The sequence below is a fragment of the Streptomyces sp. NPDC057939 genome (assembly GCF_042887545.1).
In the GTDB taxonomy this organism is placed as follows: domain Bacteria; phylum Actinomycetota; class Actinomycetes; order Streptomycetales; family Streptomycetaceae; genus Streptomyces.
On record NZ_JBHVPG010000014.1, the window covers coordinates 1 to 113,317 of the forward strand.

General features: G+C 73.2%; 104 protein-coding genes, 1 rRNA gene and 1 riboswitch (1 of these 106 cut by a window edge). Of the genes, 58 read left to right on the forward strand and 47 right to left on the reverse strand.

Going from position 1 to position 113,317, the window contains the following annotated elements; genetic code table 11:
• The 11 genes from rrf to ACFVS6_RS17700 all read left to right on the forward strand — a co-directional run.
• A 5S ribosomal RNA gene (gene rrf, locus ACFVS6_RS17650) occupies positions 1-93 on the forward strand; the annotation flags it as partial.
• Between the two features lie 132 nt (positions 94-225).
• Positions 226-816, forward strand: coding sequence for a CDP-alcohol phosphatidyltransferase family protein (locus ACFVS6_RS17655; protein WP_281207176.1), 591 nt, complete (start codon positions 226-228; stop codon positions 814-816).
• Between the two features lie 102 nt (positions 817-918).
• On the forward strand, positions 919-3,417 hold the full coding sequence (locus ACFVS6_RS17660; RefSeq protein WP_389704716.1) for a sugar phosphate nucleotidyltransferase: 2,499 nt from the start codon (positions 919-921) through the stop codon (positions 3,415-3,417).
• A 111-nt stretch (positions 3,418-3,528) separates the two neighbouring features.
• Positions 3,529-4,422 carry a DUF881 domain-containing protein gene (locus tag ACFVS6_RS17665; protein WP_389704718.1) on the forward strand — a complete coding sequence of 298 codons (894 nt, stop codon included), beginning with the start codon at positions 3,529-3,531 and terminating at the stop codon, positions 4,420-4,422.
• The gene (locus ACFVS6_RS17670) at positions 4,419-4,751 is read left to right on the forward strand and encodes a small basic family protein (RefSeq protein ID WP_281207173.1); all 333 of its coding nucleotides are present in this window, start codon (positions 4,419-4,421) and stop codon (positions 4,749-4,751) included. Before ACFVS6_RS17665 ends, ACFVS6_RS17670 begins: the two co-directional genes overlap by 4 nt.
• Before the next feature lie 5 nt (positions 4,752-4,756).
• Positions 4,757-5,611 carry a DUF881 domain-containing protein gene (locus ACFVS6_RS17675; RefSeq protein WP_389704720.1) on the forward strand — a complete coding sequence of 285 codons (855 nt, stop codon included), beginning with the start codon at positions 4,757-4,759 and terminating at the stop codon, positions 5,609-5,611.
• 82 nt (positions 5,612-5,693) lie between these two features.
• Complete coding sequence (locus tag ACFVS6_RS17680) at positions 5,694-6,638, forward strand: FHA domain-containing protein (RefSeq protein WP_389704924.1); 945 nt, start codon at positions 5,694-5,696, stop codon at positions 6,636-6,638.
• Between the two features lie 44 nt (positions 6,639-6,682).
• Entirely contained in the window at positions 6,683-7,456 is a 774-nt protein-coding gene (locus ACFVS6_RS17685) for a MerR family transcriptional regulator (RefSeq protein ID WP_389704722.1), read from the forward strand.
• Between the two features lie 63 nt (positions 7,457-7,519).
• Positions 7,520-7,993, forward strand: a complete 474-nt coding sequence (locus ACFVS6_RS17690) for a bifunctional nuclease family protein (protein WP_007262890.1) — start codon at positions 7,520-7,522, stop codon at positions 7,991-7,993.
• Positions 7,994-8,197: 204 nt separating this feature from the next.
• Positions 8,198-8,836 (forward strand): MerR family transcriptional regulator, encoded by a 639-nt coding sequence (locus ACFVS6_RS17695; RefSeq protein ID WP_389704723.1) that lies wholly within the window; start codon positions 8,198-8,200, stop codon positions 8,834-8,836.
• Between the two features lie 115 nt (positions 8,837-8,951).
• Entirely contained in the window at positions 8,952-10,439 is a 1,488-nt protein-coding gene (locus tag ACFVS6_RS17700) for a DNA polymerase IV (protein WP_389704725.1), read from the forward strand.
• Here ACFVS6_RS17700 and ACFVS6_RS17705 read toward each other — a convergent pair.
• Entirely contained in the window at positions 10,436-10,831 is a 396-nt protein-coding gene (locus ACFVS6_RS17705) for a PRC-barrel domain-containing protein (RefSeq protein WP_389704726.1), read from the reverse strand. The two genes, ACFVS6_RS17700 and ACFVS6_RS17705, sit on opposite strands and share 4 nt — an antisense overlap.
• A 114-nt stretch (positions 10,832-10,945) precedes the next feature.
• Positions 10,946-11,044: riboswitch (glycine riboswitch) on the forward strand.
• A 195-nt stretch (positions 11,045-11,239) separates the two neighbouring features.
• On the opposite strand from ACFVS6_RS17705, the gene gcvP reads away from it, so the two are divergent.
• Positions 11,240-14,125: an aminomethyl-transferring glycine dehydrogenase gene (gcvP, locus tag ACFVS6_RS17710; protein WP_389704728.1), complete on the forward strand. Its 2,886-nt coding sequence runs from the start codon at positions 11,240-11,242 to the stop codon at positions 14,123-14,125.
• A gap of 99 nt (positions 14,126-14,224) precedes the next feature.
• Here gcvP and ACFVS6_RS17715 read toward each other — a convergent pair whose 3' ends face one another.
• Positions 14,225-14,413: a DUF5999 family protein gene (locus ACFVS6_RS17715; protein ID WP_007262885.1), complete on the reverse strand. Its 189-nt coding sequence runs from the start codon at positions 14,411-14,413 to the stop codon at positions 14,225-14,227.
• A gap of 270 nt (positions 14,414-14,683) precedes the next feature.
• Entirely contained in the window at positions 14,684-15,304 is a 621-nt protein-coding gene (locus tag ACFVS6_RS17720) for a hypothetical protein (RefSeq protein ID WP_389704730.1), read from the reverse strand.
• Between the two features lie 494 nt (positions 15,305-15,798).
• Here ACFVS6_RS17720 and ACFVS6_RS17725 point away from each other — a divergent pair, with 494 nt between their 5' ends.
• Both ACFVS6_RS17725 and ACFVS6_RS17730 read left to right on the forward strand, forming a co-directional pair.
• Entirely contained in the window at positions 15,799-17,334 is a 1,536-nt protein-coding gene (locus tag ACFVS6_RS17725; RefSeq protein ID WP_389704731.1) for a glutamate-cysteine ligase family protein, read from the forward strand.
• Between the two features lie 136 nt (positions 17,335-17,470).
• Positions 17,471-18,304 (forward strand): CPBP family intramembrane glutamic endopeptidase, encoded by an 834-nt coding sequence (locus tag ACFVS6_RS17730; RefSeq protein ID WP_389704733.1) that lies wholly within the window; start codon positions 17,471-17,473, stop codon positions 18,302-18,304.
• Positions 18,305-18,322: 18 nt separating this feature from the next.
• On the opposite strand, the gene ACFVS6_RS17735 is transcribed toward ACFVS6_RS17730, so the two are convergent.
• On the reverse strand, positions 18,323-19,141 hold the full coding sequence (locus ACFVS6_RS17735) for a PhzF family phenazine biosynthesis protein (RefSeq protein ID WP_389704735.1): 819 nt from the start codon (positions 19,139-19,141) through the stop codon (positions 18,323-18,325).
• 452 nt (positions 19,142-19,593) lie between these two features.
• Between ACFVS6_RS17735 and ACFVS6_RS17740 the strand changes: the two genes are divergently transcribed.
• Positions 19,594-20,214 (forward strand): PadR family transcriptional regulator, encoded by a 621-nt coding sequence (locus tag ACFVS6_RS17740; protein WP_389704737.1) that lies wholly within the window; start codon positions 19,594-19,596, stop codon positions 20,212-20,214.
• Between the two features lie 173 nt (positions 20,215-20,387).
• Here ACFVS6_RS17740 and ACFVS6_RS17745 read toward each other — a convergent pair whose 3' ends face one another.
• Positions 20,388-20,816, reverse strand: coding sequence for an SRPBCC family protein (locus ACFVS6_RS17745; RefSeq protein ID WP_389704739.1), 429 nt, complete (start codon positions 20,814-20,816; stop codon positions 20,388-20,390).
• 171 nt (positions 20,817-20,987) lie between these two features.
• Here ACFVS6_RS17745 and ACFVS6_RS17750 point away from each other — a divergent pair, with 171 nt between their 5' ends.
• Positions 20,988-21,944, forward strand: a complete 957-nt coding sequence (locus ACFVS6_RS17750) for a DMT family transporter (protein WP_389704740.1) — start codon at positions 20,988-20,990, stop codon at positions 21,942-21,944.
• Positions 21,945-22,234: 290 nt separating this feature from the next.
• Complete coding sequence (locus ACFVS6_RS17755) at positions 22,235-23,275, forward strand: DMT family transporter (protein ID WP_389704742.1); 1,041 nt, start codon at positions 22,235-22,237, stop codon at positions 23,273-23,275.
• Here ACFVS6_RS17755 and ACFVS6_RS17760 read toward each other — a convergent pair.
• A complete protein-coding gene (locus ACFVS6_RS17760) occupies positions 23,257-23,922 on the reverse strand; it encodes a pyridoxamine 5'-phosphate oxidase family protein (RefSeq protein WP_389704744.1) in 666 nt (221 codons plus the stop codon). The two genes, ACFVS6_RS17755 and ACFVS6_RS17760, sit on opposite strands and share 19 nt — an antisense overlap.
• A 37-nt stretch (positions 23,923-23,959) precedes the next feature.
• Here ACFVS6_RS17760 and ACFVS6_RS17765 point away from each other — a divergent pair, with 37 nt between their 5' ends.
• Entirely contained in the window at positions 23,960-25,291 is a 1,332-nt protein-coding gene (locus ACFVS6_RS17765) for an aminotransferase class I/II-fold pyridoxal phosphate-dependent enzyme (protein ID WP_389704746.1), read from the forward strand.
• 74 nt (positions 25,292-25,365) lie between these two features.
• On the opposite strand, the gene ACFVS6_RS17770 is transcribed toward ACFVS6_RS17765, so the two are convergent.
• Both ACFVS6_RS17770 and ACFVS6_RS17775 read right to left on the reverse strand, forming a co-directional pair.
• Positions 25,366-25,626 (reverse strand): hypothetical protein, encoded by a 261-nt coding sequence (locus ACFVS6_RS17770; protein ID WP_389704748.1) that lies wholly within the window; start codon positions 25,624-25,626, stop codon positions 25,366-25,368.
• A gap of 28 nt (positions 25,627-25,654) precedes the next feature.
• Entirely contained in the window at positions 25,655-26,683 is a 1,029-nt protein-coding gene (locus ACFVS6_RS17775; RefSeq protein ID WP_389704749.1) for a DMT family transporter, read from the reverse strand.
• A gap of 74 nt (positions 26,684-26,757) precedes the next feature.
• On the opposite strand from ACFVS6_RS17775, the gene ACFVS6_RS17780 reads away from it, so the two are divergent.
• Entirely contained in the window at positions 26,758-27,720 is a 963-nt protein-coding gene (locus ACFVS6_RS17780; RefSeq protein WP_389704751.1) for a LysR family transcriptional regulator, read from the forward strand.
• Positions 27,721-27,839: 119 nt separating this feature from the next.
• Here ACFVS6_RS17780 and ACFVS6_RS17785 read toward each other — a convergent pair whose 3' ends face one another.
• Entirely contained in the window at positions 27,840-28,298 is a 459-nt protein-coding gene (locus tag ACFVS6_RS17785) for a pyridoxamine 5'-phosphate oxidase family protein (protein ID WP_389704752.1), read from the reverse strand.
• Between the two features lie 75 nt (positions 28,299-28,373).
• On the opposite strand from ACFVS6_RS17785, the gene ACFVS6_RS17790 reads away from it, so the two are divergent.
• Positions 28,374-28,994, forward strand: a complete 621-nt coding sequence (locus ACFVS6_RS17790) for a cysteine hydrolase (RefSeq protein WP_389704754.1) — start codon at positions 28,374-28,376, stop codon at positions 28,992-28,994.
• A gap of 64 nt (positions 28,995-29,058) precedes the next feature.
• Here ACFVS6_RS17790 and ACFVS6_RS17795 read toward each other — a convergent pair whose 3' ends face one another.
• The 6 genes from ACFVS6_RS17795 to ACFVS6_RS17820 all read right to left on the reverse strand — a co-directional run bounded on the left by ACFVS6_RS17795 (position 29,059) and on the right by ACFVS6_RS17820 (position 38,344).
• Entirely contained in the window at positions 29,059-30,903 is a 1,845-nt protein-coding gene (locus tag ACFVS6_RS17795; RefSeq protein WP_389704755.1) for an ABC transporter ATP-binding protein, read from the reverse strand.
• Entirely contained in the window at positions 30,900-32,588 is a 1,689-nt protein-coding gene (locus tag ACFVS6_RS17800; protein ID WP_389704756.1) for an ABC transporter transmembrane domain-containing protein, read from the reverse strand. The genes ACFVS6_RS17795 and ACFVS6_RS17800 overlap by 4 nt, the downstream gene beginning before the upstream one ends.
• Positions 32,585-34,117, reverse strand: a complete 1,533-nt coding sequence (locus ACFVS6_RS17805) for an AMP-binding protein (protein ID WP_389704758.1) — start codon at positions 34,115-34,117, stop codon at positions 32,585-32,587. The genes ACFVS6_RS17800 and ACFVS6_RS17805 overlap by 4 nt, the downstream gene beginning before the upstream one ends.
• Positions 34,118-34,149: 32 nt before the next feature.
• Positions 34,150-35,943 (reverse strand): condensation domain-containing protein, encoded by a 1,794-nt coding sequence (locus ACFVS6_RS17810; RefSeq protein WP_389704760.1) that lies wholly within the window; start codon positions 35,941-35,943, stop codon positions 34,150-34,152.
• On the reverse strand, positions 35,940-37,673 hold the full coding sequence (locus tag ACFVS6_RS17815; protein WP_389704762.1) for a carbamoyltransferase: 1,734 nt from the start codon (positions 37,671-37,673) through the stop codon (positions 35,940-35,942). Before ACFVS6_RS17815 ends, ACFVS6_RS17810 begins: the two co-directional genes overlap by 4 nt.
• Before the next feature lie 74 nt (positions 37,674-37,747).
• The gene (locus ACFVS6_RS17820; protein WP_389704763.1) at positions 37,748-38,344 is read right to left on the reverse strand and encodes a helix-turn-helix domain-containing protein; all 597 of its coding nucleotides are present in this window, start codon (positions 38,342-38,344) and stop codon (positions 37,748-37,750) included.
• Positions 38,345-38,846: 502 nt separating this feature from the next.
• Here ACFVS6_RS17820 and ACFVS6_RS17825 point away from each other — a divergent pair.
• The 9 genes from ACFVS6_RS17825 (at position 38,847) to ACFVS6_RS17865 (ending at position 50,682) form a co-directional block, all read left to right on the forward strand.
• Positions 38,847-40,238 (forward strand): KamA family radical SAM protein, encoded by a 1,392-nt coding sequence (locus ACFVS6_RS17825; RefSeq protein ID WP_389704765.1) that lies wholly within the window; start codon positions 38,847-38,849, stop codon positions 40,236-40,238.
• A gap of 21 nt (positions 40,239-40,259) precedes the next feature.
• A complete protein-coding gene (gene vioD, locus ACFVS6_RS17830) occupies positions 40,260-41,420 on the forward strand; it encodes a capreomycidine synthase (protein WP_389704767.1) in 1,161 nt (386 codons plus the stop codon).
• Between the two features lie 5 nt (positions 41,421-41,425).
• A complete protein-coding gene (locus ACFVS6_RS17835; protein WP_389704768.1) occupies positions 41,426-43,396 on the forward strand; it encodes a non-ribosomal peptide synthetase in 1,971 nt (656 codons plus the stop codon).
• A 277-nt stretch (positions 43,397-43,673) separates the two neighbouring features.
• On the forward strand, positions 43,674-44,708 hold the full coding sequence (gene vioC / locus ACFVS6_RS17840; RefSeq protein ID WP_389704770.1) for an arginine beta-hydroxylase, Fe(II)/alpha-ketoglutarate-dependent: 1,035 nt from the start codon (positions 43,674-43,676) through the stop codon (positions 44,706-44,708).
• Between the two features lie 7 nt (positions 44,709-44,715).
• The gene (locus tag ACFVS6_RS17845; RefSeq protein ID WP_389704772.1) at positions 44,716-45,465 is read left to right on the forward strand and encodes a hypothetical protein; all 750 of its coding nucleotides are present in this window, start codon (positions 44,716-44,718) and stop codon (positions 45,463-45,465) included.
• A gap of 94 nt (positions 45,466-45,559) precedes the next feature.
• Positions 45,560-47,605, forward strand: coding sequence for an NAD-dependent epimerase/dehydratase family protein (locus tag ACFVS6_RS17850; protein WP_389704773.1), 2,046 nt, complete (start codon positions 45,560-45,562; stop codon positions 47,603-47,605).
• Positions 47,602-48,321 carry a PIG-L deacetylase family protein gene (locus ACFVS6_RS17855; RefSeq protein WP_389704775.1) on the forward strand — a complete coding sequence of 240 codons (720 nt, stop codon included), beginning with the start codon at positions 47,602-47,604 and terminating at the stop codon, positions 48,319-48,321. Before ACFVS6_RS17850 ends, ACFVS6_RS17855 begins: the two co-directional genes overlap by 4 nt.
• A complete protein-coding gene (locus ACFVS6_RS17860; protein ID WP_389704777.1) occupies positions 48,314-49,546 on the forward strand; it encodes an acetyl-CoA carboxylase biotin carboxylase subunit family protein in 1,233 nt (410 codons plus the stop codon). Before ACFVS6_RS17855 ends, ACFVS6_RS17860 begins: the two co-directional genes overlap by 8 nt.
• Before the next feature lie 56 nt (positions 49,547-49,602).
• Positions 49,603-50,682 carry a glycosyltransferase gene (locus ACFVS6_RS17865; protein WP_389704778.1) on the forward strand — a complete coding sequence of 360 codons (1,080 nt, stop codon included), beginning with the start codon at positions 49,603-49,605 and terminating at the stop codon, positions 50,680-50,682.
• On the opposite strand, the gene ACFVS6_RS17870 is transcribed toward ACFVS6_RS17865, so the two are convergent.
• The gene (locus ACFVS6_RS17870) at positions 50,647-52,233 is read right to left on the reverse strand and encodes a CocE/NonD family hydrolase (RefSeq protein WP_389704780.1); all 1,587 of its coding nucleotides are present in this window, start codon (positions 52,231-52,233) and stop codon (positions 50,647-50,649) included. The genes ACFVS6_RS17865 and ACFVS6_RS17870 overlap by 36 nt on opposite strands.
• Positions 52,234-52,303: 70 nt before the next feature.
• Here ACFVS6_RS17870 and ACFVS6_RS17875 point away from each other — a divergent pair, with 70 nt between their 5' ends.
• The 4 genes from ACFVS6_RS17875 to ACFVS6_RS17890 are packed head-to-tail and all read left to right on the forward strand — an operon-like array spanning position 52,304 to position 56,523.
• Complete coding sequence (locus tag ACFVS6_RS17875) at positions 52,304-53,959, forward strand: AMP-binding protein (RefSeq protein WP_389704782.1); 1,656 nt, start codon at positions 52,304-52,306, stop codon at positions 53,957-53,959.
• Positions 53,956-54,897: a macrolide 2'-phosphotransferase gene (locus ACFVS6_RS17880; protein WP_389704783.1), complete on the forward strand. Its 942-nt coding sequence runs from the start codon at positions 53,956-53,958 to the stop codon at positions 54,895-54,897. The genes ACFVS6_RS17875 and ACFVS6_RS17880 overlap by 4 nt, the downstream gene beginning before the upstream one ends.
• Complete coding sequence (locus ACFVS6_RS17885) at positions 54,894-55,748, forward strand: alpha/beta fold hydrolase (RefSeq protein ID WP_389704785.1); 855 nt, start codon at positions 54,894-54,896, stop codon at positions 55,746-55,748. The genes ACFVS6_RS17880 and ACFVS6_RS17885 overlap by 4 nt, the downstream gene beginning before the upstream one ends.
• Positions 55,738-56,523 (forward strand): nucleoside 2-deoxyribosyltransferase domain-containing protein, encoded by a 786-nt coding sequence (locus ACFVS6_RS17890; RefSeq protein ID WP_389704787.1) that lies wholly within the window; start codon positions 55,738-55,740, stop codon positions 56,521-56,523. The genes ACFVS6_RS17885 and ACFVS6_RS17890 overlap by 11 nt, the downstream gene beginning before the upstream one ends.
• On the opposite strand, the gene ACFVS6_RS17895 is transcribed toward ACFVS6_RS17890, so the two are convergent.
• Positions 56,499-57,080: a GNAT family N-acetyltransferase gene (locus tag ACFVS6_RS17895; RefSeq protein ID WP_389704788.1), complete on the reverse strand. Its 582-nt coding sequence runs from the start codon at positions 57,078-57,080 to the stop codon at positions 56,499-56,501. The two genes, ACFVS6_RS17890 and ACFVS6_RS17895, sit on opposite strands and share 25 nt — an antisense overlap.
• Positions 57,064-57,750, reverse strand: coding sequence for a DUF3995 domain-containing protein (locus ACFVS6_RS17900; RefSeq protein ID WP_389704925.1), 687 nt, complete (start codon positions 57,748-57,750; stop codon positions 57,064-57,066). The genes ACFVS6_RS17895 and ACFVS6_RS17900 overlap by 17 nt, the downstream gene beginning before the upstream one ends.
• An 11-nt stretch (positions 57,751-57,761) precedes the next feature.
• Between ACFVS6_RS17900 and ACFVS6_RS17905 the strand changes: the two genes are divergently transcribed.
• The 7 genes from ACFVS6_RS17905 (at position 57,762) to ACFVS6_RS17935 (ending at position 63,950) form a co-directional block, all read left to right on the forward strand.
• Positions 57,762-58,610: a HipA family kinase gene (locus ACFVS6_RS17905; protein ID WP_389704790.1), complete on the forward strand. Its 849-nt coding sequence runs from the start codon at positions 57,762-57,764 to the stop codon at positions 58,608-58,610.
• The gene (locus tag ACFVS6_RS17910; RefSeq protein ID WP_389704792.1) at positions 58,607-58,990 is read left to right on the forward strand and encodes a DUF3037 domain-containing protein; all 384 of its coding nucleotides are present in this window, start codon (positions 58,607-58,609) and stop codon (positions 58,988-58,990) included. The genes ACFVS6_RS17905 and ACFVS6_RS17910 overlap by 4 nt, the downstream gene beginning before the upstream one ends.
• A 216-nt stretch (positions 58,991-59,206) precedes the next feature.
• Entirely contained in the window at positions 59,207-59,968 is a 762-nt protein-coding gene (fabG, locus tag ACFVS6_RS17915; RefSeq protein ID WP_389704794.1) for a 3-oxoacyl-ACP reductase FabG, read from the forward strand.
• Positions 59,969-59,996: 28 nt separating this feature from the next.
• Entirely contained in the window at positions 59,997-60,758 is a 762-nt protein-coding gene (locus ACFVS6_RS17920) for an SDR family oxidoreductase (protein WP_385571680.1), read from the forward strand.
• A 152-nt stretch (positions 60,759-60,910) separates the two neighbouring features.
• Positions 60,911-62,494: an ABC transporter substrate-binding protein gene (locus ACFVS6_RS17925; RefSeq protein WP_389704795.1), complete on the forward strand. Its 1,584-nt coding sequence runs from the start codon at positions 60,911-60,913 to the stop codon at positions 62,492-62,494.
• A gap of 100 nt (positions 62,495-62,594) precedes the next feature.
• Positions 62,595-63,263 carry a uracil-DNA glycosylase gene (locus tag ACFVS6_RS17930; RefSeq protein ID WP_389704927.1) on the forward strand — a complete coding sequence of 223 codons (669 nt, stop codon included), beginning with the start codon at positions 62,595-62,597 and terminating at the stop codon, positions 63,261-63,263.
• A 93-nt stretch (positions 63,264-63,356) separates the two neighbouring features.
• On the forward strand, positions 63,357-63,950 hold the full coding sequence (locus ACFVS6_RS17935; RefSeq protein WP_389704796.1) for a hypothetical protein: 594 nt from the start codon (positions 63,357-63,359) through the stop codon (positions 63,948-63,950).
• Between the two features lie 88 nt (positions 63,951-64,038).
• Here ACFVS6_RS17935 and ACFVS6_RS17940 read toward each other — a convergent pair whose 3' ends face one another.
• Positions 64,039-64,575 (reverse strand): hypothetical protein, encoded by a 537-nt coding sequence (locus ACFVS6_RS17940; protein ID WP_389704798.1) that lies wholly within the window; start codon positions 64,573-64,575, stop codon positions 64,039-64,041.
• 157 nt (positions 64,576-64,732) lie between these two features.
• On the opposite strand from ACFVS6_RS17940, the gene ACFVS6_RS17945 reads away from it, so the two are divergent.
• Positions 64,733-65,644: a Gfo/Idh/MocA family protein gene (locus ACFVS6_RS17945; protein ID WP_389704799.1), complete on the forward strand. Its 912-nt coding sequence runs from the start codon at positions 64,733-64,735 to the stop codon at positions 65,642-65,644.
• On the opposite strand, the gene lnt is transcribed toward ACFVS6_RS17945, so the two are convergent.
• The 5 genes from lnt to ACFVS6_RS17970 form a co-directional block, all read right to left on the reverse strand.
• Complete coding sequence (lnt, locus tag ACFVS6_RS17950) at positions 65,583-67,127, reverse strand: apolipoprotein N-acyltransferase (protein WP_389704801.1); 1,545 nt, start codon at positions 67,125-67,127, stop codon at positions 65,583-65,585. The two genes, ACFVS6_RS17945 and lnt, sit on opposite strands and share 62 nt — an antisense overlap.
• Positions 67,128-67,174: 47 nt before the next feature.
• Positions 67,175-67,642 (reverse strand): nuclear transport factor 2 family protein, encoded by a 468-nt coding sequence (locus ACFVS6_RS17955; RefSeq protein ID WP_389704802.1) that lies wholly within the window; start codon positions 67,640-67,642, stop codon positions 67,175-67,177.
• A 68-nt stretch (positions 67,643-67,710) separates the two neighbouring features.
• Positions 67,711-67,887, reverse strand: coding sequence for a hypothetical protein (locus tag ACFVS6_RS17960; protein WP_389704804.1), 177 nt, complete (start codon positions 67,885-67,887; stop codon positions 67,711-67,713).
• Positions 67,888-68,013: 126 nt separating this feature from the next.
• A complete protein-coding gene (locus ACFVS6_RS17965) occupies positions 68,014-68,892 on the reverse strand; it encodes an undecaprenyl-diphosphate phosphatase (RefSeq protein WP_385571672.1) in 879 nt (292 codons plus the stop codon).
• Positions 68,893-68,940: 48 nt separating this feature from the next.
• Positions 68,941-69,657, reverse strand: a complete 717-nt coding sequence (locus tag ACFVS6_RS17970) for a TVP38/TMEM64 family protein (protein ID WP_389704806.1) — start codon at positions 69,655-69,657, stop codon at positions 68,941-68,943.
• A gap of 49 nt (positions 69,658-69,706) precedes the next feature.
• Here ACFVS6_RS17970 and ACFVS6_RS17975 point away from each other — a divergent pair, with 49 nt between their 5' ends.
• The 3 genes from ACFVS6_RS17975 to ACFVS6_RS17985 all read left to right on the forward strand — a co-directional run bounded on the left by ACFVS6_RS17975 (position 69,707) and on the right by ACFVS6_RS17985 (position 72,315).
• Complete coding sequence (locus ACFVS6_RS17975) at positions 69,707-70,432, forward strand: DNA alkylation repair protein (RefSeq protein ID WP_389704807.1); 726 nt, start codon at positions 69,707-69,709, stop codon at positions 70,430-70,432.
• Between the two features lie 167 nt (positions 70,433-70,599).
• Positions 70,600-71,445 (forward strand): patatin-like phospholipase family protein, encoded by an 846-nt coding sequence (locus tag ACFVS6_RS17980; protein WP_389704808.1) that lies wholly within the window; start codon positions 70,600-70,602, stop codon positions 71,443-71,445.
• A 78-nt stretch (positions 71,446-71,523) separates the two neighbouring features.
• On the forward strand, positions 71,524-72,315 hold the full coding sequence (locus tag ACFVS6_RS17985) for a spermidine synthase (RefSeq protein ID WP_389704929.1): 792 nt from the start codon (positions 71,524-71,526) through the stop codon (positions 72,313-72,315).
• Positions 72,316-72,354: 39 nt separating this feature from the next.
• Here ACFVS6_RS17985 and ACFVS6_RS17990 read toward each other — a convergent pair whose 3' ends face one another.
• Both ACFVS6_RS17990 and ACFVS6_RS17995 read right to left on the reverse strand, forming a co-directional pair.
• Entirely contained in the window at positions 72,355-73,659 is a 1,305-nt protein-coding gene (locus ACFVS6_RS17990; RefSeq protein ID WP_389704810.1) for an MFS transporter, read from the reverse strand.
• An 82-nt stretch (positions 73,660-73,741) separates the two neighbouring features.
• Positions 73,742-74,794: a hypothetical protein gene (locus ACFVS6_RS17995; protein ID WP_389704811.1), complete on the reverse strand. Its 1,053-nt coding sequence runs from the start codon at positions 74,792-74,794 to the stop codon at positions 73,742-73,744.
• 96 nt (positions 74,795-74,890) lie between these two features.
• On the opposite strand from ACFVS6_RS17995, the gene ACFVS6_RS18000 reads away from it, so the two are divergent.
• The 3 genes from ACFVS6_RS18000 (at position 74,891) to ACFVS6_RS18010 (ending at position 78,923) form a co-directional block, all read left to right on the forward strand.
• A complete protein-coding gene (locus ACFVS6_RS18000) occupies positions 74,891-75,349 on the forward strand; it encodes a DUF4442 domain-containing protein (protein ID WP_281207132.1) in 459 nt (152 codons plus the stop codon).
• Between the two features lie 285 nt (positions 75,350-75,634).
• A complete protein-coding gene (locus ACFVS6_RS18005) occupies positions 75,635-78,187 on the forward strand; it encodes a beta-glucosidase (protein ID WP_389704812.1) in 2,553 nt (850 codons plus the stop codon).
• Positions 78,188-78,245: 58 nt separating this feature from the next.
• Positions 78,246-78,923 carry a DedA family protein gene (locus ACFVS6_RS18010; protein WP_389704814.1) on the forward strand — a complete coding sequence of 226 codons (678 nt, stop codon included), beginning with the start codon at positions 78,246-78,248 and terminating at the stop codon, positions 78,921-78,923.
• Positions 78,924-79,015: 92 nt separating this feature from the next.
• Here the strand turns inward: ACFVS6_RS18010 and ACFVS6_RS18015 are convergent, their stop codons facing one another.
• Complete coding sequence (locus ACFVS6_RS18015; RefSeq protein ID WP_389704815.1) at positions 79,016-79,558, reverse strand: gamma carbonic anhydrase family protein; 543 nt, start codon at positions 79,556-79,558, stop codon at positions 79,016-79,018.
• A gap of 131 nt (positions 79,559-79,689) precedes the next feature.
• On the opposite strand from ACFVS6_RS18015, the gene ACFVS6_RS18020 reads away from it, so the two are divergent.
• Positions 79,690-80,442: an acyltransferase gene (locus tag ACFVS6_RS18020; RefSeq protein ID WP_389704817.1), complete on the forward strand. Its 753-nt coding sequence runs from the start codon at positions 79,690-79,692 to the stop codon at positions 80,440-80,442.
• A 70-nt stretch (positions 80,443-80,512) separates the two neighbouring features.
• Here the strand turns inward: ACFVS6_RS18020 and ACFVS6_RS18025 are convergent, their stop codons facing one another.
• Entirely contained in the window at positions 80,513-81,379 is an 867-nt protein-coding gene (locus ACFVS6_RS18025; RefSeq protein ID WP_389704818.1) for an EamA family transporter, read from the reverse strand.
• Between the two features lie 108 nt (positions 81,380-81,487).
• Here ACFVS6_RS18025 and ACFVS6_RS18030 point away from each other — a divergent pair, with 108 nt between their 5' ends.
• Positions 81,488-82,078 (forward strand): helix-turn-helix domain-containing protein, encoded by a 591-nt coding sequence (locus tag ACFVS6_RS18030; RefSeq protein ID WP_389704931.1) that lies wholly within the window; start codon positions 81,488-81,490, stop codon positions 82,076-82,078.
• 52 nt (positions 82,079-82,130) lie between these two features.
• On the opposite strand, the gene ACFVS6_RS18035 is transcribed toward ACFVS6_RS18030, so the two are convergent.
• Complete coding sequence (locus tag ACFVS6_RS18035) at positions 82,131-82,535, reverse strand: CoA-binding protein (RefSeq protein WP_389704819.1); 405 nt, start codon at positions 82,533-82,535, stop codon at positions 82,131-82,133.
• A 97-nt stretch (positions 82,536-82,632) separates the two neighbouring features.
• Here ACFVS6_RS18035 and ACFVS6_RS18040 point away from each other — a divergent pair, with 97 nt between their 5' ends.
• The 3 genes from ACFVS6_RS18040 to ACFVS6_RS18050 all read left to right on the forward strand — a co-directional run bounded on the left by ACFVS6_RS18040 (position 82,633) and on the right by ACFVS6_RS18050 (position 87,601).
• Positions 82,633-83,262 carry a YigZ family protein gene (locus ACFVS6_RS18040; RefSeq protein ID WP_389704820.1) on the forward strand — a complete coding sequence of 210 codons (630 nt, stop codon included), beginning with the start codon at positions 82,633-82,635 and terminating at the stop codon, positions 83,260-83,262.
• Positions 83,263-83,423: 161 nt separating this feature from the next.
• A complete protein-coding gene (locus ACFVS6_RS18045; protein ID WP_389704821.1) occupies positions 83,424-84,593 on the forward strand; it encodes an exonuclease SbcCD subunit D in 1,170 nt (389 codons plus the stop codon).
• The gene (locus ACFVS6_RS18050) at positions 84,590-87,601 is read left to right on the forward strand and encodes an AAA family ATPase (protein ID WP_389704822.1); all 3,012 of its coding nucleotides are present in this window, start codon (positions 84,590-84,592) and stop codon (positions 87,599-87,601) included. Before ACFVS6_RS18045 ends, ACFVS6_RS18050 begins: the two co-directional genes overlap by 4 nt.
• On the opposite strand, the gene ACFVS6_RS18055 is transcribed toward ACFVS6_RS18050, so the two are convergent.
• Positions 87,591-88,037, reverse strand: coding sequence for an Lrp/AsnC family transcriptional regulator (locus tag ACFVS6_RS18055; protein WP_389704823.1), 447 nt, complete (start codon positions 88,035-88,037; stop codon positions 87,591-87,593). The two genes, ACFVS6_RS18050 and ACFVS6_RS18055, sit on opposite strands and share 11 nt — an antisense overlap.
• 94 nt (positions 88,038-88,131) lie before the next feature.
• On the opposite strand from ACFVS6_RS18055, the gene ACFVS6_RS18060 reads away from it, so the two are divergent.
• The gene (locus tag ACFVS6_RS18060) at positions 88,132-88,650 is read left to right on the forward strand and encodes a rhodanese-like domain-containing protein (protein WP_389704825.1); all 519 of its coding nucleotides are present in this window, start codon (positions 88,132-88,134) and stop codon (positions 88,648-88,650) included.
• Between the two features lie 90 nt (positions 88,651-88,740).
• Here the strand turns inward: ACFVS6_RS18060 and ACFVS6_RS18065 are convergent, their stop codons facing one another.
• From ACFVS6_RS18065 to ACFVS6_RS18080, 4 genes are all read right to left on the reverse strand, one after another.
• Entirely contained in the window at positions 88,741-90,447 is a 1,707-nt protein-coding gene (locus ACFVS6_RS18065) for a DUF885 domain-containing protein (RefSeq protein WP_389704826.1), read from the reverse strand.
• A 292-nt stretch (positions 90,448-90,739) separates the two neighbouring features.
• Entirely contained in the window at positions 90,740-92,185 is a 1,446-nt protein-coding gene (locus ACFVS6_RS18070; RefSeq protein WP_389704828.1) for a GNAT family N-acetyltransferase, read from the reverse strand.
• 179 nt (positions 92,186-92,364) lie between these two features.
• The gene (locus ACFVS6_RS18075; protein ID WP_389704932.1) at positions 92,365-93,954 is read right to left on the reverse strand and encodes an alkaline phosphatase D family protein; all 1,590 of its coding nucleotides are present in this window, start codon (positions 93,952-93,954) and stop codon (positions 92,365-92,367) included.
• 736 nt (positions 93,955-94,690) lie between these two features.
• Positions 94,691-95,554, reverse strand: a complete 864-nt coding sequence (locus tag ACFVS6_RS18080) for an alpha/beta fold hydrolase (protein WP_389704830.1) — start codon at positions 95,552-95,554, stop codon at positions 94,691-94,693.
• Positions 95,555-95,863: 309 nt separating this feature from the next.
• Here ACFVS6_RS18080 and ACFVS6_RS18085 point away from each other — a divergent pair, with 309 nt between their 5' ends.
• Positions 95,864-96,616, forward strand: coding sequence for a GntR family transcriptional regulator (locus tag ACFVS6_RS18085; RefSeq protein WP_389704831.1), 753 nt, complete (start codon positions 95,864-95,866; stop codon positions 96,614-96,616).
• A 276-nt stretch (positions 96,617-96,892) separates the two neighbouring features.
• On the opposite strand, the gene ACFVS6_RS18090 is transcribed toward ACFVS6_RS18085, so the two are convergent.
• From ACFVS6_RS18090 to ACFVS6_RS18105, 4 genes are all read right to left on the reverse strand, one after another.
• The gene (locus ACFVS6_RS18090) at positions 96,893-97,477 is read right to left on the reverse strand and encodes an SMI1/KNR4 family protein (protein ID WP_389704833.1); all 585 of its coding nucleotides are present in this window, start codon (positions 97,475-97,477) and stop codon (positions 96,893-96,895) included.
• A gap of 301 nt (positions 97,478-97,778) precedes the next feature.
• Positions 97,779-98,933, reverse strand: coding sequence for an ROK family transcriptional regulator (locus tag ACFVS6_RS18095; RefSeq protein WP_281205222.1), 1,155 nt, complete (start codon positions 98,931-98,933; stop codon positions 97,779-97,781).
• 100 nt (positions 98,934-99,033) lie between these two features.
• Positions 99,034-99,684, reverse strand: a complete 651-nt coding sequence (locus ACFVS6_RS18100) for a response regulator (RefSeq protein ID WP_389704834.1) — start codon at positions 99,682-99,684, stop codon at positions 99,034-99,036.
• Between the two features lie 4 nt (positions 99,685-99,688).
• Complete coding sequence (locus tag ACFVS6_RS18105; RefSeq protein ID WP_389704836.1) at positions 99,689-100,900, reverse strand: sensor histidine kinase; 1,212 nt, start codon at positions 100,898-100,900, stop codon at positions 99,689-99,691.
• 108 nt (positions 100,901-101,008) lie between these two features.
• On the opposite strand from ACFVS6_RS18105, the gene ACFVS6_RS18110 reads away from it, so the two are divergent.
• The 3 genes from ACFVS6_RS18110 to ACFVS6_RS18120 are packed head-to-tail and all read left to right on the forward strand — an operon-like array spanning position 101,009 to position 103,209.
• Entirely contained in the window at positions 101,009-101,923 is a 915-nt protein-coding gene (locus tag ACFVS6_RS18110) for an ATP-binding cassette domain-containing protein (protein WP_389704838.1), read from the forward strand.
• A 22-nt stretch (positions 101,924-101,945) separates the two neighbouring features.
• Positions 101,946-102,731 carry an ABC transporter permease gene (locus ACFVS6_RS18115; RefSeq protein WP_389704839.1) on the forward strand — a complete coding sequence of 262 codons (786 nt, stop codon included), beginning with the start codon at positions 101,946-101,948 and terminating at the stop codon, positions 102,729-102,731.
• A 40-nt stretch (positions 102,732-102,771) separates the two neighbouring features.
• Positions 102,772-103,209, forward strand: a complete 438-nt coding sequence (locus tag ACFVS6_RS18120; protein ID WP_389704840.1) for a hypothetical protein — start codon at positions 102,772-102,774, stop codon at positions 103,207-103,209.
• Between the two features lie 234 nt (positions 103,210-103,443).
• On the opposite strand, the gene mug is transcribed toward ACFVS6_RS18120, so the two are convergent.
• The 6 genes from mug to ACFVS6_RS18150 form a co-directional block, all read right to left on the reverse strand.
• Positions 103,444-103,992 carry a G/U mismatch-specific DNA glycosylase gene (gene mug, locus ACFVS6_RS18125; protein WP_389704934.1) on the reverse strand — a complete coding sequence of 183 codons (549 nt, stop codon included), beginning with the start codon at positions 103,990-103,992 and terminating at the stop codon, positions 103,444-103,446.
• Entirely contained in the window at positions 103,989-105,422 is a 1,434-nt protein-coding gene (purB, locus tag ACFVS6_RS18130; protein WP_281205228.1) for an adenylosuccinate lyase, read from the reverse strand. Before purB ends, mug begins: the two co-directional genes overlap by 4 nt.
• A gap of 71 nt (positions 105,423-105,493) precedes the next feature.
• The gene (locus tag ACFVS6_RS18135; protein WP_389704841.1) at positions 105,494-106,276 is read right to left on the reverse strand and encodes an SGNH/GDSL hydrolase family protein; all 783 of its coding nucleotides are present in this window, start codon (positions 106,274-106,276) and stop codon (positions 105,494-105,496) included.
• Between the two features lie 69 nt (positions 106,277-106,345).
• Entirely contained in the window at positions 106,346-107,365 is a 1,020-nt protein-coding gene (locus ACFVS6_RS18140; RefSeq protein WP_389704843.1) for a hemolysin family protein, read from the reverse strand.
• The gene (locus tag ACFVS6_RS18145; RefSeq protein ID WP_389704845.1) at positions 107,362-108,702 is read right to left on the reverse strand and encodes a hemolysin family protein; all 1,341 of its coding nucleotides are present in this window, start codon (positions 108,700-108,702) and stop codon (positions 107,362-107,364) included. The genes ACFVS6_RS18140 and ACFVS6_RS18145 overlap by 4 nt, the downstream gene beginning before the upstream one ends.
• Before the next feature lie 512 nt (positions 108,703-109,214).
• Positions 109,215-109,871 carry a class I SAM-dependent methyltransferase gene (locus ACFVS6_RS18150; protein WP_389704846.1) on the reverse strand — a complete coding sequence of 219 codons (657 nt, stop codon included), beginning with the start codon at positions 109,869-109,871 and terminating at the stop codon, positions 109,215-109,217.
• A gap of 330 nt (positions 109,872-110,201) precedes the next feature.
• Here ACFVS6_RS18150 and ACFVS6_RS18155 point away from each other — a divergent pair, with 330 nt between their 5' ends.
• A complete protein-coding gene (locus ACFVS6_RS18155) occupies positions 110,202-110,846 on the forward strand; it encodes a hypothetical protein (protein WP_389704848.1) in 645 nt (214 codons plus the stop codon).
• 109 nt (positions 110,847-110,955) lie between these two features.
• On the opposite strand, the gene bioD is transcribed toward ACFVS6_RS18155, so the two are convergent.
• The 3 genes in view from bioD to bioB are tightly spaced (at most 7 nt apart) and all read right to left on the reverse strand, a layout consistent with a single transcriptional unit that may run on beyond the window.
• On the reverse strand, positions 110,956-111,699 hold the full coding sequence (gene bioD / locus ACFVS6_RS18160; RefSeq protein WP_389704849.1) for a dethiobiotin synthase: 744 nt from the start codon (positions 111,697-111,699) through the stop codon (positions 110,956-110,958).
• A gap of 7 nt (positions 111,700-111,706) precedes the next feature.
• Entirely contained in the window at positions 111,707-113,038 is a 1,332-nt protein-coding gene (locus ACFVS6_RS18165; RefSeq protein ID WP_389704851.1) for an adenosylmethionine--8-amino-7-oxononanoate transaminase, read from the reverse strand.
• Positions 113,031-113,317, reverse strand: the 3' end of a protein-coding gene (gene bioB, locus ACFVS6_RS18170) for a biotin synthase BioB (RefSeq protein ID WP_389704853.1). It continues 1,033 nt past the right edge of the window; 287 of the gene's 1,320 nt are visible here — the last part of the coding sequence; its start codon lies off the right edge, out of view; its stop codon occupies positions 113,031-113,033. Before bioB ends, ACFVS6_RS18165 begins: the two co-directional genes overlap by 8 nt.

Genomic DNA, 113,317 nt, shown 5'->3' on the forward strand with positions numbered 1-113,317 from the left:
ACGCCCGGTTACATTCCGAACCCGGAAGCTAAGCCTTTCAGCGCCGATGGTACTGCAGGGGGGACCCTGTGGGAGAGTAGGACGCCGCCGAACAATCATTGTGGGAAAGCCCCGCACCAGGTAACTGGTGCGGGGCTTTTCTGCGTTCAAGGCCTGGTCAGGGACTCCTGTAGGGTCAGGGGGCATCGATTCGACATTTTCTACAGTCACAGTGGAGGCCCCCGGGTGGAGGTCCAGGAGACTCGGGTCCAGACTGACCGAATTTTCACCATTCCGAACATCCTGAGCATGGCTCGCCTCGCCGGCGTACCGCTGTTCCTCTGGCTGATCCTGGCCGAGTACGACGGGTGGGCACTCGCGGTCCTCATGCTCAGCGGGATCAGTGACTACCTCGACGGAAAACTCGCGCGCCGCTGGAATCAGATCAGCAAACTGGGCCGGCTGTTGGACCCGGCCGCGGACCGCCTCTACATCCTGACCACGCTGTTCGGCCTGACATGGCGCGAGATCCTGCCCCTGTGGCTCACCGCCGCGCTCCTGGCCCGTGAGGCAATGCTGCTGGTCATGGTGTGGATCCTGCGCAGGCACGGCTATCCGCCGCCCCAGGTGAACTTCCTCGGCAAGGCCGCGACCTTCAACCTGATGTACGCGTTCCCCCTCCTGTTGCTCAGCGACGGGACCGGCTGGTTGGCCTGGACGGCGTCCGTTTTCGGATGGGCGTTCGCGGGATGGGGTACAACGCTCTATTGGTGGGCAGGAATCCTTTACGTGGTGCAAGTCCGTCGTCTCGTGAAGGCGGATGCCACGGCCGATTGAGCTCGCTCGGCGCCGGTAACTGACGCGGAGGAGTAGCGGAGTCACCGTCCGGGGCGGGTGAGGTCGGCCAGACCGTCATCTCTCTAGGAGGACTCTTCCGACATGAAGGCCGTCGTGATGGCCGGTGGCGAAGGTACGCGGCTTCGCCCCATGACCTCAAGCATGCCCAAGCCGCTCCTGCCGGTGGCGAACCGGCCGATCATGGAGCACGTGCTCAGGTTGCTCAAGCGGCATGGGCTCAGCGAGACCGTGGTCACCGTGCAGTTCCTGGCGTCGCTCGTCAAGAACTACTTCGGGGACGGCGAGGAGCTCGGAATGGAGCTCACCTATGCCAACGAGGAGAAGCCACTCGGCACCGCCGGAAGCGTGAAGAACGCCGAGGAGGCGTTGAAGGACGACACCTTCCTCGTCATCTCCGGCGACGCGCTCACCGACTTCGACCTCACCGACCTCATCAACTTCCACAAGGAGAAGGGCGCACTGGTCACCGTGTGCCTGACGAGGGTGCCGAACCCGTTGGAATTCGGCATCACCATCGTGGACGAGGAAGGGAAGGTCGAACGCTTCCTGGAGAAGCCCACGTGGGGCCAGGTGTTCTCGGACACCATCAACACCGGCATCTACGTGATGGAGCCCGAGATCTTCGACTACGTCGACGCCGACGTCTCGGTCGACTGGTCCGGTGACGTCTTCCCCCAGCTCATGAAGGAAGGCCGGCCGATCTACGGCTACGTGGCCGAGGGCTACTGGGAGGACGTGGGCACCCACGAGAGCTACGTCAAGGCGCAGGCCGACGTGCTCGAGGGCAAGGTCCAGGTCGACATGGAGGGCTTCGAGATCTCCCCCGGGGTATGGATCGCCGAAGGCGCCGAGGTCAGCCCCGACGCCGTCCTGCGCGGCCCCCTGTACATCGGGGACTACGCCAAGGTCGAAGCCGGGGTCGAGATCCGGGAACACACGGTCATCGGCTCCAACGTCGTCGTGAAGAGCGGAGCCTTCCTGCACAAGGCCGTCGTCCACGACAACGTGTACATCGGCCCCCACAGCAACCTGCGCGGCTGCGTCATCGGCAAGAACACCGACATCATGCGGGCCGCGCGGATCGAGGACGGGGCCGTCATCGGCGACGAATGCCTCGTCGGCGAGGAATCCATCGTCCAGGGCAACGTCCGCGTCTACCCGTTCAAGACGATCGAGGCCGGCGCCTTCGTCAACACGTCGGTGATCTGGGAGTCGCGCGGGCAGGCACACCTGTTCGGTGCCCGCGGGGTCTCCGGAATCCTGAACGTGGAGATCACCCCCGAGCTGGTCGTCAAGCTGGCGGGCGCCTACGCCACCACCCTGAAGAAGGGGGCGATCGTCACCACCGCCCGTGACCACTCCCGAGGCGCGCGAGCGCTCAAGCGGGCCGTGATCTCGGCGCTCCAGGCCAGTGCCATCAACGTCCGCGACCTGGAGAACGTACCGCTGCCGGTGGCCCGGCAGCAGACGGCCCGCGGCGCCGCCGGCGGCATCGTGATCAGAACCTCGCCCGGCGTGCCGGACTCCGTGGACATCATGTTCCTGGACGAGCGCGGGGCGGACCTCTCGCAGGCGGGCCAGCGCAAGCTGGACCGGGTCTACGCGCGCCAGGAGTACCGACGTGCCTTCCCGGGGGAGATCGGCGACCTGCAGTTCCCGTCGAGCGTCTTCGACTCGTACACGGGCTCCCTGCTGAGGCGCGTCGACATCACCGGGATCGCCGACTCCGGCCTCAAGGTCGTCGTCGACGCTTCGAACGGAAGTGCCGGTCTGGTGCTGCCCAGCCTGCTGGGTCGGCTCGGGGTCGACGCGCTGACGATCAATCCCGGTCTGGACGAGTCCCGGCCGACGGAGACCGCCGAGTCCCGGCGGGCCGGGCTGGTGCGGCTCGGGGAGATCGTGGCCTCGGCACGGGCCGCCTTCGGCATCCGCTTCGACCCGGTGGGCGAGCGCATCTCGCTCGTCGACGAACGCGGGCGGATCATCGAGGACGACCGGGCGCTGCTCGTGCTCCTCGACCTGGTCGCCGCGGAGAAGCGCAGCGGCAAGGTGGCGCTGCCCGTGACCACCACCCGCGTCGCGGAGCAGGTGGCCGCCTACCACGGGACGCAGGTGGAGTGGACGACGACCTCGCCCGACGACCTGACCCGGGTGGGACGCGCCGAGAGCACCATCTTCGGCGGTGACGGCCGGGGCGGTTTCATCATCCCCGAGTTCGGCAGCGTCTTCGACGGTTCGGCGGCGTTCGTGCAGCTCATCGGGCTGGTCGCGCGGACACAGCTCACGCTGAGCCAGATCGACGCCCGGATCCCGCGGGCGCACGTGCTCAAGCGGGACGTGCCGACGCCGTGGGCCGTGAAGGGGCTCGTCATGCGGCGGGTCGTGGAGGTCGCCGGAGAGCGGCAGGTGGACACCACCGACGGAGTGCGCGTGGTCGAGGCCGACGGACGGTGGGCGCTCGTCCTGCCGGACCCGGCGGAAGCGGTCACCCACCTGTGGGCGGAAGGGCCCGACGACGCGTCCGCGCAGGCACTCCTCGACGAGTGGGCGGAAGTCGTGGACGGCGCGGGACAGCACTGAGCGGCGTCGCGTAACAGCGAGTGGAGCGGGCCGGGACGGGCAGTTGCCCGTCCCGGCCCGCCGTGCGACCGCATTCGGTGGGAGCGGGGGCGACATGCGACGATGTGGTGCATGTCGCAGCCGCCCAACAACCGGAGTTCGGCCACACCGCCCGCGCGCCCGGACGCCTCCATGTCGCTGCTGACGCACGTGATGGACCACAGCCTCGACGAGGGCTATGCGGAAGCGGCGGCCCGGAGCCGGGCGGACGGAACGGCAGGGCTGCCGCGGACCCTCAAGGCGAAGCTGGCGCTCGCCGCCGGGCTCGTCATCGCCGCCATGGTCGTCACGCTCGGTGCCGCCCAGGCGCGCATAGCGGCGCCGGTGCTGGCCAAGGAGCGCCAGGAACTGATCGACCGCGTGGAGCGGGCGGACGCAGGTGCGGACGGCCTGGAACGTGACATCGAACGGTTGCGGACCGAGGTCGCCGACCGGCAGGGCGCGGCGCTCCAACAGCACGGCGGGGACCAGGGCCGGCTCGTCGCCCTGTTGTCGGGCGCGACCGAGGTCCGCGGTCCCGGCGTCAAGCTGGTGGTGGACGACGCCAAGGGCGCCGCCGCAGGTGGCGGCGGACCGCGCGAGAGCGCCGGATTCTCCGACACCGGCCGGGTCCGTGACCGGGACATGCAGCGCATCGTGAACGGACTGTGGCAGGCCGGCGCGGAGGCCGTCTCGATCAACGGACAGCGGCTGACGGCGCTGTCGGCGATCAGGGCGGCCGGTGACGCGATACTGGTCGACAACAAGCCGCTGGTGCCGCCGTACGAGGTCCTTGCGGTGGGGGACAAGAAACGGCTCGGCACCAACTTCCAGGACTCCGTGGACGGCCAGTACCTGCACGTGTTGCAGGAGAGCTACGGGATCCGCTACACGCTGTCCGCCGTGGACGAGGTGAAGGTGCCGGCCGCATCGAGCCTGACCGTGCGTACAGCCACGGCAGAAGAGCCGAAGAAGGGTGCATCGTGATCGCGGTACTGGGCCTGGTGGCCGGAGTGGTGGTCGGGCTGCTGGTCCGGCCCGAAGTGCCGGCCGTCGTCGAGCCGTATCTGCCGATCGCGGTGGTGGCCGCGCTGGACGCGGTGTTCGGCGGTCTGCGCGCGATGTTGGACGGCATCTTCGTCGACAAGGTCTTCGTGGTGTCCTTCCTGTCGAACGTGGTCGTGGCCGCGCTGATCGTCTTCCTCGGCGACAAGCTGGGCGTCGGCGCGCAGCTGTCGACGGGCGTGGTCGTCGTCCTCGGCATCCGGATCTTCTCCAACGCCGCGGCCATCCGTCGGCACGTCTTCCGGGCGTGAGGCCGATGAGCAGCGACAACACCCCGCTGGGGGAGTCCGGGGAGCCCGAGCGGCTCCGGAAGGACGAACCGGCGCCGCAGGCCGCGCCAGAGCCCTCCGAGGGACCTTCCGCGGGCCCCGGCACGACCGAGGAGGAACAGACCGGCAGGCAGCGCCTCGCGGCCGGGCTGTGGCCGCCGCGCGTGAGCCGGGCCCAACTGATCGTCGCGCTGCTGCTGTTCGTCCTCGGCCTGGGGCTGGCGATCCAGGTGCGGTCGAACAGCGACTCCAGCGCCCCGCTGCGCGGTGCCCGTCAGGAGGACCTCGTACGGATCCTCGACGAGCTCGACGGGCGGACCACGCGCCTGGAGGACGAGAAGCAGCGGCTCGACGATCAGCGCAAGGAGCTGGAGAGCAGCTCCAACCAGGCCGAGGAGGCCCGCCGGCAGACCGTGGAGAAGGAACGCCAACTGGGCATCCTGGCCGGTACGGTGGCAGCGCAGGGACCCGGCATCACCCTGCGGATCACCGATCCGCAGGGACACGTGCAGTCCGACCAGCTACTGGACACGTTGCAGGAGCTGCGGGCGGCCGGGGCCGAGGCGATCCAGATCAACGGCGTGCGCGTCGTGGCGAGCTCGTTCTTCTCGGACGAGGGCGGCGGCGTGGCGATCGACGGTAAGAAGATCACACAGCCGTACGAGTTCAAGGTGATCGGCAGGCCGCAGGATCTGGAGCCGGCGCTCAACATCCCCGGCGGTGTGGTGCAGACGCTGGAGAAGGAACAGGCGACGGTCGCCGTCACGCGGTCGGCGAAGATCGTTGTGGATGCCTTGCGGGCTGCGAAGCAGCCTGACTACGCTCGGTCGTCATCGCCGTGATGTCGGGCGTGATGTGGACCGGCTCACGCGGGCGGACGCCTGCGGGGGGTCGACGCACCGAAGTCGCGGTGCGTGGTGGAAACTGTCTGGTGGTTACGGACGTTGTGAGAATGTCCGGGTCGGCAGGTGTGTGCATGCAGAGTTCGTCCTGCCCCACGGGCGGGTCTGTTTCGGTCAAGGGGAATCGCCCGTGAAGTTGTTTGAGAAGTTGTTCGGCAAGAAGAACCGCGAGGAGAGCGGCTCCGCGCGGCACCGCGCGGGGCACGGAGACGGGGAAGCGCAGGGCGACCGGCCGCTCTTCCGCGATGAGGTGGCCGGCCAGGGTGACAATTCGGGCGCGCAGGGCGCGTCGGGTGTTGACCCTGCCGGTTCCGGACGCATAGGTTTCGGTGAACCATCAACCTCAAGTGCGGGTGGAGGGTTTGCGCCCGACCCGTATGCCACCAATGCCTCCGCGGGGCAGCCGCGGCGCGAGGAGCCGTCCATGTCGGCCGAGCAGGTTTGCAGCAGGTGTGGGCACCGCAGCGATGCGGCCAGCCGCTTCTGCTCCAACTGCGGCGCGCCGCTGCGGGCGGGCCTGACGCCGGAGCGTGCCTCGGAGACCACGTCCACGATCTCGATCTCGGGCCTCGAGGCCTACGAGGCCGAGGTGTCGGGACAGCCGCACGCGTCGTCGTCGCTCTCTCCCGAGGCCCAGGCCGCGGTGGAAGCGCTGCCGCCGGGTTCCGCTCTGCTGATCGTCCGGCGCGGCCCCAACTCGGGCAGCCGCTTCCTCCTCGACGGTGAGCTGACCACGGCGGGCCGGCACCCGCAGAGCGACATCTTCCTGGACGACGTCACCGTCTCCCGGCGTCATGTCGAGTTCCGCAGGGGCCAGGAGGGCGGCTTCACCGTCTCCGACGTGGGCAGCCTCAACGGCACGTACGTGAACCGCGAGCCGATCGACGCGGTCGCCCTGCACAACGGCGACGAGGTGCAGATCGGCAAGTACCGGCTGGTCTTCTACGCGAGCCTGCGGGGCATCTGACCCTTCCCCCGGATCCGGTCCGGGGGAACCACAGGGAAGGTTCCATGCTGCGTACCCCCACCGGCGGTGCCCCGAAGAGCGGCACCGCCGGCAACGTCGGCCAGGCCGGGCGGCTGGTGAGCATCGGCACGGTGCTGACCACGCTGCGCGACGAGTTCCCCGAGGTCACGATCTCGAAGATCCGCTTCCTGGAGGCGGAGGGGCTGGTCGAGCCCCGGCGCACGCCTTCCGGATACCGCAAGTTCAGCACCGGCGACGTGGAACGGCTCGGGCACATCCTGCGCCTCCAGCGTGACCACTACCTGCCGCTGAAGGTGATCCGGGAGCAGCTCGACGCGCTCGACCGGGGCGAGCAGATCCGCATCCCCGGACCGGCCGCCCACGGCGAGTCCGTGGATCCCGCGAGCCCGTCCGCCGTGTACGGCGAGGTCGGCCGGGAGCGGCCGACCGTGCCCCGGGTGGGGCGGGCCGAGTTGATCGCCGCCGCGGAGGCGGACGAGGAGCGGCTCGTCGAGTGGGAGTCGTACGGCCTCATCTGCGAGGCCCCCGGCGGCGGGTTCGACGCGGAGACGGTCACCGTCGCCCGTCTGATCGCCGATCTCGGCCGGTTCGGCCTGGAGCCGCGCCACCTGCGTGCCATGAAGGCGGCCGCCGACCGCGAGGCCGGGCTGGTGGAACAGGTCGTGGCGCCGCTGCGCAGACACCGCAACCCCCAGACCAGGGCGCACGCCGAGGCGACGCTGAAGGAGCTCGCGGGCCTGTCCGTACGGCTCCACGAGGCCCTCGTGCAGACCGCTCTCGGCGTCCGGTTGCGCTGACGGCGCTGGTCGGCGTGGGGCCCCGACTACCCAAACCGGCCGGGCAGGTCCTAGGGTTGCTGTGTGAACGAGCTCGACGTTGTGGGTGTCCGGGTGGAAATGCCCTCCAACCAGCCGATCGTGCTCCTGCGTGAAGTGGGAGGCGATCGGTACCTCCCCATCTGGATCGGTCCTGGGGAGGCTACCGCCATTGCCTTCGCCCAGCAGGGAATGGCCCCTGCCCGGCCGCTGACGCACGACCTGTTCAAGGACGTGTTGGAAGCGGTCGGTGAGGAACTCACCGAGGTCCGGATCACGGATCTGCGGGAGGGTGTCTTCTACGCGGAGCTGGTCTTCGCCAGCGGGGTCGAGGTGAGCGCGCGGCCTTCCGACGCCATAGCGCTGGCCCTGCGGACGGGGACGCCGATCTACGGCAGTGACGGTGTGCTCGACGACGCCGGAATCGCCATTCCCGACGAACAGGAGGACGAGGTGGAGAAGTTCCGCGAGTTCCTCGACCAGATCTCACCGGAGGACTTCGGCACCGGCCCACAGTGAGGGTCGTGGTGGAGCGCGGCGTGAAACGCGGCCGCGTCGTCCACCGGGAACTTTCAGCCCATTCGAGTAGCCTTTCCCCGCAATGGGGTACGGGAAACCACTCTCAGGGTGATTATCACTCGGCGTGCCGAGTGTGGCGATCGTTGACGCACCCCTGGTCACTGCCTACCTTCAAGGTGGGCAGGTCAAGGACGGAGGGTCGGCGTGAGGATCACGGGCGACGGTACGACCGGGGGCATCCCCGCACGGAGTGATGGTGGACCGTACCCGCTGCACGGCGGCGCGGCCGGGCCCGCGCACCGTCAGCCGGCGTCCACGCCGGTCGGACCGGTGAGCGACGCCCCGGCGCCCGAAGAGGTCGGCTACCGCGGCCCCACGGCATGTGCCGCGGCGGGCATCACGTACCGGCAGCTCGACTACTGGGCACGGACCGGGCTGGTGGAGCCGAGCGTGCGACCCGCGTACGGATCCGGCACGCAGCGGCTCTACAGCTTCCGCGACGTCGTGGTCCTCAAGATCGTCAAGCGCTTCCTGGACACCGGGGTGGCGCTGCAGAGCATCCGCACCGCCGTGCAGCACCTGCGGGACCGGGGATTCCACGACCTGGAGCGCATGACGCTGATGAGCGACGGCGCGACCGTGTACGAGTGCACCTCGCCGGACCAGGTGGTGAGCCTGCTCCAGGGCGGGCAGGGCGTCTTCGGGATCGCGGTGGGCGTCGTCTGGCGCGACGTGGAGAACGCCCTGTCGCAGCTGCACGGGGAGCGCGTGGACACGGGTGAGACCCTCGTCGGCCACAATCCGACCGACGAGCTGGCCGCGCGCCGGAACCGGGCCGTCTGACCCGGTCGGACCGGGGCGGCCGTCCCGAGCGGCGGAACCCGCCCCGCACGGCCGCGGGGACGGCCGGCGTCGCGTTGGCCGCCGCGATGTCAGTGCCGTAGGGCAGCATCGGGCTGTGAGATCCGCGCCGACCATCCTGCACCTGGACATGGACGCCTTCTACGCCTCCGTGGAGCAGGCGTCGAAGCCCAGCCTGCGCGGGAAGGCCGTGATCGTCGGGGGGCTCGGACCGCGCGGGGTGGTGGCCACCGCCTCCTACGAGGCCCGGCGGTTCGGCGTCCATTCGGCGATGCCGATGGCCCAGGCCCGCCGGCTCTGCCCGAACGGGGCCTGCCTGATCCCCCGCTTCAGCCTCTACCGCGAGGTCAGCGAGCTGGTCATGGGGCTGCTCAGGGAGCTGTCCCCACTGGTCGAGCCGCTCAGCCTGGACGAGGCCTTCGTGGACCTGGAGGCGGGCTCCGCCGCCTTCGACGCGGCCGGGGCGAGGGCCGTGGGGGAGCGGCTGCGGGCCGACATCACGGCCGCGACGGGCCTCAGCGGCTCCGTGGGCCTCGCGGGTTCGAAGATGCTCGCCAAGGTGGCCTCCGAGGAGGCGAAGCCGGATGGACTGCTGCTCATCGAACCCGGCACCGAACGGGAACTGCTCGCGCCGATGTCGGTGCGGACCCTGCCCGGCGTCGGTCCGGCCACCGGGGAGCACCTGCGCCGGGCCGGGATCACCACGGTCGGGGAGCTCGCCGAAGCCGGTGAGGACGAGCTGGTGCGGATGGTCGGCAGGGCGCACGGGGCGGGGTTGTACCGGATGGCGCTGGGGCTGGACGACCGGCCCGTGGTCGCGGAGCGCGACGCGAAGTCCGTATCGGTGGAGGACACCTTCGACGTGGACCTGCACGACCGGGTGCGGATCCGCCACGAGGTGCAGCGGCTCGCGGACCGGTGCGTCGGTCGGCTGCGGGCCTCCGGGCACTCGGGTCGCACGATCGTCCTCAAGGTGCGGCGCTACGACTTCTCGACGCTGACCCGCTCCGAGACCCTGCGGGGCCCGACGGACGACCCGGCCGTGGTGCGCGAGGCGGCCGCGCGGCTGCTGGAGGGCGTGGACACCACGGGGGGCGTCCGGCTGCTCGGGGTCGGGGTGACGGGCCTCGCGGACTACACCCAGGAGGACCTCTTCGCCCAGGTGCGCGCCGCGGAGGCGGACGGGGAAGCGGACGGAGCGGAGGAGAACGGTGCCGTTGCGCCGGACGGGGCGGACGGGTCGTCCGGCGGCGTGGAGGCCGGAGCGGGCGATGGGGTTGAGGGAGCTGGGGAGGCCACGGGTACGGACGGCGCGAGCGGTACGGGCGGTGCTGCGGGTGGAACCGCGGGCGGGGCCGTGGTGACGGCCGTCGGCTCCGAGGGAGGTGTGGTGCGCCACTGGGCGGCCGGGAGTGACGTACGGCACGCCGTGTACGGGCTCGGCTGGGTCCAGGGCAGCGGCGTGGGGCGCGTGACCGTACGGTTCGAGCAGCCCGGGACACAGCCCGGCCGGGTCCGCACCTTCCGGGTGGACGACCCCGAGCTGGAGCCGTCCGATCCGCTGCCCCTGGTGGGTACCGCCTAACTCCCGCCGGCCGGCCGGCCCGCGTCGCGGCGGCGCTTCTTGGCGGGCGGGGGCGGCGGGTGCTGGAACTCCGAGGGGAGGACCACGTCGAGCCCGTAGTGGTGGTACAGCTGGAGCTCCTGCTCGGGGGAGAGGTGACGGCCGACCCCGAAATCGGGGGCGTCCTTGATGAGGGAACGCTCGAACGGCACGCGCAGGGCGTCGTCCACCACCTCGCTGGGCTCCAGCGGGACGAAGGCGTCCCGACCGAAGAGGCCGGTCCGCACGGCGGCCCACTCCGGGACGCCCGTGGCGTCGTCGAGGTAGACCTCGTCCACGGTGCCGATCTTGGCGCCGTTCCGGTCGAATGCCTTGCGGCCGATCAGGCTGCGCGGATCGATGTCGGTCTGCACGGTCCCTCCACTTGGTCGCAACTCCATCCGTAATCACTACAAAAGTGCACATCCGCAGACGGGGCCACTCGAGGGAGGGTCCAGATCCTCGCTGGTAGGCTGGGTGACGGCTGTTGACCCTGTGCGGGAGAGTCCTCCGAATGAGTTGTACGGAGGCGCCGAAGGAGCAAATCCTCCCCGGAATCTCTCAGGCATACGTACCGCACGTGAAGAGGCCACTCTGGAAAGCAGGAGCGGTGCCGGGACGCAGTACCGGCTCCTCTCCTCACCGACGGTGAAAGCCGGATCCCGCGGGCGACCCCCGCGTGGCCCGGTGAAGCTCTCAGGTTGAGATGACAGAGGGGGAGGCCGTCCGGGTGCCCGCGCCGTGGTGCCCCTCGCAGGTCATACGACCAGGAGGCCTCCGTAATGACCGCCAACCGCATTCCGCTCTCCCAGCTGGAGCGAGGCATCCCCTTCGAGCAGCGCCACATCGGCCCGGACGCCGAGGCGCAGGCGAAGATGCTCGCCCAGGTGGGCTACGGCTCCCTGGACGAGCTCACCGCCGCCGCGGTACCGGATGTGATCAAGACCGCCGAAGCGCTGAACCTGCCCGACGCGCGGACCGAGGCGGAGGTGCTCGCCGAGCTCCGCTCGCTCGCCGACCGCAACCAGGTCCTGTCCTCGATGATCGGCCTCGGTTACTACGGCACGTTCACCCCGCCGGTGATCCTGCGCAACGTCATGGAGAACCCGGCCTGGTACACGGCGTACACGCCCTACCAGCCGGAGATCTCGCAGGGTCGCCTGGAGGCCCTGCTGAACTTCCAGACCGTCGTCGCCGACCTGACCGGTCTGCCGACCTCCGGCGCTTCCCTCCTCGACGAGGGCACCGCCGCCGCCGAGGCCATGTCCCTGGCCCGGCGCGTCGGCAAGGTCAAGGGCGGCGTCTTCCTGATCGACGCCGACGCGCTGCCGCAGACCATCGCGGTGATCGAGACCCGCGCCGAGCCCACGGGCGTGGAGGTCGTCGTCGCCGACCTCTCGGACGGCATCCCCGCCGAGATCGCCGAGCGCGGCGTCTTCGGCGTGCTGCTCCAGTACCCCGGCGCCTCCGGCGCCGTGCGCGAGATCAAGCCGGTCATCGACCAGGCGCACGAGCTCGGTGCCGTCGTCACCGTCTCGGCCGACCTGCTCGCCCTGACCCTGCTGACCTCGCCGGGCGAGCTCGGCGCGGACATCGCCGTCGGCACCACCCAGCGCTTCGGCGTCCCGATGGGCTTCGGCGGACCCCACGCCGGCTACATGGCCGTCCAGGCCAAGCACGCCCGCTCCCTGCCGGGCCGCCTCGTCGGCGTCTCCGTCGACGCGGACGGCAACAAGGCCTACCGCCTGGCGCTGCAGACCCGCGAGCAGCACATCCGCCGCGAAAAGGCGACCAGCAACATCTGTACCGCGCAGGTGCTGCTCGCCGTCATGGCCGGCATGTACGCCGTCTACCACGGGCCGGACGGGCTGCGGACGATCGCCCGCCGCACCCACCGCTACGCCGCCCTGCTCGCCGCGGGTCTGACGGCCGGCGGCGTCGAGGTCGTTCACGGCTCGTACTTCGACACGATCACCGCCCGGGTGCCCGGCAAGGCCGCCGAGGTCGTCGCCGCCGCCCGTGAGGCCGGCGTCAACCTCTTCCAGGTCGACGCCGACCTGGTGTCCGTCGCCTGCGACGAGACCACCCTGCGCGCCGACGTCGAGGCCGTCTGGGGCGCCTTCGGGGTCGACGCCGACCTGGAGGCCCTGGACGCGTCCACGGACGAGACCCTCCCCGAGGGGCTGCTGCGCTCGGACGAGGTCCTGACCCACCCGGTGTTCCACCAGCACCGCTCCGAGACCGCGATGCTGCGCTACCTGCGCAAGCTCTCTGACAAGGACTACGCGCTCGACCGCGGCATGATCCCGCTGGGCTCCTGCACGATGAAGCTCAACGCGACCACCGAGATGGAGCCGGTGACCTGGCCCGAGTTCGGCCAGCTGCACCCGTTCGCCCCGGTCGAGCAGGCGGAGGGGTACCTCACGCTCATCACCGAGCTGGAGGAACGACTCTGCGAGGTCACCGGCTACGACAAGGTCTCCATCCAGCCGAACGCCGGCTCCCAGGGTGAGCTCGCCGGCCTGCTGGCCGTCCGCGCCTACCACCGGGCGAACGGCGACGAGCAGCGCACCATCTGCCTCATCCCGTCCTCGGCGCACGGCACCAACGCCGCCAGCGCCGTGATGGCCGGCATGAAGGTCGTCGTCGTCAGGACGGCGGACGACGGCGAGGTGGACGCGGCCGACCTGCGCGCCAAGATCGAGCAGTACCGCGACGAGCTCGCCGTGCTGATGATCACCTACCCGTCGACGCACGGTGTGTTCGAGGAGCACGTCGCCGACATCTGCGCCCAGGTGCACGAGGCCGGTGGCCAGGTGTACGTCGACGGCGCCAACCTGAACGCCCTGGTGGGTCTGGCCAAGCCGGGTCACTTCGGCGGCGACGTCTCGCACCTGAACCTGCACAAGACCTTCTGCATCCCGCACGGCGGCGGCGGTCCCGGCGTGGGTCCGGTCGGTGTCCGGGCGCACCTGGCCCCGTACCTGCCGAACCACCCGCTGCAGCCGACGGCCGGGCCCGAGACGGGCGTCGGCCCGATCTCGGCCGCGCCGTGGGGCTCGGCCGGCATCCTGCCGATCTCCTGGTCGTACGTACGCCTGATGGGTGGTGAGGGTCTCAAGCGAGCCACCCAGGTGGCGGTACTGGGCGCGAACTACATCGCCAAGCGTCTGGAGCCGCACTACCCGGTGCTGTACACGGGCCCGGGCAACCTGGTCGCGCACGAGTGCATCATCGACCTGCGTCCGCTGTCGAAGGCGACCGGCGTGAGCGTCGACGACATCGCCAAGCGCCTGATCGACTACGGCTTCCACGCGCCGACGATGTCCTTCCCGGTCGCCGGCACGCTGATGATCGAGCCGACGGAGTCCGAGGACCTCGCCGAGATCGACCGCTTCTGCGACGCGATGATCGCGATCCGCGGCGAGATCGAGCGGGTCGCGGGCGGCGAGTGGCCGGCGGACGACAACCCCCTCGCCAACTCCCCGCACACCGCGGCGTCGCTGGGCGGCGAGTGGAACCACCCGTACACCCGCGACGAGGCGGTCTTCCCGGCCGGTGTCTCGCCCGCCGAGAAGTACTGGCCGCCGGTGCGCCGGATCGACGGCGCGTTCGGCGACCGGAACCTGGTGTGCTCCTGCCCGCCGCTGGACGAGTACGACAACTGATCCCGCGGGAGCGGTGACGGGCCGCTGAAGTCTGCGGCCGACGCAGAAGGGGCCGTTCCCGGAGTCATGCTCCGGGAACGGCCCCTTCGTTCGGTCCGGTCAGGCCGCCGCGAGCGGGCGGTGCGGCGCGATGATCTGGCCGTCCGGCAGGAGTTCACCGGTGTCCTCGAAGAGGAGGACACCGTTGCACAGCAGGCTCCAGCCCTGCTCCGGGTGGTTGGCCACCGGGCGCGCGGCCTCCCGGTCGGCGGATTCTGATGACGGGCAGGCAGGCTGGTGCTGGCACATGGATGCGTTCTTTCGCTGCGGTGTGGTCTGTTCGCTACGGCTCGATGCGTGATTCATGGCCGTCCCCCTGGGTCGTCCCCGCACCTGCGGGGAGGATGGGCTCAGTCTTCCCCCAGGACGGCTGCTTCGCAGGTATTTCCCGGCAGCTGTCCTCATGGATTGAGGACGCATCACCCGTGCGGGCGGTTCAGGCCAACTCCCCTGTCATTTCGGATGGTTCACGAGTGGCCCGAGCGGACTAGGCCGAATGGGTCATCCGGGTGGCTGTGGTCATGCCGCCGGAGCGGCTACGGGAGGCGGGACGGGAGGGGCCTGACGGGTCAGCCTGTGCGTCAGTACGGGCAGTAGTTCGGACACGGTGTGCGGCCTGAAGGCGGCGATGCCGGGAGGTGCCGGGGCGAGCGGAACCAGCAGGTCGGCGGCGGCGGGCAGGCCGGCCGCCGCGTCGGCGCCGACCGCGCCGTGCAGCCACAGGGTCAGCATGTACAGCTCCGGTACGGACAGCAGGCGCGGCTGGTAGCCCGTCCCCATCGACTCCGCCTGACGCAGGGCGCGTTCGGTGGCGGTGACGTAGGGGCCCTCGAAGAAGTGGGAGAAGGCCCAGCCGTCCGCCGTGAGACGGGTATCGGCCGCGGCGACGAACCGGTCCCCGCTGCGGATCAGGAACCGCCACGCGGTGAGCCGGGTGCGCGGGGGCCTTCCGCCGGCCGTGAGGTTGGACGGGTGGAGCCGGTCGATCACGTGCACCGGAAGGGGCAGTTCGGCGGTCAGGGGGCCCTGGACCGTGCGCAGGGCCGGAGTGTGCGCCTCGTGGACGGCGGTGGGGGAACCGAGTGCCGCGAGGACGCTGCGCAGGGCGGGCGCGGGAGCCGGAGGGACATGCAGCGGCATGGTGGGTCGCCTCTCACTTGGGAGACCTGTGGTGCGGGGGAAGGAACGGGACGGCGCTGTCGCATTCTGGGGTCAGAGGGGGGCTGAGGGGCAATGACCGCGCGCCAACTCTCTGCCTCGATTGCGGAGTTTATACGACACGTGTTCACGCAGTGTTTCGGCTAGCTGTCCCTGCTATTGCCGACAAGTCGCTTACCGGTCCCGCTGCGATGCCATTCGTGCTGCCTGAGCGCAGACCTGACGCGCTGACCTCGGAGGCTACCGGAAGGGGGCTCGGCTGGAAAGCATCGGTTATCCGGAACCGGCAAAGTCGACGCGGAATTTGCATACGACGACTTGCCAGGTGAATGTGCCGAAGCGCCCATCCGGCCATACCGGCGCGCGCTCCTGTCCGAGGGGCGGTCACCCGCGTTATCGATCACGGCGCCTGGGCATCATCGACCGTACATGCGTGCCCGGGTGCACTCGGCCGGGCCTGGAGGAGGGACGCTTCGATGGGGGAGAAGGTCGTGGCAGGCGGATTCGACCTGTCCGATCGGCAACGGTATCGGAGGAAGCTTCACGAGTGCCTGGAGGGACTGGAGCGGCTTCTGGCGGAGAAGAGGTTCGATCGCCCCAAGAACATGATGGGGTTGGAGATCGAATTGAATCTCGCGGGTGCCGACGGTTTGCCGCGAATGGTGAATGCCCAGGTCTTGGAGCGGATTGCCAGCCCCGATTTCCAGACCGAACTCGGATTGTTCAACCTTGAGGTCAACGTACTTCCCCACCGTCTCGACGGCCGGGTATTCGACCAGCTCGCGGAGGAGCTGAGCGCGGGGCTCCACTACGCCCACCGGCAGGCCGCTGAGATCGACGCGGGGGTGGTGATGATCGGGATCCTGCCGACCCTGTCCCGCGCGGACCTGGCGCCGGCCAACCTCTCGGCGGTGGACCGCTACTCGCTGCTGAACGAGCAGATCCTGATGATGCGGGGCGAGGACTTCACCCTCGACATCGACGGCGTGGAGCGGCTGACCTGGAGCACCGGGTCGATCGTGCCGGAGGCCGCCTGCACCTCCGTACAGCTCCACCTGCAGGTGACGCCGGCGCGGTTCGCGGACGTGTGGAACGCGGCGCAGGCGGTGACCGCCGTACAGATAGCGGTCGGCGCCAACTCCCCCTTCCTGTTCGGGCGCGAGCTGTGGCGCGAGTCCCGGCCGCCGCTCTTCACGCAGGCCACCGACACCCGGCCGCCCGAGCTCCAGGCCCAGGGGGTGCGGCCGCGGACCTGGTTCGGGGAGCGGTGGGTGGACTCGGCGTACGAGCTGTTCGCCGAGAACCTCCGCTACTTCCCCGCGCTGCTGCCGATCTGCGACGAGGAGGAGCCGCTGCGGGTCCTGGCCGACGGCGGCGTGCCGAGCCTTCAGGAACTGGTCCTGCACAACGGGACGGTCTACCGCTGGAACCGGCCCGTCTACGGGGTCGCCGACGGGGTGCCGCACCTGCGCGTGGAGAACCGGGTGCTGCCGGCGGGGCCGACCGTCGCCGACGTCGTCGCCAACGCGGCCTTCTACTACGGGCTCGTACGCACCCTCGCCGACGAACCGCGCCCGGTGTGGACCCGGATGCCGTTCGCCGAGGCGGAGGCCAACTTCGACGCGGCCTGCCGGTACGGGATCGACGCCCGGCTGCGGTGGCCCCGCCGCGGCCGGGCCGGGGGCCTGGTGAGCGTACCGGCGGTGAGGCTGGTGCTGGACGAGCTGCTGCCGATGGCCGCGGCCGGCCTGGACGCCTGGGGGATCGAGGCCGCGGACCGGGACCATTACCTGGGGATCATCGAGGAGCGCTGTCGGCGGCGGGTGAACGGGGCGACCTGGCAGGTGGACACCTACCACCGGGCCCGCGCCGGCGGGCTCGACCGGGAGGCGGCGCTCGCCGCGACCACCCGCCGGTACAGCGAGCTGATGCACCGGGGCGATCCCGTGCACACCTGGCCCGTCGGAATCGCGGAACGGGAGGTGGACGCCGCGAGCCTGGCCGGCCGCTGACCGGACCGTTCCGCGCCTGCGGGCCGGCCCCGCGGTCCACGTCCGTCGTTCCCGCACCCCCCGATTCCGCCGCGATCATCCCCTCCGGTCGCCGAGGAGGCAGTATGGGGTGATCGGAACAGGACGTCGCGGCGGGATGGCTCGCAGCGGGACGGCGGGACGGGAGTCGGGCGTGCGCGCGGAGCCGGTGGTGGTGGAGCTCGACGAGGACGGGCGGCGTCGGGGCGTCCTGCGCACCGAGACGCTGCTCGTGCTCGCGCTGTCGTTGGGCGCGAGCGGGGTCTCCGCGCTGATCAGCTTCATCGGCTCGCTCACGAAGCCGGGCGGCCTGAAGGACCAGGCCGCCACGCTCAACGGCTCGTACGCGCCCGGCCGGCCCTGGCTGGACCTCGCCTGGCAGCTGTTCGGCATCGCGTCGGCGCTCGTCCCCGTGCTGCTCGTGGCGCACCTGCTGACCCGCGAGGGGGCGCCCGGGCTGCGGGTCCTGGGCTTCGACCGGACCCGGCCGTGGCAGGACCTGGGGCGCGGGGCGCTCGTGGCCGCCGGGATCGGCAGCGCCGGACTCGCCTTCTACTTGGCCGCCCGCGCGACCGGCTTCAACCTGACGGTCGTGCCCGAGGCGCTGCCCGACGTCTGGTGGAAGTTCCCCGTACTGATCCTCTCCGCGGTGCAGAACTCCGTGGTGGAGGAGGTCATCGTGCTGGCCTACCTGCTGCGCCGGCTCGACCAACTGGGCTGGTCCCCGATGGCGGCGCTGCTGGCCAGCTCCGTGCTGCGCGGCTCGTACCACCTCTACCAGGGCATCGGCGGCTTCATCGGCAACATGGTGATGGGCGTGGTCTTCGTGCTGGCCTACCGCCGTTGGGGCCGGGTGGGCCCGCTCGTCGTCGCGCACGCGCTGCTCGACATCGTCGCCTTCGGCGGGTACGCGCTGCTCGCGGGCAAGGTGGGCTGGCTGCCCACCCCGTAGCCGGGGGTCGGGGGAGCTTCAGGGGGCGGTGAGCAGTTCGCCGTCGAGGACGGTGACGGCGTGCCCGGTCAGGAGGGTGCGCTCGCCGGCCAGGGTGACGCGGACCAGACCGGTACGGGCTCCGCCCTGCAGGCCGGTCATCCCGGTGCGGCCCAGGCGCTCGCCCCAGAAGGGCGCGAGCGCGGTGTGGGCGCTGCCGGTGACCGGGTCCTCGTCGATGCCGACGGCGGGGAAGAAGCCGCGCGAGACGAAGTCGTAGCCGAGGTCCGGGTTCTCGGCGGCCGCGGTGACGATCACCCCGCGGCGGGAGTGGGCGCGCAGGGCGGCGTGGTCGGGGGTGAGTTCGCGCACGGCCCGCTCGTCGGCCAGCTCGACCACCAGGTCGCCGATGTGGGCGGACGTGTCGTGCACCGACTTGATCCCGGCGCCCAACGCGCGGGCCACCGCGGGGTCCGGGTCCACCGGCGTCAGCGATGACGTCGGGAAGTCCATCGTGATCGAGCCGTCGTCGCAGGCGCGGGCGGTGAGGACGCCGCAGCGCGCGTCGAAGCGGATCAGGCCCTCCGCGAGCCCGTTCGAGGCGAGGACGTGGGCGGTCGCGAGGGTGGCGTGTCCGCACATGTCGACCTCGGCGGCCGGGGTGAACCAGCGCAGCGCCCAGTCGGCGTCCCCGCCGGGCGGCAGGGGGCGGGCGAAGGCGGTCTCGGACAGGTTCACCTCGGCGGCGACCCGCTGGAGCCAGGCGTCCGGGGGGAAGGGTCCGTCCAGGAGCAGGACTCCGGCGGGGTTCCCGTGGAAGGGGCGGTCGGTGAAGGCGTCGACGATTCGGATGCGCATGGATCCGACGGTAGGGCGGTGCGCCGGAACCGGACAAAGGCCAATCGGGGCCGACTGGCCTGGTCGCCGCCGGGGGATCGCCCGCCCGGGGCGGACGGGGGCCGGATGCCCCCGGTTCCGTCCCGGCCGGTGGGCGGCGCACCACGGTCGGAACCGCGGTGGGCCCGGCGACGGTGACGCGGTTCGCGTCGAGGATCCCGCGCGCGGCCCGCCGGGTCGATCCGAGCCGGGATCGGCTCCTGACCGGGGCTTCCCCGCGCGGTGGCGCCGGAATCGGGGCGGCCCGCGTGCGGTCGCGATCCGGCACGTTCCCAACCATGGCGATCCCGTCCATGGGCGAGTGTCGGCGATAGTTTCCGATATATCGTTGACGCATCGCGATGGATCAGCGATAGTGAAGGAGTCGAAAGACGACGACCGCAATGACAAGCGATGACGAAAGGAGCGCAGTGATGCGTTCACGTGGACAGCACGACCATGGACAAGGGCATGAGCACGGGCGGGGTCACGGCCACTGCGGGCCCGACCGTCGGGAGGAGTTCCGGGAGCGGCGTGCCGCGTTCGGGCCGTTCGGCCCGCCCTTCGGCGGCGGCCCCTTCGGGGGGCGCGGCGGCCGCGGTGGACCGCGGGGTCGGGCGAGGCGCGGTGACGTGCGCGCCTCGATCCTGGCGCTGCTCACCGACCGGCCGATGCACGGCTACGAGATGATCCAGGAGATCGGCGAGCGCAGCGGCGGGGCGTGGAAGCCCAGTCCCGGCTCGGTCTACCCGACCCTCCAGCTCCTGGAGGACGAGGGCCTCATCGTCAGCGAGAGCGAGGGCGGCAAGAAGCTGTTCACCCTCACCGACGCCGGCCGCGCCGAGGCCGAGTCCGGTCCGGACGCCCCCTGGGCGGACGCCGGGAGGGGCTTCGACTTCGAGGCGATGCACGAGGTCCGCACGGCCGGGGTCGGTCTGATGGAGGCCTTCGGGCAGGTCTTCAAGACCGGCTCGCCCGAGCAGCGGGAAAAGGCCCTCGCCGTGATCAACGACGCCCGCAAGAAGCTCTACCTGATCCTGGCGGACGAGCACTGAGCCGCCCGGCGGCCCCCGGCCCCCGTCCGACGGCCGCCCCGGATGCGAACGACGGCGCGCCCCGCGAGAAGCCTCGCGGGGCGCGCCGTCATGTCGCCGTCCCGATGCATCGAACCGGCTCCGTACGGATGGAACCGGCCCGTGGGGATCGGGCGGGCTCCGGTGGGCGTTGGTCAGACGACCAGGCCGGCCAGCTTGCGCAGCGACTCGTTCAGCGCCGCGGTGGCCGAGTCCTTGAGCTTGCCCGCCATCAGGGACACGGCCGCGCCCGTGAACTCGCCGTCGATGCGGACGGTGGTGGCGTCCCCGTCCTCGGTCAGGGTGTAGCGGGTCAGGACGGCCACGCCCATGGGGCCCTTGCCGGTGATGGCGAAGAGGCGTTCGTCCTCCAGTTCCGAAACGGTCCACAGCACCTCGGCGGGGAAGCCCATCATCTTCATGTTCTCGGCGAAGGTGGCGCCGAGCGCGAGGGTCTCGGGTCCGCCCTTCGGGAAGTTGGTGTGGGTCATGCTCCACTGCCCGTACGCGTCCCAGTCCGTCAGCTGGGCCCACAGCTGCGCGGCGGGCGCCTCGATGCGTGATTCCGCGGTGACTTCAGCCATGCGTCCACCCCTTCTCGTCGGGTACGTGCGGCGGAAGGTAGTCCCGGCGACCCCAACATTCAATACTGACGACCTGTCAGATACGAAGGATCGCCGGAGCCCCGGTCTCGGCTGCGTCTCAACAGGCGTCATAGGCGTGACGGTGCTGACCGGTCCTGCCATGATGGCCGGATGCAAGCGTCAGGGAAGAACGCCGGACTGGGCCTCGCCCTCGTCTCGGCGTGCGCGTTCGGTGGTTCGGGGGTCGCGGCGAAGCCGCTGATCGAGGCGGGGCTGGACCCGCTCCACATGGTGTGGCTCAGGGTGGCCGGGGCGGCGCTGGTGCTGTCCCCCCTCGCCTGGCGGCACCGTGATCTCGTACGGCGCAAGCCCCTGCTCCTCGCCGGCTTCGGGCTCATAGCCGTCGCCGGCGTGCAGGCGTTCTACTTCGCCTCCCTGTCCCGGATCCCGGTCGGCGTGGCCCTGCTCCTGGAGTACCTGGGGCCGGCCCTCCTGCTCGGGTGGATCCGCTTCGTCCAGCGCAAGCCCGTGACCCGGGCCGCCGCCGCGGGGGCCGCGGTGGCCGTCGTCGGCCTGGCCTGCGTGGTCGAGATCTGGGCGGGTCTGAGCCTGGATCCGCTCGGTGTGCTGCTCGGTCTCGCCGCCGCCTGCTGCCAGGCCTGCTACTTCGTCTTCGCGGACCAGGGGGCCGACGGGGACGACGTGCCCGACCCGATGGGCGTGATCGCCTACGGAATGATCATCGGCACCCTGGTGATGACCGTGATCGCCCGGCCCTGGAACATGGACTGGGGGGTACTGGGCGGGGACGCGGCCCTGGGCGACCTGGCGGTGCCCGCGCTCGCCCTGCTCGGTTGGGTGGTGCTGGTCGCCACCGTGTTCGCGTACGTCACCGGAGTGGTCTCGGTGCGCAAGCTCTCCCCGCAGGTGGCGGGCGTGGTGGCGTGCCTGGAGGCCGTCATCGCCACCGTCCTCGCGTGGATCCTGCTCGGCGAACACCTCTCCCTCCCGCAGATCGTCGGCGGGGCACTGGTCCTGAGCGGCGCCTTCATCGCACAGTCCGCCCGGCCGACCCCGCCGGCGGCGGCCGACCCCGCCGTGCTCGACCTGGAGCACACCCGGGTGTGACGCGGCCGCCGGGCGACCGGCCTGGTCAGGTCGGTGGAGGAGCCCGTAGGGTACGGACCATGCCTTCGACCGTGCTTCCGCCTCCCGCCGCCTAGGTCCTGTCCGGACGCTCCGCGGTGCCCGCCCGTCGTGCGGGTGCCCGCGGGGATTCCCGCGCAGGACCGGGCGGGTGGCTGCTCCCTTGAGGACCCACCCGTCCCGGCCGCCCTCCGGCGGCCCGGGGCGGGTTCGTGCTGCCCGCGAAGCGATGACCCGCTTTCCTCATCCTTCACGCATGCGCGGAGAACCACGTGTCGAACCATTCGCCCGCCACCGGGCGCGATCTGCTGTACCTCGTCGTCGCCGGAGTTGCCTGGGGCACCGCCGGGGCCGCCGCCTCCCTCCTCTTCCTGGCCAGCGACCTCGGCCCGCTCGCCCTGTCCTTCTGGCGGTGCGCGGGCGGGCTCGTCGTGCTGCTGGGGGTGCTCGCCGTACGCCGCCCAGGAGCCCTGCGTCGTTCCGGAGCCGTACGTCGATCCGGAGTCGGCCGGCGTCCCGCAGCCGTCCGCGGCCGGGGCCGGACGCACCGGCCCTCCGTCGCCTCGCTCATCGGGACGGGCCTGATGTTCACCGTGTTCCAGGCCGCGTACTTCGGCGCCGTGCGGGAGACCGGCCTGGCCGTCGGCACCGTCGTGACCCTGGGGGCGGGGCCCGTGCTGATCGCCGTCGGCGGCCGGTACTGGATGGGCGAGCGGCTGGGCCGGGGCGGATCGGCCGCCGTCGGCGGCGCCCTCGCCGGGCTCGCCGTGCTCGTCCTGGGTTCGGGCGGCGGGGAGGTGCGGCCGCTCGGGGTGTTCTGGGCGCTGCTCTCGGCCGCCGGCTACGCGGCGATGACCCTGCGGGCGCGCTGGCTCGGACGGCGCGGGGAGGGCGGCGACCCGCTCGTCACCACGGCGTGGTCGGTCGGCGTGGGCACGGTGTGCCTGCTGCCGCTCGCGGCGCTGGAGGGGCTGGTGCCGCACACCGCCGACACGGTGCGGGTGCTGTGGCTGCTGCTGTACGTCGCCACCGTGCCGACGGCGTTGGCGTACGCGCTCTACTTCACCGGGGCGGCGTCCGTCCGCGCGGCGACCGTATCGGTGATCATGCTGATCGAGCCGGTGAGCGCCGCGGCGATCGCGGTCGGGGTGCTCGGGGAGCACCTGACCGGGGCCGTGGTGCTGGGCACCGTACTGCTCCTCGCGTCCGTCGGCGCGCTCATCGGCGCCGAGGCGCGCAGGCCCGCGGACGAGCCGGAGGACGAGCCGGCGGAGGTCCGGCCCGCCCCCGGGGTTCAGAGCGCGGCGAGGTAGTCCGGAGCGGCGATGCCCGGGGCCAGGTCGGCGGCCGGGACCGGCGTTCCGTAGGCCGGGGCGACCGGGACGACGCCCGACCAGAACGGCAGGTCCAGGTCCTCGGCGTCGTCGTTCGGCCCGCCGGTGCGCAGCTTCGCCGAGACCTCCTCCAGGTCCAGCCGGATCACGGCCGTCGCGGCGAGTTCACGGGCGTTCGCGGGCCGGGAATCGGCGGAGCGGCCGGGTACGACGTGGTCGACCAGGGCGTCCAGCGCCATCCGGCACTCCGCCTCGTTGGTGACCTGCCGGGCGACGCCGTGGACGACCACCGAGCGGTAGTTGAGGGAGTGGTGGAAGGCCGAGCGGGCCAGCACCAGGCCGTCGACGTGGGTCACGGTGAGGCAGACCGGCAGCCCCGGGTCGGTCCTGCCGGCGGCCAGCAGCGGGCGGGAGCCGGTGGAACCGTGGACGTAGAGCGTGTCACCGACGCGCCCGAAGAGGGTCGGGAGGACCACCGGCGCGCCGTCCCGGACGAAGCCGAGGTGGCACACGTAGGCCTGGTCGAGTATCGAGTACACGGTCTCCCGGTCGTAGCGCGCCCGGTCGCGGGAGCGGCTGGGGACGGTGCGGTCGGTGGGCTCGTAGGCGGCGGGCGTGGTGGTCATGGTGCGAACTCCGTTGTACTAGTGCATAATGTTGTTTGTGCTAGGAGAGTATCGGATCAGTGGGCGTCGCGCATCGGAAATCGCGGCCAGTGTCGAAGCGGGCGTCGGATCGGGCGCCCTGGAGCCGGGAGCGCTGTTGCCCGCGATGCGGGAACTGGCCGGTGAGTTGGGGGTGAATCCCAACACGGTGGCCGCCGCGTACCGGACGTTGCGCGAGCGCGGGGTCATCGAAACGGACGGCCGGCGCGGCAGCCGGGTGCGGCACCGGCCCGCGACCGCCCCCCGGAGCTCGCTGCGCACGGCCGTGCCCGATGGGGTGCGCGACGTCGCGCAGGGCAACCCGGACCTGTCCCTGCTGCCTTCGTTGGAGGGGCCGCTGGCGGCGGCCGCCCGGCGGTACGCGCAGGCCCCGACCCTGTACGGGCAGGACCCCGTGGTCCCCGAGCTCGCCGCCCTCGCCCGGGCCGGTTTCGCGGCGGACGGCGTTCCGGCCGGGGCCCTCGCCGTGACCTCCGGCGCGCTGGACGGGATCGAACGGGTGCTGGCGGCCCACCTGCGGCCCGGCGACGCGGTCGCCGTCGAGGACCCGGGCTGGGGCAGCGTGCTCGACCTCGCCCCCGCGCTGGGCCTGAGGGTGCTCCCGGTCGCCGTCGACGACGACGGCCCGCTGCCGCACGCGGTGGCCGGGGCGCTGGCCGAAGGAGCCAGGGCCCTGGTGGTGACGGCCCGCGCGCAGAACCCGACGGGCGCGGTGGTCGGCGCGCAGCGGGCGGAGCTCCTGCGGGAGTTGCTGGCGGCCCACCCCGACGTGCTGGTCATCGACGACGACCACGGTCACGGGATCGTGGACCTCCCGCTGTGCGCGCTCGGCGGCGTCACCCGGCACTGGGCACTGATCCGCTCGACGGCGAAGGCGTACGGCCCGGACCTGCGGCTGGCCGTGCTGACCGGCGACGCCGTGACGATGGACCGGGTCCGCGGCCGGCAGGGGCTGGGCCCGGGTTGGGTGAGCCGGCTGCTCCAGTACGCGGTGGTGGAACTGTGGACCACCGGCGCGGTCGACCCGGCGACGGTGGCCCGCTCGTACGGGGTCAGGCGGGACGCGCTGGTCGCCGCGCTCGCCGAGCGGGGGGTGCGGGCTCACGGGCGCAGCGGAATGAACGTGTGGGTGCCGGTGTCCGACGAGACGGCCGTGGTGACCCGGCTGTTGACGGCCGGCTGGGCGGTGACGGCGGGAGCCCGGTTCCGGGTGAACTCGGGGCCGGCGGTGCGGATCACCGTCTCCGGGCTCGCGCCGGCCGAAGTTCCCCCGCTGGCCGACGCAGTGGCCTCGGCGGTGCGTCCCGTACTCGGCGGACGCCGGGACTGAGACCAGGGGCCGCGGGCCGGGGCGAGGCGCCCGGACCGGGACGAGGGGGGCGGCCCCGCGCGGGGCCGCCCCCCTCAGCTCGCGTATTCGACCAGGGACACCAGGAGGAGGACGAAGCCGGCGGAGCCGATGACCCCGCCCAGGAATCGGTAGACCCCGGCGGACATGATCTGCCGGGGCGGGCCGAGGTCGCCGCGCGCGTGCGCCGTCAGCTCGGCGGCTGCGGCCGCGCGCCGCTCCAGGGCGTCGGCGGAGCCGCGCAGGTTCGTGGCCACCCAGGTTCCGCAGACGAGCGCGACGGAGCCGAGTGCGAACAGGGCGAGGGCTGGGCTCAAGGTGTCCCCCCGGAGAGACGTGCGGTGATCATCGCCGCCAGGGTAGGGCCGCCCGACGGACCCGCTCCGGGCGGGGGGCCTTTGGGTCGCGGGTCCTCGGGCGGGCCTGGGTGAGGGCGGCGCCGGCCAGGACGACGGCCGCGCCGACCGGGGTGTTCCAGTGCAGCTGCTCGCCGAGGACCAGGACGCCCGCCGTGGTCGCGATCACCGGGATGAAGTAGGTGACCATCTGGGCGGTGGTCGGGCCGACCTCCGTCACCAACCGGTACTGCATCTGCAGGGCCATGCCCGTGCCCAGGGCGCCCAGGGCGATCACCGAAAGGGTCGGCCACAGCGGGAACGAGACGGGTACCGAGGTGAACGCCGCGCTGACGGCGGCCAGTTGGACGGTCGAGATGAGCAGCTGGGCTCCGGTGAGGGCCACCGGGGAACCGGGGGCGCCGGCCAGCGTCCGGCGTACGTAGATCCAGCCGATCGGGTAGCAGAGCGCGGCCAGCAGGGCGAGCGCGGTGCCCTTGGCGTCGACCCCGGCGAAGCCCTGCCAGGCGCCGAGCACGGTCAGGACGCCGAGGAAGCCCAGCCCCAGCCCGGCGAAACGGCGCCGCGTCGGACGGTCCTCGGAGAGCGCGACCAGGGACAGGGCCATGCCCCACAGCGGGGAAGTGGCGTTGCAGATCCCGGCCAGGCTCGACGGGATGCTGAGCTCCGCGTAGGCGAAGAGCGAGAACGGGACGGAGTTCAGCAGCAGCGCCGCCACCGTCAGGTGGGCCCAGGTGCGCGCGGTGCGGGGCAGCGGCTCGCGGCGCACCAGCAGGACCGCGAGCAGGGCCAGTGCTCCGAAGAAGACCCTGCCCAGGGCGACCTGGAAGGGGGCGAACGCCTCGGTGCCCACCTTGATCAGCAGGAAGCTGAAGCCCCAGATCACCGAGAGGAGGGCGAAGCGCAGCCGCCAGTCCAGCCGGGAGCCGGCGGTACGGGGCCGGCCGGGAGGGGGCGCGGCCTGCGCTGCGGCGGGGGAGGGTCGGGGAGTGGGGCGGGAGGGGGCGGGTGCGCTCATGCGGTTTACTCTCCTGCGCGCGACCTCGTAGGACAAGCGAGACTTCTTGCGGGCGACGCCGTAGCATCGCTTACATGTTGAACCTGGAGCGCCTGCGCACCCTCGACGCCCTCGCCCGCCACGGTTCGGTCAGCGGGGCCGCCGGTGGTCTGCACGTGACCACCTCCGCCGTCTCCCAGCAAATGGCCAAACTGGAGCGGGAGGTCGGGCAGCCCCTGCTCGCCAGGAACGGGCGCGGGGTCCGGCTCACGGACGCGGGGCGGCTGCTCGCGGACCACGCGGCCCGGATCATCTCGCAGGTCGAGCTGGCCCAGGCCGACGTGGAGGCCCAAAGGGGTTGCGCCGTGGGGGAGTTGCGGGTGGGCGCCTTCCCGACGGCCATGCGCGGTCTGCTGCCCCGCGCCCTGACGTCCCTGCGCGAAGGGCACCCCGAACTGCGGGTGCTCGTACGGGAGCGGGAGCCCGAGGAGAGCATGGCCGCCGTCGTGCGCGGGGACCTCGACATGGCCCTGGCCATCGACTGGCACAACAAGCGCATGCCGGTCCCGGGCGAGCTGACCCGTACCCACCTCCTGGACGACGGCGTCGACATCGCGGTTCCCGCCGGACACCCGCTGGCCGACCGCACCGGAATCTCCCTCGCCGACTTCGCCGACGACGACTGGATCTCCTGGAACGAGGGGCAGTTCTGCCACGAGTGGCTCGTCTTCACGCTGCGGGGCACCGGCATCGAGCCGCGCATCCGTCACATCGCCGAGGAGCACCACACCCAGCTCGCCTTCGTGGAGGCCGGGCTGGGCGTCTGCGTGACGCCCCGGATGGGCCGGGGCCCCGTACCGCCCGGCGTCAGGCTGCTCCCCGTCTGCGACACCGTACGACGACACGTGTACGCCGTCTGGCGGGCCGACGCCGGCCGCAGGCCCTCGATCCGGGCCGCCGTCGAGGCGCTGCGCGAGGCGGCCGCGCAGGTGCGGGAGGCGCCGGTCGGTCCGGGGGCGCCGGTGGGTCCGGGAGTGCCGGCGCGGGCCCGGCCGTGAGGGATGTCGGCCTCCGGCGGTCGTCCGGGACCGGGCGCCCCCGGCCGAACTCGCGCTCGGAAGGTCCGGGTTCGGGGGCGGGGGCTGCTCGGGCCCGGAGGGATCGGGGCCGCGCGCCGTCAGATCTTGCGGAAGTCCCAGGACACCACCGAGTCCGGGGTGAGCCGGATCCATGCGTGCCGACCGTCGTGCGGCATCTCCTCGATGCCGAAGTTCTTCACCGGGAAGAGCCGCTCCGCCTCGGCCAGTTCCGGGCAGGGCTCCCCGGTCCGGGGCGCCTCGCCGACGAAGGTGACGCTGCCGGACAGCTCCACCCCGCGCAGTTCGTCGTACGCCTCCCCGGAATCGACGACCACCGAGATCCGGGGATCCGCGCGCAGGTCGGACCAGCGCCGGCTGCGCGTGATCGAGTACAGCCACAGCGACTCGCCGTCCCAGACGAACCACAGCGCGCCCACGTGCGGGCGCCCGTCGGGGGAGACCGTGGCCACCCGGCAGGTCCGCTGTTCGCGCAGGAAGGCGTCCACCTCCCCGTCGGTCATCATGATGCGGCGTCCCCGCCGTTGGGTGCCGTCCATCCGCCCACGTCCCTTCACATCTGACTATGTGTCAGGAATCATGGGGGCTCTTCCGTCGCCGCACCAGGGGGAGCCATGCCGGATCTCGATCCCGCCACCACCGCGCTGCTCACCGTCGAATGCCAGAACGGCGTCGTCGGCGAGGAGAGCGCCCTGCCCGAGCTGGCCAAGGAGGCCAGGGACTCCGGGATGCTGGGCCGGGTGGCCGCGCTGGCCGACGCCGCGCGCGCGGCAGGCGTGCAGGTGGTGCACGCGGTCGCCGAACGGCGGCCCGACGGACGCGGGGCCAACGCCAACGCCCGACTGTTCCGCGCCGCCGGGAAACTCCCCGTGCGCCAGCTGACCGGAACCGGGGCGGTGGAGATCGCGCCACCGATCGTCGTGGCGGAGCAGGACCTGGTGGTGCGCCGGCTCCACGGGCTCTCCCCGATGGCGGGTACCGACCTCGACGCGCTGCTGCGCAACCTCGGAGTCCGCACGCTCGTCGTCACCGGGGTCTCCTCGAACATCGCGATCCCGAACACCGTCTTCGACGCCGTGAACCTCGGCTACCGGGTGGTCGTACCGGCCGACGCCATCGCGGGGGTGCCCGCCTCCTGCACCGCCGAGGTGATCCGCAACTCGCTCGTCCTCGTCGCCTCCGTCGTCACCACCGACGACCTGCTGGAACAGTGGGCGGCCGCCGCCGCGCGATGACCGCGAGCAGGCCGCCGCCCACGAGCCGGCCGTCGGCGTGGCCGTGGGTGTGGCCGGTCGCCGTTCAGGTGCGGCGTGCCGCGTCCCACGAGCGCCAGAGGGCGGCGTAGGCCCCGTCGGCCGCCAGGAGTTCGTCGTGGCTGCCCAGCTCGACGATCCTTCCGCCGTCCATGACCGCGATGCGGTCCGCGTCGCGCACGGACTCCAGTCGGTGCACGATCGAGATGACCGTACGTCCCTCGATCAGGGCGGCGAGCGAGCGCTCCACCCGGCGCGACGCCGTGGAGTCCAGCAGCGCGGTGGCCTCGTCGAGGACCAGGGCGTACGGGTCCGACAACAGCAGCCGGGCGAGCGCCAGTTGTTGGGCGTGGGACGGGGACACCAGGGCCGCGCCCGGCCCGATGTCGCTGTCCGGGCCGTCGGGCAGGGAGCGCACCCAGTCCGCGAGGAGCACGGTTTCCAGCGCCTGCCACAGCCGCGCGTCCGCAGCCCCGTCCTCGCCCTCGTCCCCGGCGCCGTCGTGGGCCAGCAGCAGGTTGTCCCGCACCGTCCCGGTGAACACGTGCTGTTCCTGGGTGACGAGCACGATCTCCCGCCGCAGCTGCTCCACCGGCAGGGTGGTGACGTCGGCGCCGCCGATCCGCACGGTCCCGCGCGTGGCGTGGTGCACGCCCGCGAGGACCTTGCCGAGGGTGGACTTGCCCGCGCCGGAAGCACCCACGACCACCAGGCGTTCGCCGGCGGCGACTTCGAGGTCGATGCCGGTGAGGACCTGACGGCCGGCCCCGTAGCCGAAGTCCACCCCCCGCAGGCTGATGGCGTGGCCGTCGGTGGCCGCCGGCGGCTGCGGCACCTCGCGGGGCAGGCGTTCCACCCCGAGGATGCGGCGGAGCGCGGCGTTGCCGATCTGGAGTTCGTCGGTCCAGGTCAGCAGGTCGTTCAGGGGCTCGCCGAGGGCCTGCACGTAGAGCACGACCGCCGTCAGCTCCGCCAGCCCCACCTCGCCCCGCTGGTAGGCGAGTCCGCCGATCAGAAGGGTGAGCGCCATCGGGACCATCGTGGCCAGGTCCAGGCTCGGGAACCAGATCGTCTGGAGCCAGGTGGTGCGCTGCCGGGTGCGCACCACCCGGTCCACGGCAGCGCCGTGGCGCCTGATCTGGCGCCCGCCGAGCCCGAGGGCCTCGACGGTGGCCGCGCCGCGCGCGGTCTCGTGGGTGACGGCCAGTACGTCGGCCTCCTGCGCGAGGAGCCGCTCGTAGGCCCGGGTGGCGCGCGGCCGGTACCACCACGTCGACAGGACGGCGAACGGTACGCCGGCCAGCAGGCCGAGGGCGAGGAGCGGCGAGGTGAGCAGGATGGCCGCGAAGGTGAAGACCAGGGTGACGGCGGCCAGCGCGATGCGGGGGACGGCCTGCCGGATGCTCTCGTTCAGTCGATCGGCATCGGTGGTGGCCCGGCTGAGCAGGTCGCCGGTGCCGACCGCCTCCACCTCGGACAGCGGCAGTCCGAGGATCCGGCGGACGAAGTTCTCGCGGGTGCGGGCGAGGACGCGTTCGCCGAGCAGGGTGGCCCGGGTGCGGGCGGCGCGGGCGAGGAGGGCGTGCCCGACGAGGACGGCGACGAAGGCCAGGGCCAGCACGTCGACCCGGCCGGTGGTGGTGCCGTCCTTGACCGACTCGACCAGGTGCCCCAGGAGCCGGGGGCCGACCAGGCCGGCCACCAGGGCGGCGGCGAACAGTGCGAAGGTCAGGGCCAGTCGGCGGGCCTCACCGCGGAGGAAGGCGCCGACCCAGGCCCGGACCTCGGCCCGGTCGGCGAGCGGCAACCGGCCGCCGGGGCCACCGGTGGGTTGCGGGTCGGTGTCGGCGCCGGGCCCCGGGGCGGGTGCCTGGACGGGGGTGGTGGTCATGAGGGCACTCCCGCGGAGCGGTCGGGGCCGCCGGTGGCGGGTTCGGCGTCGAGGCGGACCACGTGGTCGGCGGCGCCCCGCCACAGCGGGCTGTCGCTGAACACGACCGTGGTGCGGCCGGCGCGCAGGGCGGCGACCCGGCCGACGATCCGGGCCTCGGTGTGCGCGTCGACGGAGGCGGTCGGATCCTCCAGGACCAGCAGGTCGGTGTCCGCGAGCAGGGCGCGGGCGAGGACCAGCCGCTGGCGCTGCCCGCCGGAAAGGGTGCGGCCCCCCTCGTCCAACCAGGCGTCCAGGCCGCCGGGCAGCAGGCCGACGACGTCGGCGGCGTCGGCGGCGAACAGGGCCCGGGCCAGGGCCTCCCGGGACCGGGCGGAACCGGCGGTCAGCTCCTCCCGCACGGTGCCGCTGAAGAGGACGTCGGCCGGTCCCGAACGCAGCAGCCGCGCGGAGAGCTCGTCGGGATCGGCCCGTTCCAGGGGTACGCCGCCCAGCAGGACGGCCGGGGCGTCGGCGGCGCCGGGCCGGCTCAGCCGGTCCGCCAGCCGACCGGTGCGGTCGGCGGGCGCGGTGACCACGGTGAGCCGGCCGGCGGCCGCGCTGATGCCCGTGGCCGGGTCGGTCAGCGCGAGGGCGCCGGCCGGCAACGGTTCGGGTCGCTCGGGGCGGACGGAGCCTGGGGCCCGCCGCAGCAGCGCGCAGACGCGGCCGGCGGCGACCTTGGCGAGGCTCAGGGTCTCGGCGGCCTCGGTGGCCGTGCTGACGGGAAGGGTGAGGAAGGCGGAGGCGCCGTAGAACGCGACGAGTTCACCGGCGGTGATGGCGCCGTCCAGCGCGAGGCGGGCACCGAGCCAGACGATGCCGACGGTGACCAGACCGGGAAGGAGGACCCCGGCCGCCTGGAGCCAGGCCTCCATCCGCCCGGCCGACTCGCCCGCCCGCCGGACCCGCTGACTCGTGCGGCGGAAACCCTCCGCGAAACCGGCCTCGCCGCCGATGCCGCGCAGGATGCGCAGGCCCGCCACGATGTCGCCGGCCTGCGAGGTGGCGATGCCCATCTGCTCGCGCTGGGCCTCGTCGCGCTCCTGGAGCGGCCGCAGCAGCGGGCCGATCCCGAGGACCGCGGCGGGGACACCGATGAGCACGGCCAGCCCGAGTACCGGCGAGGTGACCGTGAGGGCGACGGCCACCAGGACGGCCGCGACGACCGCCCCGATGGTGCGGCCGACGACCTCGAAGGTGTTGCCGATGCTCTCCACGTCGGCTGCGGCGGAGGCGGCCACGTCCCCCGAGCGGGCCTCGTCGCGCAGGGTGGCGCCGAGCCGTACGACCTGCCGCACCAGCACGCGGTGCGTGACCGACAGGGCGTGGGCCTCGGCGCCGACGGCGGCCTGGATGAGGCCCGCGCCGGCGACGGCCTGGAGGATGCCGAGGCCGAGGGTGAGCAGTGACCACAGGTACAGCCCGGCCTGCCCGCCCGACTCGCCGGCCTCGTCGATGGCGCGTCCGATGACCAGCGGTATCAGCGCGAGGGGGACCATCCAGAGGGCGCCGAGCACGGCGGCGAGGACGAGCGGCCAGGGGCGGATCCGGGCCAGCCACCACAGGTACGCCCAGGGGCCGCGGACGTCCGCCTCGGGCAGGTCCGCGGGGTCGACGGAGGCGTCGAAGAGTCGGTTGCTCACAGGTACCGGTCCCGGGTGCCCGCGCGGTCGACCTTGCCGGTGCGGGTGTGCACCAGCTCGGGCACCGCGAGGATCCGGTCGGGTACGAAGGGGCCCGGCACGGTGGCCCGCAGCCGCTCGCGCAGGGCCGCCGCGGCGGCTTCCGGTCCCGCCCCGCCGGCGGCGTCCCGTACGTCGGGCTCCGGGGGCGCCAGGACCACGAAGGCCACCAGGGCCGTGTGATCGCCCTTGGCGTGCGCGGCCGCGGCGACGGCCGTCACACCCGGGAGCCCGCCCACGGCCCCTTCGACGTCCAGCAGGTCCACCCGGTGCCCGCGGATCTTGACCTGGTGGTCGATGCGGCCGTGGAAGACGAGCGAGCCGTCGGCCGCCTCGGTGACCAGGTCGCCGGTGCGGTACCACCGCTCGGTGCCGCCGCCCGCGTCGGTCTCGACGAACCGGGCGGCGGTGCGCTCCGGATCGTCGACGTACCCGGTGGCCAACTGCGGACCCGAGACCAGGAGTTCACCCGGACCGTGCGGGGCGTCCGGCCGGGGCTCGACGGTCTGCCGCACGGAGGGCAACGGGCGGCCGATCGGCAGTCCGTCGGGGAACCCGGCGGGGGCGCCCGGCCCGGCGAGGACGGCGCTGTGGGTGACCAGCGTCGTCTCGGTGGACCCGTAGGTGTTGAGCAGGACGACGTGATCGGCGCCGAGCCGCCGCCAGCGGTCCAACATGTCGGGGCGGACGGCCTCGCCGCCGATCACGACGGTCTCGACCGAGCGGGGCAGGGGGCGGCCGGTGTCCAACAGGTGGCAGGTGTAGAGGTGCCAGTAGTCGACGGGCAGGTTGACGAGGGTGACCTCGTGATCGGTCAGGACCCGGTCGAGGTCCGCCTCGCTGTCCTCGTCGAGGACGACGAGCCCGCCGGACAGCAGGACCGGCAGGATCTCCTCCAGGCTCGTGTCGCCGTCCACCCGGTGGAAATTGAGCGCGACGGTGCCGGGACCGACGCCGTACTGCCCGCGCAGGTGCGGCAGGACGGCGTGCAGCGCGCCGTGCGGGACCACGGCCGCCTTGGGGGCGCCGGTGGAACCCGAGGTGAACAGGACGTACGCGGGATCCTGCGGCCGGACCGGCTCGCCGGCCGTGCGCAGCGGGTCCTGCGAGCGGCCCCAGTTGGGCCGCAGGACGCGGTCGAGGGCCGGTAGCCGCTCGGTCCCGGCGGTGGCGACGATCTCCCGGCAGCCGAGGGCGAGCAGGGCCCGGTCGGCGTGCCCGGCCGGGCCGTCACCGACCGGGACGTAACCACGGCCGGCGGCGAGCGTACCGAGGACCGCCGCGATGTCGCGGACGCTGTGGTGCGTGTGGATGGCCACCGGTGGCGCGCCGGCCGCCGGGCCGCGGGTGGCCACCAGATCGGCCACCGCTCCCGCCCAGCGCGCCAGTTGGCCGTATCCGACGGTCACTCCGTTGTCGACCACTGCGGGCCGGTCCGGGTCCGCGTGGGCGATGGCGAAGAAGGGGTCCAGCACACTGGGCAGGGTCATGGCAGGCGTCTTCCGGTCCGTCCGTGGGGTGTTCAGCGGGTGCCCGGGTCGAAGGGGACGACCCGGCGAGGTCCGAAGGCGTCGACCCGGGCGGCCTCGTCGGACCCGGCCAGGGCGTGGAGGAGGGCGGTGAGGGCCTCCCGGTGCCGGGAGGCGAGATCGCGCACGGTCGTCTCCCCGTACAGGGCGGTGGAGTACCACCACTCGACGCGCAGCGTCCCGTCCTCGGTGGTGGCGATGACCTCGACCGGGTGCGGGCGCGTCCAGTGCGGGGCCGTGATGTCGCCGACCGGCTCCGGGGCCACGTCCGGCAGCAGGGTGCCCAGGGGCAGCGCGTCGGCGTCGTCGCCCTCGAAGTCGAAGGAGACGTTGCTGGGCGGGGCGGCCCGCAGGACCGCGGCGATGCGCGGCCGGCCGTGTCGCGCGAGCGCGCCGTGACCCACGCCGCCGCCCGGGAGGGCCGCGAGGTGGCCCACGGTCCGGGCGAGACGCTCGGCGGGAGCGCCGGGCGCGAGATCGAGGCGGACGGGCACCGTGGTGGTGAACCAGCCCGTGGTGCGTGCCAGTTGCGTGTCGCCGACGGCCTCCTCGCGGCCGTGGCGCAGGACGTCCACGCGGACCGCCGGTTCGTCGAGCCGTTCGGCCAGCACCTCGCCCAGGGCGTGCAGGACGAGGTCGCCCGGGTGGGCGCGGTGGGCGCGGGCCGCCGTGTGGAGCCGGGCGGTGAGCTCCGCGGGGAACTCCTCGCGGTGGGTGGCCGCGGTGGCGGCGGTGTTCACGGCCCGCGCGTCGGCCACGGGGCGGTCCGGGGGCAGGGCGACGGGCGTTCGGGCCACGTCCGTCCACCACTGCGCCTGCTCCTCCGCCTCGGGGGTGCGGGCGTGGGCCGCGAGGGCCCGCGCCCACTCGGGGTAGGAAGTGCCCTCGACGGGCCACACGTCGGACCGGCCCGCCTCCAGCGCCGCGTACACCTCCTCCAGGTCCGCGAGCAGCACGGACCACGAGACCATGTCGATCGCGAGCTGGTGGACGACGATCAGCAGCCGGCCGGGCCGGGACGGGCCCGCGTCGAAGCGGACGAAGCGGGCCACGCGGCCGGCGTACGGGTCCGGGCAGCGCTGCTCGACCGCGCACCGCAGGGTGATCGCGGCGGCGAGGTCCGCGTCGGCGACCTCCCGCACGTCGACGGTGTCGAGCGCCGGGCCGAGCGCCGCGTCCGCGGGGTCGTCCGTGGACAGCGCCGCCGTCCGTTGGCGGGGCCGCCGGGCCGGGCGTTCCTCGACGACGAGGCGCAGTGAGGCGTGTCCGGCGACCAGGCGTCGGACGGCCTCGGCGAAGAGGTCGGGGTCGACGTCCGGCCGGGTGGTGAGGAGCAGGGCCTGGTTCCACTGGCCGCGCTCGCCCGTCTGCTCCTCCCAGGCCTGTTCCTGGGAGGGCGTGAGGACGACCGGGGCGTGGGCGGCGCCGGGCGGCGCGGCCTCGGTCGCACCGCGCAGGGCGGCCCGTTCGGCGACCAGCGCGGCGAGGCGGGCGGTGGTCAGCTCGGGGGCGAACAGCTCGCGCAGCTGCACCCGGACACCGAAGGCCGACTCGACGCGACGGGCGGTGCGGATCAGGTCGAGGGAGTCCACTCCGAGGTCGCGCAGGGGGGCGCTGAGGTCGGCGTCGGGGGTCAGGACCGCCTCGGCGAGCCATTCCACGAGCCTGACGCGGACCTCCTGCGCCGACGGGGCGGCCGGGTCGGAGGTCGGGGTGTGCGGTGGTGACGCTCCGGTCGCCGGGGCCGGGGCCGGTCCGGTGCCGTGCGGACGTACGGGGGCGGTCACGCGCCGGCCTCCCCGAGGGATCCGGGGGAGCGGCGTATCAGGAACGGCCCGAGGGCGAGGGCGTCCAGCGGCAGCCGGTGGAAGGTCGCCAGTGCGTCGCGCGGGCCGCACACCACCGGCTCGTCGCGCCCGTTGAAGGAGGTGTTCATGATCACGGCGGTCCCGGTGTGCCGGCCGACCTCTCCGATGAGGCGGTGGTAGAGCGGGTCGACCGCCGCGGAGACGGTCTGCGGCCGGGTGGTGCGGTCGCTGTGGACGACGGCGGGCATGGCCGCGGCCCCGGCCTCGGTCACCGGGGTGGTGACGATCATGTACGGCAGCGGGGTGGAGGTTCCGATGAGGGCCTCGGCGGCCTCCTCCTGCATGCTGGGGGCGAACGGGCGCCACGCCTCGCGGTCCTTGATGCGGACGTTGACCCGGTCGCGGGTGGACTCGGGGTCGGGCACGGCGACCATGCTGCGGTGGCCCAGCGCACGGGGACCGCCCTCGGCGCGGCCCTGGAACCAGCCGCAGACCCCGCCCGCGGCCAGTACGTCGGCGGTGGCGGCGGCTATGTCCGCGGGCTCGGAGTAGGCGGTGCCGGAGGCGTCCAGGACGTGGCGCACCTCGTCGGGGGACCACTGCGGTCCCCAGGCGACCGAGCCCGTCATGGGGAGGATCCGGTCGCCCTCCTGGGCGGCGACCCAGACCGCTGCGCCGAGGGAGACGCCCTGGTCGCCGGCGAGGGGCTGCACGAAGAGGTCCCGGACCTCCGGCATCCGCATGATCTTGCCGTTGAGGGTGGCGTTGAAGCCGACACCACCGGCGATCAGGAGCGTGGTCTCACCGGTCTCCCTCAGGAGTCCGCGCACCAGGCCCATGACGGCCCGCTCCAGCGCGGCCTGCGCGGTGGCGGCGACGTCGCGGTACTCGAAGGGGTCCCGATCGGTGACCTTGACGTAGTGGCCGGCGCGCGCGTCGAAGCGCCGCACCACGCGGTTGGGCGCGGCGGGGAGGGCCTTCTCCAGGTGCTCCAGCCAGTACCGGATGGTGGCCGTCTCCTCGTCCGTCGTGCCCGTGGAGCGCAGGTCGGGCGGGACGACGCCGATGGTGAAGTCCTCGTCGGAGAAGCCGATGGCGCCGGCGAAGGTGAGGTCCCCGGGGGTGCCGTAGGAGGCCAGGCCCATCATCTTGCCCGCGGCGTCCGCGCCGAGCCCGGCGTACTCGCAGACGGCGGCGTAGAAGTAGCCGAGCGACCAGCCGGGGGAGTGGGCGCGCAGCGTCTTGATCTCGCCGTCGATGCCGACGGCCAGGGTGGTGCTCTCGTTCTCGCCCTGGCCGTCGAGGACGAGGATCGCGCCGCGTTCGCGCCCGGAGAGGTGGTAGGCGCTGGCGGCGTGGGCGATGTGGTGGCCGACGAAGGTCAGCCGCGGGTCGCGGGAGCGCGGGAACAGTGCCTTGGGCAGCAGGTGTTCCAGGCAGTCGGCGTCGGTGTCGAACCAGTCCAGACCACGGTCCGCGAAGAGGGTGGGCAGGTCCCACCCGTGGGCGACCACGTCGATGTCGTCCAGGGTGAGACCGCCCTCCGCGAGGCAGTAGGCGGCGGCGTTGAGCGGAGCTTCCCCGTAGGCGTGCTTGTGGCGGGTGAAGCGCTCCTCCTCGGCCAGGGCGATGACTTCGCCGTCCACGACGAGGCAGGCCGCACCGTCGTGGCTGGCGCCGGGCCAGCCGTTGACTCCGAGCACACGCATGTCAGTCCCCAAAGGTCGGTCGGGATCCGCCGGTTCCGCCTCGGGCCCGCAGGGCGCTCGGCGTCCGGTCTCGCCTACGGATCTTGTCGCCCGTCCGGGTTGTACACGACCTGAGAGTTTGTGCGGAGATCCGCCGCGAAGATCGCCGATGCCGCCTTCAACACCGCGTTGGCGTGCCTGAGTTGCTCCACCTCGCTGCGCAGCCGCCGCAGCTCCGCCCGCTCGCCGGCGGTCAACGCGTCCCCGGCGGGCCGGCGCGCGGCGGCGACGGGCGGGGCCACGGCCCGGGCGGCGGCACGCGGCTCGGGCCGACGGGTCGTCGTGGGGGCCTCGCCCGGCCCGGGACGGCGGCCGCCGCCCGGTGCGGAGTGAGCGGGCCGGCCGGCGCCGCGCGGCTGGCCCCGGGCGGGGTTGTCGCGCGCCTCCAGTTCGCTGCTGAGGCGGTGCCAGCGGCGGGTCCACGGCTCCGGATCGCCCCCGCAGGCGGCCACGTAGGCGAGGGTCACCTTCAGGGAGGGCTTGTGCAGTCCGCGAGCCGCCTCCGAGAGGGTGGCCACGGAGTAGTGGGCACGTTTCGCCATGGTCCGGTACGAGGGGTTGCCGGCCTGCCTCCGCAGGCCGCGCAGTGTGTGGGCGAACTCCTCCAGCGGTCCGGCTGTGGGGTCTAACAACCGCTCTGGCCTGGGCATGCTTCTCCCCTGGTGATGAATGGTGACGAGCGAAGCGCATGTTCTGTGGTGCCGTACAACCTGGTCAGTGGCGCACGGGTCCGCGAAGAGGACCGGTTCGAGGGCCCGGAGGCGACCGAAAGACACCGCACCGGACCTCTCGGACATTGGTACATGCCACTGACATTTCCATCAATCGGCAGTCGATGGATCCGGCCACTCGGAGGGCGGGTTCGTCCTAATCGGGCCGGGCCGGCCCGCCGTTCCGGACAGCCCGTCCCGGGGCGTTCCCCGAACGTTCCGCTTCTTGTCGCGACACGTTGTGCCGTACAGGATCGCCGCCGTTCGTTGGCCGTACAACCATCCGCCTTCGGCGCCATGTTGTACAGGGGCAATCGACCCCAGTGCCCCGTACAACACGCCCTCGTGTACAACGCCGGGGCTCTGCAAGATCGGTTCCCGTAAGCCGATACGGCCGAAACCGACGGGAATGGGTGGCGGGCTGGTGGACACAGCACACGTCCAGACGGAGTCAGCGCGGCTCGAAGGGGTCTACGAGTACCGGAACAGTCCGCTCGTGGAGCCGGATTGGCGGCGCCTGCCCGGATGGCGGGCGGTCACCGAGGCCGAGTGGGCGGACCCGCAGTGGCAGCGCGCCCACTGCGTCAAGGACGCGAAGGGACTGCGCGCCGTCGTCGGCGACCTGCTCGACGAGCGGTTCTACGAGGACTGGGAACAGGACCGGCTGCACCGGGCCACCATGTCGGTGCTGCTGCCGCCCCAAATGCTCAACACCATCGCACCCGACACCGCGGCGGCCCGCCCCGGCGAGCTGACCAAGGCCTTCTACGACGACCCGGTACGCCGCTACATGCTGCCGGTGTTCTCCGACCGGCATCCCCGGTGGCCCTCGCACCCGATGGCCGACCGGGACTCCCTGCACGAGCAGGACATGTGGGTCGTGGAGGGCCTCACCCACCGCTACCCCACCAAGGTGCTGGCGGAACTGCTGTCGACCTGCCCCCAGTACTGCGGGCACTGCACCCGCATGGACCTGGTGGGGACCTCCACCCCCCAGGTCACCAAGAACAAACTCCAACTCAAGCCGGTCGACCGGGCCGACCGGATCCTGGGCCACCTGCGTTCATCGCCCGGCATCCGGGACGTGGTGGTGTCCGGGGGCGACCTCGCCAACCTGCCCTGGCCACGACTCGAACGCTTCGTGGACGGCCTGTTGGACATCGACTCGATCCGCGACATCCGGCTCGCCAGCAAGGGGCTGATCGGCCTGCCCCAGTACTGGAACTCCGGCCCGGTGCTGGACGGCGTCGAGCGGCTGGCCCACAAGGCCCGCGCCCGCGGCGTCCGCATCGCACTGCACACCCACGCCAACGCCGCGCAGCAGGTGACGCCCGCGGTGGCGCGGGCCGCCTGGGCCCTCCTCGGCGCCGGCCTGCACGACGTGCGCAACCAGGGCGTGTTGATGCGCGGCATCAACGACAACGCCCACGACCTGCTCGACCTGTGCTTCGCGCTCGTCGACCACGCCGGAATCACTCCGTACTACTTCTACATGTGCGACATGATCCCGAACGCCGAGCACTGGCGGGTGCCGCTGCACCGCGCACAGCTGATCCAACGTCAGATCATGGGCTACCTGCCGGGATTCTCCACCCCGCGCCTCGTGTGCGACGTACCGATGGCCGGCAAGCGGTGGGTCGACCAGGTCGACGCCTACGACCGCGACCTCGGGGTGTCGCACTGGAGCAAGAGCTACCTCACCCCGCTGGAGGCGGCCGACCCGGACGCCCACAGCGGCTCCTACCACTACTACGACCCCATCGACACGCTCCCGCTCTCCGGGCAGCGCTGGTGGCGGGAAGCCCGTCAGGGGTAGAGAAGGGACAGTTGCACAGCCATGAGCAGTCTGCGTCCGCGGCGTGAAGAACCCCCGGTGCTGGAGGAGTGGTACCGCCGCCACCTCGGCCCCGACATCCACGACATCAGCTCCAGCGGCGTCCATCCCTACACCTTCGCCGAGATACGCGACCTGTGCCGGATCCCGGTCGACGACCTCGACGCGATCGTCATGGACGACAGCGTCTCCCAGGGCGGCGCCGGCATCCGCCGGGCCGTCGCCGACCGGTACGCGGGCGGCGACGCCGACCGGGTCCTGGTCACCCACGGGTCCAGCGAGGCCATCTCACTGACCCTGAGCACACTGCTGGGACCCGGCGACCGGGTCGTCGTCCAGGAGGGCATCTACCACTCCCTGGGCCACTACCCCCGGGCGGCGGGCTGCGACGTGGTCGAACTGCCGGCGCGCGCGGTGCGCGACGGCGGGATCGACCCCGGCGTGCTGGCCGACGTCATCACGCCCGGAACCGCGGCCGTGATCGTCAACTTCCCGCACAACCCCACCGGCGTGACCCTGTCCACCCAGGGACTCAAGGCCCTGACGGAACGGACCGCCGAGACCGGCGCGGTGCTCGTGTGGGACGCCGCCACCGCCGAGATCGCCCACCGATGGGAGGTGCTCCCCGACCCCGGGGCCGACGGCGGGCACACGGTGTCCTACGGCACCTTCTCCAAGACGTTCGGCCTGCCGGGCCTGCGCGTGGGCTGGGCCGTGGCGCCGAAGGAGCTGATCACCGCCACCTTCCCGCTGCGCGACCGGACCACCCTGTTCCTCTCGCCGCTGGTCGAACTGATCGCCGAGCGGGCCATGCGCCACGCCGACGAGCTGATCGGCACGCGGGCGGCCGAGGCCCGGCGCAACCTCGCGCACCTGACGGACTGGATGGCCCGGCACGCCGACCAGGTCCGCTGGACGCCGCCCGAGGGCGGTGTCTGCGCGCTGCCCGTCTTCCGCGAACTGGAGCGCGCGCAGGCCGGACCGGAGGCGGTGGAGCGCTTCTGCCTGGAACTGCTCGCCCGCCACCGCACCCTGCTGGTGCCCGGCACCGCGTTCGGCATGCCGCACGGCGCCCGGCTCGGTTTCGGCGGCCCCGAGGAGGACTTCCGGGCCGGTCTCGCCGGACTGTCGGACTTCCTGCGGACCCGGGGGGCCCGACGGTGACGGCCGTGACCGGGCCCGACGTGCTCGACCGGTGGGACCTCGCGGTCCGCGACCACGCCGACGGGCCCGCCCTCGTGACCCCGCGACGGGTGCTGTCCTACCAAGACGCGGACCGGCTCACCGACACCTGGGCGGCCTCCCTCGCCGGGCGCGGCGCCGCCCCGGGGAAGCTGGTGGGCCTGGCCTTCGGCGACCCCGCGCGCACCGTGCTCGGCATGCTCGCCGCCCTGAAGGCCGGAGCCGGATTCACGGTTCTCGACGACCGCCTGCCTCCGGCGGCCCGCGCGGAGCTGGTCGTCCGTACCGCCGCGACGGTGTGGCTGGGCGACGGCCGCCACGCACCGGAGGGGGCGTACGTACCCGACGGGGCGTACGTACCCGACGGGGCGTACGTACCCGACGACCCGGACGGGGACGGCGGCGGATCCGGGGCCGGCGCCGCGGACGGGACTCGGCAGGCTCGGCGCGCCACCGGGTCCGACGTGGCGTACGTACTGTTCACCTCCGGCTCCACCGGCCGGCCCAAGGGCACCGTCATCGAGCGGGACGCGCTGAGCCGGTTCGCGCACGCGGTCGCGGAACGGCTCGGGCTGACACCGGGCGACCGCTGGCTCCAGGTGGCCTCGCTGGGCTTCGACGTCCTGATCGAGGAGGTGTTCCCCGCCTTCGCCGTCGGCGCGGCCGTCGTGTGCCGCGAGGACACCCGCGCCCTCGACGCCGAGGAACTGCACCTCACCCTGGCCCGGACCCGGACCACCGTGGTGGAACTCTCCACCCAGTACTGGCTGGAGTACGCCCGCTGGCTCGACACCCGCGGCGCCACCACACCCGGGACCCTGCGCACCGTCGTCGTCGGCGGCGAACGGATGGACCCCCGCCGCTACCGGGACTGGCAGGCACGGCAGCCCGCCGCCCTCGCCCACGTCTACGGACTCACCGAATGCACCGTCAGCTCCACCTTCCACACCGGGCCGCTGCCCGCCGACGCCGAGGAGGTGCCGCTCGGCACGCCCCTGCGCGACGTCGACATCAGCATCCGCCGGGACGGCCGGCCCGTACCGGACGGCGAGAGCGGGGAGATCCACATCGGTGGCCCGCTGTTGGCGCGCGGCTTCCTCGACGACGAGGCGGCCACCGCCCGTCGCTTCGTACCCGACCCGTACGCCGCCGACCCGGGCGCCCGCCTCTACATGACGGGTGACCTGGGCCGGATCGACGCCGACGGGCAGTTGGTCTTCCTCGGTCGGGTCGACGACCAGATCAAGATCCGCGGACACCGGTTGGAGCCGGCCCGGGTGGAGCGCGCCCTGTGCGAGGCGGCCGGCGTCGACCAGGCGGTGGTCTTCCCCGATCCGGGGACCGGCACCGTCCTGTGGGCGTTCACCGTGCCGGCCGATCCGACGACGGCGCCGCCGCCCGGCGAGGCCGTACGCCTCACGGGCACCGGTCGGGACGCGCTGGTGGCGCCCCTGGAGGCACAGCTGCCGGACTGGGCCGTGCCCCGGGTGCTGTACCGGGTGTCCGTCCTGCCGAAGAACCCGCACGGCAAGGTCGACAAACGGCGGCTGGCCGCATGGGCGACCACGGCGGCCGCCCGCACCGACGCCTCCACGCCGACGGCGCCGCCCGGGACCGGATCCGGATCTGGACCCGGGACCGGACCTGGACCCGGATCGGTGATCGGGGCGGATCCACCGGCGACGCGCACACCGGACGGCGCAGCGGAATCCGGTGCGGGGGAGCCCCTGGACACCGTACTGGCGCTGTTCCGCGAGGTCCTGGACGCGCCCGGACTCGGACCCGACGACGACTTCTTCGACCACGGCGGGCAGTCCCTGCTCGCCATGCGCCTGCTCACACGGCTGCGGGAGGTCCGTCCCACCGCCGGCGGGCTGCGGGCGAGCGCCCTCTTCAGCCACCCGACCCCCCGCCGGCTCGCCGGCGCACTCGCCGACCGCGCGACCGCCCGGACCTGACCGCCGCGTCACCCGACCACCGAGCGATCGGCCACCCACACGGCGGACCACCCACACACGGCGGACCACCCACACCGCGGCCCGTCCACACCGCGGCCCGTCCACACCACCGGCCGTCCGCGTCGCGGGCAACCCGTGTCACCGGACGGCACCCACCACCCGAGGGCCCGCACTTGAGGACCCCCACTTGAGGGCCCGCACCACCCCGAGGGCCCGCGCGTCCGGCTCCGGCCGCCCGCGGGCAGCAACCCATCCCGACCACTCAGCGAGAGTTGGCATGTCGAACCTCACCGACCAGTCCACGCCCGGCTACACCCTGACGCCCGACGAGGCCTCCGCCATCGCGGAACTCGGCCTCGAACTGGCCGCCCACTACCCGTCCTTCGGCGACCCCGTGCTACTGCGCGACCTGCCGCGGCTCGCCGCCCGGCTGCCCGAAGGCGTGCAGCGGTTCCTGCGCGAGTTCAAGCTGGCCGACCGCCAGGGCCACACCGTGATCAGCGGGCACGACTTCGACCAGCAGCGGATCGGCCCCACCCCCGACCACTGGCGGGGCCGCGGCCGGCCCGGCCCCGAGTTCCCCGAGGAGCTGCTGCTCATGCTCTACTCGGCGCTGCTCGGCGAGCCCTTCGGATGGGCCACCCAGCAGGACGGCCACCTCGTGCACGACATCTTCCCGATCCGCCGGCACGAGAACGACCAGCTCGGGATGGGCAGCAAGGAACTGCTCACCTGGCACACCGAGGACGCCTTCCACCCCTACCGCAGCGACTACCTGATCCTCGGCGCGCTGCGCAACCCCGACCACGTGCCCACCACGGTCGGCGAACTCGACCTGTCCTCGCTGTCCGTCGAGGACATCGACATCCTCTTCGAACCCCGCTTCCACATCGCCCCCGACGAATCGCACCTGCCGAAGAACAACACGATCGCCTCCGCCGAGGAGGCGGCCCGCTTCGCCACCATCCAGCGGATGATCGACGAGCGGCCGCTCGCGCCGCTGCTCTACGGCTCCCGCCTGGACCCGTACATGCGCCTGGACCCGTACTTCACCTCCGTGCCCGAGGAGGACACCGAGGCGCGGCGCGCCTACGACGCGCTGTTCAAGGTCGTGGACGCCGGGATGCGGGAGGTCGTCGCGGACCGGGGCGACGTCCTCTTCATCGACAACCACCGCGCGGTGCACGGCCGGCTGCCGTTCCAGGCACGCTACGACGGCACCGACCGCTGGCTCAAGCGCGTGTGCGTCACGGCCGACCTGCGCCGCTCCCGCGAGATGCGGGCCACGGCCGACACCCGGCTGCTGGGCTGACGCGCGGGTGCCCACCACCCTGACCGACCTGTCCCGGGACCCGTGGCTGCTGCCCGAGGTGGACGCCCTCATCGGCGCCAACATGCCGGCCTTCATGAGCTGGGAGTCCCCCGGCAACTGGCGCTGGCACGGCATGTACGACCGCTACCCCGCCCATCAGCTCTGCCTGGTGGACGGGGACGGGCGCCTGGTCGCGGCCGCCAACGGGCTGCCGGTCCGCTGGGACGGCAGCGCCTCCTCGCTGCCGTCCGGCAGTGACGACGCCCTGGTGGCGGGCGTCGACCACGCCCCGCCGGACCGGCCCGACGCCGTGTGCATGCTGTCCGTGTCGGTGGATCCCGACCACCGGGCCGAGGGGCATGCGGAACGACTGCTCACCGAGGTCCGGCGGCGGGCCGCGACCGACGCCCCCCGCGGGGTGGTCATCCCGGTGCGACCCACCCGCAAGCCGCGCTACCCGTTGATCCCGATCGGTGAGTACGCGGCCTGGCGTCGGCCCGACGGGCGCTGTTTCGATCCCTGGTTGCGCACCCACTTCGACCTCGGGGCCCGGCAACTGGGCATCGCGGAGCGGTCCTTGGTGATCCGTCAGCCGGTGTCCCGATGGGCGGAGTTCCTCGGGCATCCGTTGCCCGGACCGGGGGACCACCTGCTGCCCGGCGCCCTGGCGCCGCTGCGCGTCACCGAGGACGGCCACGGCACCTACGTCGAGCCCAACGTGTGGGTCCACCACCCCGCCGGCCCCGACACCCGGTGACGGGGCCCGACCCGCCCCGCACGTCCCGCCGGGTCACCTTCCCTCCGGGACACCCCTCCCTGTCACACCCCTTCGACGAATCCAGGAGAGACCCATGCCTCCCGTACGCCTCGCGATCATCGGGTGCGGCGCCGCCGCCCGTGGCTGCCACCTGCCCGCCCTGCCCCCGCTCAAGGGCGAGGTGCGGCTGACCGCGCTCATCGACCACGACCCCCGCCAGGCCGAGGCCGCCCTCGCCCTGTACCGCGAACTCGGCGGCACCGACGCCGACGCGGTGGTCCTCGCCGCCGACCCGGCCGAGGTCGCCGACGCCTTCGATGCCGCCGTGGTCGTGGCCCCGCACACCCTGCACGCGCCGATCGTGCGGGCGCTGCTGGCTGCCGGCAAGCACGTCCTGCTGGAGAAGCCCATGACCACCACCGTCGAGGACGCCGAGGGCCTGGCGGCAGCCGCCGCGGCCGCCGGCGCTCCGGTGCTGGCCATGGCCCACCCGAGGCGGCTCTTCCCCGCCTACGCCTGGGTCAAGCGGCTCATCGACGACGGCGAGCTCGGCGAGGTGGTCCGCGTCGACTGGTCGGAGGGCCACCCCTACGCCCACGAGCCCGTCTCCTGGTCGATGTTCGACCGGCGCCTCGCGGGCGGTGGCGTGCTCACCGACACCGCCTCCCACGTCTTCGACACCCTGCTGTGGTGGTTCGGCCCCGAGGTCGAAGTGGTCCGCCACGAGGACAACTCCCTCGGCGGGGTGGAGACGGACGCCTCCGTCCACCTGCGCTTCGGCGCCGTCGACGCCCACTGCGACTTCAGCCGACTGCGCGACCTCGGCATCAGCTGCAAGGTCACCGGAACCAGGGCCACCGTCACCATCGGCACCGACTTCCCGGCGGGGGAGTGCACCCTGATCACCGCCGACGGGAAGGAGCTGCACCGGGGCGACGTCGAGGCCGTCGCCCCGGCGCAGGACGAGTGGGAGCTGCTCTTCACCGAGCAGCTCGCCAACTTCGCCGCCGCCGTGCGCGGAGCCGCTCCCGTCCACTCCACCGCACAGGACGGCGTGCACGTCGTCCGGCTGATCCAGGACTGCTACGGCGGCGCCGCCCGCACACCGTCCGCGCAGCCGTGGACCACGCGCGACGACGGCGCCGCCGGCGCGAGCCCCGCGCTGACCGGCCGCACCGTGGCGGTCACCGGCGCGAGCGGGTTCATCGGCGGCAGGCTCGTCGAGCGGCTGGTCCTCGGCACCGAGGCCCGCGTCCGACCCGTGGTCCGCGGCTTCGGCCGGGCCGCGCGGTTGTCCGTCCTGCCGCAGGACCGGCTGGAGTTCCGCCGGGGAGACCTGTTGGACCCCGACACGCTCCGGACCGCCTTCGAGGGCTGTGACACCGTCGTCCACTGCGCGTTCGGCAGCTCCGGCGACGAGTCCGACCGTTGGGACGCCTCCGTCCGGGGCACCGCGAACGTCCTGGCGGCCGCCCGCGCCGCCGGCGTCCGCCGCGTCGTGCACCTCAGCACCATCGACGTCTACGACCCGGCCGTCACCGGCGCCCTGACCGAGGACTCCCCGGCGCGTCCGGCCGACGCCGCCGACCGCGAGTACGAGCAGCAGAAGCTCGCCGCGGAGCGGCTCGTCCTGGACGCCCACGGCGACGGCCTGGAAACGGTGGTCCTCCAGCCGGGCGTCGTCCACGGCCCGTGGGGCGGCCAGTGGACCACGGTCCAACTGGAGCGGGCAGAGGGCGACTTCACGCAACTCCCGACGGGCGGGGGTGGGGGCGTGTGCAACGCCGTGTACGTCGACGACCTGGCCGAAGCCGTACTCCTGGCCGTGGACACCGGGGCGGCCGCCGGCGAACGCTTCCTCGTCGGCCACCCCGAGGAGCTCCGCTGGGGCACCTTCTTCGACGCCGTCCGCACGCTGCGCGGCCTCGACGGTCCTCCGACGCCGGCCGGTGACACGGCTGCCGCCGGTGAGCCGGTCGCCGACTGGGAGCTGGAGCTGTACCGCTCGACAGCCCGCGCCGACCACGACAAGGCCCGCCGGATCCTGGGCTTCACGGCGCGCACCTCCTTCGCCGAGGCGACCCTGCTGACCGGCAGCTGGGCACGCTGGGCGGGCGAACTGCCGGGAGCCGACGCGTGACGGGCGTCACCGACGTCCTCGTGGTCGCGCCGCACCCCGACGACGACGTGATCGGATGCGGCGGGTCCATCGCCAAGCACGTGCGGGACGGCGCCCGGGTGACGGTCGTCATCGTCATCGGCCGCGAGCGCAGCGCCCTCGACGACGCGGTCGGTGACGCCGAGTTCGCGGCCGAGACCGAGGCCGCCGCCAAGGCCCTGGGCGTGCACCGCTGCATCCGCTTCGACGAGCCCTCGCGGGACTTCGTCCTCTCCCGCCGGGTCCACCTGGACCTCGTCCGGGTCCTGCGGGAGGTGCGGCCCCAGGTGGTGTACCTCCCGCACGACAACGACGACGACGTCGAGCACCGCATGGTGCACCAACTCACCCTCGAAGCTTTGTGGATGGCCCAGTCCGAGTTCTTCCACGAAGCGGGCGGCCCGCCCAGCCCGGCACCCCGGCTGGTGCTCGGCTACGAGGTGTGGGCGCCGATGGCGCGCTTCCAGTACGTCGAGGAGATCGACGGGCAGATCGAGACCAAGGTCGAGGCGATGCGCGCGTACGTCTCCCAGCTGCGGCACGCCGCCTGGGACGAGGGCATTCGCGGACTGGCCCGATACCGGGGCGCGGTCTCGGCCGGATCGGGGCACGCGGAGGTGTTCCAGGTGCTCGGCCTGGGCGCCGCGCCCGCCGCGGCCCCGATCGCGGTGGGCCCGGAGGGAGGCGGTCATGACTGACCGCCTGCTGGTCTGCGGGCTCGGCTCCGGCATGGACCGTTCCCTGATCGAACTGCGTTCGCCCCGCCGGGAACTGGTCGTGGTCACCGACCATCCGACGGACCGGGCCCGGGCCGCCGCGGACCGCCTGCTCGTGTGCGACCCGAACGACGCCGTGGCGGTCCTCGCGGAGCTGTCGGCGGCCGGCATCGACCGCATCGACGGGGTGTTCTCGCTGGGCGCGGACAACCCGCCGGTGATCAGCGTGCTCGCCCGGCGGTTCCGCTGCCCGGGGCTGCCCCTGGAGACGGCCCTCGACTGCACGCTCAAGGACCGGCGGCTGAGGATCCTGCGCGCCGCCGGGCTCGACCTGCCCCGGTTCGCCACCGCCGAGAGCGTCGGCGAGGCGGTCCGGGCGGCCGCCGACATCGGCCTGCCGGTCGTCATCAAACCCAGCGACCAGACCGGCTCGCTGGGCGTGCTGAAGGTGGAGGGCGCCGGGCAGCTCCGCACCCTGGCCGAGGAGGCCCTGCGGCTCAGCCCGGGCGGCCGGATCGTCATCGAGGAGTTCCTGGAGGGCACCGAACACACCCTCGCGGCCTTCATGGTCGACGGGGAACTGCACCGCTTCGGGTTCGCGGACCGGGAGTACGGGCGCAAGGAGGAGTTCGCCCCCCACTTCTTCGAGGGCGGCGACACGCTGCCCAGCCGGCTGACCCCGGAGCAGATCGAGGAGGTGACCGACACGGTCCGGCGCGGGGCGCGCGCCCTGCGCCTGGACCCGGCGGTGATCAACACCGATGTCCTGCGCACCCACGACGGACGGGTGATCCTCCTGGAGATCACCTGCCGGCTGACCGGCGCCCGGATCGCCACCGAGGTGATGCGGCTGGCCACCGGGGTGGACCCGCTGCCCAACGTGGTCCGACTGGCCCTGGGCCAACCCCTGCGACCGGCCGAACTGGCCCCCCGGCAGCTGCGGGCGGTGGTGCAGCGCTTCGTCCCGGCGGACGGCGGCGTCGTCGAGTGGGTGGGCGACCCCCGGGACGTCACCCGCCGCACCGGCGTGCACGACGTGTTCTGGGGCCTCGACCTGACCCCCGGCACGGTGGTCCCGCCCTACCGCGGCGGAGCCGAGGTACTGGCCGGGGTGATCGCCCACGCCGAGCGGCCGGCGGAGGCCGAGGCCATCGCCGAACGAGCCCTGCGCGCCCTGCCCCTGCGGTTCGAGGCCGCGTCCCCGTGACCGCGCACGCGCGGCGGGAACCCCGTACGCACACGAGTTGACGAGGGAGAACAGCAATGGCCACCGACATGGTGGACGAGGCGGCGGTCGACAAGGGCATCGCCCGGACCGCCGTGGTCATCGCCCTGCGCGACGACCTGCGGATCGCCGACTGCATCGCGTCGATCGAGGAGGACGTGGAGATCGTCCTGGCGCTCAACGGGCCCAGCGACGCGGTACTGAAACTGATCGCCGACCACCCCCGCCCGCTGACCGTCACCGAGATCGAGGACGTCGGCAACCTGGGCGCCGCCTACAACGCGGGGGCGGCCGCCACGGACCGGCAGTACCTGCTGCTGATGGACTCCGACTGCACCTTCGCCCCGGGGGTGGTCCGCGCCATGGTCCGCGCGGTGCTCACCGAACCGGTGGTGAAGGGGCAGGTGGTGTACGGCGAATCGGACGGTCTGCTCAGCAAACTGACCGCCCGGGTGAGGGAGTTCGACGAGGGGGACTACGTCAGCGCGCTGTCCCCGCCGCTGATCTACAACCGGGACATCGTCGACCACATCGGCGGCTACCACTTCGACGAGCTGATCCACTGGTGCGAGGACCGGGAGTTCGACTTCCGGCTCCAGCTCGCGGGGATCCCCGTCGTGTACCTGCCGAAGGCGCGGATCTTCCACGACGCCCAGCACGGCTTCGCCAACATGCGCAGCTACTTCCGGTACGGCGTCGGCGAGGGCATCGCCCAGGAGACCGGCGTGTTCACCACACCGGCGGTACCCGTCGTGTGGCGGGTGTTCGAGGCCTCGCGCACGCTGGTGCACTGCGCCCGCGACAAGGGCGTGGCCGCGGCGGCCTACTACGCCCTGCTCAAGGCCGCGTTCCACACCGGCACCGCCCACCACCTGCTCAACGACCCCTACCGGGTCCGCGACCGCTACCCCGGACCGGCCAAACGGGCCCGGATGGTCCGGTCGATCCCGCAGCACAGCACCAGGCTGACCGGCGCCCAACTGCGCCGACTGCGGCGGGCGCACTGGGAGGCGGGCCGACGGATCGAGAAGGTGGCCGACCTCTCGGTCTTCCACCCCGACGCCGCCGGCCCGGGCCCCTCGTCAGCCGCCGGGCAGCCTCCGCAGCAGCAGGCGTGAGGGATGGTCGCCGCCGTGGTGGACGGTGTGGTGGGCGAGGACCGACGGATGGACGTCGAAGCGCGGGGTGTTGCTCGCCGCGACCTCCAGGCGTATCCGGTGGCCCGCCCGGAACACGTGGCAGACCGCGCCCAGTTCGACGGTGACCTCGACGGGCCCTCCGGGAGCGGACGCCGCGTCCGCTCCCGGAGGCAGCCGGCGCACGCCGTCGCACAGCAGCTCGGCCCGGCCGTCGGGGTGGACGTCGACGAGCTTGCCCGTCACGTCGGCGCCCGCGGCGTCCGGGGTCACGTACACCTTCAGGAAGGTGTCGCCGACGACGGTCAGCGGCGCGGTGAGCGGCCCACCGGTGAAGCACAGGACGTCGGCGCGCCGCTCCACCTCACGCTGGTCCAGCGGACCGCAGTCACCGCCGGTGAACTGGCCGGGCAGGGCGGTGGCCCCGCCGGTGGTGGGCACGGGGTCGGTCGGGTCGTGCCGGAGCCGGTCGGCCCCCGGGACCCGCGGGGCCGGACCGGAGGTCAGGCCCCGGCCCCGGAGGTGCAGGACCAGCTCCCCGGTGCCGGGCACGGGCCAGTCCGGGAAGGTGCGCCACTCGTCGGCGCCGGTCACGAACAGCCGCACCCGGTCCGGCTCCGGACCGCTGTCCCCGAGCCCCCGCAGATGGCGGTCGAAATGGTCCAGGTGCAGCCCGGTGACGTCGATGCTGCGTTCGTCGGCGGCCGTACCGTAGCGGCGCTGCGGGAATATCCCGCCGGTGACGCAATGGGACCACGGTCCGACCACGAGTCGCGACGGAACTCCGCATTCTCGAATTCCCCGGTAATTCTCCAGGGCGCCGGCCAGGAATATGTCGTACCAGCCGGTGAGATGGAGCGCCGGGACCTCGATCGCCGGATACGAGGCGCGGGGCGCCGCGCGCCGCCAGTACGGGTGGCCGCCGGGGTGCTCGCGCCACCGCCGGTGGTACGGGGCCAGCCGGTCCAGGAGCTCCGAGGCGGCGTCGGGGTCACGGTAGAGCTCGTCGATCCCGTCGACGGCACGGGTCACCTCGGCCAGATCGGACCCGGTCAGTCCGGCCCCCTCCAGCAGCAGGTCGTACAGCACCCAGTACAGGACGAAGCCCAGCTGGAAAGCCCCGCCCTGGCGGGTCCAGCCCTCGTCGAAGCCCGATCCTGCCACGTGCGGGGCGATGGCCCCGAGGCCGGGCGGGCGTTCGGCCGCGGCGAGCAGAGCGGCCATCGCCTCGTACGAGCGGCCGAACAGCCCCGCCGAGCCGTCGCACCACGGCTGCCCCACGGCCCACGCGACCGTGTCCGCGCCGTCCGCGGCCTCGTGCCAGTACGGCTCGAAGGTCCCGCCGGAGTCGAACCGGCCGCGCACGTCCTGCACCAGCAGGGCGTACCCGGAACGGACCAGGCGCAGGCCGTCGACGGAGGCGCCCCCCGGGCTGCCGGATTTCCCGTAGGGCGTCCGACGCACCAGGACCGGCACCGGATCGGGGATATCCGGCCGGTAGAGGTCGGCGCTCAATAAGGTGCCGTCGCGCATGGGTATTTTCAGATCGTGTTCCACAACAATTCGCACCCGCCCATATTCCATCAGGACGAGGGAATTCACAATGCAGTCCTCCGGAATCTATTTCCTGAAACCGTTCTTCAGGACGGCGCGTACGGATCCGGGCCGCCCGGCCGTGATCGACAACGGACTCGTGATCGGCTACGGCACCCTCGCCGCCTGGGTGCTGGACGTGGCCCGCTCCGTCGAGCCCCGCACCGGGGGCCCGCAACCACCGGTCGGGGTCGTCGTGCACCACTCGGCCCGCGACGTGGCGGCCCTGCTGGGCGTCCTCGCGGCGGGCCGCGCCTACGTGCCACTCGAGGCGGAACACCCCGCACCCCGGCTGGAGTCGATCCTGGACCGGCTCGGGGTCCACGAGGCCGTGGCGACCGCGGACGGCGGCTGGCAGCCGCCCGTCGCGAAGGTGATCCGGCCCCGCTGGGCGCCCGCCGGCCCGACCCCCCTCGCGGCCGACCCGCTCCCCGACCCCGGCGTACGGCCCGAGGACCCGGCGTACGTGTTGTTCACCTCGGGATCCACCGGCGTGCCCAAGGGGGTCGTGGTGCCGCACGGAGCCCTGGCCGCGGTGGTGCCGCCGCTGCGCACCCTGTACGGCATCGGCCCGGACTCCACCGTGCTGCACTTCCACGGCGCCGGCGGCGACACCAGCCTGGAGGAGATCCTCCCCACCCTCACGGCCGGCGCCGGCCTCGTCGTCGACGACGCGGCGCGCGAGGGCTTCGCCCAGGTCGCCGAGGACCAGGAGGTCACCGTCGCGGTGCTGCCGACCGGTTTCTGGCACGGCCTGACCGGTGACCTGCTGCACGGGGGCGCGGGCCTGCCCCCGTCGCTGCGCACGGTGGTGATCGGGGGAGAGGCGGTGCGCCGCGACATGCTGGAGCGCTGGCGGCGCCTCGGCGCCGACGGCGTGCGCCTGCTCAACACGTACGGGTCCACCGAGACGGCGCTGGTCACCCACGCCGTGCAACTGGCCGGGCCGGACGCCCCCGAACTGCCCGGGACCGGCGGAGACCTGCCCATCGGACTGCCCCTGCCGCACGTCGGCCAGCGCGTCGACGAATCGGGCGAACTGTACGTGTCCGGCCCCGGACTGGCCCTCGGCTACCACGACGCCCCCGGCGCGACGGCGGCCCGGTTCGCCGAACACGCGGGCATCCGCTGGTACCGCACCGGGGACCTGGTGTCCGTGGCACCCGGGGGCGCCCTGGTGTTCCGGGGCCGCTCCGACCACCAGGTCAAGATCCGCGGCCACCGGGTGGACCTGGTCGAGGTGGAGGCCCTCGTCGGGAGCTGCGAGGGGGTGCGGGAGGTGGCGGCCGCCCGGGTGGACCGGGCGGAACACACCACGTTGGCCGCCTTCTTCGTGCCGCTGCCCGACCACGACCCCGACGGGGTGGCGAACGGCGTCCGCGCACGGCTGGCCGCGACCGCCGCCCCGCACCTGGTGCCCAGCCTGCTGATGCCGGTCGCGGAGCTGGAGCGCACCCACACCGGCAAGGTGGACCGCACCGCCACCAGGAACCGCCACCTGCCGCCCACCGGGGACGACCTCCCCGCCACCGGGGACGGGCACCTGCCCGCCACCGGGAGCGGTCTGCCCGCCGCCACCGCGGAGCGGCACCTGCCCGCCACTGCGGACGGGCACCCACCGGCCACCGGGGACGGGCACCTGCCCGCCACCGGGGCGGGCCGATGAGCGCCCCGGCGGGCGCCCCGGGGGTCGCCGACCCGACCGGCCTCGCCGCGTACGCCTCCCGGAGCCTGGGCCTGCGCCTCGACCCCGCCACCGCCCGCGCCGACGACAGCGGTTGGGACTTCCGGGTCACCCACATCCGCGCGGCCGACGGAGCCTGGTGGATCCTGCGGCAGCCCCGCCGGCCCGAAGCCGCCGAGCGGCTCGCCTTCGAGGGGGCCGTGCTGGCCGCCGTACGCGACCGGATGCCCGTGCCGGTCCCGCACTGGCGCCTGCACACGGCGGACCTGGTCGCCTACCCCCGGCTGCCCGGCGAGCCGGCCGGCACCGAGGACCCGGACACCCTCGTCTACGACTGGTCCACGGACCCGCTGGCCCACCCCGGCCACTACCTGGAGCCGCTCGCCCGGGCCCTCGTCGCCGTGCACACCACCCCGCCGGACATCACCCTCCTGCCGGGCCGCGCGCGGCCGGACCGGGACGCCGAAGCGGTCCGTTCCCGCATCGCGGACCGGCTCGCCCGGGCCCGTGCCGAACTACCCCTCCCGGCGGGCGGCCTGCGCCGCTGGCAGGCCTGGCTGGACGACGACCGCCTGTGGCCCGAGAGGCTGACGCTCGTCCACGGCGACGTGCACCCCGGCCACACCCTCGTGGTGCGCCCACCGTCCGGCCCGCCGTCCCTGTCCGGCCTCCTGGACTGGGCCAACGCCGATGTCGGCGATCCCGCGGTCGACTTCGTCGACATGCTGTACGCGGGCGGCACCGACGTCCTCGACCGGCTCCTGGAGGCCTACCGGGCGGCGGGCGGCGAGGTGCGCGACGGCATGCGGGCCCACGTCCTGGCGCGGGCCGACTTCCTGTGGGTCCACGTCGCGCTGCGCGGCATCGACACCGGCCGCGCGGCCTGGGTGGAGACGGCGCTGCGCAGGATGGCGGCGTGAGCGGCCACCGGCCGGGCCCGGGAAGCCCGGAATGCTCCGCGCGGACGACGGGACGCACGCCCGCGGGCACGGCCTACACCCTGCACGGGACGGACGGGCCTCCGGTGGTGCTGGTCGCGGGCGCGGGCGGCGGCGGACGGATATGGGAGCACCACCAGGTACCCGCACTGACCGCGTCGGGCCGCCGACCGGTCACCTTCGACCACGGGCCCGCGACCACGGGACCACACGAACTCGCCTTCGTCATCCGCGAGTTGATGGAACAACTCGCACTGCCGGCCTGCCCGCTGATCGGCCACTCGCTGGGCGCCCTCGCCGTCCAGGAGCTGCTCCTGACCGCCCCGCACCTGGCGAGCGGGGCGCTGCTCGCGGCGACGCGCGGCCGTCCCGACGTGGTGGGGGAGGCCCTGGCACGGGCCGAGGCCGCGTACCTCGCGGCGGGTGTCCGGCCGCCACCGGAGTACGAGGCCTTCGTCGGCCTCGTGCACAACCTCTCTCCCCGCACCCTGGCCGACGAGGAGGCGACCGCACAATGGCTCGACTTGTTCGAAATCGCCGCGCTGACCGGTGGATCCGCCGCCCTCCGGCCGGGCGCCCCCGTCCGTGACCGGCTCGCCGACTACGGCCGGATCGGCCTGCCCGTGCACATCGTGGGGTTCGCCGACGACGTGCTGGCGCCCGCGCCTCTGGGCCGCGAGGTCGCCCGCGCGATTCCCGGGGCCCACTACACGGAACTGCCGGACGCCGGACACCTCGGCTTCCTGGAACGGCCCGAGGCCTTCAACGCCGTACTGCTGGACTTCCTCGCCACCCTGCCCCCGAACCACCCAGGAGCGCCCCGTGTCCCATGAACCCGCCGCACCCGCCTCCGTCGCCGCCCCCGCGCCCGGGCGGCCGGAGGTACGGGTCGTCCACGTCGGCCAGGAGCCGCCGGAGTCCTGGGCGGCCGCCGTCTACCTGTGCGGCCCCACCCCCGCCGATCCCGCCGCGCCGTCGTGGCGCCCGGACGCCGTCGAGGCGCTCCGGTCCGGCTGGTCCCGTGCCGGGCGCCTGGTGGTGTTCCTGCCCGAGCCGGCGCCGGGCGACGGCTACCCGGAGTACCCCGACCAGGTGGCCTGGGAGGAGGACGCCATGCGCCGCTGCGACGTGATCCTGTTCTGGATCCCGCGGGACATGGCCCGGCTGCCCGGACTGGTCTCCAACATCAAATGGGGTGCCTGGTGCGACTCGGGCCGCGCGGTCCTCGGGACACCGCCGGAGGCCGAACGCATGGACTACCTGCTCCACTTCGCCGAGTCCCTGGGCGTGCCGGTCGAGCGGACGCTGTCCGGCGCGGCCCGGGCCGCCCTGCGGGAGGTCGGGCCGGGAGCCGTGCGCACCGGGGGCGAGCGGGCGGTGCCGCTGACCGTGTGGCGCACCGAACCGTTCCGGAGCTGGTACGCCGAACGCGCGCGGACCGGGGACCGGCTGCTCGACGCGCGCGTGGAGTGGTACGCGCCGCCGGCCGGGCCGGAGGGGGCCGCGGCCTGGCTGCTGACGGCCACGGTCGTGGAGCGCGCCGGCGCCGGTCCCGGCCCCTCGGTCGTCCGCGTCCTGGCCGCTCAGGGGCAGGGCATGCTCATGTAGAGGGCGTGCTCGCCCTCGGATTCGGTCCCCTGGTAGAGGCTGGTGTCCAGTCCGCAGAAGGCGAAGCCGAGGCGCCGGTACGCGTGGATGGCCGGGGCGTTGATGTTGGTCACCTCCAACCAGACGTGCCCGGCGCCCCGTTCGCGCGCGAAGTCCACCGCGTGTCCCATCAACGCCCGTCCGAGGCCCCGGCCCCGGTGGTCCGGGGCGACCTCGATGTCCTCGATGGTCAGCCGCCGGTTCCACGGGGAGTACGAGACCTCGGCGAAGCCGGCGAGTCCGCCGTCGGCGGCGACGGCCACGAACGTCCGGCTGTCGCCGTCGGCGGGGTCCTCCCCGTCCTCGTCGCCCGCCGCGCCGTCACTGCCGTCGTCCTCCGGGAACACCTTGACCAGCGGCGGATCCACCGGCACCTCGCGAAGGGCGAAGCCCTCGCCGGTCACGGTCACGGAGAAGACGGTGGCGGTGGTGAAGGAGCCGTCGATGCCTTCGATGGCCCCGGTGTCCGCGGGCCCGGCGATCCGGAACTCGTACGTCGTGTCACTGGTCGTGGTCATGTTCCGAGGCTATGGCCGCTCTGCCCGAAGGAGGGCTGATTTCAGCCGAATTGCTTCCGGTGGCCGCCGCCGGAGCGACACCGGGGCCGCCCGTCCGCCGGCGGTCCGTCATGCCCTTGGCGAAGCCCCTCGTGGCGAGCCCGAACAGCACTCCACCGAGGACGAACCAGGGGTTCCACACGGTGAGCGTCCAGAACCTCTGGGTGGCGCTGACCCCTCCGACGGCGGGGACACCGGCGATGAGCAGCACTTCGACGAGGAGGCCGCGAACCAGTAGCAGCAGGGAGATGGCCGGTCCGAGGAGTCGCAGGCCGCGCCACGCGGGCCCGCGCACACCGCGCCTGCGCAGGCCCAGGGCCACCACGGTGCCGATCAGGCACAGGAAGCCCACGCCCCAGAGCCCTCCGGCCACGAACCGGGCCGGTCGTTCGGACGCGAGCCGCTTACCGGACGAGACGTCCAGCCCGACCTCCCCGCCCAGGGCCCAGACCGCGCCCGCGCCCGCGACGACGAGTGCGACGACGAGTGCGACGGCGCCCCGCCGCGGACGCGCGTCGACCCGGACGGTGGGATCGCCCGCACCGTCCTGCCGGGCCCTCCCGGACCCGGCCTGATCCGGTGGGCGACGGCGCCGGGGAAAACCTTGGATGGTGAATCCGCCTCGCCGGATAGCCTGGGAAAATGCTCACAGAAGTGATTGCGACCCGCTACGTCACGCCCCTGCGTGAGGGCGGCTCGCTCCCGGGAATCGTCGAGGCCGACGACCTCGGTACCTACGTCATGAAGTTCACCGGCGCCGGACAGGGACGCAAGACCCTGGTGGCCGAGGTCATCTGCGGACGCCTCGCCCAACGGCTGGGCCTGCGCGTCCCGCGCCTGGTGCAGATGCAGTTGGACCCCGTCATCGGGCTCGGCGAGCCGGACCAGGAGGTCCAGGAGCTGCTGAAGGCCAGCGGCGGCCTGAACCTCGGCATGGACTACCTCCCCGGCTCGATCGGGTTCGACCCGCTCGCCTACCGGGCGGATCCCGTCGAGGCGGGACGCGTGGTCTGGTTCGACGCCCTGATCAACAACGTCGACCGGTCCTGGCGCAACCCCAACCTGCTGGTCTGGCACGGGGACCTGTGGCTCATCGACCACGGCGCCACCATGATCTGGCAGCACAACTGGCCCACCGCCCCGGCCGCGGCGGCCAAGCCCTACAACGCCTCCGACCACGTCCTGGCCCCCGTCGGCCCGGACATCGCCGCGGCCGCCGCCGAACTCGCCCCGCGGGTGACCGAGGAACTGCTCACCGAGGTCGCCGCCGACGTCCCGGACGAGTGGCTCGTCGACGAGCCCGGCTTCGACACCGCGGACGCGGTCCGGCGCGCCTACGTGGAGGCGCTGCTGCCGCGCGCGGCCACGATCCACGAGAGGATCTCGTTGGAGGCGGAGGTGAAGGCTCCGACGGGTCCGCCCGGCTGGCTCACCGACCACCTCCCCGAATGGCCCCACAAGATCAACAAGAAGACGAGCGACGACGAGTGACCGAGCGGGACGTGTTCGAGTACGCGCTGGTGCGCGTGGTGCCCAGGATGGAGCGCGGCGAGTGTTTCAACGCCGGCGTCATCGTCTACTGCCGGGCGCGCTCGTACGTGGCCGCCCGCATCCACCTCGACGAGGCGAAGCTCCTCGTCCTCGACCCGGAGGCCGACGTGGCCGGCGTCCGGGCGGCCCTGTACGGGGTCGAGGGGATCTGCGCGGGCGGGGAACGGGCCGGGCAGGCGGCGGACAACGACGCGGGGCGACGGTTCCGCTGGCTGATCGCCCCCCGCAGCACGGTCGTCCAGCCCGGGCCGGTGCACACCGGCCTGACGGCCGACCCGGAGGCGGAGGTGGAGCGCCTCCTTGACCTGCTGGTCCGCTGACCGGCCCGCCCGGAGCCCGCCCGTTCCCCTCCCGGTGCCGCCCGTGGAAACCGCCCGGGGCCCCGGGCGGGGAACCGCCCGCGCGCGGCGCGCGCCGCGCGCCGGGAGGGCCCCCGTTGACACCGGGTGCCATGCCTCCTAGCGTCTCCTCAGCTGAAGCTACTAAGCGGTTGCTCACCTCCGGGCGGCCGTTTCTCGACGGCGAGGAGATCCAGCATGTCCACCACCGAGCAGCGCGTGGCGATCGTGACCGGGGCGGCCCGGGGCATCGGCGCGGCCACCGCCCTGCGTCTGGCCGCCGAGGGCCGCGCGGTCGCCGTACTCGACCTCGACGAGGCGGCCTGCAAGGACACCGTGGAGGCGATCACGGCGGCCGGCGGCAAGGCCCTCGCGGTCGGCTGCGACGTGTCCGACAGCGCCCAGGTGGAGGCGGCCGTCGAGCGCGTCGCGAGCACCCTCGGCGCCCCGACCGTCCTGGTCAACAACGCGGGCGTGCTCCGCGACAACCTCCTCTTCAAGATGAGCGACACCGACTGGGACACGGTCATGAACGTGCACCTGCGCGGTGCGTTCCTGATGGCGCGGGCCTGTCAGAAGTACATGGTGGAGGCCAAGTTCGGCCGCATCGTGAACCTCTCCAGCAGCTCCGCCCTCGGCAACCGGGGCCAGGCCAACTACGCGGCCGCCAAGGCCGGTCTGCAGGGCTTCACGAAGACCCTGGCCTTCGAGCTCGGCAAGTTCGGCGTGACCGCCAACGCCGTCGCCCCCGGTTTCATCGTGACCGAGATGACCGCGCAGACGGCCGCCCGGATCGGCATGGGCTTCGAGGAGTTCCAGACCGCCGCCGCCTCCCAGATCCCGGTGCAGCGCGTCGGCCGCCCGGACGACATCGCCAACGCCATCGCCTTCTTCACCGGCGAGGCCGCGGGCTTCGTCTCCGGCCAGGTCCTGTACGTGGCCGGCGGCCCCCTCAACTGACCGGCTCACGAGAGACAGGGCGTACGTCATGACCTACAACGGCATCGACAGCGGCAAGGCAGCGCTGGTCACCGGCGCGAGCCGGGGCATCGGATACGGGATCGCCGAGGCGCTGGTCGCCCGCGGCGACCGGGTCTGCATCACGGGACGCAACGAGGACGCGCTCAAGGAGGCCGTCGAGCGCCTCGGCGCGGACCGGGTGATCGGCGTGGCGGGCAAGGCGCACGACGAGGCCCACCAGGCCGTCGCCGTGGAGCGCGCCATGGAGGCCTTCGGCCGCTGCGACTTCCTGATCAACAACGCCGGCACCAATCCGGTCTTCGGGCCGATCGCGGACCTCGACCTCGGGGTCGCGCGCAAGGTGTTCGAAACCAACGTGATCTCCGCCCTCGGCTTCGCCCAGCGCACCTGGCACGCCTGGCAGAAGGACAACGGCGGCGCGATCGTGAACATCGCCTCCATCGCGGGCGTCTCCGCCTCGCCCTTCATCGGGGCCTACGGGATGAGCAAGGCCGCCATGGTCAACCTCACCCTGCAGCTCGCGCACGAGATGGCCCCGCAGGTCAGGGTGAACTCGATCGCCCCGGCCGTCGTGAAGACGAAGTTCGCGCAGGCGCTCTACGAGGGCCGGGAGCAGGAGGCCGCGGCCGCCTATCCGCTCGGCCGGCTCGGCGTGCCGGAGGACATCGGAGGGGCCGCCGCATTCCTCACATCTGCACAAGCGGAATGGATCACAGGACAAACTCTCGTCGTTGACGGAGGAATCTTCCTCAATGCCGGAGTCGGCTGACCGATATTCGGACGCATTTGCCTCCCCCGAGGAGGCAAATGCGTACCGAATGTGCATGTAATCGGTCAAGTGCCTCACGAAACCTACCCCTTGGATTTGTGATGCACTGCGGTAGGGTCTGCCGCATCCCTGGCTGATCGAGGAGCGTGCACGTGTTCAACCGGACCAGATGCCTGCGGATCACTGCGGCCCTTGCGTCCATATCCCTGCTCGCCGGGTGCGGTCTGTTCTCGGACGAGGGTGGTGGCGAGGCGAAGAGGATCGTCGTCGGCACGACGAGTGCGCCGAGCAACCTCGACCCCGCCGCCGCCTGGGACGGTTCCTGGGAGCTGTACCGGAACATCTACCAGACCCTTCTGGCGTTCCCCACGGGCAGCACCAGGCCCCAGCCGGACGCCGCCCAGAACTGCGAGTTCACCGACTCGGCGAACCAGTCCTACCGCTGCACCCTGCGCAAGGGACTCAAGTTCTCCAACGGCGAGACGCTCGACGCCAAGGCCGTCAAGCACTCCCTCGACCGCATCCGGAAGATCAACCACAAGTTCGGGCCCAGCGGCCTCTTCAACAGCCTGGACAAGATCGAGACCCCGGACGCCCTCACCGTCGTCTTCCACCTGAAGGCCTCCGACGCGACCTTCCCGTACGTGCTCGGCTCCCCGGCCGCCTCGCTCGTCGCGCCCGGTGAGTACCCCGCCGACAAGGTGCGGGACGACGGCAGGATCACCGGCTCCGGCCCCTACGTCCTCGACTCGTACAAGGAGGGCGGCGAGGCCGTCCTCGGCCGCAACGAGACCTACTCGGGCTTCGCGGACCGTCGGAACGACGGCGTGACGATCCGCTACTTCTCCGACTCAAAGAAGATGGTCGCCGCGCTCAAGGGCAAGGAGATCGACGCGACCTACCGAGGCCTGTCCGCCGCGGAGATCAAGGACCTCCAGACCCCCGAGTCCCACAACGCGGGCGTCCAGGTCGTCGAGAACGTCGGCGCCGAGATCCGCTACCTGGTCTTCAACCCCCAGGACCCGCAGGTCAACAAGCTGCCGGTGCGCCAGGCCATCGCCCAGATCCTCGACCGCGGCGCGATCGTCTCCAAGGTCTACCAGGGCACGGCCGAACCGCTGTACTCGATGGTCCCCAAGGGCGTCGTCGGCCACAAGACGCCGTTCTACGACCTGTACGGCCAGCCGGACGTCAACAAGGCCAAGAAGATCCTCAAGGACGGCGGGATCACCCAGCCGGTCGACCTGACGTTCTGGTACACCACGGACCGCTACGGCGCCTCGACCGCGGACGAGTTCACCGAGATCAAGCGCCAACTGGACGAGACCAACCTCTTCCGCGTCACCCTGCGCGGCAAGCCCTGGAAGGAGTTCCAGGAGGGCTACAAGAACCGCGAGTACCCGGTCTTCGGCCGCGGTTGGTTCCCCGACTTCCCGGACCCGGACAACTTCATCGCGCCGTTCGTCGGCAAGGAGAACGCGGTCGGCACCCCGTACGAGCCGGCCGACGTCCTCAACGAGGTCCTGCCCAAGTCCCGCCGCGAGGGCGACCGCTCGGCCGGCGTCAAGGAGTTCGAGCGCGCCCAGCAGATCTTCGCCCAGGACGTCCGCCTGCTGCCCCTGTGGCAGGGCAAGCTGTACGTCGGCGCCCGCGAGGACATCGCCGGCGCGGAGCGGGCCCTCGACCCGCAGACCGCCATGCAGATGTGGGAGCTGTACCGCAAGACCAGCTGGTAGCAGACAGGACGGGCATCCGGATCACGTCGATGTCAGTGGCCCCCGGTAGGTTCTTGAGCAGTTGCACGAACTTGTACCGGAGGTTGTCGACGTGACCCAGATGCTGCCCGAGTCCTGGCTCCCCCCTCTCGGCGGGGAGCTGGAGCAGCCCTACTTCAAGGAACTCACCGAGTTCGTCGAGAAGGAAAGGGCGAACGGGCCGGTCTACCCGCCCCGCGAGCAGGTCTTCGCGGCCCTGGAGGCCACTCCGTTCGACAAGGTGAAGGTCCTGGTGCTCGGCCAGGACCCCTACCACGGCGCCGGCCAGGGCCACGGCCTGTGCTTCTCCGTGCAGCCCGGGGTCAGGACCCCGCCCTCGCTGCGCAACATCTACAAGGAGATGAAGGAGGAGCTCGGCCTCCCCGTCCCCGACAACGGGTACCTGATGCCGTGGGCCCAGCAGGGCGTCCTGCTCCTCAACGCCGTCCTCACCGTCCGCGAGGCCGAGCCCAACTCGCACAAGGGCAAGGGCTGGGAGAAGTTCACCGACGCCGTGATCCGCGCGGTGTCCGAGCGCCCCGACCCCGTCGTCTTCGTCCTCTGGGGCGCCTACGCCCAGAAGAAGATCCCGCTCATCGACGAGGAGCGGCACGTCATCGTCAAGGGCGCGCACCCCTCGCCGCTGTCCGCCAAGAAGTTCTTCGGCTCGCGGCCCTTCACGCAGATCAACGAGGCCGTCTCCGCCCAGGGCCATGAGCCGATCGACTGGCGCATCCCCGACCTGGGCTGACGCCACCCCGCGCCTCGGCGCCAGAGGGGGTGCCTCCGGTTAGCTTCTTGTGATCAGGCCGTACCAGGTCTGCGGAGCAAGCCGGAGGCCGCGTTGACGGAGCAGCAGGAGGCGTCGGAGGACGCCGTCATGACGAGGATCGGCCAAGCGGTCATCCTGCTGCACGCCGGCGACCGCGAGGAGGCCCGCAACCGGCTCGGGGAGATCTGGACCGAGATCGGCGAGGACGGCGACTCCCTCCACCGGTGCACCCTGGCGCACTACATGGCCGACGCACAGGACGACCCCGCCGACGAACTGGCCTGGGACCTGCGCGCCCTCACCGCCGCCGACGGACTCACCGCCGACGGACCCGTGCCCGACGGACCCACGACCGACGGTCCGGCGGGCCGGGCGGGTGAGGTGCTCCCCGCCCGGCGCCCCGGGGACGGGCCGGGGTGCCGCGAGCCGCAGCGGGCGGTGCGCGTCTTCTACCCCTCGTTGCACCTGAGCCTGGCGGCCGACTACGTCAAGCTCCGGCGCCCCGAGGCGGCCCGGGTGCACCTGGCGCGGGCCCGCGCGGCCACCGGAGCCCTGTCCGACGACGGGTACGGCAACGGGGTGCGGGCCGCCATCGCCCGGCTGGAGCGCCGCCTGGCCGCGGAACCGGGCACGCCCCACAGGCCGTTCCCCGAACAGTCCCCCTAGGACCTGTCGTCGAACTCCCGTCTGCCTCGCGGCGTCCGGCACGCACTCCCGCCGCCCCGAGTGCGGCGGCGGCGCGCCCCCGTCGTGGTCAGCCGCCCTGGACGCCCGCGCAGATGCGGGCCTCGGGGCTGTCCGGGTGCCAGCGTCCGTGCCGACGGCCCAGCGCGCACACGTCAGCCGGCCGCACCGGCAGCTCCCGCACCAGCTCGCGCGGAACCCGAGCGCCGGGCCGCACCGGGTGCGGGCGGGCATCGGGGCGCTCCTCGGCGTGCCGCACGGGCTTCGGCGGCTCCGGGATGTCGGGTACCGGCGGCACCACCTCCCGCTGCGCGGCCGGCGCCGCCGCCGACCCGCTGTGCGCCGTCGTCGCCCGGTGCGGGGCGGCCGGGGAGGAGTGCGCGGTGCCCTGCCCCGGCACCGTCCGCAGCGCCTCCAGGGCGGGCGCCTGGACGACCACCGGCAGGGTCCCCGGCCCGCCGCGCGGCCCGTGCCGCGGCGGCGCTCCGGTCGAGGGCGTCGACGCCGACGGCACGGGCCCCGGCGTCACATTCACACAACCGGAGACGGCCGAGACGGCACAGGCCACTCCCAGCAGCAGTTTCGTGGAGGTTCGGGTTGGATGCACCCGCGCAACTCTGCTGTGCGAGGACCCCGTTGCGAAAACCCTGGACGCATAATGCCCCCGCACGGGTGACGGCCGGCCGGACCGGCCCCGAACTCCGGGTCCCGGCGCCGGCGACTAAGCTCGGGCCTCCCACAAGGAACACACCTGGAGGCTTCCGGTGAAGATCGGCGTCATCGGACTCGGAGACATCGCCCAGAAGGCGTACCTGCCGGTCCTCACCACCCGCCCCGGGATCGAACTGCACCTGCAGACCCGAACCCCCGCGACGCTGGAGCGGATCGGCGAGCTCCACCACGTCCCCGCCGAGCGGCGGCACACCACGCTCGACTCCCTGATCGCGCAGGGCCTCGACGCAGCCTTCGTGCACGCTCCGACGGCCGCCCACCTGGAGATCGTCGAGCGACTGCTGGAGGCGGGCGTCGCGACGTACGTCGACAAGCCGCTGGCCTACGAGTTCGACGCGTCACGGCGGCTGGTGGAACGGGCCGAGGAACGCGGGGTCACCCTCTTCGTCGGCTTCAACCGCCGCCACGCGCCCGGTTACGCGCAGTGCGCCGACCACCCGCGCGAGCTGATCGTCCTCCAGAAGAACCGGGTCGGACTTCCCGAGGACCCGCGCACCCTGGTCCTCGACGACTTCATCCACGTCGTCGACACGCTGCGCTTCCTGCTGCCCGGCGAGGCCGACCACATCGACGTCCGGGCCGTGGTGCGCGACGGGCTGATGCACCAGGTCGTCCTCCAGATGTCGGGCGACGGGTTCACCGCCCTCGGCATCATGAACCGGCTCTCCGGTTCCACCGAGGAGGTCCTGGAGGTGTCCGGCCAGGACTCCAAGCGGCAGGTCGTCAACCTCGCCGAGATCATCGACCACAAGGGCCAGCCGACGGTCCGGCGGCGCGGCGACTGGGTGTCCGTGGCCCGCCAGCGCGGGATCGAACAGGTCGTCGACACCTTCCTGGAAGCAGTGGAGAGCGGCAGGACGCTGAGCGCCCGGGACGCCCTGCTCACCCACGAGCTGTGCGAGCGGGTGGTCCTGACGGCTCTGGAGCAGGCCTCCCGGACCTGACCGCCCGGGCCGTCCGCGCCGCGCAGTACACCAGCAGCACGGCCAGGGACGCCCCGGCGGGCCAGTTGCCGAAGCGGGCGTAGGGCGTCGTACTGGAGGCGAGCGGCACCTCGTACACCGCCGCGGCCCCGGCCGTCGACGCGGGCAGGGCCGGGCCGATCCGGCCGCCCGACGGCCCGTGCACCACGCTGACCCCGGTCAGGGTCGCGTGCACCACCGGGCGGCCGGTCTCGGCCGCCCGCAGGGCCGCGAGCGAGGCGTGCTGGGCCGGAGCCCAGCTCTCCTGGAACGTCGAGGTCGCCGACTGCGCCACGATCAGCGAGGCCCCCTCGCGGGCCAGGTGCCGACTCATGTCGGGGAAGGCCGACTCGAAGCACACCAGCGGACCGACGCGCAGCCCTCCGGGCAGGTCCATGACCACCGGGGCGGCGCCGCGCATCCGGTCCTCACCCGCCGCCTTGCCGACCGAGGTGGCCCAACCCAACACCGACCGGGCCGGCACGTACTCGCCGAAGGGGACCAGCCGCATCTTGTCGTAGCGCTCCCCGGTGGGCCCCTCGGGCCCGATCAGCAGCGAGCTCTTGTAGATCCCCGGCCGGTCCGACCGGCGGGCGTCCACGTTGACCAGCAGCGGCGCCCCCACCCGCGCCGACAGGTCCGCAAGCCGGCGCGACAGGTCGGGCCGGGCCGCCAGGTCCGCGCCGACGCTGCTCTCCCCCCACACCACCAGGTCCGGGCGGGCGCCGACGACGCCCAGCGTCAACCGTTCCTCCGCGTCGAACCGCCGTTCCGCGCCGTCCGCGCCGCCCACCGGGCCGGGCTGCACGACCGCCACCCGCAGGACGCCCGTCACCTCCGGACGCGGCAGCCACAGCCACACGGCCCCCGTCAGCACCGCGCAGCCCGCCACCCCGGCGACCGCCGGGGCCCGCGCACCCGGCACCGCGATCAACAACACCAACGCACAGTTGACGGCCACCACCAGCAGGCTCACCATCCACACGCCGCCCACCGAGGCCAACAGCAGCGCCGGCGGCACCTGCCACTGACTGGCCCCCAGCAGCCCCCACGGCCCGCCCAGCCCCTGCCAGGACCGCACCAGCTCCGACAGCAGCCAGCCCGCCGGGACGACGACCAACGCGGCCGCGGCCCGACCCCGCGCCGGCGCCCCGCCGAGCAGCTCCCGCACCAGCAGGGCCCACGGGATCCAGAGCACCCCGAGCAGCGCCGCCAACGGGATCAGGAACACGTGCAGGCTCGGCAGCAGCCAGTGGTGCACGGCCACGATGAACCCCGCGCCCCCCAGCCAGCCCTCCAGCGCCGCCCGCCGCCCGGAGGGGGCGGACCGCAGCAGCAGCATCCAGGGCACGAGGGCGACGTACGCGAACCACCACAGCGCCGGGGCCGGGAACGCGAGACAGGGCAGCGCGCCGGCGGCCACCGCGGCCGCCGCGCGCCCCCACCGGGTCCGCTTCGTGAGCATGGGGCGCCTCCGGTTCCAGTGTGGGACGGCATCGGGCCGGGCGCGGCTCAGGCCGACATGTGGCGCCACTTCTCGTGCACGGTGACCCCGGTCAGCCGCCAGCCGTCCCGGGTGCGGACCAGCGTGAAGGTGTAGCGGCCCGCGGCGACGAAGTTGGGGGCCGTGACGGTGCCGTCGAAGTCGGCTCCCGCGAGCCGCATCGGATTGAGGAAGTCCGCCCGGACCTGAGCCGTGTCCCCCGGAGCCCCGCCCTCGTCCTCCAGCCGCACCAGCCGGTTGACGATCAGGTGCTGGCGCACCGGGAACAGCTTCATCGTCCCGGCGAGCCAGTCCGCGACCTCCGCGGCCGGGCCCGCCACCCCGCCGGCCGCGCTGTAGTCGGCCCGGCCACCGGGCGCGAACAAGGCCCGGTAGGCCTCCCAGTCGCCGTCGTCGACGGCGACCGCGTACCCCGAGACCACCTCGTCGATGGCCAACCGGTCCATTACCGTCGCGAGGTCCACACGCTGCGTCATCGGGTCAGTCTGGGGCTGTCCGCCCCCGACGCCAAGGGGCGTGCGCCGACCGGGTCATCCACGGACGATCAGTGACCGGAAAGAACCTCCCGCCGGCGGACCACGACGAGGAAGGCATCGCTGTCGAGATCCATCACCACCTCCGCCGCGACGCCCTCGCGCTTGCGCTGCGCCGCGTACTCCTCGGCCGGCCAGCTTCCCCTCGGACTTCCCGCCGGAAAACGCTCCAGTACCACGCGTCGCATGGGACACCCCCTCCGCCTGCCGGGTCCCTCCCGGCACACCTCTCTACGGGGACAACGACGCGGAGGCCGCCCGGGAACGTTCCCGAGCGGCCTCCGGTTCACGCGAAGTGGTGAGCGTGCGGCCCGCTAGGAGCCCGACTCGCCCGCGTGCGGGCTGAGCACGTCCGTGCCGATCAGCACGAACAGCGCGATGCCCAGCACGATCCGGTAGATCACGAACGGCATGAAGCTCTTGGTGGAGATGAACTTCATGAACCACGCGATGACGGCGTACCCGACGAAGAAGGCGATCACCGTCGCGAAGACCGTCGGCCCCCAGGAGATGTGGGTCGGGTTCTCCATCACGTCCTTGATCTCGAACGCTCCCGACGCCAGCACGGCCGGGATCGCGAGGAGGAAGGAGTAGCGGGCGGCCGCCTCGCGGGTGAAGCCCAGCAGCAGACCGCCGGAGATCGTCGCACCCGAACGGGAGACGCCGGGGATCAGCGCCATCGCCTGGCAGAGGCCGAAGATCAGACCGTCCTTGACGCCCAGTTCCTTCAGCGTCTTGCGCTGGACGACCACCCGGTGCCGGCCGCCCTCCTCGTCGCGGGAGGCCTGCCAGTCGGCGAAGCCGAGGACCAGACCCATCACGATCAAGGTGGTGGCCGTCAGCCGCAGGTCACGGGCCGGACCGGTGATCTGGTCCTTGAAGAGCAGGCCCAGGATGCCGATCGGCAGCGAGCCGACGATCACCAGCCAGCCCATCTTGGCGTCCTGCTCGGAACGCAGGGCCTTCGTGTACAGGGAACGGAACCAGGTGGAGACGATCCGCGCGATGTCCTTGCGGAAGTAGATCAGGACGGCGGCCTCGGTGCCGATCTGGGTGATGGCCGTGAAGGCCGCACCGGGGTCGTGCCAGCCGGCGAACGCCGCGGTCAGGCGCAGGTGGGCACTGGAGGAGATCGGGAGGAACTCCGTAAGCCCCTGGACGAGACCGAGGATTAGGGATTCGAACCAGCTCATGTCGGGGTGCGCTCGTCCTTGTGATCGTCGGGCAGTTCGGGTCCGATGCTAGGGCCCGTGGGAAGCGGCCGTGACCACAGGGGGGTGTTGGGGCAGCGGCTCGTACGCGACGACCGGCGCCAGGCGGTGCCGCTTGCGCCACGCGACGACCGCGGCGATCACCCCGGACACCGCGATGAACCCGAACGAGACGAGGAACGCGGGCGATCCGGGCGAGGAGGCACTGGCACCCGCGATCACGTAGGCGGCGGTGTTCGGGACCGTGCCGAGCGCCGTCGCGCACAGGAACGGCGCCCAGCCGCACCGCGACACCGCCGCGATGTAGTTGGCCGCCGCGAACGGCACCCCGGGGAAGATCCGCACCGCGATCATCGACCGGAAGCCGTGCCGGCTCAACTGCGCGTCGGCCGCCTTCAACCAGCGGCCGCGAAGGTACGGGCGCAACGCCTCCTGACCCATGGCCCGGCCCAGACCGAAGGCGATGCCCGCCCCCACCACCGTCCCCGCGACGGCCGCGACCAGCCCGAACCAGGTCCCGAAGACCGCCCCCGCCGCCAGGTTCAGCAACGGCCGGGGCACGAACGCCGCCGTGCACAGCCCGTACGCTCCCGCGAACACCAGCACCGCGACGCCCACCGGCAGTTCCGGCGGCCAACCCTGCGAGAGCAGCCGCTGCGGCTCGTACAGCACCACGCACGCGCCGGCCGCCAGCAGCAGCACGACGAGCAGCGACAGCCGGGTCCGCGGCGCGAGGAGGAGGGACATTCCGGGAGACTAACCGACCTGTGCGACGCACCGCCGTAATCTGGGCCTCATGCGGCCGAACACCCGACGACCCCCGGAGATCCCGCCCAGCGCACTCGCCGACGTCCTCATGGAACGACTCACGGCCGCGTACGGCGCCGCCGCCGATCCGGCGCAGGCCGGACCCATGACCGCGTACATGAAGGACGTCGCTCCCTTCCTCGGCATCCGCACCCCGCAGCGCCGCGCACTCTCCCGGACAGTGACGAAGGACACTCCGCACCCCTCCGAGAGGGACTGTGCTGCCCTCGCGCTGCGCTGCTGGTCGCTCGCGGAACGTGAGTACCACTACTTCGCCGTCGACTACCTGCGCCGGCACGTGCGGCACTGCTCCTCGGCCTTCCTGCCGGTGGTCCGCCACCTGATCGTCACCACTTCCTGGTGGGACACCGTCGACCTGCTCGCCGCCCACACCGTCGGACCGCTCGTCGCGGCCGACCCGCGGCTGGGGGCCGCCATGGACGAATGGACCGGCGGGGAGGACCTCTGGCTCGCCCGCGCGGGACTGCTGCACCAGCTCACCTACAAGTCCGCCACCGACGGCGACCGGCTCTTCGCCCACTGCCGCACGCTCGCCGGACACCCCGACTTCTTCATCCGCAAGGCCGTCGGCTGGGCCCTGCGCGAGTACGCGAAGACGGACCCGGACGCCGTGCGCGCCTTCGTCACCGCCGAACGGACCCGCCTCGCACCGCTGTCGGTGCGCGAGGCGCTCAAGTCCCTCCGGAACAACTGACACCCGGCACCCGACACCCGACTCCTGGCAGCCGACGGCACCGGTATCGGTGGCCGCCGGGACGCCGACCGAGGTCGACCGGCCCCCGCTTGTGGTGGCGGCGGCCGTGCTGCGTCAGACTGCCGTCACCACACGGCGGGACACGACGGGCAGGACGGGGACGGGCCATGAGCGGCGACACGGCGCTGGTACTGGGCGGCGGAGGACTCACCGGCATCGGCTGGGAGACCGGGATCCTCTACGGGCTCGCCCGCGAGGGTGTCGACCTGACCGGCGCCGACCTCGTCGTCGGCACCTCCGCCGGCTCGGTGGTGGGGGCCCAGCTCACCTCCGGGCTGCTCACCCCGCGGGAACTGTACGAACGCCAGCTCGGCGACGCCGCCGGGGAGGCCGTGGCCAGGTTCGGCGCGGGACTGCTCGCCCGGTACGCCGTCGCGATGGCCCGCTCGCGGGACGCCGCGCAGTACCGCCGGCGGATCGGCGCCATGGCCCTCGCCGCCGACACCGGTCCGGAGGGCGTGCGCCGCGAGGTGCTGAAGGCCCGCCTCGTCTCGCACGAATGGCCCGAGCGGCGCCTCGTCGTGACCGCCGTGGACGCGCTGAGCGGCGAGCTGACGGCCTTCGACCGCGACAGCGACGCCGGCCTCGTCGACGCGGTCACGGCCAGCTGTGCGGTGCCCGGGGTGTGGCCCCCGGTGACGGTCGCGGGCCGCCGCTTCATCGACGGCGGGGTCCGCTCGGCGACCAACGCGGACGTCGCAGCCGGCTACCGACGGGTGGTGATCATCGCGCCGATGGCGCTCGGCGCCGGAAAGATCCCCTCGCCCGCCGCCCAGGCGGAGCGGCTGCGCGCGGCCGGCGCGCGGGTCCTGCTGATCACCCCCTCCGCACAGGCCCGCAAGGCCTTCGGGCGCAACGTCCTGGATCCGGCCCGCCGGGACCCCGCCGCCCGCGCGGGGCTGGCGCAGGCCCCCGCGCACGTGGCCGGCGCGAAGGCGGTCTGGAGCGGCTGACCCGCGCCCGACAATGGAGGGGTGAGCGACGAACAGATCCCGGTGATCCGGGACGTGGGCCAGGGCACCGCCAAACTGATGCCGGACGTGGACCGGGACCGGGCCTGGTTGCTGACCGTGGACGGTGCGCCGCAGTCGTACGTCGACCTCGACGACCCCGAGCACCTGGAGTTCGAGTACGTGCGCCGCCTCGCGCACGTCCTGGACTGCGCGGCCGAGCCCGGCGCCGCCCCGGACGTGCTGCACCTGGGCGGCGGCGCGCTGACCCTGCCGCGCTACGTCGCCGCCGTCCGGCCCGGTTCCCGGCAGACGGTGGTGGAGTTCGACGCCGCCCTGGTGGACCTGGTCACGGAGCACCTGCCCTTGGCCGCCGGGGCGGAGGTGACGGTGCACGCCGCCGACGCGCGGGCCTGGCTGGCGGCCGCTCCGGCGGCGAGCGCGGACGTACTGGTCGCCGACGTGTTCGGTGGCTCGCGGGTACCGGCCCGGCTGACCTCGGTGGAGTACGCGAGGGAGGCGGCCCGGGTCCTGAGGCCCGGCGGCCTGTACGCCGCCAACCTGGCGGACGGGGCGCCGTTCGATTTCCTCAAGGCACAACTGGCGAACTTCGCGGCCGCCTTCGGGGAGTTGGCGCTGATCGCCGAACCGGCGGTGCTGCGCGGCCGGCGCTTCGGGAACGCGGTGCTGCTGGCCTCCGACTCCCCGTTGCCGGTGGCGGCCCTGGCCCGGCGGTGCGCCGGGGACGCGTTCCCGGCCCGGGTGGAGTCCGGCCCGGGGTTGGCCCGTCTCATGCGGGGCGCGCGGACCGTGCCGGACGCGGAGGCGGTGGCCTCGCCGGAGCCGCCGCAGGGCGCCTTCAGCCTGGGGTGAGGCCGCGGGCCCGGCCCCGGTGGCGGGGCCGGGCCCGTCTCACACCGCGGCGGGGCTGGGGCTCTCCGTCGTGGTCGGCAGCTGCGGGGACTTCGCCGGAGGGGGCTTGCGGGTCATGTTCCGCACGTCCGGGACGAAGAGCACCGCGGCCGTGCCGACCACCACCAGTGCGGCGCAGCCCCACAGCGAAGGGGCGCGGCCGAAGGCCGACTCGGCGGGGCCGGCCAGGGCGGTGGCGAGCGGCAGCATCGACACCGAGCCGAACCAGTCGTAGGCGGAGACCCGGGAGAACTTCTCCTCGGGGATCTCCTGGTGCATCGTGGTCATCCAGTTGACGCCGAACACCTCGATGGCGGCGCCACTGACGAACATCACCACGCACAGCGCCCACACGGGCAACGGCACCGCCAGCCCCGCCGACGGCAGCGCCAGTGGGAAGACGCACAGCGTGCCGACCAGCAGCAGCCTGCGGGGTTTCCACACCATCATCAGGACGGCGCCGGCGATGGTCCCCACCCCGAAGAGGGCCAGGGCCAAGCCCCACGGCGCGGGACCGCCCAGCTCGTCGCGGGCGACGAGGGGTCCGTAGACCGCCTCCGCGGCGCCCACGACGGCGACGACCACGGAGAACTGGAGCACGATGCTCCACAGCCAGGGGCGGGTCCTGACCTCCACCCAGCCCTCGCGCAGGTCGGCCAGCAGGCCGCCGCCGGGAGCCCGGTCGGCGACGTGGCCGACGTCCAGGAACGCCCGCAGGGCGCCCGCGAGGGCGAAGGCCAGGGCGTCGACGGCCAGCACCCAGCCCGGTCCGATGGCGGCGATCATGGCACCGCCGAGGGCGGCGCCGCCGATTCCGGCGCCGTTCATGGCCATCCGGAAGAGCGCGAAGGCGCGGTTGGCGTGTTCGCCCGAGACGCTGGAGAGCAGCATGCCCTCGGCGGCCGGGTTGAAGAAGGCCGTTCCGGTGCCGCACAGCGCGGTGAGCAGCATCATCTGCCACAACTGGGGGTCCCCGGCGAGGACGAGCAGCGCGAAGGCGCCTTGGGAGACGCAGTTGAGGGCATTGGCCGCGACCATCACGCGGTGGCGCGGCAGCCGGTCGGCGAGCGCGCCGCCGATGAGCAGGAAGAGGACGAGGGGCAGCGTACGGGCCGCCGCGACGAGGCCGACGTCCCCGCCGGAACCCCCCGACTCCAGGACGGCGAAGGCGGCCGCGATGAGCGCGCCGTGGCTGCCCAGGTTGGTGATGACCGCGGCACCCGTCAACAGGGTGTAGTTGCGGCCGGCCCACGCGGGCCGACGGGGCGCGCGGACGGGGGAGAGGAGGTCAGGGGGTGGACTCACCCGTGGACTCTCCCCGCTCCGGGCCGGAAATCCAACCGAATTATCGGAAAGCGGATCTCCGGCCCGGAGCGGGGAGCGGGGTTCAGTTCGCCGGCGTGGCCTCGGTCAGCCGGACCGTGCTGAGGATCTTCTCGTACGTCGCCTGGTCGACCTCGCCCGGGACGCCCGCGGCGCCGTAGAGGACCCAGGTGGAGAAGTCACCGTTGGCGGTCTTGAAGCTGAACGCGATGCTCTTGCCGTCGGAGTCGCACTTGTTCTCCTTGGGCACGCCGGTCACCGTCGCCGAGGTGACGTGGCCCTTGAGCCCGGAGGTGGAGGTGTACTCCTTGGGCTCGGTGAACTTGACGATCTCCTTGGGCTGCTTCTGGGCGTAGCCGCCGTAGACCCAGGTGCCGGCCTCGCTGCGCGAGGCGGAGGCGGTGTCCTTGGCGCCCTGGCCGCCCTTGGTGCCGGTGCCGGCGAGGGAGGTCGTCTCCTCACTGCCGTTCTTGTCGGAGTCGACCTTGCACCAGTCCTCCTTGAGGTAGGCCGGCGCGGTCATCATGACGAAGGGGCCGCCGTCGGTCTTGCTCGCGTCCTCGAACCCGATGGACGTGCCCGAGCCGAGGACGTTCCACTCCGGCGGGACGTCGAAGGCGGTGCCGTACTTCGGGTTGATGACCACCTTCCAGCCGGCGATCAGCGGCTTGAGGTCCCCGCCGGAGCGCGGGTTCCCGCTCGGTGCGGGCGGAGCCGCCGGGGAACTGGCGGGGGCGGAGGGGGAGGCGGCCGGCTTGTCGTTCGCCTCGGTCTTCTTGTCGTCGTCCCGGGTCAGTACGAAGGCCCCGGTCACGGCCGCGGTCACGATGACCGCCGAGGCCGCGACGATGGCCACGGTCCGCGTGGCGAAGGGGCTGCCGCCACCGCCCGGCGCGGGGGCCGACGGCTGCTGGGGCTGACCCCACGGCTGGACCGGGGGCGGCGTCTGGTAGCCCGCCTGCGGGTATCCGTAGCCGGGCTGCTGCTCGCCGAACCCCGGTTGCGGTTGCTGCTGGTACGGGTTCGGCTGCTGCCCGGGCTGCTGCTGGTACGGGTTCTGTCGCGGGTCCTGGGGGTTCTGCTCGCCCCCGGGCTGCTGCTGCTGTCCTGGCCACATGGCCGGTAACGATAGTGGGCGCGGCCTCCGGGAGCCACGGCCGCCCCCGGAGCAGGTATGGCCAAGGTCTTCTACTCGTGAGTAACATCGCGTGCCATGAGCGCAGAACAGATGAACGTGGGCGAACTGCTCGCCCGGACGGTGCCGATGGCCCGCACCCTGAACCTCGAATTCCTGGAGACCACCCCCGAGCGCGCGGTCGTCCGCCTGCCGGACCAGCCCGACTTCCACAACCACGTCGGCGGCCCGCACGCCGGTGCGATGTTCACCCTCGCCGAGTCCGCCAGCGGCGCCATCGTCCTGGCCGCCTTCGGTGACCAGCTCTCGCGCGCGGTGCCCCTCGCCGTCAAGGCCGAGATCGGTTACAAGAAGCTCGCCAAGGGCGTCGTCACCGCCACCGCCACCCTCGGCCGTCCCGCCGCCGACGTCGTCGCCGAGCTCGACGCGGGCGGGCGCCCCGAGTTCCCCGTCACCGTCGCCATCCGGCGCGAGGACGAGGCCGTGACCGGCGAGATGACGATCCTGTGGACCCTGCGGCCGATCGCCGCCGGCTGACGGGCGCAGACGCGTCCGGGGCCGGGTCGACCCGGCCCGCGGCACGGGGGGTCACCGCCACGACCGATCGGCGGTGATCCCCCGCGCGCGTCGTGGGGCAGGCGATCGGGGCCCGGACGGTCCCACCGGGCCGCCGCAGGGCTGAACCCGGGGCGCGGCGGGGCGCGTCCGGCCGGGCCCCGGGGTCCGGGCGCGCACAGTGGGGCCCGGGAGCGGTCCGGCGCGGGCCGCTCCCGCCCACCGATGCCGAGGCCGGCGCCCGGGCGCCGCCGCAGGGGAGCGCCCATGAGCGAGGCCGTGTCCAGACGTTCCGCGATCCGGCTGCTCGGCGCGGTGGGCGCCGCCGGAGGCGCCCCGGCCGCAGCGGGCTGCGTGGCCACCGTGCCGCCCGGAGCCCTGCCCCGCAAGGCGTCACCGGCCCCGGCCGCCGCCGGGAAGCCGGCCGTCGGGGCCCGCGTCGACGCCCTGCTGGACCGGCTCACCCTCGACGAGAAGACGGCCCTGCTGCACGGCGCCAAGGACCCGGACGCCGACGCGGACCCGCGCGGCCGCGCCGGTTACGTGGCGGGCGTACCGCGCCTGGGCATCCCCGCGCTGCGGCTCGCCGACGGACCCCTCGGCGCCGGGGCCGGCGTCCGGGCCGGGGGCGGTGTCGGTGCCGGTAGATCCGCCACCGTGCTGCCCGCCCCCGTCATGCTCGCCTCCGCCTTCGACCCCGTGCTCGCCCGCGAGTACGGGCAGGTCCTCGGCCGCGAGGGCCGCGCGTACGGCAGGGACGTCCTGCTCGGGCCGCGCGCCAACCTGATCCGCACCCCGTACGCGGGCCGCAACTTCGAGACCTTCGCCGAGGACCCCCGGCTGACCGCCGACATCGTCGGCCAGGTCGTCCGGGGCATCCAGGACGAGGGGCTGATCGCCGCCGTCAAGCACTTCGCCCTCGACGACCAGGAGCTCGGCCGCGACACCGTCGACGTGAGCGTCGGCGAGCAGACCCTCCACGAGACCGCCCTGCGGGGCTTCGAGGCGGCCGTGGCCGCCGGGGCGGGCGCCGTGACCGCCGTCCGGTACAAGATCAACGGCGTCCACGCCGGCGAGAGCGGCCCCCTGCTCGACGAAGTGCTGCGCGGCCGCTGGGGGTTCGACGGATGGGTGCTGTCCGACCCGGACGCCCTCCACAGCACCGTCGCCTCGATCACCGCCGGCCTCGACATGGAGATGCCCGGCGGCACCCACTTCGGCGGCCCCCTGCGCGAGGCCGTGCACGGCGGCTCCGTCCCCCAGGAGGCCGTGGACCTGGCCGTACGCCGCGTCCTGACCACCCTGGACCGGTTCGGCCTGCTCACGGACCGACCCCCGGCCCGCCCCGCTCCCAACGCGGCCGCCGGCGCCCGGACGGCCCGCAAGGTGGCCACCGCCGGCGCGGTGCTGCTGCGCAACGAACGCGGCACCCTGCCCCTGACCGGCGTCGCGGCCCGCTCCATCGCGGTCATCGGCCCCACCGGCCGGGTCCCCCTCGTCGCGGGGCCCGGCAGCGCGCGGCCGGCGCCCGACGGGCACCTCTCCCCGCTCACCGCCCTCACGCGGCGCGCGGGCAAGGGCGCCGCCGTTCGCCACGCACTCGGTGAGGACCCGTACGGCAGGGCATTGCCGCCCGGGCTGCTGACCCCGCCCGCCGCGCTCGACGACCGACGGGTGGAGGCCGGCCGGTCCTGGAGCCACGAGGGAACGTTCACGCTGGCCGCCGACGACGAGTGGACCCTGCTCGTCCACCACACCGGGCAACGGCCGTCCGTCCGGCTCGACGGCGAGGAACTGTTCCCCGTCCGGCCGGGGACGGCCGAGCCGTCCGGCGGGGCCCTCCTGGGCCACGCCCCCGACGGGCTGCACGTGGGGCGGCGCACGCTCGCACTGAAGGCGGGCGTCCACCGACTCGCCGTCACCGCCGAGGGCGGCGCGGGCGGGCAGCGGTTCCGCCTGCGGCACACGACCCGGGCCACGCGGGCCGCGGACGTCGCCGAGGCCGTGAGGGCCGCCCGGGCCGCGCACAGCGTGGTGCTGTTCGCGTACGAGGATGCCACCGAGGGGCACGACCGGACCTCGCTGGGGCTGCCCGGCGCACAGGAGGCGCTGATCGAGGCGGTGACCGCGGCCAACCCCCGGACGACCGTGGTGCTCAACACGTCCTCGTGCACGACCATGCCCTGGCTCGCCCGCACGGGCGCGGTCCTCCAGATGTACTACCCGGGACAGGAGGGCGCCGGCGCGACGGCCGACATCCTCTTCGGGGACGTGGACCCGGGGGGCCGACTGACCCAGACCTTTCCCGCCGACGAGCGGACCACCCCGGTCGCCGGGGACCTCCTGCGCTACCCCGGAGTGGGCGGACGACAGGAGTACGGCGAGGGCGTGCACGTCGGCCACCGCTGGTACGACGAGCGCGGGGTGACCCCGCTGTTCCCCTTCGGGCACGGGCTCTCGTACACGACCTGGGCCTACGAGAAGCTGACCGTGCGACCCGAACGCGGCGGCCTCCGCGCGGAGTTCACCGTGCGCAACACCGGCCGCCGCAAGGGCGTCGAGGTCGCGCAGGTCTACCTCGGGCCGTCGGAGCGACTCGCGCTCGACCAGCCGGTGCGGGTGCTGGCCGGATACCGGCGGCTCGTCCTGGCGCCGGGGGAGTCCCGACGGGTCACCGTGGACATCGACGTGCGGACGCTGTCGTCCTGGGACGCGGAGCGGGGGGCCTGGGTGCCCGGTACCGGTCGCCGGGAAGTCTTCGTCGGCCGGTCGTCACGCGAGTTGACCTTGCGGGCGAAGGCGGTCGTGAGGAGCCGATAGGCTGCCCCGTCCGGCGCGTCACGGGAGCCCGCCGGCGAGAACTCGGGAGGACCAACCGGTGCACATCCAGGAATGGCTGGAGACGATTCCGCCGATCAGCGTCTATCTCCTGGTGGGTCTGGTCATCGGGCTGGAGAGCCTGGGCATCCCCCTGCCCGGCGAGATCATCCTGGTCAGTTCGGCCCTGCTGGCCTCCCAGCACGGGGAGATCGACCCGGTGGTCCTGGGCCTGTGCGCGATCGCCGGTGCGATCATCGGCGACTCGATCGGCTACGCGATCGGACGGCGCGGGGGCAAGCCACTGTTGGAGAAGCTGGGGCGGCGCTTCCCCAAGCACTTCGGGCCCGAGCACGTGGCCCTCGCGGAGCGCTCCTTCGACAAGTGGGGCATGTGGGCCGTCTTCTTCGGCCGGTTCGTGGCCCTGCTGAGGATCTTCGCAGGGCCCCTGGCCGGCGTCCTGCGCATGCCGTACTGGCGGTTCCTCGTCGCGAACATCCTCGGCGGGATCCTCTGGGCCGGCGGCACCACCGCCGTCATCTACTCGGTCGGCATCGTCGCCGAGCCGTGGCTGAAGCGGTTCTCCTGGCTCGCGCTCGCCCTGGCCGTGGCGGGCGGGCTCGTCGTGACGCTCGTGATCCGCAGCCGCATGAAGAAGGCCGCGGCCCGGATCCGCGAGGACACGGCCCGGGACGCGGACCAGGCCCCGGCACCCGTGGCGGCGGGCGTCGCGGACTGACGCCACGGGCCGATGTCCCCGGGTCCGCGACGGGCCCGCCGGGACGGCTCCCGGGCCCGGTACGCACCGGGCTCCGCGGGCCGTCCCGTGCGTCAGGCCGAGGTCACCGACGCGCGGTGCTGCTCGGCGAGCGCCGTGTACATCGCGGCGTTGACCTTGATGCCCTCGCGCTCCTCCTCGGTGAGCTCCCGCCGAACCTTCGCGGGCACGCCCGCGACCAGGGAGCCGGGCGGGACCACCATGCCCTGGGGGACGAGGGCCTGCGCGGCGACCAACGAACCCGCGCCGATCACGGCGCCGTTCAGCACGGTCGCGCCCATGCCGATGAGGCAGTCGTCCTCCACGGTGCAGCCGTGGACGACGGCGTTGTGGCCGATGGAGACGCGCTCGCCGATGGACACCGGGAAGCCGGGGTCGACGTGGACGGTGCAGTTGTCCTGCACGTTGCTGTCCGCGCCGAGCGTGATCGGGCCGCAGTCGGCGCGCAGCACCGCCGAGTACCAGATGCTCGCGCCGGCGCCGAGGGTGACGTCGCCGACGACCACCGAGGTGGGCGCGGTGAAGGCCGTCGGGTCGACGGTCGGCTGCTTCCCGCCGACGCCCGCGATGAGTGCCTGGCCCGCCTGAAACGTCATGATCTCTTCCTCTGCTTCCGGATGCCGCGCTACCGGCACCGTAGGGCACGCGTCCGGCCGGTCCGGTGATGGGGTGAAGATCACAGGTCGGGGGTCCCGACGCCCGGCGCGCGGACCACTACCGTGGCCGGGTGCCGAAGAACCAGAACACGTTCTCATCCCTGACCGCCCTGCGCCGCCGCGTCGCGGGCCGGGTGGCGCACGCGGGATGGCGCTGGATGCAGCAGGCGGGCGCGATCACCGCACAGACCCCGGGGCGACTGCGCTTCGACGCCATCGGCGACGGCACCCGGCTCGCCTTCCCGCAGGGCACCGTCTTCGGTGAGCGGTGGATCCGGCTCGGCGCGCACTGCATCATCGCCGAGCAGGTGACCCTGACCGCCGGGATGATGCCCGACCTCGACCTCGGTCGGGAGCCGGTCCTCGTCCTGGGCAACGGGGTGGTCCTGGGCCGGGGCAGCCACGTCATCGCCGACACCCGCATCACCATCGGTGACGACACCTTCTGCGGCCCCGGCGTGTACATCACCTCCACCAACCACAGCTACGACGACCCGAACGAGCCCGTCGGCCGGCAGTGGCCCCGCAGCGCGCCGGTGGAGATCGGGTCCGGCTGCTGGCTCGGTACGGGCGCGGTGATCCTCCCCGGGGCCCGGCTGGGCCGCAACGTGGTGGTGGCCGCCGGATCCGTCGTCCGCGGCGAGGTGCCCGACCACGCGGTCGTGGCGGGGGCGCCGGCCCGGATCGTACGCCGCTGGGAGCCCGCGACGGGCTGGCAGCCGCCGCTGCGGACCCCGGCGCCGGTGCCGATTCCCGACGGGATGACACCGGAGCAGTTGCGCGGGCTGGCGCAGTTGGCGGAGGCCGAGGCGGGCGGGGCCTGACGGCCTCCGCCGCCGGACGGACGGGGGGTTCGAGGGCCTCGGCCCGCGGACCGGCCGGGGTTCGAGGGCCTCAGCCGGCGGCGAGCAGGACCGTTCCGGCCAGGGCCAGACCGGCGCCCGCCGCCTGGATGCCGCGCAGCCGCTCCTTGAGCACCGCGAACGCGGCCAGCGCGGTGACCACGGGGTACAGCGAGGAGAGCACGGCCGCCACGGTGACGGGGCCGTTCTGCGCGGCGATGGAGTACGTCCCGTTCGCCGCGACGTCCGCGAGGCCGACGAAGGCCAGGGCGGGCAGCATGCCCCACAGGACGCGCGGCCCGGTGCCCTCCGGCAGCGCCGGCACGCCCCGCCGGGTCTGCGCCCACAGGGCGGCGCCGCCCACGGTGACGTTGGTGACCCGCTGGACGAAGAGGGCGAGGAACAGGCCGGTCACGGTCGTGGAGGCCTCCGCGATGAGGGCCATCACCGCGCCGAATCCGAAGGCGGCGACGAGGGTGAGCACCACGGCCCTGCGCTGTACGGGCGCTCCGCGCAGTTCGGGTCCGCCGGCGAGGACGATGCCGACCACGGCCACCGCGATGCCCGCGAACTGGCCGGGGCCGGGCCGCTCGCCCAGCAGCAGCCCCGCGCCGACCGGCACGACCACCCCGACGGAGCCCAGCGGCGAGACCACGCCCATCGGGCCGAGGGCCAGCGCCTTGTAGAAGCTCAGCATGGCCACGGGCCCGACGAGACCGGCGCCCACCGCGAACCACAGCTGGGGGCCGGCCTCCCGCCAGGCGCCCGTGCCGATCACCACGGCGCCGAGCACGACGACCGCGACGACCTGGGACACGACCACCACCGTGAGCGCCGGTATCCGGCGGGTCAGCAGTCCTCCGCCGAAGTCGGCGAGTCCCCACAGGACGGCTGTGGCCAGGGCGAAGAGGGCGGTCATGGCAGGGGCCTCGCAGTACAGTGCGGTGAACGGTGGGGTGCAGGATCGAGTACGCCGTAGGTTAGTTCACTTTGTTGTACTGCGTCATCCAAAATATTGGACGGAATGGTGTCGGACCTCGAACAGCTCACCCAGGCTCTCGCCCGGAACCTCAAGCGGTGGCGCGGCGAGCGCGGATTCACCCTCGACGCGCTGGCGGCCCGCGCGGGGGTGAGTCGCGGCATGATCATCCAGATCGAGCAGGCGCGGACCAACCCCAGCGTCGGCACGACCGTCAAACTGGCGGACGCCCTCGGCGTCAGCATCACCACGCTCCTGGACCACGAGCGCGGCCCCCAGGTACACGTGGTGCCGCCGGGGCAGGGGGTGCGCATGTGGACCGGAGGGGCCGGCAGCGAGGCCCACATGCTGCTCGGCGACGACCGGCGCGGGCCGGTCGAGATGTGGACCTACCGGCTGGAGACAGGGGACGGGACCGCCTCGGACCCGCACCCCGCCGGAACCTTCGAGATGCTGCACGTCACGGCGGGCGAGCTGACGCTGGTCATCTCGGAGGAGCGCTACACGGTGCCCGCGGGCGGAGCCGTCTCCTTCGAGGCGAACGTCCCGCACGCCTATCGCAACGAGGGCGCCGTGCCCATGGAGATGACCATGGCCGTGTCGATCCCGCCGGTCCACGGTGTCAACGGGCACCACTAGCCCGTCCCTTTCGGATCCTGCCGGGTCCCTCCCCGCGCGGGGAGGGACCGTCTCACAGGGCCGGGATCTCGATCGCGGGGCAGCGGTCCATGACCATCTCCAGGCCCGCCCCGCGGGTCCGGGCGTAGGCCGCCTCGTCGACCACGTTCAACTGGAACCAGACCGCCCGGGCGCCGGCCGCCACCGCCTCGTCGGCCACCGCGCCGGCCAGGGCACTGTTCACGAAGACGTCCACCACGTCCACCTCGAACGGGATCGCCTCCAGCGAGGCGTACCCCGGTTCGCCGTGCACCGTCTCCGCCTTCGGGTGCACGGGGACCACGCGCTTGCCGTACCGCTGGAGCACGCGGGCCACACCGTAGGCGGCCCGGTCCTCGTTGTTGGACAGCCCCACCACCGCCCAGGTGTCGCCGAGTTCGGTGAGGATCCTGCGGATGGTCTCCTGGTCGCCGTACACGCGCGCCGCCTCCTAATGTGTTGGTCCGTCGCCGGGTCGAGTCACTCCGCACGATCAACGAAAAGGACACCTGTCCGATTCCCCGTAGGGTGGAGCGGTGAAGGCAGACCAGTACGTGACGGTGGCCCGCGAGGGCGTGCACGAGTCGGAGATCAACCGCTCGCGGTTCCTGTGCTCGCTCGCGCCCGCCGCGACGGAGCGGGAGGCGCAGGAGTTCATCGCGCGGATCCGCAAGGAGCACCCCACCGCCTCGCACAACTGCTTCGCCTACGTCATCGGCGCGGACGCCTCGGTCCAGAAGGCGAGTGACGACGGGGAGCCCGGCGGCACCGCCGGGGTGCCCATGCTCCAGATGCTGACCCGGCGCGACATCCGCTACGCCGTCGCCGTCGTCACCCGCTACTACGGCGGGGTGAAGCTCGGCGCGGGCGGCCTCATCCGGGCCTACGGCGGAGTCGTCGGCGAGGCCCTCGACGCGCTCGGGACCGTCACCCGCCACCGCTACCGGCTCGCCACCGTCACCGTCGACCACCAGCGGGCCGGCAGGACCCAGAACGACCTGCGCTCCAGCGGCCGGGCCGTGCTGGACGTGCGCTACGGCGAGGCGGTCGCCATCGACATCGGGATCCCCGAGGCGGACGTCGAGGCCTTCCGCGCCTGGCTGGCCGACGTCACCGCCGGGACCGCCGGCTTCGAGCTCGGCGGCGAGGCCTACGGCGAGGGCTGAGCCCGCCGCCGACGTCCCGGTGTCCGGCCCTGCCGTCCGACCCCGTCACTCCCGGGGTCCGAGGAGCGGAAGGGCGCGGTGGTGGGGCCGGGGAACGGGTTAGCCTGGAGGGTCGGAGCAGGGCCACGAAGGAGATCAAGCGTGCGGGTCGGAGCGAGCGAGTGAAGTTCCTGCACACCTCGGACTGGCACCTCGGGAGATCGTTCCACCGGGTGAACATGCTCGGAGCCCAGGCCGACTTCGTCGACCACCTCGTCGCGGCCGTCCGGGAACACGAGGTCGACGCCGTCCTCGTCGCCGGTGACGTCTACGACCGGGCCGTGCCCCCGTTGCCCGCCGTCGAGCTGTTCGACCGGGCCCTGCACCGGCTCGCCGAACTCGGCGTGCCGACCGTGATGATCTCCGGGAACCACGACTCCGCCCGCCGTCTCGGCGTCGGGGCCGGGCTCATCGGCCGCGCCGGGATCCACCTCAGGACCGACCCGGCGGGCTGCGCCGACCCCGTGGTGCTGGCCGACGTACACGGCGAGGTGGCCCTCTACGGGCTGCCCTACCTGGAACCGGCCCTCGTCAAGGAGGAGTTCGGCGCCGAGAAGGTCAGCCACGAGGCGGTGCTGGGCGCCGCCATGGACCGGATCCGGGCCGACCTGGCCGGCCGGGCGCCCGGAACCCGCTCCGTCGTCCTCGCCCACGCCTTCGTCACCGGCGGGCAGGCCAGCGACAGCGAACGCGACATCGCCGTCGGCGGGGTCGAGGCCGTGCCCGCCTCCGTCTTCGACGGGGTCGACTACGCCGCCCTCGGCCACCTCCACGGCTGCCAGGCGATCAACGAACGGGTCCGCTACTCCGGTTCCCCGCTCGCCTACTCCTTCTCCGAGGCCGACCACCGCAAGACGATGTGGCTGATCGATCTCGACGGCGACGGCGCGATCACCACCGCCGAACGGATCGACACCCCCGTCCCCAGGGACCTCTCCCGGCTGCGCGGGCGCCTGGAGGAGATCCTCGACGACCCGACCCTCGCGCCCCGCGAGGACCACTGGATCGAGGCCACCCTCACCGACCCGGTCCGCCCCGCCGACCCGATGGCCCGCCTCACCGCCCGCTTCCCGCACACCCTCAGCCTCGCCTTCGACCCCGAGGGCCGCGAGGAACACGAGGCGGCTTCCTACGCCCAACGGCTCAAGGGGCGCAGCGACCAGGAGATCGCCGAGGACTTCGTCGCGCACGTGCGCGGCGGCGGCACCCCCGACGACGCCGAACGGGACGTGCTGCGGGGCGCCTTCGACGACGTACGGGCCCAGGACAGCCGTCAGGAGACCGCCCGATGAGGCTGCACAGGCTCCGGATCACCGCCTTCGGGCCCTTCGCCGAACCCCAGGAGATCGACTTCGACGCCCTGTCCGGCGCCGGGATCTTCCTGCTCCACGGACCCACCGGCGCCGGCAAGACCTCCGTCCTCGACGCGGTCTGCTACGCCCTCTACGGATCCGTGCCCGGCTCCCGACAGGCGCCCGGCACCAGCCTGCGCAGCGACCACGCCGGCCCCGACGTCCCGACCGAGATCACCCTCGAACTCACCGCGGGCGACCGCCGCCTGGAGATCACCCGCCGCCCCGAACAGGACCGGCCCAAGAAACGCGGCACCGGCACCACCAAGGACAAACCGCAGAGCCTGCTGCGCGAGCACACCGGCGGCGGTTGGACGGCGCTCAGCCGCTCCCACCAGGAGATCGGCGAGGAGATCGAACAGCTCCTCGGCATGAGCCGGGAGCAGTTCTGCCAGGTCGTCCTGCTCCCGCAGGGCGAGTTCGCCCAGTTCCTGCGGGCGGGCGCCGAGGCCCGCGGTCGGCTCCTCGGCCGGCTCTTCGACACCCGCCGCTTCGCCGCCGTCGAGGCCCTGCTCGCCGAACGCCGCCGGGCCGCCGAGGCCAAGGTGCGGGCCGGCGACGAGAAGGTCCTCGCCGCCGCCCAGCGACTCGCCCAGGCCGCCGGGGACAGCGCCGACCTGCGCTCCTGGCCGCTGCCCCGGCACCAACCCGGCGATCCCGGCCTCGCCGAGGCCGTCCGGGCGTGGGCGGCCGTCGCCCGCTGCTCGGCGCGGGAACGACTCACCGTCGCCGAGTACGCGCTGGCCGCCGTCGAGGGACGGCACGCCGCCGCCCGGCGGGACGCCGAGGACGCCCGCGAACTCGACCGGCTCCAGCACCGGCACGCCGAAACCACCCGACGGGCGGAGCGGCTGGCCCAGGAAGCGCCGGAACGCGAACGCGTACGGAACCTCCTGGACCGGGCCCGCCGCGGCGCCCTCGTGGCCCCCGCGTTGGAACTGCGCGGGGCCGCGGCCGCGGCCCACCTCACCGCCGCGCACGCCGAGACCGTGGCCCGCTCCGTGCTCCCGCCCGCCCTCGCCGAAGCGGGCACCGAGCAACTCGCCGCCGTCGAACAGGGGCTGCGCGAGGAACTCGGCGCGGTCGGCGCCGCCCGCCGCGCGGAGCAGCGCAGCGCCGAGATCGGCCGCGAGCGCGCCACCCTGGAGCGGGAGACCCGGGACGCCGACGAACAGCACCAGGAGTCCCTCGACTGGCTCGCCCGATGGGACGACACCCGGGCCGCCCTCCAGGGCCGCGTGGACGCCGCCCAGCAGGCGGCGACCCTGGCGGAGCAGCTCGCCGGCCGGCTGGAGCCCGTCCGCATGCAGCTCACCGCCGCCGGCCGCCGGGACGCCCTGGGCGCCGACGCCGAGGCCGCCGCCGCCGAACTGCTCCTGGCCCGCGAGAAGTCCGCCGCCGCCCGCGAGAGCTGGCTGGAACTCAAGGAGGCCCGGCTGCGCGGCATCGCCGCCGAACTGGCCGAAGCCCTCACCGCCGGGGAACCCTGCACGGTCTGTGGGTCGGAGGAACACCCCGCCCCGGCCCGCCCCGCCGCCGGGCACGTGGACCGGGCCGCCGAGGACTCCGCCCACGCCCGCTTCGAACAGGCCGAGGAGCGCAGGGCCACCGTCGAGCGCAGGCTCGCGGCCGTCCGCGAGGCCGAGTCCGAGGCCGCGTCCGCCGCCGGGAAGTCGACCACCGCCGAACTGCGGGCGCTCACGGCGGACCTGAGTTCCCGGCACGCCGCCGCCCACGCGGACGCCGCCGCCCTGCACGCCGCCCGCGAACGGCTGGGCCGCGCCGAGCGCGAGCACGCCGCGCGCAGCGCCGACCGGCTCGACTCCGAACGCCGGGCCGCCGCCCGCTCCGAGCGGCGCGAGGCCCTCGACCGGGAACAGGCCTCCCTGGAGGCGGAACTGGTCCTCGTACGGGGCGACGCCCCCAGCGTCGCCGCGCGCGCACGCGTCCTGGAGGACCGGATCCGGATGGTCACCACGGCCGCCGGCGCACTGCGCCGGGCCGAGGTCACCACCGCCCGGCTGAAGGAGGCGGACGGCCAACTCGCCGACGCCGCCTTCAAGGCCGGCTTCGACACCACCGAGGCGGCCTCCGACGCCGTGCTTCCCGAGTACGAGCGCACCGCCCTCCAACACCGCACCGACGCCTGGCAGGCGGAGGAGGCCATGCTGGCCGAACGGCACGCCGAGCAGGACACCGCCCGCGCGGCGGCCCTGCCCGCCGCCGATCCGTACACCGCCGAGGCCCGCGCGGAACGCGCCGCCGCCCGACTGCGCACCGCCGGCTCGGCCGTCGACGCGGCCCGGGTGCGCTGCACCGAGCTCGACCGGCTCTCCCGGCAGGCGGAACACGAACTGCGCGCGCTGGGCCCGCTGCGCGCCGCGTACGAGCGGGTGGCCCGACTGGCCGGGCTCACCGCGGGCACGTCCTCCGACAACGAGCGCAAGATGCGGCTGGAGGCGTACGTCCTGGCCGCGCGGCTGGAGCAGGTCGCGGCCGCCGCGACCGTACGGCTGCTGAGGATGTCCGGCGGCCGCTACACCCTGGTCCACTCCGACGCCAGGGCGGGCGGCCGCGCCCGCTCCGGGCTCGGACTGCACGTCGTCGACGCCTGGACCGGCAGCGAGCGGGACACGGCCACGCTGTCGGGCGGCGAGACCTTCTTCGCCTCCCTGGCGCTGGCCCTGGGACTGGCGGACGTGGTCACCGACGAGGCCGGAGGCATGCGCCTCGACACCCTGTTCATCGACGAGGGCTTCGGCAGCCTCGACGACCAGGCCCTGGACGAGGTCCTCGACGTCCTGGACTCCCTGCGCGAGCGGGACCGCAGCGTCGGCATCGTGAGCCATGTCGGCGACCTGCGCACCCGGGTCCAGGCCCAACTGGAGATCGTCAAGCAGCGCGGCGGTTCGGTGGTCCGCCACCGCACGGCGGCGGTCACGGACTGAGCGGTCGCCGGGACAGCGGGGACGAGTACACGACGCTGGTGGTGACCGGGCCGAGGCCCGAGATCCGGCCCGTGACCTCCTCCAGGTGACCCATCGAGCGGGCCGTGACCTTCAGGACGAAGCAGTCGTCGCCCGTGACGTGGTGGGCCTCCAGGATCTCCGGGGTGGCTTCGAGGAAGTCGTGGAAGGGCTTGTAGTTGCCGTGCGGGTAGCGCAGCCGCACCAGGGCCAGGATGGCCTTGCCCAGCTTCTCGTGGTCGACGACGGCCGTGTAGCCGGTGATGATCCCCGCCTCCTCCAGTCGGCGGACCCGTTCCGTGACGGCGCTCGCGGACATGGACACGGCGCGGGCGAGCTCGGTGAAACTGGCGCGGCCGTCCTCCTGGAGGACGCTCAGGATCCGCCAGTCGGTGGCGTCGGGGGAATAGTCGGTCATCCCCCAGGTCTAGCAGGGAAATCCCCGGGGGAACAAGCTGAAGCCCGGGGAAACTCGCTTCCCCGAGTGGTCGACACTTCGTAGATTCGTGTCCATGACGACGACAACGAACACCGCGATCCCGACCGACACCGGCGTGAACCCCGTGCTCCGGGTCCCCCCGGCCACCCCGGCCGCGGCCGCCGCGTACTTCGCCGCGAGCCTGGCCTTCCACGCGGACGTGTCGGACGTCGCCGCCGCCTTCAAGGCCCACCGCGAGCACGGCGCCGAGCTCGGATTCCAACTGGTCGACTCCCGCTCCACCCCGTCCTGGGACCAGGCCCACGTACCCGGCGCCGTTCACCTCCCCACGGCCCTCATCCGCGAGCAGGCGGAGAAGCTCCTCGACCGGAACGTCCCCGTCGTGACCTACTGCTGGGGCCCCGGCTGCAACGGCGGCACCCGCTCCGCCCTCGCCCTGGCCGAACTCGGATTCCAGGTCAAGGAGATGCTCGGCGGCATCGAGTACTGGATCCGCGAGGGCTTCGAGGTCGAGACCTGGCAGGGCTCCGAGCAGCGCGCCGAGGCAGACCCGCTGACCGCGCCCACCGACTCGGACGACTGCGGCTGCTGACGCGCCGCCCACCGCCGACGGGCCGCACCCTCCCCGAACGGGGCGGTGCGGCCCGTCGACGGACCGCGGACGGCCCTTCGGGCGGCGCGGTCAGAGCTTGGAGAGCTCGTCCACCAGGTCGTCCAGGCCCAGCGAGCCCTGCGAGAGCGCCGCCATGTGCCAGGCCTTCAGGTCGAAGGACTCGCCGTGCGCGGCACGGGCGTTGTCCCGACCCAGCAGCCAGGCGCGCTCGCCCAGCTTGTAGCCGATCGCCTGCCCCGGCATCGACAGGTAACGGGTGAGCTCGCTCTCGATGTAGTCCGCCGGCCGGCCGCTGTGCAGCCCGAAGAACTCCTGCGCCAGGTCGACCGTCCAGCGCTCGCCCGGGTGGAACGGCGAGTTCGCCGGGATCTCCAGCCCCAGGTGCATGCCGATGTCCACGATCACCCGGGCGGCCCGCATCATCTGGCAGTCCAGGTAACCCAGCCGCTGTTCGGCGTCCTTGAGGTAGCCCAGCTCGTCCATCAGACGCTCCGCGTACAGCGCCCAACCCTCGACGTTCGCGCTGACCAGGCCTACGGTCGCCTGGTAGCGGGAGAGCCGGTCCGCCACGTGCTGCCACTGCGCGAGCTGGAGGTGATGACCGGGAACGCCCTCGTGGTACCAGGTGGACACCAGGTCGTAGACCGGGAAACGGGTCTGACCCATGGTCGGCAGCCAGGTGCGCCCGGGACGGGAGAAGTCCTCGGAGGGGTTGGTGTAGTACGGGGCCGCCGCGCCGCCCGCCGGGGCGATCATGGACTCGACCCGCTTGACCCGCTCGGCGAGCTCGAAGTGGGTGCCGTCCAGGTTCTCGATGGCCTCGTCCATCAGGCCCTGCAACCAGGACCGGACCTCGTCGACCCCCTCGATGTGGGTGCCGTGCTCGTCCAGGTGCCGCAGCGCCTCCCAGGGACCGGCGCCCGGCAGGATCCTGGCCGCCTCGGTCTTCATCTCCGCGAGCAGCCGGTGGTACTCGGCCCAGCCGTAGGCGTACGCCTCGTCCAGGTCCAGGTCGCTGCCGTTGAAGTAGCGCGCCCAGCGGGCGTAGCGCTCGCGTCCCACCGGGTCCGGCGCGCCCGCGACGGCCGGGGCGTACACGTCCCGCATCCAGTCCCGCAGTTCCGCCACCGCCGCCGTCGCACCGGCGGCCGCCGCGTCCAGTTCGGCGCGCAGGGCCTGCGGGCCGGCGGAGGCGAACTCCCCGAAGAAGTCCCGGGAGCCGTCCTCGCCCTCGCCCGCCCAGACCGTGAGCTGCTCGACGAAGGTGGCGGCGGGCCGCGGGCTTCCGTACAGCCCGCGTTCCAGACCGAGCGCGAGGCTCTCGCGGTACCCGGCGAGGGCGGCCGGCACGGCGCGCAGCCGCTCGGCGATCGCCGCCCAGTCCTCCTCGGTGTCGGCCGGGGTCAGGCTGAACGCCTCACGGACCGAGTGGGCGGGGGAGTGGATGTTGCTGACGGCGCGCAGGTCCTCGTCGGCCTCGTGGACGGCGAGTTCGGCGACGAGCCGCTCGCGCAGCAGACGGGCGCAGCGCCGCTCCGCCTCGGTGTCGGCGCCGGGCAACCGCTCGGCGGCGTCGAGCGCGGCCAGGGTGGTGCGCAACAGTTCGGCGGCGGCGGCGCGGCCGGCCGGGGAGAAGTCCGGCAGCTTGCCGGAGCTGGCCGCGACGCCGAGGTAGGTGCCCGTGATCGGGTCGATGGCGATGAGGTCGTCGACGTACGCGTCGGCGACCTGACGGGGCAGACGGGCTGCGCTGTCACTGTGGAGGGTCTCTGACATGCGGCCATCTTCGTATGCGGAACCGTCCCGCGTCATCACCGTGACGCCCCGGAGACCTGACGCGGGGGAGCCGGCGCGCGGCGCGCGGGCCGCCCGCGGGGCCGACGCCCGCCGCCCGTGGGGAACTTCGCACGAGGTGGTGGACCCGGCGGCCACCGGAAGCCGGATCGTACGGTTCCCACTGGGCGGGAACGCGCCCGGACCGCACTCCGCCCGCACCCCATCCGGCCTCCACCGGCGCCCGAGATCACACTGCGATACCGCTCCCCGCCGCGGGCGCCGGCGACACGCCCTAGAGGCGGTACCCGTGTTCGGACGGGGCCTGGGCGTGCGGGGCGCCGGAGGCGGGGCGCGCGGTGACCGGGGTCGCGTCCAGCCGGGCGGTGATCACCAGCGTGCCCTCCTCGATCTGGTAGTCGAGGGGCAGGCCGAGGCCGCGCATCGCGGCGACCATGCCGGTGTTGGAGGCCTGGGTGACGGCGTACACGCTGTCGCACCCGGCCTCGACGGCCATCGCCAGGAGCCGCCTCAGCAACTCCGAGCCGATGCCGCGGCGCTGCCACTCGTCCTCGATGAGCAGCGCCACCTCGGTCTCGTCACCGTCCCACAGCAGGTGGCCGAGGGCGACGAGCTTGCCGGACGCGGTGGTCGCGGCGACGGTCCGGCCGAAACGGGGGCTCAGCAGGTGTCCGAGGTAACGGTCCGCGTCCGCGACGGGGCCGTGGTAGCGCAGGCCGAGGGTGCGCTCGGAGCAGCGGTCGTGCATGGCGCGGGCCGCCGGCAGGTCGGAGCCGTCGGCGCGGCGCACGGTGATCTCGTTGCCCTCGGGCAGGGTCAGGACGTGCTGGCCGCGCGGAACACGCGGGCCGAGGCGGGCGTCGAGCTCGACCAGGGCGCGAGCGCGGGCGAACTCCGTCGGGGTGAACGGCAGGTAGGGCCGTTCCACGGTGATGGCACCGCCGGACGGATCGCGCAACCGCATCACCGTGGCCTCCAGGACCCCTTCCACGGGGGCGTCGGCGCCCGCGTTGGGGCGGCCCGACAGGGTGGTCGCCGGAATCGAGTGGATCGTGCAGCGGCCGAGCAGCTGACGCAGCGCGAGCGGCAGTTCGGCGGCGTCCAGCGCGGTCCGGGTGGCCAGGCCGAGGACCCGGGTGGGGGTGTCGACCAGGTCGTGGGCGTCGGCGCGCTCGATCCAGGTGCTGTGGCCGCCGGCCCGGGCCACGACCCGCGTCAGCTCGGCGGAGGGCAACTGCTGCGGGGCGCGCAGCAGGAACTCGTCGACCGTGCCGCCCTCGGGGAGCGGGTGGGTCTGCAGGTTCAGGATGTCCACGCCGTTGCGGGCGAGCGCGGTGCAGAGCGAGGCCAGGCTGCCGGGTTCGTCCCGCACAGTCGTCCGCATCCGCCACAGCGCGGCGGTGGTGCCCGTGCCGTTCGTGCCGTCCGTGCTGCCCGTGCCCGTCGTGGCGGACGACACGGGCACCGGATCGGAGGGCGTGCCCGCCGGCGGCGGGGCATGGCTGTGGCGGCGGGCCCACCACGTGTGGAAGGCCGCGGTGACGAGGAGCGCCACGGCGGAGGCGACCAGCAGGATCGGGCCCCGGGGGCCGTGCACGACCAGATTGGCGATGCCGTCGGCCACGGCCACGGCGCAGAAGAGGGCGGCGAGTTCGACGACGTCACGGCGCCAGTGGTGACGGTGCGGACGGGGGGCGGAGGCGGGGTTACGGTCAGTCATGCACACCACTGTGGCGCAGGGGTGTTGCGTGATCGCGAACGATCTGTGACCGACTGGTTAAGTGTCGATCTGGCCGGTTTCTCCCGGTTTTCCATCCGGTTTCCGATACCGCACCCGGCACGGGTCCCGCGACGCCGTTCTTCACGCCCGTCCGACGGGCGGGCGGGTCGCGCCGTGTTTCACGCCTGCCCCACCAGACCCGGCCGGAGCACCTTCGTGAACAGTACGCCACCGCCCTGGCGGCGCAGCCGGACGGTGAGTTCCCCGCTGCCCCCGTCGATCTCCACCTCGCCGTAGTACGGGGGGTTCTCGGCCGGGGACATGTTGGCGACCCGCGCCGACTCGACGTACGCCGTCCGCGGCCCGAAGGTCGCGTCGAGCCGCCCGGCGGGGAACCCGCCCGCGCCGACCGGACCGGACACGAACTCCCAGAACGGCTCGAAGTCACCGAAGGCCGCGCGCTCCGGCGCGTAGTGGTTCGCGGCCGTGTAGTGGACGTCGGCGGTGAGCCAGACGGTCCCCGTGACGTGCCGGTGCTTGATGTACCGCAGCAGGTCGGCGATCTGCAGCTCCCGTCCGAGCGGGGCTCCGGGGTCACCCTGCGCGACGGCCTCGAAGTTCGTGGCGCCGTCGGGGACGACGATGCCGAGCGGCATGTCGGAGGCGATCACCTTCCAGGTGGCGCGCGAACGCGACAACTCCCGCTTCAGCCAGGCCAGTTGCTCCGTACCGAGGATGCCGACCGGGTCCTCGGCCTGCCGGTTCGGGGAGTTGGCGTTGCGGTGGGTCCGCATGTCCAGGACGAACACGTCGAGCAGCGGGCCGTGTCGCACCACCCGGTACATCCGGCCCTCGTCCCTGCCGCCGCGCAGGTCGGTGACGGGGAAGTACTCCCCGAAGGCCCGGCGGGCGCGGGCGGCCAGGACGTCGGTCTCGCGGACGGTGTAGCGGGGGTCGTCGATCAGCTGGCCCGGATACCAGTTGTTGCGCACCTCGTGGTCGTCCCACTGGGCGACCACGGGGACCTGCCCGTAGAACTCCCGCAGGTTCCGATCGAGCAGGTTGTAGCGGAAGTTCCCGCGGAACTCGGCGAGGGTCTCGGCGACCTTCGCCTTCTCCTCGGTCGTCACGTTCCGCCAGATCCGACCGTCGGGCAGCGGCACGGTGGCCTGGATCGGGCCGTCGGCGTAGATCGCGTCGCCGCTGAAGAGGAAGAAGTCGGGGTCGCGCAGCCGCATCTCCTCGAAGACCCGGTATCCGCCGATGTCCGGGTTGATGCCCCAGCCCTGCCCGGCCAGGTCCCCGGACCACACGAAGCGCACGTCGTGGCTGCGGGAGACGGGCGTGGTGCGGAACGAGCCGCGCACCGGCTCGCTCGTACGGCGGGGGTCGTCCGGGTCGGCGAGGGTGACCCGGTAGTGGATCCGCCGGCCCGGCGGCAGGTCGCGCAGGGTGGTCGTGCCGGTGAAGTCGGTGGCCGGCCCGAGGAAGGGGCCGCCGTGGCGACGCACCCCGTAGCGGAACGACTCGCTCGGCGAGGTTTCCACGCACATCAGCGCCGGACGGTCGGAGCGCGTCCAGACGGTGGCCGAGTGTGCGGTGACCTCGCCGGTCTGCGTTCCCCACCGGGCGGCGGGGCGGCCGGACCGGGTGAAGGCCGGGGCGCCCACGGGGGAGGCCAGGGCGGGCGCGGCGAAGGCGGCGGACAGGGCGAGGCCCAGGGGCAGGGCGAGTGACCCGCCGAGCAGGGACCGTCGGGTGTGCGGCATCGGTGCCATCGGTGCGTCTCCAGGGGCCGGCGGGGACGGGCCGGACCAGTGTGCCGCCGCACACCGGCCCGGCCGCGTCGCCCACGCGAACCGTGGATGAACAGCCGTGAGCGGGGGATCGGGGGCGGGTCCGGGGTGGGGTCCGGGTCGCCCAGCCCCGATCGGCGCCGCCGGGGCGGGCGGAACGCCGCGGTGGTGGGTTCTGCAGCCGGCGGGGCGTCGGTCGGCAGGGTGGGTCGGGGCGCCGGTGGGCCGTCCCTTCCACCGTGCGGCCCTACGGTGCCGGGCCCACGGCGCCGGGCCCACGGCGCCGCGCGCGGCGTGTCGTGGCCGGCGTGCCGTGGCCGGTGGCGGCGAGCCCGCTGCCCGGCCCTGTCCCGGGGCGTTGCCCCACAGCGGCGTGCGCGAGGTGCCGTGCCCGGCGGCGGCGAGCCCGCCGCCCGGCCCCCGCCCCGGGGTGTTGCCCCACGGCGCCGCGGCGTCGACGTGCCACGCCCGACGAGCCACGCCCAGTGGCCGCGGGCCCGCCGCCCGGTCCCCGTCCCAGGGCGTCGCTTCACGGCGCCGCAGGGCCGGCGCGCCGTACCCGACGCGCCGTACCCGACGCGCCGTACCCGACGCGCCGTACCCGACGCGCCGTACCCGACGCGCCGTACCCGACGCGCCGTACCCGACGCGCCGTGCGCGAAGTGCCGTGCCCGGTGGCCGGGAGCCCACCGCCCGGCCCCGCCCCGGGTCAGGCCGCGAGCGGCGTCGTGCCTCGTCCCGCCGCGCGAGCGGTGTCGAGGATGACCCGGGCCACGAGCGCCGGATCGTCGTTCATCGGCACGTGTCCGCATCCCGGGAGGCGCACCAGCCGTGCCTCGGGCAGCGTCTGCTTGGCGCGCACGCCTTGGCGGCGGAGCAGCAGCCGGTCCCGGGTGCCCCAGGCGATCGTCACGGGCAGCCCCGGCACGTCGTGGAGGAACCGTACGGAGCCACCCGCCGCCAGCGTCTCCTCGAATCCGGTGGCCCCGCGCAGCGCCAGCGTCTCGGCGACCACGGCCTCCGGAGCCCGCCGCGCCGGTCGGGCGTAGATCGTTCCCGTCAGGGCGGCCCGACCGGCGCCGCTGCGGGAAAGCCGCTCCAGGGCCGGCAGCGGCAGCGCCGCCGCGCCGGCCCGCATCGCGCGGAGCGCGGTGAACGCGTACCGCCGCTCGGGCTCGGACCAGAATCCGGCGGGGGAGAGGGCGGTCACCGATCGGGCGAGGCCCCGACGCCCCATGTCCAGCGCCAGCAGCCCGCCGAGGGAGTTCCCCGCGACGTGCGGGCGTTCCACACCCAGTGCGGCACACAGCGCCCCGAGCGCGGGGGTGACGGTGTCCAGGTCGTACGGGACACCCGCGGGCAGCGCCGGCGACGCGCCGAAGCCCGGCAGGTCGACGGCGATGACGTCGTACTCGGCGGCCAGCACGTCGGCCACCGGGTGCCAGGCCTGGAGATGGTGGCCGATGCCGTGCAGGAGGAGGAGCGGCTCGCCCGCGCCCCCACGTTCGTAGGAGACGGTGGCGGTCAGGGGACCCGGCTGCGAATCGATCGTGAACGAGACCGTGGCGGTCATGCTGCTCCTCGTCGGGTGGACGCGTGTGAGACAGGCCGTCAGTAACGACTGCCCCCATGATTACCGCCCGGTAGCACCCGGCTACAAGCTTTCCCGTCAAGAGGGGGAGGGGCGAGAACATCCTGTGAACGGCTTGCTACATATGCCCGATCTGCCCGGCAAAGCGGCGAGGATTGGTCTTGACCAAGGGGTGGCGCCGTCCTATCGTCGCAGGGATAGTGCAGGAACCTTTAATAAACAAAGGCACGGAACTGCGGCGCGGAACCGCCGCTGGAACACGGCGAAGCGGCGAACGCAGGAGGAGTCAGGGTGGGGACCACGCAGCTCGAATCAGTGCCGGAGCCGAAGTACTGGCACCTGAAGACCGTCCTCAGTGAGGCGCTCGACCAGGACTTCGCCGTGGGCGAGGTCCTCCCGAACGAGCGCGAGCTCGCCGCACGCTTCGGAGTCGCCCGGGCCACTCTGCGCCAGGCACTGGAACAGCTCGAACTCGAAGGGCGCCTCCAGCGCCGCCGCGGCGTCGGCACCACGGTCGCCCCGCCGCGCGTGGGCGTCGCCGTCGGCAGCCCCCAGCACAGCTGGCCCGGGGAGAGTGCCGACGGCTGGGAGCCGGTCGACGCCGTCGACGGCATCCCGACCGCCGCTGTCCTGAAGCTCCTCGGCACCCCCGCCGACCAGCCCGTGCACATCGTCCGCCGGACCCGCGTCACCCAGGGTCAGGCCGTCGCCGCGGAGCTGCTCCACGTGCCCGCCGCGTCCGTACCCGGGCTCTCCGCCATCGACGCCCCCGCCGGACCCGCCCGGGCGCGCGCCGTCCTCCGGGAACTCCAGCGCCTCGCGCTCGACGGTCAGGACCGCTCGGTGGAGCTGGGCTCGGCCCGCGCCGACGACGCCAAGGAACTGGACCGGCTGCCCGGCGCCCCCGTGCTCCTCGTGACCACCCGGTACTTCACCGCCGCCGGGACCGCCGCCGTGTCGGTGGCCACGTACCGCGCCGACACCTGCCGGCTGACCTTCGGTGACTCCGGGGTCGAGATCACCGAAACCCGCGCCGCGTCCTGACCCGACGCCGCACCCCGTCGCCGGGGTGCGGCGGTACCAGGCCCCGGGCCGTGACCTCGCGGACGACACCGGCCGCGGATCCCACTCCCGACCCGCTTGCTGATCGGGGCCGGAACGCCACGACGGGAACGCCACACGGGACCGGTACTTCCTGCCACCGCGAGCTGGTCGAACCGCATCGCCGCCGCCCGCTCGCCCTCCCGACGGGCCGAGCGGTCCGCGGGCCCGCGTCATGCAGTCCTCCCGGCAGCGGTCCGGCGTCCAGGGGGCGTCACGTCATTCCCCTTCGGGCCGGCCCCAGTTCGGCGGCAGCAACCGCGATGAGCCGTGGCGGAGCCACTCGCCGAAGGTGACCGGCCGGGCTCCGCCCCGGTGGTCGAGGGACAGCGGGACGATCAGATCGCACGAGGCGCGACCGTCCCACCACACCGTGCCGGCAAGGGGCCCCGCGACCGCCAACAGCGTCGTGAAGCCGCAGCCGTTCTCCTGCAACACCACGGCCCCGGCGGTCTTGGCGTCCTGGAACACCTCGTACTCCTGGTCCCAGGCGTCGTACGCCGCGATGTGCGCCTGCACGTCCGTGAAGTCCTCCGGAAGCGGCTCGCGTGCGGCCAGCTCCGCTTCCGCCGCCGCGTACGAGTCGGGGTGCGGAAACGGCAGCCGCACCAGCTCCGCGGGCCAGTGCCGGTCGAACCCCCAGTCCCAGCCGAGCCCCACCCGACGCGGCCGGAACACCTCCTGTGCGGGCGTCTCCTCCTGCAAACACGCCCGGTACTCGGCGGGGAAGGACACCCCGAGCCCCCGCTCGACGAGGTCGACCTCGGAGCCGGTCAAGGACTGTGATCTGGACGGCTGACGCATACCGCGAAGCTACCGCCACCCCAAACCCGTGCAACGCCCGCCCCCAGGACCCGGACCCGCCCGCCCCCGGACCCGCTCGCCCGCCTTGAGGCGCGCTGCGCTCTGCCGGTCCCCGTCCCCGGTGCCCCGTCGCGGGTGGACTGCCCGCGTGCGGCGGCTCGTGGCCGCTACCGGCCTTCTGCTTCCGCTTTCGCGTTCGCCTGCTGCTTTTCCTCTGCCTCCGCTCCCCGAACGGGGTCGGTGGGTCCCGGTCCCAGGGCCCGCGAGCCGTTGCCACAGCTTCGGCCGAAGCTTCCCGGGTTCAGCGGCGCGCGGTGACCGTCTTTTCCACCGCGAAGAGTTCTTCCTCCACGTGATCCAGCGCGAGCCGCAGCGCCCCGGTGGCCACGGCGGCCTCACCGAGCATGGAGAGCACCACCCGTGGCGGACGCAGGCAGTACCGCTCCAGTTCCCGGCGCAGCGGTTCCAGGACCCCGTCCAGGCCGGCGGCCCAGCCGCCGAGGACCACCAACTCCGGATCCATCGCCAGCACGAGCGCGGCCACATCGTGGACCAGCCGCTGGAGGAACCGCTCCACGGCGGCCACCGCCCGCTCGTCGCCCCGCTTGGCCATCGCGAAGACCTCGGCGACCGCGGGCTCGTCCAGGGGGTGCAAAGGTTCGCCGGTCGTCGACAGCAGTCGCTCCGGCGTGGCCTCGCGCCCCAGCAGGTGCAGCGCGCCGATCTCACCGGCCGCGCCTCCGAAGCCCCGGTGCAGTCGCCCGCCGATCAGGGAGCCCGCGCCCGGGCTGAGCCCCGCCATCACGAACACCATGTCATCGGTGTCGCGCGCGGCCCCCTTCCAGTGCTCGGCGACCGCCGCCGCGTTGGCGTCGTTCTCCACCTGCACCGGACAGCGGAACGAACGCCGCAGGCGTTCCCCGAGCGGCAGCCCCGTCCAGCCGGGCAGCGCCGTGCCGAGGCGGACCGTCCCGTCCGCCTCCACGATCCCGGGACTGCCGACGCCGACCGCCCGCAGGGAGTCGCGGGGGATCCCGGCTCGGCGCAGCAGGTCGGCCACGGCCGCTCTGACCCGCTCCAACCGTTCATCGGCCGACGCGTTCTCGGCAACGTCCTTGGTTCCGGCGCCGATCACCCTTCCGTCCAGCCCGGACAGCAGGACCGCGACCCGGTGCGAACCGATCTCGATGCCCAGCAGGTGCCCGGCCTCGGCCCGGAAGCGGTAGCGCCGTGCAGGCCGGCCCTGCCGTCGCGCACCTTCCTCCGCCTCGGCCTCCACGACGAGCCCGGTGCCGATCAAGCCCTCCACGACGCCCTCGACCGTAGGACGGGACAACCCGGTCACCCGGGTGAGGTCGGTGAGGGTCGGCGATTCGGCCGCGCGCAGTGCCCGGAGCACCACGGCCGAATTGATTCGCCGGAGCAGAGAAGGATCCCCGCCGGTCAGCTGCCCCAACGTGTGTCCTCCCAGCTAGCGGCCCTGTCAGCCGGATCGTACTGCGTGCCCGGCGCGGCGGCGAGAAGCAGCCCCCCAAGTTCGGAACCGGCGCCTCCCCTCAGGCCGGCGCGACGAATCCGGACTCGTACGCGGTGATCACCGCCTGGGTGCGGTCGCGAGCCCCCAGCTTGCCCAGAATGGCGCTCACGTGTGACTTCACGGTCTCGGTGCCGACGATCAGTTCACCGGCGATCTCCACGTTCGTCAGCCCGCGAGCCATCAGCCGCAGGACCGCCTCCTCGCGTTCGGTCAGAGCGGCCCGTTTGAGGACGGTGCGCGCCTCCCGGTTGCCGTACTCGGCGGCGAGGGCCCGGACGGCCGCGGGAAACAGGAGGGTGTCGCCCTCGGCCACCAGCCTGACCGCGTGCACGATCTCCGCGGGGCGGGCCCGCTTCAGCAGGAAACCGTCCGCACCGGCGCGCAGTGCCTGGTACACGTACTCGTCGTTCTCGAAGGTCGTGACGACGAGGATCTTCGGCGGCGAGTCCACCGACTTCAGAACGGCCCGTGTCGCCTCGATCCCGTCGAGCAACGGCATCCGCACGTCCATGGCCACCACGTCGGGGCGCAACCGGCGGACGAGGGGGATGACGGCGGCGCCGTCCGCGGCCTCCCCCACCACCTCGATGTCGGGCTGGGAGTCCAGTACGGCGCGCAGACCCGCGCGCACCAGTGGTTCGTCGTCGACGAGCAGTACGGTAACCGGCATCCGGTCAGCGTATTCGCTCCAGCGGAAGCCGGGCGTGCACCCTCCAACCGCCCTCGTAGGGACCGGTCTCGGCCTCGCCCCCGAGCAGCGCCGCCCGTTCCCGCATGCCGCGGAGCCCGCTCCCGGACCGGCTCGTCACCACGGGCCGCTCGGGAAGGGGGTTCGTCACCTCCAGGTCGAGCCGGCCCGTCGCCACCTCCACACGCACCCGTACGGGCACCGGACCGCAGTGCCGCAACACGTTGGTGAGCGCCTCCTGCAGGATCCGGTAGCCCTCTTGGGTGACGGAGTCCGGCAACTCCGCCAACTTGCCCGAGAGTTGTGCCTCCACTTGCGCCCCCGAGGCGCGGGCCGACTCCAGGAGCCTGTCGGCCTCCGCCAGAGTCGGTCGTTGCGACGGCGGTCGCGCGGACTCGCGCAGGACGAGCAGCACCCGCTCCAGGTCCTCCAGCGCCGCCCGCCCCGTCTCCTCGATCGCGTTCAGTGCCCGGTCGGTGAACTCCGGGTCCTTGGCCGCTCGCGCCGCCCCCGCCTGGACGACCGCCACGGTGAGCGCGTGCCCGATGGAGTCGTGGAGCTCCCGAGCCATCCGGGTCCGTTCCAACAGTTGCTCCGTGCGCGCTTCCAGCGCGGTCAGCCGCTCGGCCGCCGACGGACCCAGCAACCGGTGGGCGATGCCGGTGATCATCTCGCCGAGCAGTACCACCAGCACGATGAGGACGACCAGCGGCACCGGTGCGAGGAGGGCCGCGGCCCAGCGCGGCGGAGTGAGGGGGAGCGCCAGATCGGGACTCAGGGGATGCCCGAGAGCGGTCGCGACGAACTCCACCGACAGCAGAGGCAACCAGACCGTCGCGAACATGGCCGCTCCGGCCACCACCAGCCGCACCTCCAGCCACAGCAGGGTCCGCCACCGGTCGCTCCATCCCGCCGAAGGGGTGGTGCTGATACTGCTGAGTCCCGAGACGTCGCCGTCGCCCCGGCCACCCCCGCGATCGGATTCCCGAACCTGTGGGGTCAGCAGGAACTGGGCCTGGAGGCCTTCCGCCAACCGCACCCACGGCACGAAGCCGAACGGGATGACGATCAGCAGGGGCATCCAGGGCCAACGCGGGTTGATGAACATCCATATGGCCAACAGCAGCAGGGGAACGCACAAGTGCAGCCAGCGCGAGTACGTCACCGGCCGGAACGGCGCTCGGAGCAGTTTGTACATGCCCCCATCCTGGCAGCGCGCCGGCCACGAGCGTCTCCCCCACGTGGGGGAGACGGCACCCTCGCTCGGGGGAGGCAACGGGTGCGGCCCCAGGGCGAATCTTGAGCCATGAACCGCATCGAGATCAGCGAACTGACCAAGGACTACGGCAGCCACCGGGTCGTGGACCACCTCACCTTCGACGTGGTGCCGGGCCGTGTCACAGGCTTCCTGGGCCCCAACGGCGCCGGGAAATCCACCACCATGCGCCTCCTGCTCGGCCTGACCCGGCCGACCGCCGGCGCCGCCACCATCGGCGGGCGCAGGTTCACGGAACTGCGCGATCCGCTGCGCGAGGTGGGCGCCCTGCTCGACCCACAGGCCACACACGGAGGACGCCGGGCTCGGGACCACCTGCTCGCGTTGGCGGTGAGCAACAACATCCCCGTACCACGCGTGGACGCCGTCCTGGAGGAGGTGGGCCTTGCAGCGGTGGCCCGGAAACGGGTGGGGACGTTTTCGCTCGGGATGCGGCAACGCCTCGGAATGGCGGCCGCCCTCCTGGGCGATCCGGCGGTGCTCCTGCTCGACGAGCCGACCAACGGCCTCGACCCCGAGGGCATCATCTGGATCCGTGAGCTGATGCGCCGGCTGGCCGCCGAGGGGCGCACCGTCCTCGTCTCCAGCCACCTCATGGCCGAGTCCGCCTCGTTGGTCGACCATCTGGTCGTACTGGGTCAGGGCAAGCTCCTCGCCGACAGTTCCCTGACGGACTTCATCGACGCCCGCAGCACGCCCCGGGTGAGGCTGCGGACCACGGAACCGGACCGGCTGCGGGCGGCGCTCGACCCCGACCGTTTGGCGATGATCCCCGGGGAGGGAGGGCGCTGGACCGTCGACGGCATATCCGCGGAACGGCTCGGGACGCTCGCTGCCCGGGAGGGCATTCCACTGCTGGAACTCGCCGATGAGCGGGCCTCACTGGAGCAGGCCTACCTCGACCTGACCGCCGACCGCACGCCTTACGCCGCCCAAGCCGCCTGACGTCACGACGGGAGCCACCAATATGATCACCACCACCGTCCACCCCGCCCCCGCGGGGGCCGCGACCGCCCTGCCGACATTGCCCGTGCTGCGCTCGGAATGGATCAAGATACGTTCGGCCCGCGCGGTCCTCGGGTCACTCGTGGCCGTCTTCGCCGCGACAGCCGGCATCACGGTCCTCACCGCCGCCGCGAGCGGTACGTCCGAGGCGGACGCCCTGGGGGAGGACCGCCTGCTCGCCGCCTTCTTCGGAATCAACTTCGGTCAGGTTGCGGCCGTTGCCTTCGGCGCCACCGCGTTCGCGAGCGAGTTCCACAACGGGGCGCTGAGGGTCTCCCTGACCGCCGTACCGAACCGGACCGTGCTCTACCTTTCCAAGGTCGCCGTCGTCGCCGGACTCGCCTTCGCCGTAGGACAGATCACCGGCCTGGTCACCTTCCTCGGCGGGCAGGCCTTCAGGGGCGATCACGCCCTCTCCCTGAGTGACCCCGGCGCGCTGCGCGCCGTGTTCGGGAGCGGGATCTACCTGATGCTGATCACCCTCCTGGCGTCCGGGCTGACGGCCTTGGTGCGCAGCGGCACTCTGGTGATGGGCCTGCTCATACCCATGCTCCTGATCGTGCCCTTCGTCGTCGGTCAGGTGGTCGGAGGGGGCATGGGGTTCATGCCCGACAGGGCCGGTCAGCTGGTGATGCGGTCCGAGGTGGGCGGATCCCTAGGTCCGTGGACGGGGCTCGGCGTGGCCGCGCTGTGGAGCGTGACGGCCTTGGCCGCCGGGTGGTTCGCGATGCGACGCCGCGACGCGTGACGAAGGGCCAGATGTCAGTGGCCCCCGGAATACTGACGATATGACCACGGGAGAGCAGCTCGACCTGATCGACCGCCTGCGGGCGCAGGCCTTCGTGGACACGCCGGTCCGGCTCGGCCGGCACACCAGCGGCCGGGGGTACCACCTGGTCCGGCTCGGTGGGACCGGGGACTTCTGGGCGGACGACGGTTCTTACCGCGCCGAGGCGATCGACCAGATCGGCGCCGAATACGGCGCGCTCACCCAAGCGCTGACCGACCGCTGGGGGGAGCCGCAGGTCTTCTCCCCGGACTCCCTGACGGTCCGGGCCCTCGGAGGAGAGGAGATACCGCAGCCGTGGCGGGAGCTCAGCCACACCACCGACCACCTGCACCTCTGGCGCGTCGAGGACAGTTGGCTGGCGGTGTGCGTGGCCCGGTGGGGCGAAGACGACCCCTACCTGCTGATGGCGGCAGTCACGGTGGTGGACCCGCCGTAGTCCGGCCGAGTGTGCCGGGGCGCCGGGGAGGCTTCCAGGGACCCCGCCCAGCGGCCGCAGCCACCCCGGGTCGCCCTGCCAGGCCGGCGGGCGCCGGCATGGCAGGGCGGGCTCCGGAGGTCGACCCGGCTCGGCCGACCCGGCTCGTGGACGTGAGGCCGCTCCGGGCGCGCGTCAACGGGAGGGCTCGGATCCGGGTCGGACCCTGGGTCAGGCGTCCGAACCGACCGGAGGTCAGGCGTCGGGTGGGGTTTCGGCGGCCGCGCGGAGGCGGGCGTACTCCTGGGCCATGGACTCCGCCGTCCAGTGGGCGTTGAGGCCACTGGGATTGGGGAGGGCCCAGATGCGGGTGGCGCCGATGGTGCGTTCCTGGGGGCCGATGACGGCCTTCCGATCGCTGAAAGCCGTGCGGTACGCCGTGACACCGACCACGGCCAGCCACTGGGGGCGCAAGGCCTCCACCTTGGCCGTCAGGATCCGGCCGCCCTCGATGAACTCCTCGGCGCCGAGCTCGTCGGCGCGGGCGGTGGCCCGGGCCACGACGTTGGTGATGCCGAGGCGGTAGGAGAGCAGCTCCTGCTGTTCCTCCGGAGCCAGCCGGCGGGGCGTGAACCCCGACAGGTGCAGTACCGGCCAGAAACGGTTGCCGGGGCGGGCGAAGTGGTGACCCGTCGCGGCGGAGAGGAGACCCGGATTGATCCCGCAGAACAGCACACGCAGACCGCCCGCGACCACGTCCGGGAGGACGCGGTCACGGGCGGCATCGAGCTCGTCGGGAGTCAGAGGATCGACCCCGGCGCGTAACCCGCGGCCTCCGGGTGCTGCTTCGCGATGGCCTCGATGCGGGACACCACGGTCGCCACCTGGTCACCGGCAGCGCCGGTGAAGGACAGCTTGTCGGCCATCAGGGCGTCGAGCTGGGCGCGGTCCAGGGGCATCCGCTCGTCGGCGGCCAGCTTCTCCAGGAGCTCGTTGCGCTCGGCGCCCTGCTCGCGCATGGCGAGGGCGGAGGCCACGGCGTGCTCCTTGATGACCTCGTGCGCGGCCTCGCGGCCCACACCGGCCCGGACGGCGCCCATCAGCACCTTGGTGGTGGCGAGGAACGGCAGGTAGCGGTCCAGTTCGCGGGCCACGACGGCGGGGAAGGCGCCGAACTCGTCGAGGACCGTCAGGAAGGTCTCCAGCAGGCCGTCGAAGGCGAAGAACGCGTCGGGCAGGGCCACGCGGCGGACCACGGAGCAGGACACGTCGCCCTCGTTCCACTGGTCACCGGCCAGCTCGCCGGTCATCGAGGCGTAACCCCGCAGGATGACCATGAGGCCGTTCACGCGCTCGCAGGAGCGGGTGTTCATCTTGTGCGGCATCGCGGAGGAGCCGACCTGGCCGGGCTTGAAGCCCTCGGTGACCAGCTCGTGGCCCGCCATCAGGCGGATCGTCTTGGCGATCGAGGAGGGTGCGCCGGCCAGCTGCACCAGCGCGGTGACCACGTCGTAGTCCAGCGAGCGCGGGTAGACCTGACCCACCGAGGTGAAGGCCTGAGCGAAGCCCAGGTGGGCGGCGATGCGCTGCTCCAGGTCGGCGAGCTTGGCGGTGTCGCCGCCCAGCAGGTCGAGCATGTCCTGCGCGGTGCCGACCGGGCCCTTGATGCCGCGCAGCGGGTAGCGCTCCAGCAGGTCCTCAAGGCGGGCGTAGGCGACCAGCAGCTCGTCGGCGGCGGTCGCGAAGCGCTTGCCCAGGGTGGTCGCCTGAGCGGCCACGTTGTGCGAGCGGCCGGCCATGACCAGCTCGGCGTGCTCACCGGCCAGCCTCCCCAGACGGGCCAGGACGGCGACGGTGCGGTCCCGGGCGAGCTCCAGCGAGAGCCGGATCTGGAGCTGCTCGACGTTCTCGGTGAGGTCGCGGGAGGTCATGCCCTTGTGGACGTGCTCATGTCCGGCGAGGGCGTTGAACTCCTCGATCCGGGCCTTCACGTCGTGCCGGGTGACCTTCTCGCGCTCGGCGATGGAGGCGAGGTCGACGGTCTCCAGGACGCGCTCGTAGTCGGCGAGGGCGGCGTCCGGGACGTCGATGCCGAGGTCCTTCTGGGCGCGCAGCACGGCGAGCCACAGCCGCCGCTCCAGCGTCACCTTGTACTCGGGGGACCACAGGACGGCGAGCTCCGCGGAGGCGTAGCGGCCGGCCAGGACATTGGGGATGCGGGGCTTGGCTGTCACGTGGAGGAATTCTACTTGGGCCACGGCTGTGCGTTCACGCAGGTCCGGACACCGCCCGGGATTGTGCCTTGCTACGAAGGTCGCGAGGGTTCGAAGGGCAGCAGCTCGGCGCGCTTCGGGGGGAGGCCGTCACCCGAGGAGCGGCCCGTCAGGCGGCGGCCGATCCAGGGGAGCAGGTGCTGGCGGGCGAAGCGCAGGTCCTCGGTACGACGGGCCGGCCAGCGCATGGGGACCGCGGTGGGCAGCGGCAGCCGCCAGTCCTCCTCGGGCGGCAGACCCAGGGCCTGCCAGACGGCCTCCGCCACCCGCCGGTGGCCCTCGGCCGTCAGGTGCAGCCGGTCGACGTCCCACATGCGGGGCTCCGCGAGGACGGGAGCCCCGTAGAGGTCCACCAGCAGGGCGCCGTGCCGTTCGGCGAGCTCGTCCAGGATGACGAAGAGCTCCTCCATACGAGGGCGGAAGCGGTCCATGACGGGTCCGTTGCGGCCCGGGGAACGCATCAGCACCAGCTGCCCGCACGAGGGGGCGAGCAACGCCACGGCCTCCTCCAGGTGAGCGCGGACCCGGCCCATGTCCACCTTGGGCCGCAGGGCGTCGTTCAGCCCGCCCACCAGGGTCACCACGTCGGCGCCCATCGTCGCGGCCACCGGGGCCTGCTCACCGGCGATCTGCCCGATGAGCTTCCCGCGCACGGCGAGGTTCGCGTACCGGAAACCGGGCTCGCGGCGTGCGAGACGGGCGGCGAGCAGATCGGCCCAGCCCCGGTAGGAGCCGTCCGGGAGCAGGTCGGACATGCCCTCGGTGAAGGAGTCGCCGACCGCGACGAAACTGGTGTAAGACGCATTCATCTCCATGGCGGGAGCGATGCTACCGCGCGGTACCCGGCGTCCGCAGCGCCGGGTACCGCCCGCTCCGCACCCACCTCAGGCGGAGGTCGGCCTGCCGAACAGCTCGCGCAGGACGTCCTCCATCGTCACCAGCCCCGTCATCACACCGTCGGCCCCCAGTACCGCGGCCAGGTGCGTGCGGCTGCGGCGCATGGCGGTCAGTACGTCGTCCAGCGGGGTCTCCGCCCGCACCTGCGCGATCGGGCGCAGCGCGGACGACGGGAAGGGATCGTCCCGCTCCGTCACGTCCAGCGCGTCCTTGACGTGGAGGTATCCCAGGATCCGGTGCTTCGGGTCGATCACCGGGAAGCGGGAGTACCCCGACGCGGCGGACAACTGCTCCAGCCCGGCCGCGGTGATGCCCAACCGGGCCGGAACCACCTGGTCCGAGGGCAGCACCACGTCGGTCACCGGCCGGCGGCCCAGCTCCAGGGCGTCGTGGAGCCGCTCGCTCGCCCTGTCGTCGATCAATCCGGCGTCGCTGGAGTCCTTGACCATCCGGGCCAGCTCGTCGTCGGAGAAGGTCGCCGCGACCTCGTCCTTCACCTCCACCCGCAGAAGACGCAGCAGGACGTTGGCGAAGGCGTTGATCGCGAAGATCACCGGCCGCAGCGCCCGGGTCAGGGTCACCAGCGGCGGCCCGAGGGCCAGCGCGGTGCGCACGGGCTCGGCCAGCGCCACGTTCTTCGGGACCATCTCGCCGAACAACATGTGCAGGTACGTCGCCAGCGCCAGCGCCACCACGAAGGAGATCGCGTGGGTCAGCCCGGACGGCACCCCGACGAGGTCGAACACCGGGGTCAGCAGGTGCGCGATGGCCGGCTCGGCCACGATGCCCAGGACCAGGGTGCACAAGGTGATGCCCAGCTGGGCGGCGGCCATCAGCGCGGAGACGTGCTCCAGGCCCCAGAGGACCGCGCGGGCCCGCCGGTCGCCCTCCTCCGCGTACGGCTCGATCTGACTGCGCCGGACGGAGATCAGCGCGAACTCCGCGCCGACGAAGAACGCGTTGACGACGAGGGTCGCCAGACCGATCAGCAATTGGATGAGGGTCATCGGGCCTCCTCCGTTCCGCCGCCGTCCACGACGCCGGCGGGCAGGTGCAGCAGGACGCGGGCGGCCCGCCGCCCTCCGGCGTCGACCACGTCCAACTGCCAGCCGTCCAGCTCCAGCCGGTCGCCGACCGCCGGGATCCGTCCGAGTTCGGTGGCGATCAGCCCGGCCAGGGTCTCGTACGGGCCGTCCGGCACGTGCAGGCCGATCTTCCGCAGCTGGTCCATGCGGGCGGCTCCGTCGGCGGAGTAGAGGGGCCGACCGGACTCGTCCGTACCGGCCGGGGCCAGGTCCGAGGTCTCGTGCGGATCGTGCTCGTCGCGCACCTCGCCGACGACCTCCTCGACGATGTCCTCCAGCGTGGCCACCCCGGCGGTGCCCCCGTACTCGTCGATGACGACGGCCATCGTCCGCCTGCCGGACAACCGGTCCAGCAGGCGGTCCACGGTCAGCGACTCGGGCACGAGGAGCGGCTCGCGCAGCAGCTGCGAGACGGGACGGCGGTGGCGTTCCTCGGCCGGCAGCGCCAGCACGTCCTTGATGTGGACGATGCCGACGACGGTGTCGAGGCTGCCCCGGTAGACCGGGAAGCGGGACAGGCCGGTCGCCATGGTCGCGTTGGCCACGTCCTCCGCGGTGGTCTGCACGTCCAGGGCGGTCACCTGGACGCGCGGGGTCATCACGTTCTCGGCGGTCAGGTCGGCCAGGTTCAGGGTCCGCACGAACAACTCGGCCGTGTCCTCCTCCAGCGCACCCGCCTTCGCGGAGTGGCGGGCGAGCGCCACGAGCTCCTGCGGGCTGCGGGCGGACGCCAGCTCCTCGGCGGGCTCCATGCCGAAGCGTCGGACCAGGTGGTTCGCCGTGGTGTTCAGGTGGCTGATCAGCGGCTTGAACGCCCGGCTGAACACCCGCTGTGCGGTCGCCACCCGTTTGGCGATCGCCAACGGGGAGGAGATCGCCCAGTTCTTCGGCACGAGTTCACCGACGACCATCAGGACGACCGTCGACAGCGCCGTACCGAGGGCCAGGGCGGTGGAGGACGCGACCGAGGCCGACATGCCCATGGCCCTGAAGGGACCCTGGAGCAGCGCCGCGATCGACGGCTTGGCGAGCATGCCGATGACCAGACCGGTCACGGTGATGCCGAGCTGTGCGCCGGACAGCTGGAACGTCAGGCTGCGGACGGCGGTCAGGGCGCTGTCCGCGCCGCGCTCGCCGCGTTCCACGGCGCGTTCGAGTTCGCTGCGCTCGACGGTGGTCAGCGAGAACTCGGCCGCGACGAAGACCCCGCAGGCGACGCACAGCAGCAGTGCCAGGACGAGCAGGAGCACTTCGGTCATCGGTGTTTCACCTCCGTCCCATGATCAGACAGACGGAGGAGCGGCGCGCGGCGTCGCCTGGACGCGCGCGGGGACCGGGTATCGCGAGGCTCGCCCATGGGCGGACGCTCACACCCCTTCGGTCGGGGGCGATCGGCCGCGCCCGGGCGACGGGCCCGTCGCCCGGGCGGGAAGGACACACCCAAGGAGAATGGCCGCCCTTCCGCCGAGCATGCGCGGTTGGTGGGACGAGCACACGAACGATCTTCATGCCGGTGCCGCTTCGGAGGCGGACCCGGCGGCGGACCCGGCGGCCGTACCGGACTTCCGGAAGGACGCCGCCGAGGACGCGGCACGCTTCGTCGCCCTGGGCGGACGACGGCCGACGCGACGCGGCTCGACGGGAGCGAAGCGGCGCAAGGGGAGTTGGACGCGGCCGGCCGGCAGCCGTGGGACATCCGGACGCGCCGGGGCCGAGACGCTGACGGACCGGCGCCGCCGGGGGCCGGACGGGTGATCGGGCCGGCCGGCGGTCAGGGGACGCGGCGGGCGGATCCGATGACGCAGTACGAGGTGGGGAGGGCCGGCCCGCGCTCGGGCAGCCGGAAGGCGCGCTGCGACACGATCCGGAACCCGGCGGCCTCGATCGCGGCGAGCGGGTCGCGGGCGGTGTGACAGCCACCGAACAGGCGGGGCCAGACGGTCCGGTCCAGCGCCCGCTGGACGGCGGCCATCCCGGGGCCGGGCGCGAGCCCGTGCTCCAGGAACCGCAGCTCGGCCTCGGGGCGCAGCACCCGGTGGAGCTCGGAAAGGGCCCTCGGCAGGTTGCGCACGGTGCACAGGACCAGTGAGGCGACGGCGACGTCGAAGGCCTCGCTCTTGACGGGCAGGGCCTCGGCCACCCCGGGTACGAGGTCCACGGGCACCTCGGCGCGCAGCGCGGCGGCGGCCGCCAGGTGGCGCAGGGTGCGTTCCGGTTCGACGGCGACGACCTCGGAGACGGCGCGGGGGTAGTGGGCGAAGTTCAGCCCGTTGCCCGCGCCGATCTCGATGACGCGGCCGGACACGCCGTGCAGCAGCTCGCGGCGCAGGTCCGCCATGCCTGCCCGGGTCTCGGCGGCGGTGCTCGCGCGGGCGTAGAACCGGGCGAAGTGCGGGTGATGGACCGGATCGGGGGGAGGTGCGGGCATGGCGGCCTCCGGGCGCGGGTCGGTGCGGGCTGCTGACACGGGTGCGCGTGCGCTGCGGGGCTGTTCCCCGCCCCGGCCCGCCGCGAAACCGCTCCCGCCTGAAGCGGCCGGGAGGCGTCCGCCCGCGCGGCCCCGGCCGAACGGAGTTCCGGGCGAGTACCCAGGCCGAACGGAACTCCCCGCCGAGTGACCCCGGGCGCCGGACTCCCGCCGCCGCGTCGGCGGCGGGAGTCCGGGATCCGGTCGGACCGTCTGGCGCGGCGGCGCGATGGCGATAATCGGCACGCGGCCGTCCCGCCCGGGCGCCGATCGACGCACACAGGGAGAGTCGTGATACCCCGTAGGAAGCCCGGCCGGGCGGCGGTCGCCGCGTTGTTGGCCCTCGGAGCGTGCCTGTTGACCGGCTGCGGCGCGGCCGCGGAACAGCAGGGCGCGCGCCAGGTGTCGGTCTCCGGCGACGGCTATGGCGATGGCGGCGGCGACGGCGGGGAGCTGTCCGCAGTGACGGCCCACTGCGACGGCCTCGGCCCGGGAGCCGCTTCCGTCGCCCCGGACGGAGCGGGGGAGGGCCCCGCGGACCCCGAGGCGCGCAAGTACGCGGAGAACCACGCGTACGCGCAGCAGACCCGGCTCGGCGACGAGGCGAAGTGCCGCGGCGAAGCCCACGCCGCACGGATCAGGAAGGCACTGGCGGACGCGGACGCGGACACGGAGGGCGGCGGCACGGGAGCCGGCGGTCCGGGTGGTCCCCGGAACCCGGCGGAGCTGACCGCGCTGCTTCAGGACCTCGGCTACCCGGTGTCCGGCGGCGACGTGTACTCCGCGGGCGGGTCGGCGGGCCCGGGCCTCGGCTTCGCGTTGTGGATCCCCGGGGCCGGACCCTGTCTGTCGGGCGTGCTCGGTGCTCCGGCCCGCGTCGAGGCGCACGGCGTGTACATGGAGGGCGGCTGCCGGAAGCCGGACGGCGGCCACTGACCCGGAGACCCCGAGCCCCGGGAACCGGCCCGTCCACCACCCGGGACCGGGCTCCTGCGCCGCCCCGGACCCCGGGCCCCGGGGCGACGCAGGGTCCGGGCCGCTGTCGTCAGCCTCCGGACGGGACCGGCGGGGGCGGGGCCCAGCGGGTCATGAACGGGGCTGCGTCCCAAGTGCCGTGCAGGGGCGGGGCCAGCCAGGTGGGGGCGGCTTCGCGGAAGCGGGCCGGGGTCAGCGTGCCGGACGAGCCGGGGACCGCGCCGAGGAGCGGGATCCCGGCGGACGCGGGCAGGTCGGCGAGGTTGCAGCGGGAGGCCAGGTCGGGGTCGGCGGGCCAGCTCCCGACGACCACACCGAGCGGGGTCAGGGCCCGGGCGTGCAGGGCCTCGACGGTCAGGGTGGTGGCGTTGAGCGTGCCGAGTCCGGCGGGCGCCACCACGAGCACCGGGGCCGACAGCAGCCGGGCCGCGTCGGCCAGGGTGTGGCCGTCGGGGTCGAAGCGTACGAGCAGCCCGCCCGCGCCCTCCACCAGGACGAGGTCGTGGTGGGAGGAGAGCCGCTCCGCCGCCCCGGCGATCTCGGCGGGGGACAGGGCCGGCAGGCCGGACCGCCGGGCGGCGGTGTCCGGCGCCAACGGCTCCGGGTAGCGGGCCAGTTCGAGCGCGGTCACCGACGGGCCGGCGAGGCGTACGGCCTCGGCGGCGTCCCCGGGTTCGTCCGGGCCGACGCCGGTCTGCGCCGGCTTGAGCACCGCCACCGAGAGGCCGGCGGCCACCGCGGCGGCGGCGATCGCGGAGGTGACCACCGTCTTGCCGATCTCGGTGCCCGTGCCGGACACGATGAGGATGGACACGTGGACCTCAGCCTTCCCGCGCGGCGGCGACGACCGCACGACAGATGCGGGCGACGTCCGCGTCGTCGGTCACGAACGGCGGCATCGTGTAGATCAGGTCGCGGAACGGTCGCAGCCAGGCGCCTTCCCGAACCGCGGCCCGGGTGGCGGCCGCGACGTCGACCTCGTGCGTCAGCTGGACCACGCCGATCGCGCCCAGCACCCGGACGTCCCGGACACCCGGCAGGTCGGCGGCCGGGGCCAGGCCCTCGCGCAGACCGGCTTCGATGCGCTTAACCTCGGTCGTCCAGTCCTGCGCGAGCAGCAGGTCGATCGAGGCCAGCGCGACCGCGGTGGCCAGGGGGTTGCCCATGAAGGTCGGTCCGTGCGCGAGCACCGGGACCTCCCCGCGCGAGATGCCGTCGGCCACGCGGGAGGTGCACAGCGTCGCCGCGAGCGTGAGGTAGCCGCCGGTCAGCGACTTGCCGAGGCACATGACGTCCGGGGTGATCCCCGCGTGGTCGGCGGCGAACAGGGCGCCGGTGCGGCCGAAGCCGGTGGCGATCTCGTCCAGGATCAGCAGGACGTCGTACTCGTCGCAGAGTTCGCGCAGCACCCGCAGGTGGTCCGGGTGGTGGAAGCGCATGCCGCCCGCGCCCTGCACGACCGGTTCCACGATGACGGCGGCCAGCTGATCGGCGTGTTCGGCGATCAGGGATCGCAGGTGGGCGGCGTACGCCGGGTCCACGGGCGTGTCGAAGTCCCCGGGCGGGGCGTCCGCGAAGACCTGTCGGGGCAGGTGGCCCTGCCACAGCTCGTGCATCCCGCCCTCGGGATCGCAGACGGCCATGGGCTGCCAGGTGTCGCCGTGGTAGCCGCCGCGCCAGGTGAGCAGCCGGGTCTTGCCGGTGCGCCCCAGGGAACGCCAGTACTGCAGGCACATTTTGACGGCGACCTCGACGGACACCGAGCCGGAGTCCGAGAGGAAGACGTGCTCCAGGCCGGCCGGGGTGATCTCGACCAGCTTGGCCGCGAGCCGGACGGCGGGCTCATGGGTGAGCCCGCCGAACATCACGTGCGACATCTTGCCGAGTTGGGCCGTCGCGGCCTCGTTCAGGACCGGGTGGTTGTAGCCGTGGATGGCGGACCACCAGGACGACATGCCGTCGACGAGCTCGTCCCGGCCCTCGGCCGGGGCGCCCAGCCGCAGCCGGACGCCCGAGGCCGAGGCGACGACGAGGGGCTCCTGCCGCCCCGGCATCGGACCGTACGGGTGCCAGACGTGCTGCCGGTCGAGCGCCAGGAGTTCCGAGGCCGGCAGCGGGTCGGGCCGGTGGTGCGGGTGGTTCGCCTCAGGCATTGGGGGCGAGATCCGTTCCCGTGCCGCGCCGGCGGACGGTCACCAGGCCGGGACGCACCTCGCCGGCCGCGGCCTGCGCGGGCGCCGCGTCAACGGCGTCGACGGACGCAGCGGTGTCGACGGCCGCGACGGCGGCCACGGCCGCGGTCGGCTCGGCGTGACCCGAGCAGCCGCCGCAGGCGGAACCGCAGCCGGCCTCGGCGGCACCGGAAGCGGACGCCGGGGCGGACCCGGACCCGCAGACGGAACCGCCGCCGGAGCCGCAAGGGCTGCCCGAGG

Excerpts from the sequence above, each read along its gene's own strand:
- ACFVS6_RS17660 (WP_389704716.1), top strand. The coding sequence starts at position 919 with ATGAAGGCCGTCGTGATGGCCGGTGGCGAAGGTACGCGGCTTCGCCCC.
- ACFVS6_RS17665 (WP_389704718.1), top strand. The coding sequence starts at position 3,529 with ATGTCGCAGCCGCCCAACAACCGGAGTTCGGCCACACCGCCCGCGCGC.
- ACFVS6_RS17675 (WP_389704720.1), top strand. The coding sequence starts at position 4,757 with ATGAGCAGCGACAACACCCCGCTGGGGGAGTCCGGGGAGCCCGAGCGG.
- ACFVS6_RS17685 (WP_389704722.1), top strand. The coding sequence starts at position 6,683 with ATGCTGCGTACCCCCACCGGCGGTGCCCCGAAGAGCGGCACCGCCGGC.
- gcvP (WP_389704728.1), top strand. The coding sequence starts at position 11,240 with ATGACCGCCAACCGCATTCCGCTCTCCCAGCTGGAGCGAGGCATCCCC.
- ACFVS6_RS17715 (WP_007262885.1), bottom strand. The coding sequence starts at position 14,413 with ATGTGCCAGCACCAGCCTGCCTGCCCGTCATCAGAATCCGCCGACCGG.
- ACFVS6_RS17720 (WP_389704730.1), bottom strand. The coding sequence starts at position 15,304 with ATGCCGCTGCATGTCCCTCCGGCTCCCGCGCCCGCCCTGCGCAGCGTC.
- ACFVS6_RS17725 (WP_389704731.1), top strand. The coding sequence starts at position 15,799 with ATGGGGGAGAAGGTCGTGGCAGGCGGATTCGACCTGTCCGATCGGCAA.
- ACFVS6_RS17730 (WP_389704733.1), top strand. The coding sequence starts at position 17,471 with ATGGCTCGCAGCGGGACGGCGGGACGGGAGTCGGGCGTGCGCGCGGAG.
- ACFVS6_RS17735 (WP_389704735.1), bottom strand. The coding sequence starts at position 19,141 with ATGCGCATCCGAATCGTCGACGCCTTCACCGACCGCCCCTTCCACGGG.
- ACFVS6_RS17740 (WP_389704737.1), top strand. The coding sequence starts at position 19,594 with ATGCGTTCACGTGGACAGCACGACCATGGACAAGGGCATGAGCACGGG.
- ACFVS6_RS17745 (WP_389704739.1), bottom strand. The coding sequence starts at position 20,816 with ATGGCTGAAGTCACCGCGGAATCACGCATCGAGGCGCCCGCCGCGCAG.
- ACFVS6_RS17750 (WP_389704740.1), top strand. The coding sequence starts at position 20,988 with ATGCAAGCGTCAGGGAAGAACGCCGGACTGGGCCTCGCCCTCGTCTCG.
- ACFVS6_RS17760 (WP_389704744.1), bottom strand. The coding sequence starts at position 23,922 with ATGACCACCACGCCCGCCGCCTACGAGCCCACCGACCGCACCGTCCCC.
- ACFVS6_RS17775 (WP_389704749.1), bottom strand. The coding sequence starts at position 26,683 with ATGAGCGCACCCGCCCCCTCCCGCCCCACTCCCCGACCCTCCCCCGCC.
- ACFVS6_RS17780 (WP_389704751.1), top strand. The coding sequence starts at position 26,758 with ATGTTGAACCTGGAGCGCCTGCGCACCCTCGACGCCCTCGCCCGCCAC.
- ACFVS6_RS17785 (WP_389704752.1), bottom strand. The coding sequence starts at position 28,298 with ATGGACGGCACCCAACGGCGGGGACGCCGCATCATGATGACCGACGGG.
- ACFVS6_RS17790 (WP_389704754.1), top strand. The coding sequence starts at position 28,374 with ATGCCGGATCTCGATCCCGCCACCACCGCGCTGCTCACCGTCGAATGC.
- ACFVS6_RS17795 (WP_389704755.1), bottom strand. The coding sequence starts at position 30,903 with ATGACCACCACCCCCGTCCAGGCACCCGCCCCGGGGCCCGGCGCCGAC.
- ACFVS6_RS17805 (WP_389704758.1), bottom strand. The coding sequence starts at position 34,117 with ATGACCCTGCCCAGTGTGCTGGACCCCTTCTTCGCCATCGCCCACGCG.
- ACFVS6_RS17815 (WP_389704762.1), bottom strand. The coding sequence starts at position 37,673 with ATGCGTGTGCTCGGAGTCAACGGCTGGCCCGGCGCCAGCCACGACGGT.
- vioD (WP_389704767.1), top strand. The coding sequence starts at position 40,260 with ATGAGCAGTCTGCGTCCGCGGCGTGAAGAACCCCCGGTGCTGGAGGAG.
- vioC (WP_389704770.1), top strand. The coding sequence starts at position 43,674 with ATGTCGAACCTCACCGACCAGTCCACGCCCGGCTACACCCTGACGCCC.
- ACFVS6_RS17850 (WP_389704773.1), top strand. The coding sequence starts at position 45,560 with ATGCCTCCCGTACGCCTCGCGATCATCGGGTGCGGCGCCGCCGCCCGT.
- ACFVS6_RS17860 (WP_389704777.1), top strand. The coding sequence starts at position 48,314 with ATGACTGACCGCCTGCTGGTCTGCGGGCTCGGCTCCGGCATGGACCGT.
- ACFVS6_RS17865 (WP_389704778.1), top strand. The coding sequence starts at position 49,603 with ATGGCCACCGACATGGTGGACGAGGCGGCGGTCGACAAGGGCATCGCC.
- ACFVS6_RS17870 (WP_389704780.1), bottom strand. The coding sequence starts at position 52,233 with ATGCGCGACGGCACCTTATTGAGCGCCGACCTCTACCGGCCGGATATC.
- ACFVS6_RS17875 (WP_389704782.1), top strand. The coding sequence starts at position 52,304 with ATGCAGTCCTCCGGAATCTATTTCCTGAAACCGTTCTTCAGGACGGCG.
- ACFVS6_RS17880 (WP_389704783.1), top strand. The coding sequence starts at position 53,956 with ATGAGCGCCCCGGCGGGCGCCCCGGGGGTCGCCGACCCGACCGGCCTC.
- ACFVS6_RS17895 (WP_389704788.1), bottom strand. The coding sequence starts at position 57,080 with ATGACCACGACCAGTGACACGACGTACGAGTTCCGGATCGCCGGGCCC.
- ACFVS6_RS17905 (WP_389704790.1), top strand. The coding sequence starts at position 57,762 with ATGCTCACAGAAGTGATTGCGACCCGCTACGTCACGCCCCTGCGTGAG.
- fabG (WP_389704794.1), top strand. The coding sequence starts at position 59,207 with ATGTCCACCACCGAGCAGCGCGTGGCGATCGTGACCGGGGCGGCCCGG.
- ACFVS6_RS17920 (WP_385571680.1), top strand. The coding sequence starts at position 59,997 with ATGACCTACAACGGCATCGACAGCGGCAAGGCAGCGCTGGTCACCGGC.
- ACFVS6_RS17930 (WP_389704927.1), top strand. The coding sequence starts at position 62,595 with ATGCTGCCCGAGTCCTGGCTCCCCCCTCTCGGCGGGGAGCTGGAGCAG.
- lnt (WP_389704801.1), bottom strand. The coding sequence starts at position 67,127 with ATGCTCACGAAGCGGACCCGGTGGGGGCGCGCGGCGGCCGCGGTGGCC.
- ACFVS6_RS17955 (WP_389704802.1), bottom strand. The coding sequence starts at position 67,642 with ATGACGCAGCGTGTGGACCTCGCGACGGTAATGGACCGGTTGGCCATC.
- ACFVS6_RS17960 (WP_389704804.1), bottom strand. The coding sequence starts at position 67,887 with ATGCGACGCGTGGTACTGGAGCGTTTTCCGGCGGGAAGTCCGAGGGGA.
- ACFVS6_RS17965 (WP_385571672.1), bottom strand. The coding sequence starts at position 68,892 with ATGAGCTGGTTCGAATCCCTAATCCTCGGTCTCGTCCAGGGGCTTACG.
- ACFVS6_RS17970 (WP_389704806.1), bottom strand. The coding sequence starts at position 69,657 with ATGTCCCTCCTCCTCGCGCCGCGGACCCGGCTGTCGCTGCTCGTCGTG.
- ACFVS6_RS17975 (WP_389704807.1), top strand. The coding sequence starts at position 69,707 with ATGCGGCCGAACACCCGACGACCCCCGGAGATCCCGCCCAGCGCACTC.
- ACFVS6_RS17980 (WP_389704808.1), top strand. The coding sequence starts at position 70,600 with ATGAGCGGCGACACGGCGCTGGTACTGGGCGGCGGAGGACTCACCGGC.
- ACFVS6_RS17985 (WP_389704929.1), top strand. The coding sequence starts at position 71,524 with ATGCCGGACGTGGACCGGGACCGGGCCTGGTTGCTGACCGTGGACGGT.
- ACFVS6_RS17995 (WP_389704811.1), bottom strand. The coding sequence starts at position 74,794 with ATGTGGCCAGGACAGCAGCAGCAGCCCGGGGGCGAGCAGAACCCCCAG.
- ACFVS6_RS18000 (WP_281207132.1), top strand. The coding sequence starts at position 74,891 with ATGAGCGCAGAACAGATGAACGTGGGCGAACTGCTCGCCCGGACGGTG.
- ACFVS6_RS18005 (WP_389704812.1), top strand. The coding sequence starts at position 75,635 with ATGAGCGAGGCCGTGTCCAGACGTTCCGCGATCCGGCTGCTCGGCGCG.
- ACFVS6_RS18015 (WP_389704815.1), bottom strand. The coding sequence starts at position 79,558 with ATGACGTTTCAGGCGGGCCAGGCACTCATCGCGGGCGTCGGCGGGAAG.
- ACFVS6_RS18025 (WP_389704818.1), bottom strand. The coding sequence starts at position 81,379 with ATGACCGCCCTCTTCGCCCTGGCCACAGCCGTCCTGTGGGGACTCGCC.
- ACFVS6_RS18050 (WP_389704822.1), top strand. The coding sequence starts at position 84,590 with ATGAGGCTGCACAGGCTCCGGATCACCGCCTTCGGGCCCTTCGCCGAA.
- ACFVS6_RS18055 (WP_389704823.1), bottom strand. The coding sequence starts at position 88,037 with ATGACCGACTATTCCCCCGACGCCACCGACTGGCGGATCCTGAGCGTC.
- ACFVS6_RS18060 (WP_389704825.1), top strand. The coding sequence starts at position 88,132 with ATGACGACGACAACGAACACCGCGATCCCGACCGACACCGGCGTGAAC.
- ACFVS6_RS18065 (WP_389704826.1), bottom strand. The coding sequence starts at position 90,447 with ATGTCAGAGACCCTCCACAGTGACAGCGCAGCCCGTCTGCCCCGTCAG.
- ACFVS6_RS18070 (WP_389704828.1), bottom strand. The coding sequence starts at position 92,185 with ATGACTGACCGTAACCCCGCCTCCGCCCCCCGTCCGCACCGTCACCAC.
- ACFVS6_RS18075 (WP_389704932.1), bottom strand. The coding sequence starts at position 93,954 with ATGCCGCACACCCGACGGTCCCTGCTCGGCGGGTCACTCGCCCTGCCC.
- ACFVS6_RS18080 (WP_389704830.1), bottom strand. The coding sequence starts at position 95,554 with ATGACCGCCACGGTCTCGTTCACGATCGATTCGCAGCCGGGTCCCCTG.
- ACFVS6_RS18090 (WP_389704833.1), bottom strand. The coding sequence starts at position 97,477 with ATGCGTCAGCCGTCCAGATCACAGTCCTTGACCGGCTCCGAGGTCGAC.
- ACFVS6_RS18100 (WP_389704834.1), bottom strand. The coding sequence starts at position 99,684 with ATGCCGGTTACCGTACTGCTCGTCGACGACGAACCACTGGTGCGCGCG.
- ACFVS6_RS18105 (WP_389704836.1), bottom strand. The coding sequence starts at position 100,900 with ATGTACAAACTGCTCCGAGCGCCGTTCCGGCCGGTGACGTACTCGCGC.
- ACFVS6_RS18110 (WP_389704838.1), top strand. The coding sequence starts at position 101,009 with ATGAACCGCATCGAGATCAGCGAACTGACCAAGGACTACGGCAGCCAC.
- ACFVS6_RS18115 (WP_389704839.1), top strand. The coding sequence starts at position 101,946 with ATGATCACCACCACCGTCCACCCCGCCCCCGCGGGGGCCGCGACCGCC.
- ACFVS6_RS18120 (WP_389704840.1), top strand. The coding sequence starts at position 102,772 with ATGACCACGGGAGAGCAGCTCGACCTGATCGACCGCCTGCGGGCGCAG.
- ACFVS6_RS18135 (WP_389704841.1), bottom strand. The coding sequence starts at position 106,276 with ATGGAGATGAATGCGTCTTACACCAGTTTCGTCGCGGTCGGCGACTCC.
- ACFVS6_RS18140 (WP_389704843.1), bottom strand. The coding sequence starts at position 107,365 with ATGACCCTCATCCAATTGCTGATCGGTCTGGCGACCCTCGTCGTCAAC.
- ACFVS6_RS18145 (WP_389704845.1), bottom strand. The coding sequence starts at position 108,702 with ATGACCGAAGTGCTCCTGCTCGTCCTGGCACTGCTGCTGTGCGTCGCC.
- ACFVS6_RS18150 (WP_389704846.1), bottom strand. The coding sequence starts at position 109,871 with ATGCCCGCACCTCCCCCCGATCCGGTCCATCACCCGCACTTCGCCCGG.
- ACFVS6_RS18165 (WP_389704851.1), bottom strand. The coding sequence starts at position 113,038 with ATGCCTGAGGCGAACCACCCGCACCACCGGCCCGACCCGCTGCCGGCC.